Raw genomic sequence first — 112,118 nt, 5'->3', positions numbered from 1 at the left:
GGAGGGCGCGGACCAGACGCTGGCCGCGCCGGCGCTGGAGCGGGTCCGAGATGCCCTTGAGGCGGCGCTGGCGGATGTCGCGGCCTATCGCCACGAGCTGATGCTGCGGAGCCTCAAGGCCTGAGGCTGTAGGGGCGGAAGTTGGACTCGGGAAAAAACAGTCCAAGTGTCCAAGTGAGTCCAACTTAGACGGATGTGCTAAATTGCACTGCACTCCGAAAACGCGTGCAAAGTGCAAGAAAGTGCAATTTCGGCTGGTTAAGCGCGCAGCGATGTCAAAGACCGAACGGCCATTATACGGCGCCCGGAGGGAGCGGTAGGTCGATTGACGCTGCTCGCATTTAAGAGGCTGAAATCAAACGATCACGCTTCCGAAAATAGGATGGCTGAAGCGTCTGAGGCCGTTGGGCTACGATGCATTCTCTGCAGCATGCCGGACATCCAGAATGAAGACGCGCGCGCCGACGACCTTGTACCGAAGCAGGTAGGGCGGGATGTGGGTCAGTTGACGACGGCCGCCGGGGATGGGTGCGCCTCTTTCGGGATGTTCAGCCAGGCTTGCGCCGGCTGACATGAGGCGTAGGGCCATGCGCTGACTGGCCAGCGGACTGAACTGAGCAATGTATGTTCGGATGGCTTCGACGTTCCGAATGGCTTTCGCCGTCCAGATGACCTCAGCCATCGATATTCCATTTGGCCGGAGGCGGACCTTCTTGCGGCGTCCCCCAGGTCTTCAGCCACTCGACCACGTCTTCATGCGGGACGACGCGACCGGCCACGATGTCGGCCTCAGCCTCCGCAAGAGAACGCGCATCCGCCTCTGCGTCGTGATTGTTGAAGATGGAGGTTTCCGGTCGAGCCATGACCGCAAGTTACCATTTTATCGACCTAGCTGCGAGTCCGGTCGTATGTCGCGAACTCGTGGGCGATGCAGCGGTCGATGAGCAGGCGCCAGACGGGTTCGGCGATGTCGGGCGACAGGTTATGCGCCTCGGCGGCGACCAGAACCTTGGCCACCACGTCGTCGATGCGGGCCTGGTCGAAGACGGCGTCGCGGTCGGGCTTGATGTGGGCGGCCGCCTCCATATAGCGCTGACGTTCGGCCAGCAGGGCGACCAGGGCGCGGTCGAGGGCGTCGACGCCCTGGCGGACGTCGGCCATCGAATGGCATTCGGAGGGATCGACGCGGGCGTCGACGGCGACAAGAGCAGGGTGGGGCATGGCGGTGGGGTTAGCGGGTCACGCCGCGCAAGCCAAGACCGTCAGCCGACGAAGGCGCGCTCCAGGACGTAGTCGGCGGGTTCGGCGTTGGAGCCTTCCTTCAGTCCGTAGGTCTCCAGCAGTTCGCCGGCTTCTTTGATCATGGCCATGGAGCCGCACAGCATGACGCGGTCGCGGGCGGGATCGAAACCGTCGGGCAGGCCCAGGTCGCGGAAGAAGTCGCCGGACTTGATCCGGTCGGTGATCCGGCCCGGATTCTCAAAGGCTTCGCGCGTGACCGTCGGGTAATAGGTCAGCTGCGCCCTGGCCTCGTCGCCGATCAGCGGATCGTCGTGGATCTCGCGCGTGAAGAATTCGCGATAGGCCAAGTCGGCGACGCTGCGGACCGTGTGGATCACATAGACATGGCCGAAACGGGAATAGGTCTCGGGATCGCGCGCGACGCTGAGCCAGGGCGCCAGGCCGGTGCCCGTGCCGATCAGGAACAGGCGCTCGCCGCCGGTCAGGGCGTCCAGGACCAGGGTGCCGGTCGGCTTCTTGCCCATCAGCACCGTGTCGCCGGCGACGATCTTCTGCAGGCGCGAGGTCAGGGGGCCGTCGGCGACCTTGATCGAGAAGAACTCCAGCTCCTCGGCCCAGTTGGGGCTGGCGATGGAGTAGGCGCGCAGGACCGGTTTGCCGCCGTCTTCGCCCGGAAGGCCGATCATCACGAACTCGCCCGAGCGGAAGCGGAAATCCTCGGGCCTTTTCACGCCGAAGCTGAACAGGCTGTCAGTCCAATGGCGGACCCACAGGACCTCCAGTTCGTTGAACGGGCTGGCTTTCACGGGAGCGGAGGAGAGGGCGGCGTCGGTCATGGTGCGGTCTCTCTAATCTGAGAACCCCTCGCAGGGAAGGAAAAGCCTTTCGTCCGGCGACCACTTTTCCTCGTGACGGCTTGCAGAAGCGCCGCTAGCGTCCGCGACCATGCGCACAGTTCTTCTCGCCTCGACCATCCTTCTGTCGGCAAGCTCCGCGCTTGCACAGGAGACATCCTCCAACATCCTGACGCCCGAACGGGTCTTCTCCAGCCCCAGCCTGAACGGCCCGGTGGCCAAAGGGGTCAGCCTGTCGCCCGACGGGCAGCTGGTCGCCTTCCTGCGCTCGCGCGAGGACAATGTGGACGTCCAGGACCTGTGGGCCGCGCCGACGGGCGAGGGCGAACCCTACAAGCTGATCGACGCCCAGGCGCTGGTTCCAGACGCCGGAGAATTGTCGGAGGCCGAAAAGGCGCGGCGCGAGAGGATGCGGATCAGCGCGCGCGGCGTGGTCGAATATTCGTGGGACCAGCAGGGCCGCTACATCCTGGCGCCGCTGGAAGGCGACATCTTCCTGGCCAATCGGGCCGACGGCAAGGTGCGGCGCCTGACCGAGACGCCGGCCGACGAGATCGACGCCAAGGTTTCGCCCAAGGGCAGCTATGTTTCCTGGGTCCGTGATCAGAACCTGGTCGTCTATGATCTGGCCAGCGGCCAGGAGACGCCGATCACCGACGACGGCGCCGGCCTGATCACCTGGGCTACGGCCGAGTTCATCGCCCAGGAGGAAATGGACCGCGACACCGGATACTGGTGGAGCCCGGACGAACGCTACATCGCCCTGACCCGCGTGGACGAAAGCCCGGTGGACATCGTGCCTCGGTTCGAGATCACCGGCGCCGGCGCGACCATGGTCGAGCAGCGCTATCCCCGCGCCGGCCGGCCCAATGCGGTGGTCGAACTGTATGTCCGCGACCTGCAGGGCGGGGGAAGGGTCAAGGTGGACCTGGGCTCCAACACCGATAGCTATCTGGCGCGGGTCGATTGGGCCGGCGACGGCAAGACCCTGTATGTCCAGCGCCAGTCGCGCGACCAGAAGACGCTGGACCTGCTCAGCGTCGATCCGACCACGGGCGCGTCGCGGGTGATCCTGAGCCAGAAGGCCCAGGCGTGGGTCGATCTGAACAACGACTTCCGCGTGCTGGCGGACGGCCGGTTCATCTGGTCCAATGAGGACAGCGGCTGGCGGCACCTTTATCTGTACGACCGCAATGGGCGGCGCCTGAGGGCGATCACGCGCGGCGACTATCCGGTCAAGCATCTGGACGGGGTCAACGAACAGACGGGCGAGGTCTATTTCACCGCCTCAATGCGCGACGGCGAGGAATTGCCGATCGAACAGCAGATGTTCCGCGCCAGTCTGAACCGGACGGTCGATCCGGTGGCGGTGACGCCGGGCGGCGGCTGGTGGAGCGTGTCGGTCAACGGGCCGGCGACGGCCTATGTCGGCAACTATTCCGATCCGGCGACGCCGACGCAATCGGCCCTGTACCGGATCGACGGCACGCGGGTGCGCTGGATCGAGGAGAACCGGCTGGACGCCGCCCATCCGTTCACCCCCTATGTCTCGCGTCTGCGCGCGCCCGAGTTCGGCACGATCCAGAGCCATGGCGAAACCCTGGTCTGGCGCATGACCACCCCGCCGGACTTCGACCCGTCCAAGAAATATCCGGTGGTGATGCAGGTCTACGGCGGTCCCGGAACTGGCGCGGGCGTGCAGAAGAGCTGGCAGCCGCTGACCAATCAGTTGCTGACCGAGGCCGGATACATCGTCTTCCGCGTCGACAATCGCGGCGAGGGCGACCGTTCCCAGGCGTTTGAGACCAGCATCTATCGCCGTCTGGGCATTCCGGCGGTCGAGGATCAGACTTTAGCCGCCAAATGGTTGAAGACTCTGCCCTATGTCGATGCGGACCGGATCGCCATGATGGGCTGGAGCTTCGGCGGCTTCCTCAGCCTGCTGGCCGTGACCGAGCCCGAGGCCGGTCTGGCCTCGGCCCTAGCCGGCGCCGCGCCGACGGAATGGAGCCTGTACGACACCCATTATACCGAACGGTACATGTCCACGCCGCAGGACAATCCGGAAGGCTACGCCGCCACCGACGTCCTGCCGCGCCTCGATGATCTGACCGGTCGTCTGCTGATCCTGCACGGCATGGCCGACGACAATGTCATCTTCGGCAACGCCACCCGCGTGATCGACGCCTTGCAGGCCAAGAGCATGCCGTTCGAGATGATGCTCTATCCCGGCCAGAGACACGGCGTCCGCGGCGAACCGAGGCAACTGCAGCAATGGCGCACCTATCTCGACTTCCTGGATCGCACGATCGGCAAGCGGGCCGAGCCCGCCGCCGACTGATCCTGGCCGCTGCGGCCGCGCTGGCCCTTGCGGGCTGCGCGACCGGGCAGGGCGCCTATCCGTCCGCGTCCGCCGTGGTCGCGGCGGGTCGGGCGAATGACACCGCTCATGCGGTGTTGCGCTGGACCGAGACCTCGCCCAGCCGGGGCGTGTCGGCGATTTCGGGCATGCCGATCCTGCTGAAGGACAATATCGAGACGGCGGACATGCCGACGACGGCCGGGTCGCTGGCTTTGGCGAACAACGCGCCGGGTCGCGATGCGCCGCTCGTGACCCGATTGCGAGCCGCCGGTGCGGTGATCGTCGGCAAGACCAATCTGTCGGAATGGGCCAATATCCGTTCGTCGGACTCGATCAGCGGCTGGAGCGCGGTCGGGGGGCAGACGCTGAACCCCTATGATCCCGCGCGTACGCCGTGCGGATCATCGTCCGGCAGCGGGGCGGCGGTGGCGCTGGGCCTGACGCCGGTCGCCATCGGGACGGAGACGGACGGGTCGATCACCTGTCCGGCCTCGGTCAACGGCGTGGTCGGGTTCAAACCCACCGTCGGTCTGGTGTCGCGGACCCACATCGTGCCGATCAGCCATTCCCAGGATACGGCCGGGCCGATGGCGACGACGGTCCGGGATGCCGCCAAGGTGCTGACGGTCATCGCCGGATCCGATCCGGTCGATCCCGCCACGGTCGAGGCCGACGCGCGAAAGGTGGACTATGCCGCCGGGCTGGATGCCGGTTCTCTGCGCGGCGCGCGGATCGGGGTGATGCGGTTCCTGAAGGGGTATTCGGCCGAGACCCAGGCGGTATTCGAACAGAACCTTCAGGCCCTGCGCGACGCTGGCGCCGTGCTGGTCGATCTGCCGGAGGGGCCGGACGGTCGGGTCATCGGAGCGGCCGAGTTCAAGGTGCTGCTGTACGAACTGAAGCACGACCTGAACGCCTATCTGGCCTCGACCGACCCGGAACAGGTCCGCACCCGCAGCCTGGCTGACGTGATCGTCTTCAACGCCGCCGAGCCGCGCGAGACGGTGCTGTTCGGTCAGGACATTTTCGAGCGCGCTCAGGCGATGGGCGATCTGACGGCGGCTGACTACTTGGAAGCGCGCGCGACTTCGCTGCGGCTGGCGGGACCGGAGGGGATCGACCAACTGATGCGAGACAATGCCGTGATCGCCCTGATCGCCCCGACGACTTCGCGGGCCTGGACCAACGATCCCAAGGACGAGGACGACATGGAGGGCTCGGCCAGCCAGTTGGCCGCCGTCGCCGGCTATCCGCATCTGACCGTGCCGATGGGCTTTGATCGGGGGATGCCGGTGGGTCTGAGCTTCCTGGGCGGCAAGTGGGACGACGCACGTATCCTGTCGCTGGGTTACGCCTTCGAACAGGTCACGCAGGCGCGCCGGCCGCCGCCGGTCGTTGGACGCTGAGCCGGCGAGGAAACGACGGTTTCGGGATGGCGATCCGCAGAAGTGACGCGAGCTTTACCCGACGTGATCTTGGCGCCCTCGCCGATGCGGGCTAACCCGTAGTTCACAACGTCCTTTTAGGGAGACGCCCCCAATGCCCGATCTCGCACAAGTCACCGAACACATCCGCGGCGCCGTCGGCGACAACTCCGGTCTCGGCAAGACCGTGAAGCTCGACCTCGGCGACGAGGGCAAGATCTACATCGACGGCGCCTCAGTGCCGAACACGGTGACGAACGAAGACAAGCCCGCCGACGCCACCGTCTCGATGAAGTGGGATGACTTCATGGCCCTGTCGGAAGGCAAGCTGGATCCGATGATGGCCTTCATGCAGGGCAAGCTGAAGATCGCCGGCGACATGATGATCGCCCAGAAGCTGGCTCCGCTGCTGAAGCGCTGATGCCGGTCTGAACGACCATTTATGGCGGCGCGGCTCCTGATCGGGGCCGCGCCGTTTTCGTATCGAGCGCCCGGCAGAGGCGCGAACGGGAAGAGGATAACGCCATGGACTTCAAGCATTCAGACCGGGCCCTGGACTGGCACGCCCGGGTCCGCCGCTTCCTGGACGAACAGGTCATCCCCCGCGAGCACGAATATTTCGCGCAGGTGCGCGAGGACTCGACCCGCCAGCCGCCGGTTATGGAAGCGATGAAGGCCGCCGCGCGTGACGCCGGTCTGTGGAACATGTTCCTGCCGGGCGAGCACGGCGCGGGTCTGACCAACCTCGACTATGCGCCGCTGGCCGAGATGATGGGCGCCCATCTGTGGTCGTCGGAGGTGTTCAACTGCAACGCCCCCGACACCGGCAATATGGAAGTCCTGCACATGTACGGCGACGCCGCCCAGCAGGACCGCTGGCTGAAGCCGTTGATGGCCGGCGAGATCCGCTCGGCCTTCCTGATGACCGAGCCCGAGGTCGCCTCGTCCGACGCCACCAATATCCAGACCCGGATCGAGCGCGACGGCGACCATTATGTCATCAACGGCCGCAAATGGTGGTCGACCAATATGGCGCATCCGAACGTCGCCATGACCATCGTCATGGGCAAAACCGACTTCGACGCCGCCAGCCATGCCCAGCAGTCGCAGGTCATCGTGCCCGTGGACACGCCCGGTTTCCGCGTCGAGCGGATGCTGACGGTGTTCGGCTATGACGAGCGGCCCATCGGCCATGCCGAGGTGGTGCTGGAGAACGTGCGCGTGCCGGTCGAAAACCTGATCGCCGGCGAGGGCCGGGGGTTCGAGATCGCCCAAGGGCGGCTTGGCCCCGGTCGGATCCACCACTGTATGCGCGTGATCGGGGCGGCGGAACGGGCGCTGGAGCTGATGGTCGTGCGACTGCTGAATCGGACGGCGTTCAAGAAGCAGCTGGCCGAACATTCGGTGTGGGAACAGCGGGTCGCCGACGCCCGCACCAATATCGAGATGTGTCGCCTGCTGGTGCTGAAGGCCGCCTGGATGATGGATCAGGCGGGGGCCAAGAACGCCCGTTCCGAAATCGCCCAGATCAAGGTCGCCGCGCCCCGCATGGCGCTTCAGGTCATCGACGACGCCATCCAGGCGTTCGGCGGCGCCGGGGTCTCGGGCGATACGCCCCTGGCCGAACTCTATGCGACGGTGCGCACCCTGCGGATCGCCGATGGCCCGGACGAGGTCCACAACCGCACCATCGCCCGGCTGGAATACGCCAAGCATGGCGGCAGGTCGGTGCGTTGAATTCGTAGCCAGGCTTACCAAATCCCTGACCACTCACCTGGGAACCCCGACCGTGGCGTGACGTTCGATCTGCTTGAACGACGCGACGCCCGGTCGGGGCATCGGGACTGGCGCGGGACGGAACGGCTGACATGAATGCTCGATTCGAGCCCGATACGAGGGCGGCGTCGGACGTGGCGCGGTTCAGGGCCGTTCGGGCGGCGATGCCCGCCCTGGCCCAGGGACTGTCGGTCGAAGACCTGTCGGCGCAGTCCATGACTGATTGCAGCCCCGGCAAATGGCACCTGGCCCACACCAGCTGGTTTTTCGAAGCGCTGATCCTGGCGTCCGATCCAGATTATCGGCCTGTCGATCCGCGTTTCCAGCAACTATTCAACTCTTACTATGAAGCGCTGGGCGAGCGGGTGCCGCGCGACCAGCGTGGGCTGATGACCCGCCCCTCGGTCGATGAGGTGCTGGGCTATCGCCGCGAGATCGACCGACGCATGGCCGCCTGGTTGGCGCAGGGGCCGTCGAGCGGGCTTGAGCGATATCTGTTCGAACTGGGTCTGCATCACGACCAGCAGCATCAGGAACTGTTCCTGATGGATCTGTTGAACCTGATGTCGCGTTCGCCGCTCGATCCGGCCGCCTATGAGGTGGAGCCGCGCGAGCGGCCGGTCGAGGCGATGCTCGGCGGCGTGGTCGCGTTCGATGCGGGCCTGGTGTCGATCGGTCATGGCCGAGCCGGCTTCGCCTTCGACAATGAAGGCCCGGCGCACCGGGTCTGGCTGGAGCCTTTCGCGCTGGCCGCCGATCTGGTGACCAACGGCGACTGGATCCGGTTTATCGAGGATGGGGGCTACACCCGGTCGGACCTTTGGCTTTCGGACGGCTGGGCGACGGTGAAGGCCGAGGGTTGGACCGCGCCGTTGTATTGGCGCTGTGACGGCGGCGACTGGACGGTCATGGGCCTGACCGGCCGCACCCCGGTCGATCACGCCGCGCCCGTGCGTCATGTCAGCTTCTATGAGGCCGACGCCTATGCGCGCTGGGCCGGCAAACGATTGCCGTCCGAGGCGGAATGGGAACATGCGGCGACGACCGCGCCCGAGGGATTTTCGAACCTGTCTGGCGAGGTCTGGCAGTGGACCTCCAGCGCCTATGCGCCTTACCCTGGCTTCCAGCCGACGTCCGGCACGGCCGCCGAATACAACGGCAAGTTCATGGCCAATCAGATGGTTCTGCGCGGCGGCGCCTTCGCCACGCCGTCCGATCATGCCCGCGTGACGTATCGGAACTTCTTCTACCCGCAACAAAGGTGGGCCTTCATGGGTCTGAGACTAGCCGAAGACGCCCCGCACAGGCACGCCGCGCCGACGGACGACGCCCAGACCGCAGGGTTCCGGCGCGACATGGTCGATGGCCTGTCGCGCGACCAGAAGGCCGTGCCGCCCAAATGGTTCTATGACGCCGAAGGGTCACGCCTGTTCGAAGAGATCACGGCCCTGCCGGAATACTATCCGACGCGGCAAGAGACGGCGCTGTTGCGCGAAAGCGCGGCGGCCCTGACCGCCGATTTCGGGCCGGACGCCGTGCTGGTGGAGTTCGGATCCGGAGCCAGCGAGAAGACCCGTATCCTGCTGGACGCCGTGCCCGACCTGGGGGCCTATGTGCCGCTGGACATCAGCGAGACGGCCTTGCTGGACGCCGCGACCCGCATTCGGGCGGATTATCCCGGCCTGAGGGTTCAGCCGGTGCTGGGCGACTTCGAACATCTGGCGCCCTTGCCAGACGATTTGCCGCAGGGACGCCGCATCGGTTTCTTCCCCGGCTCGACAATCGGCAATCTGCAACCGGACGAGGCCGAGCGTTTCCTGGCGGCGGCGCGGCATATGCTGGGGGAGGGGGCGCTGTTCATTCTGGGCGTCGATCTGGTCAAGGATCCGGCGATCCTGGTCGTCGCCTATGACGACAGCCAAGGAGTCACAGCCGCATTCAACCGCAATCTGCTGGTTAGGGCGAATGCCGAACTGGACGCCGATTTCGATCTGGACGCCTTTACGCACCGCGCCGTGTGGAACCCCGAGGCGTCACGGATGGAAATGCATCTGCAGGCTGTCACCCCGACGACGGCCCGCATCGGCGATCAGTCGTTCCGCTTCATGAGCGGCGAGACGATCCACACCGAAAGTTCGCGCAAGTTCACGCCAGAGTCCGTCGAAGCCATGGCTAAGGCGTCCGGCTGGTCCGTTGTGCGTACCGACGTGTCGCCCGAACCCAGCGTGGCTTTGGCTCTGCTCCGGGCCTGAATCGGCTTTGGGGCGTCGAAAAGCGCTCGCCCCAACGCACAAAGAAAAAGGGCGGCGCGTCGATCGACGGGCCGCCCTATTTTTATAGATCTCAGCGGATTATTCGCCGTCGGCGGCGTCCGCGTCTTTCTTGGTTCCGTGCGACGCTTCTCCACCCTTGCGGCCGGCCTGTGCGGCGAGACTGCGATCCTGGGAGAAGCTGCGTTTTTCACTGGGGACGCTTGCGCCCCCTTTGCGCGCGATTTCGCGCTGACGTTCGGGATCCATGGAGGCGAAACCTCGCTTGGAAACGCCGGAGGGTCGTGTGGGCTGGCTGTCCATCGGGGTCCTTTCAGTGCTGCCGTTGCGCTTGCTGAAGTGAACCCTGTGACTCGGTGACGGTTCCGTTCGGAACCCTGTTTTACTGTCACACCCCTGAACGTCTTCGTGGTTTGACTTCACACGGCTCCATAAGGCCTGGAATCACCTTCACCCCCGCCATCAGGTTCCATCGGTGGAACTTCATCGGGCGTATCGGACGGCTGGATTTCCGGTTGAGGCGTGGTCTCGGGCTGGATTTCCGGCTGGGGTGTCGTGGGGGTGGGTTCGATGTAGGTCATGATGATCTTCTCCTTGCCCGTAACCAACGCGACCCCGCCATGGACGTTCAAAGGAACCACTGGTCGCCCGGTCGGTTTGTTGTGCGAACCCGGAGATCGACATGACCAACACACCCATTACTTCGCCTTCGCCAGACGACATCGTTTTGGACGATGACGATCTGACGCAGCGTCTGGACCGCGAAGCCGACGCCATTCTTGCCGCCGGCGAACGCCGCACGTTCGGCGAAACCGCCTCCATTCGCCAAGCGGTGCGCGAAGACGTAGGCTTGGTGCGCGAGAAGATTTCGGGTCGCGTGCATCGCGTCCAGGAAGACATTCAGGACAGTCCGATGAAGGCGACCCTGTATGCGCTGGGCATCGGCGTGATCATCGGTATGATCCTGCGCCGCTGATCCAGGCGAGAGCTTTAGGCAGGCCCCGCCGGCTCACGCTGGATCGGGGCCTGTCTCATTGCGGCGTCCGACACGAAGGGATTGATGCGGCGTTCCTCGCCAAAGGTCGAGATCGGTCCGTGCCCCGGCACGAAGGTGACGTCGTCGCCCAGCGGCCAGAGCTTTTCGATCACCGAGCGGATCAAGGCCGGCGGATCGCTCATCGGGAAGTCAGTGCGGCCGACCGATCCCTTGAACAAGACGTCCCCGACCTGAGCAAAACGCGCCGCGCGATTGAAGAAGATGACGTGGCCCGGCGTATGGCCGGGACAGTGACGCACCTCCCAGGTCGTTTCGCCCAGCGATACCGTGTCGCCATCCTCTAGCCAGCGATCAGGCGTGAAGGGGCGGGCGTCGGGCAGACCGTACATCCGGCCGCTCTCGACGATTCGGTCGATCCAGAACTGGTCGGCCTTCTGAGGGCCGGTGATCTGGACGCCGGTCTTCTCCTGCATCTCGGCCGCACCGCCCGCATGATCCAGATGGCCGTGGGTGATCCAGATCTGGTCAAGCGTCAGGCCGCGCCGCAGAACCTCGCCCAGAATGACGTCCACCGATCCGCCCGGATCGATCACGGCGGCCTTGTTAGTGGCGGTGCACCAGACGGTGGTGCAGTTCTGCTGAAGCGGGGTGACGGGCGTGACGAAGACGCCGATGGGGGAGGCGGGCTGGCTCATGCGGTCAACATAACCCTGCCTGATGCGCGAAACCACCGGCCGCGATCACGCCCGCGTTGACCTTTGGGGCCCTTCTCGACATAAGGGCGGGCTTCGAGGCGCCGCTCCTTCCCAAGACCTGGGGCAGGGCGGCCTTCTTGCTTTATCCATTCCGCGCCGGCCGTCCTTAAGGCCCATGCGCCACAGAGCGTCAGAATCCCGACCATGCAAGTCGTCGAAAAGTCGAACGAAGGCCTCAGCCGCGTGATCGCGGTGACCATTCCCGTTGCGGAGCTGAACGCCAAGCTCGAAGCCCGCGTCAAGGAAGTCGCCCCGCAGGTGAAGCTAAAGGGCTTCCGTCCGGGCAAGGTGCCGGTCGCCCACGTCAAGAAGACCTTCGGCCGTGAGTTCATGGGCGAGATCATCAACGCCGAGCTGAACGAATCCAGCCAGAAGGCTCTGGACGAGGCCAAGGTCCGTCCGGCAGCCCCGGCCGAGATGAAGCTGACGTCCGACATGGACAAGGTCATCAAGGGCGAGGAAGACTTAGCCTATGAGATGGCTCTGGAAATCATGCCCGATTTCACGCCGATTGACCCCAAGACCCTGAAGCTGGACCGTCCGACCTACGAAGCCTCGGACGCCGATCTGGACGAGGCTTTGACCGAGCTGGCCGGCCAGGCCAAGTCCTACGAGGACAAGAAGGGCAAGACCGCCAAGGCCGCCGAAGGCGACCAACTGACCATCGATTTCCTGGGCAAGCTGGACGGCGAGCCTTTCGACGGCGGCGCCGCTGAGGACGCGGACCTGGTGATTGGCTCGGGCCGTTTCATCCCCGGCTTCGAAGAACAACTGACCGGCGCCAAGGTCGGTGAGGAAAAGACCATCGAGGTCACCTTCCCCGCAGAATACCAGGCCGCTCACCTGGCCGGCAAACTGGCCACCTTCGACGTCAAGGTGAAGGCCATCAAGGCCGAGGTCGAAGCCAAGGTCGACGAAGACTTCGCCAAGCGCATCGGTCTGGAATCCCTGGACAAGCTGAAGGAACTGCTGAGCCAGAACCTGAACCAGCAATACGCCGGCGCCGCCCGCTTCAAGCTGAAGCGCGCCCTGCTGGACCAGCTGGACGAAGCCCACGACTTCCCGCTGCCGCCGAAGATGGTGGACGCCGAGTTCGAAGGCATCTGGCAACAGGTCGAGGCCGACAAGACCGCTGGCCGCCTGCCGGAAGAAGACGCCGCCAAGTCCGACGAGGACTTGAAGGCCGAATACCGCAAGATCGCCGAGCGTCGCGTCCGTCTGGGCCTGGTACTGGCCGAGATCGGTCGCGCCAACAACGTCCAGGTCACCGACCAGGAGCTGAACGCCGCCATCCTGCAGGAAGCCCGCAACTATCCGGGCCAGGAACAGGCCGTCCTGAACTTCTACCGCCAGAATCCCAACGCCGCCGCCCAGATGCGCGCCCCCATCTATGAAGAGAAGGTTGTCGACCTGATCGTGGGCGTCGCCGACGTGACCGATACGCCGATCACCAAGGAAGAGCTGCTCAAGGAAGACGAAGACGAGGGTTGATCCTGCGTCGGATTACACCTTCGTAACTGGCGGTTGTCTAGCCGCCCTGTCATGTCGAAAGGGTCCGCTTTGCGGGCCCTTTTTGCTGACCAACCTGTCGCGGGCTTCCGAATATCATGATGCTGATCGCTGTCGCTTTCGCATTCGTTCTCTCAGGGGCGGTTCAGCAGGCTCAGACATCTCGCACTGCGGAGCCAGTAGATGTCGAGGACGTGATCGTTCAGGGCGTGTCGAGAAGAGAAGCGACGCGCCAGTTCGTCAGCCGCGTCGCGACGGCCCCGGCGGGCGCCCGACTAGGGCGATGGAACACGCCGCTCTGTGTCAGTGTGGCGAACCTGAAGGCCCCCTATGGACAGATGTTGGCTGATCGGATTGGCGATATCGCAAGTGGGCTGGGCATCAGTGTCGGAGAAGCCGGTTGTTCACCCAATGTGCTCGTGATTGGCGCCGACGACGGCGCAGTCGTTGCGTCTGCCCTGGTCGAGGGCTGGCGTCGCCGATTCCGTCCGCCGATCGACAATACCAATATGGGATTGGCGGCGCTGGAACGGTTCAAGACTAGCGACGCGCCTGTACGTTGGTGGCACATCTCATTGCCGGTGTCCGCCGATACCGGAGCGCTCGCTGCACGTGTCGCTGGCGAGAATCCGCCGGTGACCTCATCGCGAAGCGTCAGCCGAATGCGCTCGCCGCTGCGCTATGATCTCCGCTCGGCTACTGTGGTTATCGATATGACGAAGGCCAATGGCGTGATGTTGCCGGCCTTGATGGACTATACCGCGATGGTCGTGCTGGCGCAGGTGGATCCGCGGGCGGACTATTCGGATCAGCCGACAGTCTTGAACCTGTTCAACGATCCCGAGGGCGTCATTGGGATGACGGACTGGGACCACGCCTATCTGCAGGCCTTATATGACGCTGAACCTGATCGTTCTTCGGCACGTGCTCAGGAAGCGGCGGTGGCAGAAAGACTGGAAAGCGGCCGCCGTCGGTCAGCTTCCGAGAGGGAAGAGTCGCAACCGGACTGACCGGGTGCTTGCATCCGCAGGCGGCGAACGCGATATGCTGGAGGCAACGTCGTCGCATCAATCGCGACTACAAACCCGAAATACCGAAAAGGCATCCATGCGCGATCCGATCGAACTGATGAACATGAACCTGGTGCCGATGGTGGTGGAGCAATCCAGCCGTGGCGAGCGCTCCTTCGACATCTTCTCGCGCCTGCTGCGCGAGCGGATCATCTTCCTGACGGGGCCGTTTGAGGACGGCATGGCGTCCCTGATCTGCGCCCAGCTGCTGTTCCTTGAGTCGGAGAATCCGAAGAAGGAAATCAGCATGTATATCAACAGCCCCGGCGGACAGGTGTCCTCGGCGCTCGCGATCTACGACACCATGCAGTACATCAAGAGCCCCGTCTCGACCGTGGTCATGGGCATGGCGGCTTCCGCCGGTTCGCTGATCCTGACGGCCGGCGCTGCAGGCCAGCGCATCGCCTTGCCGAACGCGCGCATTATGGTTCACCAGCCGTCGGGCGGGTTCCGTGGTCAGGCGTCGGACATTGAGCTGCACGCCGCCGACATCCGCTACACCAAGAAGCGTCTGAACGAGATCTACGTCCACCACACCGGCCGGACGTACGAGGAAGTGGAAAAGACATTGGACCGCGACCACTTCATGTCGGCCGAAGAAGCCAAGGCCTGGGGTATCGTGGACCACGTCTATGATCGCCGCGAACAGGCCGACGCCGACGGCGTGAAGACGCCCGGCAACTAAGCCGCCCGGCAAACGACCAAAAAAGGCGCGCCGATCGCGGCGCGCCTTTTTCATTTCATGCTATCGGAACCGCCATGCAGTTCACACGAGATCCAAGCGGCACGGTCGAAGTCGACGGCGAAACCTATGCCTGGGAACTTCGTCGTCAGCCCCAGCCCAAGGGCGGCAATGTCTGGGAGGGCATGGCCGTCTCTCTGCGCCATGTCGATTTCAAGCGCGAAGCCATCGTGCAGTTCCCGCCGCCGCTGCGACCCAATGGCCGGCCGGATGTGGAAAAGCAGCGGGTCAATGTCGATGCGGTGCGCACCGCCATCACCTCGGCTATCGCAGCGGGATGGGATCCGGCTTCGCGCGGCAAGGCCGTTGTGTTCGACGTAGACGCCGACGGCAACTGAAGGCCGTCACGGCTTCTGGCGGAATACTCTGAAGCCCGGCTCCTGGGCTATGGCCAGCATTTCGGTATCGCCCGAAGTGTCGCCATAGGCGGCGACCAGCGTCATGTCGTCGCCATAGGCCGCCTTGATCCGTCGCACCTTCTCTTCACCCCGACAGTTCGGACCCGCAAAGGCGCCTGTGATTCGGTCGTCGGCGCCGAACACCAACTCGGTGCCCAGCAGAGCTTCCGCGCCCAGCTTTCGGGCAAAAGGCGCAACCGTCGTGGTGGGGGAGGCGGTCACGATCACGCGATGGGCGCCGCGCTGGCCCCAGTCGTTCCAGACCGCAAGGGCATCGGGCCGTATGAAGCGCGGCCAGACTTCTTGCGCGAACTGCTCGGCCTCGGCTTCCAGCGTCTGGCGATCGACGCCTTGCAGGAACTCCTTCACCGACGCCGCCTTGATCCGACCCCGGTCGCGGTCCCTGGCATAGGCCGCCACCGCGGGCGCCAGCTTGACCAGACCCAGCGCCCAGGCGCCGGGACCGGCGCGCCAGCGCAGGAATTCGGTGAAACTGTCGCGAATCGTCAGTGTCCCATCGAAATCGAACGCGACAATGGGTCGCCCTGCGGCCTCGGACTGGCGCAAATCCTGCACGATCCCCATGTCAGACATTCGCCTTGATCCCCGCCGACACTGATCCATCCACGCACTGCAACAATCCCTTGCCGCCTTCGGGGTTGTCGTCGCACGTGGGATGGGTAATTGTCATTTTTTGAAGACCTTCGCAGCCAGAGTACTGGCATCAATGTGAGGGAAGCGCGTTTCGGGCCATTTCGGTTCGCCCCGCGGGAGTGAGATAAGGGTCTATGACCAAAGCAGCCGGCTCAGACGCCAAAAGCACTCTGTACTGCTCGTTCTGCGGAAAGAGCCAGCACGAGGTCCGCAAACTCATCGCGGGCCCGACCGTTTTCATCTGCGATGAATGCGTCGAACTGTGCATGGACATCATCCGCGAAGAGCACAAGATCGGCTTCAAGAAGACGACCGACGGCGTTCCCACGCCCAAGGAAATCCGCGACGTGCTGGACGACTACGTCATCGGACAGAGCCACGCCAAGAAGGTGCTCTCGGTCGCCGTTCATAACCATTACAAGCGCCTGAACCACGCGACGAAGAACAACGACGTCGAACTGGCCAAGTCCAACATCATGCTGATCGGGCCGACCGGCTCGGGCAAGACGCTGCTGGCCCAGACGCTGGCGCGCATCATCGACGTGCCCTTCACCATGGCCGACGCCACGACCCTGACCGAAGCCGGTTACGTGGGCGAAGATGTCGAGAACATCATCCTGAAGCTGCTCCAGGCCTCCGACTACAATGTCGAACGGGCTCAGCGCGGCATCGTCTACATCGACGAAATCGACAAGATTAGCCGCAAGTCGGACAACCCCTCGATCACCCGCGACGTCTCGGGCGAGGGCGTGCAGCAGGCCCTGTTGAAGATAATGGAAGGCACGGTCGCTTCCGTTCCGCCCCAGGGCGGTCGCAAGCACCCGCAGCAGGAGTTCCTGCAGGTCGACACGGCCAACATCCTCTTCATCGTCGGCGGCGCCTTCGCCGGCCTTGAGAAGGTGATCGCGGCGCGGGGAGCGGGCGCCTCGATCGGCTTCGGCGCCAAGGTCAAGGAAATCGACGAGCGCCGCACCGGCGACATTCTGAAGGGCGTCGAACCGGACGACCTGATGCGGTTCGGCCTCATCCCCGAGTTCATCGGCCGTCTGCCCGTTCTGGCGACGCTGGAAGATCTGGACGAAGCGGCGCTGGTCACCATCCTGACCGAGCCGAAGAACGCGCTGGTCAAACAGTACAAGCGCCTGTTCGAAATGGAGAATGTCGAGCTGACCTTCACCGACGACGCCCTGATCGCCGTCGCCAAGAAGGCCATTACCCGCAAGACCGGGGCGCGCGGCCTGCGTTCGATCCTGGAAGGCATTCTGCTGGAGACCATGTTCGAACTGCCGACCTTCGAAGGCGTCGAAGAGGTCGTGGTCAATGCCGAGGTCATCGAAGGCAAGGCTCAGCCACTGCTGATCTATTCCGAAGTGTCGAAGAAAAAGGCTGACGGCGCCGCCTGATCGGGCCATTGATCGAAAAGAATCGGGCCGGGGAGGGCGACCTCCCCGGCCTTTCTCGTTCAGTTCGGCGTATTGATCAGCACGGCCGGCGTTACCGGCTGACCCGTCGCTTGGGCGACCAGTTCGGCGGTGCGGGTTTCGATGACGGCTTCCAGGCGGGCCAGAAACTCGTCCTTGGGCAGGCCGACGGGGATGGGGTCGAGGAACTCCAGCGTGGCGACGCCGGGATGCTTCTCGTATTTCTCCTCAGGCCAGAAGACGCCGAGGTTGGTGGCAAGCGGCACGACCGGCATGTCGAAATCGCGGTACATGTGCCAGACGCCCGAGCGATATTTGAACTTCTGGCCGACCGGCGCGAGATGGCCCTCGGGGTAGATCAGAATCTTGCGGTTCTCGGCGCGGGCCTCGGCGGCACGCATGGCCAGGGCCTTGCGCGCTTCATGGCCGCCGCAGCTATTGACGACGATGGCGCCCAGCTTCTTCAGCACGCCGCCCAGCAGTGGAAACTTCTCCAGATGGTCGCCGGTGACGAAGGCGATGTCGTCGAACTGGTCGTAGGTGGCGAAGCCGTCGCCCCAGCTCTGGTGCTTCGAGGCGATGATGAAAGCGCCTTCGGGCAGCCGCTCCTTGCCGCGCACGTCCAGCCGGATGCCGGCGAAGATCGCCATGGCCTGGACCATGCGCTTCACATAGCGGCGGATGACCCAGCTGGCGGGACCGCGACCGGGCGCGAGCGCTGCGAATGCCGCCGTCAGGCCGTAGCCGATCGACAAGATCCAGTAGACGACATTGAAGGCGAAGCTGCGCATCGGGCGACTATGGCAGAAAGCTTGGCCTTGTCAGGCTCTAAGCCGCTTTTTCCAGCGCGGCCGCGGCGGTGACGCAGTTTCGACCGGCGCGCTTGGATTCGTAGAGGGCGGCATCGGCGCGCTCCAGCAGGCTGGCGGCGGTTTCGCCCCGCTGACGCTGAGCGAAGCCGGACGAAAGTGTTACGGAGCCGAGGTCATCATTGGTCGAGCGCCGACGCAGGGCGCGTGAGGCCACGTCGTTGCGGATGCTTTCCAGCGCCGCCATGACCACGCCCGCGCCTTCGCCGGGGAAGATGATCGCGAATTCCTCGCCGCCGAACCGGGCCGCAAATCGGGTCTTGCCGCAGATGTTGGACAGGACGGTGGAGACATAGCGCAGCACCTGATCACCGGTCTGGTGTCCCCAAGTGTCGTTGAAGCGCTTGAAATGGTCGATGTCGAGGATGGCCAGGCTGAGCGGCGATCCGTCGTCCTCGGCGCAAGCGGCCTCAAGCCGTTCGTCGAAGGCCTTGCGGTTGGCCAGGTTGGTCAGGGCGTCCGTCATCGCGTCGCGGCGCACCTGTTCCAGGTTCTCGCGCAGGCGAATGACTTCCTTGTTGGACTTCTCCAGGCGTTTTTCCAGGATCGCGGTCTCGCGGCGCACGCGGTTGGTCGCGGTCGACAGACCGCCGACGAGATCCTTCAGCGAGGATGGATCCTCGACGGTTTCCATGGAGTGTGAGGCGTCGGCGAGGGTCTCGCCATAGTCGTGCTGGGTCTTGTGAGCCATGGCGATGGCGCTGGCGACGCTGGCCAGTTCGCGGTCGAGGACGGCGCCGACATCACGGATTTGATCCGGCAGACGCCCGCGCGGCAGGAACTCGGCGGCCAGCATCTCCGATGTCTTGTCGGTGATGACCGTGGACTGGGCGAGAAGGCGCCGGATTTCCTGGGCCAGGGCGCCGTCAGGATCGCTGAGATAATGCAGCCAGAGTTCGAAGTTCAGCGGCGTCGGCCAGACGCCTGCCTTTTCCATTTCGGCGATGACATCACGCGCCAGGGCGTAGGCTTGTGGACCCCGGAGCGACGTCTCGACCTGTTTGGACATTCTTCTTCCCCTTTGGCTCCTGTTCTGGAGCCGTATCGGGGCGGACACTAAGGAGTGTTCCGTAATGCAGGGTAAACGGCGCGGGGTTTCACCGCGCCGTTATGTGCAAAGTTCAGGCGCGCACGATGACCGGACGGCGCAGGAAGGCCGGGATGTCGTCGCCGAAGCCGCGCACGCCCTGACGCTGCGTGTCGTCCTTGGCGGCCTTGCGGTCGCCGCGGCGGTCGGATTGTAACAGGTGAGGCTCGCGGTCTGCACGGTCGGGACGCTCTGCACGGTCTGGGCGCGGGGCGCGGGGCGTCTCGACCGCTTCGACCGTCTCGACGGTTTCCACCGCAACCGGGGCAGGGGCGGCCACTTCGACGGCGGCTTCCGGGCGGGCCTTGCGACGGCTGCGGCTGCGGGGGGCTTCGGGTTCCTGAGCCTGAGCCTGAGCCTGAGCGACCTGGGGTGCAGCGACGGCGGCGACTTCGGTCGGCTCGGCGGCGGGGGCATTGCTGCTGCGTGACCGGCTGCGGCTGCGCTCGCCCGAATGCTCGCGTCCGCCGGAGCGTTTGTCGTTGCGGGCGGGGCCGTCCTTAATCGCGTCGAAATCGACGTCGTCGAGAACCAGCTCCTTCGGGTCCATTTTGATCAGCTTCAGCACCTTATCCAGCGACTTGTCGTCGCCGGGGGTCACGATCATGAAGGCCTGACCAAGCTTGCCTGCGCGACCGGTGCGGCCGATGCGGTGGACGTAGTCGTCGGCGTGGTGCGAGACGTCGTAGTTGAATACGTGGCTGACGTCCGGGATATCCAGACCGCGTGCGGCCACGTCGGAGGCGACCAAGATCTTCAGGGCACCCGAACGGAAGTCCGCCAGGGTCTTGGTGCGGTGCGACTGGTCCAGATCGCCATGGATGGCGGCGGCGTCGAAGCCATGCTGCTTCAGCGACTTGGCGACGATGTCGACTTCGGACTTACGATTGCAGAAGACGATGCCGTTGCGCACGTCGGTGCGGCTCATCAAGGCGCGCAGGGCGGCGCGTTTGGCCTTGGGATCCGAGGTCGGGATGCGGACGACGTACTGGGTGATGGTGTCGGCGGTCATCGCCGGACGCGAGGCCTCGATCCGGGTCGGATCCTTGAGGAAGGCGGCCGTCAGGCGCGTGATCTCGGGCGGCATCGTGGCCGAGAAGAACAGGGTCTGGCGACGCGGCGGCGTCAGTTTGAATATCTTCTCGATGTCGGGGATGAAGCCCATGTCGAGCATGCGGTCGGCCTCGTCCACGACCATGATCTCGACGCCGTTCAGCATCATCTTGCCGCGTTCGAACAGGTCGAGCAGGCGGCCCGGGGTGGCGATCAGGACATCGACGCCCTTGTTCAGGGCCGCGACCTGGTCGCCCATGGAAACGCCGCCAATCAGCAGCACCCAGGTCAGTTTGGTGCCCTTGGCGTATTTGGCGAAGCTTTCCGCGACCTGGTCGGCCAGCTCGCGGGTCGGGGCCAGGACGATGGCGCGCGGCATCCGGGCGCGGGCTCGACCGGTGGACAGGCGATCGACCAGCGGCAGGGTGAAGGCGGCCGTCTTGCCGGTGCCGGTCTGGGCGATGCCCAGGACGTCGCGGCCGGCGAGGGCGACCGGGATCGCCTGTTCCTGAATGGGCGTGGCGGTCGTGTAGCCGGTGTCGGCGACGGCCTTAAGAGTCGTGGGCGAAAGGCCCAGTTGGGAAAATTCTGTCATGAATCCTTGGGAGAGAAAGCGTCTGCGTGCATAGCAGCAACGGAACCGCCCCTCTTTGGGCGAGCGGGCGGCGCGTTTCGCAGACCTGTCCCGAGGCTGGGGGCGATATAGAAGTCCCTGCGCCAAAGTCAAGTATTTCGGCTTTTTGTCCCGGTGACTCGGCGGCTCAAAGGGTGGATTTAAACGAAAATCGCCGGACGGGCGAACCGTCCGGCGATCTGCAAGCTCGAATACGAGATGCGGTCAGCGCTTGCCGAAGATGATGTCGCCCAGTTTGGCGAAGAAGCCTTTTTCCTCAGACTTGGCGGCGGCGGGTGCAGCAGCGGGCTTGGTGGCTTCGACCGGCTTGGGAGCCGGAGCCGCGGCAGCAGGCGTCGGAGCCGGCTTCGGTGCAACGGCGGGTTCCACAGGCTTGGGTGCAGCCGCGACGGGCTTGGCGGCAGGCGCGGCCTTTGGCGTTGCGGCGGCCTTGGGGGCCGCTGCCTTGGGCGCGGCGGCTTTTGCAGCAGCGGGTTTGGCGGCAGGCTTGGGCGCAGTCTTCGTTGCGGCGGGTTTGGCTGCAGCCTTCGGCGCGGCCTTGACGGCGACCGGAGCCTTGGCGGCCGGTGCGGCCTTCGGCTTGGCGGCGGCCTTCGGGGCTACGGCTTTCGCGGCGGCGGGCTTGGGAGTTGCAGCCTTGGGTGCAGCGACCTTTGCAGCAGAGGGCTTGGGCGCCGCAACCGGCTTGACGGCGGCCTTGGGCGCAGCGGTTTTCGCGGCGGCGGGCTTCACGGCGCTCGACTTCGGCGCGGCTTTAGGCTTGGAAGCGGCGGTCGCCGGCTTTGGCGACGCTAGTTTAGACGTAGACGGTGACTTGGCCATGTATTCCCCGACCCCTCGGTTTGATAAAAACGCGGCGGCGACGGGCAGACAGCGCCGGATCGCTACGATTCGCCATATTACCGGTGTTTGAGAAATGTCCGAGTCCGCTCTTCAGATAATCGCTCGCGGTCCCCGCGCCGCCGCAGAGGCCGCCGCAGAGGCCATTGACGCCGATCCCCGGCTGGAAGGCGCGACCTATTCCATCCTGGAAGAGGACGAGGACAAGGGCGTCTGGCGCATCGACGCCTTCCCCACGACCGATGAAGAGGTCGAGGGGCTGAAGGCCGTGCTGGCCGATCACCCGGTCACGGTCCTGGTCGAGAAGCTGGCGGACGCCGACTGGCTGGCCATGTCGCTGTCGGGCCTGCCGCCGGTCGAGGCCGGGCGGTTCTTCGTCTATGGCGCGCACGATCAGGGCAAGGTGCCCGAGGGTCGGGTGACGCTGAAGATCGACGCGGGCGCCGCCTTCGGCACCGGTCACCACGGCACGACGGTCGGCTGCCTGGAGGCGTTCGACAACCTGCTGAACACCGAAACCTTCGAGAAGGTGCTGGACGTCGGCTGCGGCACCGGCGTGCTGGCCATCGCGGCGGCCAAGACCGGCACGCCCGTCGCCGTCGGCACCGACATCGACGAGCCGTCGGCGCGGATCGCCAACGAGAACGCCGAGATCAACGAGGCCAAGTGCGACTTCTATTTCGCCGACGGCCTGAGCGATCCTCGCATCGCCCAGCACCTGCCGTACGATCTGGTGTTCGCCAACATCCTGGCCGCGCCCCTGGTCGAGCTGGCGCCCGAGATCGGCGCGGCGTTGAAGACGGGCGGGGTCGCCATCCTGTCGGGCCTGCTGCGCACGCAGGAAGAGCGGGTGCTGGAGGCCTATCTGCCGCTGGGCTTCGTGGTCGAACAGACCATCCATCATGACGCCTGGAGCGCGCTGCAACTGCGCAAGGGCTGAGAGACAAAGACGATCATGCGCCAGACCTTCGACGAAACGACCGATCCGTCCTTCGGGGCCAAGCACCTGCCGCTGCTGCGCGCCGAGATGGGCAAGCAGGGGCTGGACGGCTTTCTGATCCCGCACGAAGACGAGCATCAGAACGAGTATCTGCCTGATGCGAACGAGCGGCTGGCCTGGGCGACCGGCTTCACCGGTTCAGCCGGGGCGGCGGTGGTGTTCCAGGACCGGGCCAGCATGTTCACCGACGGCCGCTATACGGTTCAGGTGAAGGCACAGACCGATCCGGCCCTGTTCGAGCGGCGCGATCTGACGGAGGTCGCCGCCTATCTGGAGACGGCGGCGAAGGGGGCTGTGATCGGTTATGATCCGCGTCTGCATAGCCCCGACGCCCTGGTCGCCTTCAAGGCGGCGGCGCAGAAGGCGGGGGCGACGCTGAAGGCCGTGGACGCCAATCCGCTGGACTTGGCCTGGGGCGCGGATCGCCCGGCCCAGCCGACGGCGCCGGTCGTGCCGCATGAAGATGTCTATTCGGGCGAGAGCCATGCGGCGAAGCGGGCGCGGATCGGCAGGGCTGTGGCCGAGGCCGGCGCCGACGCCGTGGTGCTGACGGCGCCGATGTCGATCGCCTGGCTGTTCAATGTGCGCGGCGGAGACGTGATCCGTTCGCCCCTCCCGATCGGTCAGGCCATACTGGCGGCGGACGGCAAGGCGCGGCTGTTCCTGGATCCGGCCAAGGTGACGAACGCGCTGCCGGGCTGGCTGGGCGACGACGTGCGGATCGAGGCGACCGAGCAGTTGGCGGACGCCCTGGACGGGCTGTCGGGTCAGAAGGTCATGATCGATCCGTCGCTGTCCTCGGCCTGGTATTTCGACCGGCTGGAGAGCGCCGGGGCGACGGTGGTGCGGGCGTTGGACCCCTGCGCCATTCCCCGCGCAGCCAAGAATGCGGTCGAGATCGAAGGCAGCAGACAGGCGCACATCCGCGACGGCGCAGCGCTGAGCCGCTTCCTGCACTGGGTCGATACGGTGGTGCAGGAGACCCTGCCGAACGAGCGTGAGGTGGTCGAGGCGCTGGAGCGGTTCCGCGAGGAGACCGGCGCGCTGAAGGACCTGAGTTTCGACACCATCGCCGGGGCCGGGTCCAACGGGGCGTTGCCGCATTACAAGCCGGTCGGCGCGACGATCCGCAATGTCGAGAAAGGCTCGCTGTTGCTGGTGGACGGCGGCGGTCAGTATCTGGACGGCACGACCGACGTGACGCGCACCATGGCCATCGGCGAACCGACCGAGGACCAGCGGCACAAGTTCACCCTGGTGCTGAAGGCGCACATCGCCATGGCGACGATCCGATTCCCGGCAGGGACCAGCGGCATGGCGCTGGACGCCATCGCCCGGGCGCCGATGTGGGTGGCGGGGCTGGATTACGATCACGGCACGGGCCACGGCGTCGGCTCCTATCTGGGGGTCCACGAGGGGCCGCAGCGGATCGCCAAATGGGGCACGGCCCAGCCGCTGATGGAGGGGATGATCCTGTCCAACGAGCCCGGCTATTACCGCGAGGGCCATTGGGGCATCCGCATCGAGACCCTGCAGGTGGTGACGCCGGCCGTGGTTCCCGAGGGGGGAGAACGGCCGATGCACGGGTTTGAACAGCTGACGTTCGCGCCCATCGACCGCAAGCTGATCGACGTCGGGATGCTGACGCCGGACGAGCGGGCCTATGTCGACGCCTATCACGCCGAGACCCTGGCCAAGGTCGGGCCGTTGGTGGACGGCGAGGTGCGGGCCTGGCTGGAACGGGCGTGCGCGCCGCTTTAAACCTTCGCCTCTGCTGACGGTTTGGGTTTTTCGGTCGGACAGTGGCGTATCTGGGTGACGGGGCAGGGCAGGTCGGCAAGCGCCGCCTTTGTCGCCTCGTACCCTGTGGCGACGGGACCGTCGTAGGTCTTCCAGTCGCGGATGTCGGTGCTGTCGAGCCGGGGCAGGATCAGCACATCGGCGTCGGCGCGCGACTGCTTCATCTCGCTGTCGGTGGTGATGGTGGCCGACCGCATCAGGATCGAGACGATGGGCGGGCCGGCCTTCCAGGCGCCCGACAGGATCCATTTCCACCAGGACGGCGGATTCTCCAGCGCCTGGGGATCGACGCCGCGCGTCTGGGACATGTCCACGCCGATTATGGGGCCGCTGTTCAACTGGCGCATCACGCTGGTGGGGAAGTTCTTCAGCACGGCGCCGTCCACCAGCACCTGATCGTCGATGACGACGGGCGGCAGGACGCCGGGAATGGCGATGGAGGCGCGCATGGCGCGGCGCATCAGGCCGGTGCGGTGCGCCTCGATCCGGCCCGAGGTCAGGTTGGACGAGACGGCGAAGAAGGGCAGGGCGAGGTCCGCCAGGTCTATGTCGCCATAGGCCCGCTCAAGCAGGCCGGCGACCTTGCGGGCGCGCGACATGGCGATGATCGGCACCGCCAGGTCCGACAGTGGATCGGAATCGACGAAAGCGCGGCGGATTTCGAAGTCCAGGCGTTCGGAACTCCAGCCCAGGGCGGGCCCGGCGGCGACGACCGCGCCCATGGACGATCCGCCGGCGAAGTCGATGGGGACCTTTGCCTCTTCCAGCGCCTTGATCGCGCCGATGTGGCAATAGGCGCGCGCCCCGCCGCCCGACAGGACCAGGCCGACGGCCGTGCCGGTGACGACGCGGGCGATCCTCTCGGCGTCACTGGCCACCCCCTCGACGCAGTGGAACCAGCGGTCGGGCTGAAGCGCGTCCAGCCAGATGCGTGTGTTGGCGGGTTGGTGCATGCGCGGATCGCGCAGCAGGATCAGATCGGTCAGCCGCCGCCCGTCGCCGAAGCCCATGCGGCGCGGCAGGGCGGCGGGCGGCGCCAGAAGGCCGCTGCCCACGATGAACATCCGGTCCACCTGGCGGGCGCAAAGATTGGCCCAGGCGGGCTGATCCTGTTCGGCGACATAGAGGACGTAGTCGTGGTCCCCCTCGACGCGGCTGAACCATTCGGCGGCCGAGGTCAGGGCCGACTGGTCGATGACCTGGCAGGTGAAGCCCATGGCCTGGATGGCGGCGCCGATCCGTTCGACGAAGGCGCGGATCGGGCGGGGACGGGCCGAGACGAAGCCGAAGACGCTGGGCTCCGATGCGCCGGCGGTGCGCTCTCGGGCGCGGTGGATCATCAGGCGCGACAGCTCAACCATCAGGTCCGGCTCGGTGCGGGCGGCCTCGAAGAAGGCCTCGCGCGGCAGGGCCAGGATCTCGCTGTCCCTCAGGGCGACGACGGTGGCGGTGTGGGGGGTGCCGGCCAGCATGGCCATTTCGCCCACGGGCTCGCCCGTCTTGACCACGCCCAGCATGTGCGGCGGCTGATCCGCGTCCAGCCGGAAGACCCCGAGACGGCCCGAGCGGACCAGATACAGGGTGTCGGAGGGATCGCCTTCCGAGAACAGCGGCTCGCCGCCGGTCAGGGCGAACCAACTGGCCCGGTCGATCATCCGACCTTCGAAAATGCGCGCGAGCGATGCCGCCAGCGTGTCGGGACGAAGCGTGGCCATGATGGGGTTGTAGGCGAGATTCTGTGGCGGGTGAACGGGTGTTTGGGCGTGCGAGTGCGGCCTCGCGCAATCGCAGCGAAGTTGGTGGAGGGCTGGGCGGAGCGCCGGGCCTTCGCCCGGAGTTGGTTTGTGTTGTTACCGTTTCGACGAAGGGTATGACGCTCCGCGCGGTTGGTTGGCCTGCAAGCTTGGGGCGTCGAGCGGTGGCGGTCTTATCGCCTAACCCCATAAGCCTGCGACGGGTCGGCGGAGTCTGCGAACCCCGTCCCGAGTGCGATCGAGTATCCCCCTCGACCCTCCGACACCGCTCCATGAGTCGATGTCAGCGCGAGCCGTTTCAGACCCGCTCCCGTTCCATCCGCTCCCGCCGCCGCAAGGTCGCAGGCCAAGCGAGCCCTCCGGGCGACGGGACGGGTGTAGAATACGCGCGTTTCGGAGGGGGGATGGGAGACGGGGACATAATTCGGCAAGCGATTGGATTCGCTGCGAATGGACCAGCGTCATTGTGATGGTTGGGGTGCGATTCACGCCTCTCTACACCCGTCATCCTCGGCCTTGTGCCGAGGACCCACCCGTCCGCCGCATGATCATGGAGCGGGGCGCACGAACCGTTGTGCGCCTTCTTTTCACGTTCGAGTTCGCCTGACCGTGGGTCCTCGGCACAAGGCCGAGGATGACGGACATTAAAAAAGAGGCGAGACGCCTGTGGGACTTCAAAAACCCCTCCACCACGCTGCGCGCGGTCCTCCTCCCCACGCTGTGGGGAGGAGACGACGGCTTGCGCGTTGCCCGTAACCGCGTGGGCGGGTAGAGCGTTCGGCTTCTCCCGCCCAGCCGAAGTTTCAGACCATGCACGACATCAGAGCCATTCGCGAGAACCCCCAGGTTTACGTGGCGGGCTGGTCGTCGCGCGGGGTGGACGAGCCGGACGGGCTGGTGGCGGACATCCTGCGGCTGGACGGCGAACTGCGTCACGCCCAGACGACGGGGCAGGACGCCCTGGCCAAGCGCAATGCGGCGTCCAAGCTGATCGGCGCTGCCATTGGGCGTAAGGACATGGCCGAGGCCGACCGGCTGAAGGCCGAGGTCGAGGCGCTGAAGGGCGACATCGCGGCGGCGGCCGAGGTCGAGGCGCGCGTGGGCAAGGAGCTGCGCGACCTGCTGGCGGGGTTGAAGAACCTGGCGGCCGAGGACGTGCCGGACGGCGAGGACGAGGCCGGCAATGTCGAGGTCTCGCGCTGGGGCACGCCCCGCGAAGGCGGCCCGGCCAAGGATCACGCCGACCTGGGCGAGGCCCTGGGGATGCTGGACTTCGAGGCGGCGGCGAAGATGTCGGGCGCGCGGTTCGCGGTGCTGAAGGGACAGCTGGCGCGGCTGGAACGGGCCGTGGGCCAGTTCATGCTGGATCTGCAGACGGATCAGCACGGCTATCTTGAAGTGAACCCGCCGCTGCTGGTGCGTGACGAGGCGATGTTCGGAACAGGGCAGTTGCCGAAGTTCGAGGAGGATTTGTTCAGCGCCGGAAGCGTGAAGCTTGATCGCTTGAGGATGCAGTTAGGCGAGGCGCTAGTTCTCGCTCAAGAAAATGGAAGTCATGCGTCCGATTCACTGGCGGCTGAATTCTTCGAATTCGAGCATGACTTTAAAACTGACCGCCGTTTCCTCATCCCCACCGCCGAAGTCTCCCTGACCAACCTCGTGCGCGAGACCATCCTGTCTGAGGACGAACTCGCCACGCCGATGCGGATGACGGCGCTGACGCCCTGTTTCCGGGCCGAGGCCGGGTCGGCGGGGCGGGATACGCGCGGGCTGATCCGCCAGCACCAGTTCTCCAAGGTCGAGATGGTGTCGATCGCGCGGCCGGAAGACTCCGACGCCGAGCACGAGCGGATGACGGCCTGCGCCGAGGCGGTGCTGAAGGCGCTGGAGCTGCCGTTCCGGCGGATGCTGCTGTGCAAGGGCGACATGGGCTTCTCGGCCCAGAAGACCTTCGACCTGGAGGTCTGGCTGCCCAGCCAGGGGACCTATCGCGAGATCAGCAGCTGCTCGAACTGCGGCGACTTCCAGGCCCGGCGGATGGAGGCGCGGTTCAAGCGGGCCGGCGAGAAGAAGACCGAGTTCGTGCATACGCTGAACGGGTCGGGGCTGGCGGTCGGTCGCACCCTGGTCGCGATCATGGAGAACTATCAGCAGGACGACGGGCGGATCGCCGTGCCGGCCGTCCTGCAGCCCTATATGGGCGGTCTGACCCAAGTCGGAGGAGTTTGATCATGAAGACGCTGAGCCTGATCGTCGTCGCAGCAGCCGCAGCCCTGTCGGCCTGCGCCTCGACCACGACCCTGACCAATCCCAACCTGGATACGAACGCTTCGGAGTTCACAGGCTGGGTGCGGGTGGCGAATGGAGAATTCCAGCTTTATCAGGCGCAGCGCGATCTGCGCATGCCGCCGTCCGCCCTTCGGTGCGTCAGCGGCGCGCTGCCGTTCAATCAGCAGAACGCGGCGCAAGACCTGGGAGGCTCCAAAGTGGTCTTCACAGGCCGGGCCGTGCCCTGGAGCGAAAGTGACGGCGTTCAGACCATGCGTCATGAGGGCGCACGGATCACCAACCAGTGCCGTGGCGACTATGTCATCAAGGCCCAGTCGGTCCGGGTGCTGCGCTAGGGATGCGGATTCTGCTGACGAACGACGACGGCATTGAGGCCGAGGGCCTGGCGTGTCTTGAGCGGATCGCGCGCACCTTGAGCGACGACGTGTGGGTGTGTGCGCCTGCGGTCGAGCAATCGGGCAAGGGGCGGGGGATCACCCTGACCGAGCCGCTGCGGGTGCTGAACCTGGGTGAGAAGCGCTTCGCCGTGACGGGGACGCCGACCGACTGCGTCGTGCTGGCGGTCAACGACCTGATGCCGGACAAGCCGGACCTGGTGCTGTCGGGCGTGAACCGGGGGCACAATATCGGCGAGGACGTCAGCTATTCCGGCACGGTGGCGGGCGCGTTGCAGGGGATGGCGTTCGGCATCCGCTCCATCGCCCTGAGCCAGAGCCTGGAGCGGTTCCACGACGAGGTCGTGGCGCACTGGGAGACGGCCGAGGCGTTCGCGCCGGCCATCATCAGCCGCCTGCTGGACCAGAAATGGGCGAACGGCGTGGTGATGAACCTGAACTTCCCCAACCGGCCGCCCGAAGCGGTCGAACAGGTCGAGGTGACCACCCAGGGCTTCCGCAACGTGGGCGAGATGCATGCGGTGCGGCGCGTCGATCTGCGCGGGCGCGACTATTACTGGATGAGTTTCCGCGGCGAGAAGCAGGAGCATGCCGAGGGCACGGACCTGCGCGCCATCGAGGAAGGGCGGATCTCGGTCACGCCCCTGCATATCGATCTGACGCATATGACCAGTGTGCATGACCTGAAGAAGGTGCTGGGCGGCGCGCCGCCTAAAACTGTGGTGACGGCTGCATGAATCTGCACGACGACCGGGCCGGGCGGCTTATCCTGTCGCTGAGGCAGCAGGGGGTCACGGACCCGCGCGTGCTGAAGGCGATGGAGAGCATCGACCGCGCGGTCTTCGTGCACGAGAAGTTCCTGGATCAGGCGTGGGAGGATCAGGCCTTGCCGATCGACTGCGCCCAAACGATCAGCCAGCCCTATATCGTCGGCCTGATGACCCAGGCGCTGGAGGTGCAGGCGCGCCACCGGGTGCTGGAGATCGGCACCGGCAGCGGATACCAGTGCGCGGTGCTGAGCCGGCTGGCGCGCTATGTCTATTCGGTGGAGCGGTATCGCAGCCTGCTGGTCGAGGCCGAGGCGAAACTGCGCACGCTTCAGATCGACAACGTCATTACCCGACACGGCGACGGCGGGCTGGGCTGGGCCGAACAGGCGCCGTTCGACCGGATCATGGTTACGGCCGCGTCGCCGACCGAGCCGACCGAACTGCTGAAACAGCTGAAGCCGAACGGGGTGCTGGTCGCGCCGGTGGGGCGGACGTCGGTGCAGATGCTGCACCGCTACGTCGGCCAGGGCGATGGGTCCTTCCACCGTGAGAGCCTGACGGAAGTCCGGTTCGTGCCGTTGGTCGAGGGGACGGCGAAGGAGGGGTGACTTGTTTGTGAGGCTCTTCCGGGCGAACGTCACTGAAATGAAATGGCCGCTAGCCTTCCTTGCATTATCAAGCATCGCCTTGTCGTCTCCGGCGATGGCGCACCAGTTCCTGGACTATTTTCCCTATGGAAAGGTCGATCTCTCGCCCAAGGGATACCAAACGGCCAGGGAGGTGGCTGGCTACGTCCAGCGTTATGGGCCTGACAGCTATCGCGTGGTGATCGCTGCTCATATGGACACAGCGGAGGGGCAGGAGTTCAGCGACGAGCTTTCCGCGAGACGCGCTCAGTCTATGGCCACTGAGCTCGTAGGGCTCGGTTTAGACCCCGCTAGAATTGAGATGAGACCTTACGGAACGCGGGCCCTTGCCAAGCCAACGGACGTCAATGTGCAGGAGCAGTTGAACCGACGCCTAAGTGTGGATGTGAATTTCTAAAGCTGCAGTCATTAACCTTCGCGCCCCAATTCCGCGATGATTGCGGGGTTGGCTTATGGGGCGCGAGCGGGCACACCGGGCGGGTGAGTTTAACCATGTGAGGAGCAGCCGGTGGCGGTGATTTCGGGCTGGATGAGAGCGGTTTTGGTGGCGGGGGCGTCGCTGAGCACGGCGGCCTGCATCAGCTATCCGTCCGAGCCGCGCTATTCGACGCATGCGAACCCGGCGCCGACCCAAGGCCAAGGATCGGGGCAGGGCGCCTATCCGCAGCCGGCCTATCCGAACGCACCGCAAGGCCAGCCCAATCAACCGGCGCCCTATGAATCGCCGCCGCCTGCGACGGCGCCCATCGGTCAGGTGGAGGGCGGGGCCTTGCCGCCGACCGTCAGCGTGGGGCCGAGCCAGCCGGCCTATCAGCCGCCGACCGCTCAGCCGCCCGCCTATACGCCGGCCCCCTATCCGTCGTCGTCGGCGCCGGTTCGTCCGGGCGCGGCCTATGTGATCCAGCCGGGCGACACGATCTCGGGCGTCGGTCGGCGGTTCCAGACGCCGGTGCAGACGCTGATCGACCTGAACGGCCTGGGGCCGCGCGGGGCCATCACGACGGGCCAGCGAATCATCCTGCCGGAAGCGGCGGTGGACACCGGCAACGATCCCTATGCGACGGGGCCCTCTCCCGTCGGGGTGCTGGTGCCGAACAATGGCGTGATCCCGCCGCCGCCGCCGCCGCCTTCGGGCAATGCGGCCCTGCCGGTGCAGACGCGCCCCGTGACGCAGCCCTTTAACTCAGGCGCCGCACAGGCGCCTGCCGCCCAAGGGCCTGTCGCCGCCGGACAGCCGAACCTGCTGTGGCCCGTGCGGGGCGACATCGTGCGGCGGTTCGGCCCTGTCGGGATGGGGGAGCGCAACAATGGCGTGAACATCGGCGCATCTGCGGGGGCGGCGGTCAGCGCCTCGGCCGCCGGGCGCGTGGCCTATGTCGGCGACGATCTGGTGGGGCAGGGGCTGACGGTTCTGATCGTCCACGCCAACGGCTGGCGCACGGTCTATGGCCATCTGGGCTCGGCCACGGTGAAGGACGGCGACGACGTGCGGGCGGGTCAGCAGATCGGCACCGTAGGCCTGACGGCCGGCGACGGGCGCCCCTCGATCCACTTCGAGACCCGCCAGATGCGCGGCGACGACCCCGTGGCGGTCGATCCGCTGACGGTATTGCCGCGCTGATCGATTTAGTCGCGTTGCAATCCGCGAGGCGCGGCCCTAGGTTCCGCGCCTCGTTTTAATGGGGCGCCGACGAGGGCTGCCCCTTCTATGTTCGGAGACTACCCATGGGCGGAGCGGCTGACGGCGGCTTGATGGCGCAACTGATCGGCTTCGCGCCCATCATCGGCATCTTCATCCTGTTTTACTTCCTGCTGATCCGTCCGCAGCAGAAGCGCGCCAAGGAACATGCGACCGCCATCGGCGCGGTCAAGCGCGGCGACACCGTCGTCCTGGGCAGCGGCATGATCGGCAAGGTCACTCGCGTCGAAGAGGCCGAGGTCAATGTCGAGATCGCGCCCAGCGTCAACGTGCGCGTGGTCAAGTCCATGATCGCCGAGGTGCGCAACCGCACCGCCATCGCCGCCAACGATTCCAAGGCCTGATACGCTCGCGTATCGCTGAACCGAGACCGCCCTCATGATTCAGCTGTCGCGCTGGAAAGTCATACTCGTCGTCGCTGCGGCCGTCTTCGGTTGCCTGTTCGCATTCCCGAACGTGCTGTCGGATGCCCAACGCGAGGCGCTGCCGGGCTTCGTGCCCAAGAACAAGCTGAACCTGGGGCTGGACCTTCAGGGCGGGTCGTATTTGCTGCTGGAAGTCGATGTGCCGGCGATGCGCGAGAAGCGCATCACCAACCTGATCGAAGACGTTCGGGTCACGCTGAACGGCGCAGGCATCGCCACCAACGGCTTCCAGCGTGAAGCCGGCGGCGTGGTCGTCACCCTGGCCAATCCGGCCCAGAACGATGCGGCGTTTACGGCGCTGCAGCAGCTGGCCGGTCAGGCCGGCGCGGGCGGGCAGGTCGAGCGTGCAGCCACGCGCCTGGGCGACAACCGCATCCGCTTCGCCTACACCGACGCCGCGCTGAACGGCATGGGCGCGACGGCCGTGGATCAGTCGATCGAGGTGGTGCGCCGCCGGATCGACAGCCTGGGCACGCGCGAACCCTCCATCACCCGCCAGGGCGCAGACCGCATCGTGGTCCAGGCGCCGGGCGAGAGCGATCCGACCAAGCTGGAAGAAGTCATCGGCCAGACGGCCCAGCTGACGTTCCAGATGGTGGATGTCGAAAACTCGGTCACCGAGGCCGTCGCCGGACGTGTGCCGCCGGATTCCGAACTGCTGGTCGGCGAGGACGGCACGCCGTACCTGGTCAAGAAGCGCGTCCTGGTGTCGGGCGAAAACCTGACCCGTGCAGGCGTCGGTTCGGACCAGAGCGGCCGCCCGGCCATCGATTTCCGCTTCGATGGGGCAGGCGCACGCCGGTTCGGCGAAGCGACTGTTTCCAACATTGGCAGACCCTTTGCCATCATTCTGGACGGCAAGGTTATCTCGGCGCCGACGATCCAGGTGCCGATCACCAACGGGTCGGGTCAGATCACCGGCACCTTCTCCATTCAGGAAGCGGCGACCCTGGTGAACCTGCTGAACGGCGGGGCCCTGCCGGCGCCGCTGAACGTCGAGGAACGCCGGACCGTGACGGCCGAGCTGGGCGCCGATGCGGTGCAGGCCGGCGCCCTGTCGACGGCTGTGGGCTTCGGCATCATCGTGCTGTTCATGATCCTGGCCTACGGCTTCCTGTTCGGGGGCGTGTCCGTGGTCGGACTGGTGCTGAACGGCGTGCTGATCGTGGCGGCCATGTCGCTGACCCAGGCCACTCTGACTTTGCCGGGCATCGCGGGTCTGATCCTGACCTTCGCTGTGGCCGTGGACGCCAATGTGCTGATCTATGAGCGGATGCGTGACGAGGCCCGGTCGGGCCGCAGCGTGATCGCCAGTATGGACGCCGGGTTCAACAAGGCCTGGGGCACGATCCTGGACGCCAACGTCACCACCCTGGTGGCGGCGGGGATCATGTTCATCTTCGGCGCCGGCCCGGTGCGCGGCTTCGCCTGGACGCTGAGCATCGGCGTCTTCACCTCGGTGTTCTCGTCGGTTCTGGTGGCCCAGGTGCTGCTGGCCTACTGGCTCAAGACCGCCAAGCCCAAAAAACTGCCGATCGCGGAGTGATGGCGATGCGTGGATGGCCCTTCATCAAACTGCTGCCGCAGAAGACGAACTTTCATTTCGTCAAATACGCCCGAGCCGCGGGCGTGCTGTCGGTGGTTCTGTGCGTCGCCTCGATCATCGCCTGCTTCTATCCGGGCCTGAACATGGGCATCGACTTCCGGGGCGGCGCCTCGATGGAGGTGTCCAAGCCGGCCGGTCAGGTGATCGAACTGGACCGCGTGCGCGAGGCCGTGAACGGCCTGAACCTGGGCGACGTCCAGGTGCAGGGCATCGCACGGCGCGACACCAATGCGGATGACGGCTCGACCGCCATCCTGCGCTTCCAAGTGCCGGAAGGCCGCGACCAGACCCAGGTGGTCAATCAGGTCGAGAGCACGATCAGCCAGACCGTTGGCGCGGTCCAGTATTCGGGCGTCAGCGTCGTGGGCTCCAAGGTGTCGGGTGAACTGTTCACCTCGGGCCTGCTGGCGCTCGCCGTCGCGATCGGCCTGATGTTCCTCTACATCTGGTTCCGGTTCGAGCCGCAGTTCGGCTTCGGCGCCGTGATCGGGCTGCTGCACGACGTGATCCTGACGTTCGGGCTGATCGTGCTGTTCAAGCTGGAGTTCAGCCTGAACATGGTCGCCGCGATCCTGACCGTCATCGGCTATTCGATGAACGACACCGTGGTGGTGTTCGACCGTCTTCGCGAGAACCTGCGCAAATACAAGACCATGCCGCTGCGAGAGGTCATCGACCTGTCGCTGAACGAGACCTTGTCGCGGACCATCATCACCGGCGTTACCGCCGTCATGGTGCTGGCGGCTCTGGCCGTTTTCGGCGGCGAGGCCCTGTTCGGCTTCTCCATCGCCCTGATGTTCGGCATCATCATCGGCACCTATTCGTCGATCTATGTCGGCGCGCCGATCATCCTGCTGTGGGGCGTCAAGCGCGGCACGCTGGCTGACGACGCCAAGCCGATCAAGCTGGGCATGGCCAGCCGGCCGTAGGTCGGGCGCTATCGAAGCAAATCAGGCCGCCCTTGCATCGCTTGGGCGGCCTTTTCCTTGGGCGTCGTCCATGCAAGGCTAGGCTTATGAAAGCTCTCGCCATCACCGTCACCGCCATCGCCATCGCCCTGACCGGCGCCCTGTCCGCCTGCACCGACAGCAAGCGCGCGCGTAATGACGCCACCTGGGGCGACAAGCCGGCGGACATCACCTGCTGGACCTATGGGGTAGAGAACTTCAAGGGGCGGTCGACCAGCAAGGTCGAATACGACGACGGCGGCCGGATCTCGTTCGTGGACGCGGCGAACAATCGCTACACGACCATCGATGGCGATTGCCGGGTCGTCTATACGCAGCCGAGCACCTGAAGGCCGCGTACAACGGAGGGCGGAGGCCGAAGCCCCCGCCCTTGTTTCGTCAGCGCAGCGAGGCGGCGAAGCGCTGGATGCGGGTGCAGGCTTCTTCCAGCACGGCATCCGAGGTGGCGTAGCTGATGCGGAAATAGGGGCTGAGGCCGAAGGCTTCGCCCTGGACCACGGCGACGCCCTCGGCGTTCAGAAGTTCGGCGGCGAAGGTGGAATCGCCGTCGATGACCACGCCGTTGTCCGTCGTCTTGCCGATCAGGCCGGCGATGGACGGATAGACGTAGAAGGCGCCCTCTGGCGTGGCGCAGGTGATGCCGGCAGCCTGGTTCAACATCGACACGACCAGGTCGCGGCGCTTCTCGAAGGCGGCCTTGCGCTCGGGGATGAAGTCTTGGGTTCCGTTCAGGGCCTCGACCGCCGCCCACTGGCTGATGCTGGCGGGGTTTGACGTCGTCTGGCTGGCCACCTTGCGCATCAGGTCGATCAGCGGCTTGGGGCCGCCGGCATAGCCGATGCGCCAGCCGGTCATGGCATAGGCCTTCGAGACGCCATTAACCGTCAGTGTACGGTCGATCAGGTCGGGCGCCACCTGGGCTATGGTGGTGTATTCGAAGTCGCCATAGACGAGGTGCTCATACATGTCGTCCGTCAGCACCCAGACATGCGGATGGCGACGCAGCACCTCGGCCAGGGCTTCCAACTCGGCGCGGGTATAGGCGGCGCCCGTTGGGTTGGACGGGCTGTTCAGAATCAGCCACTTGGTGCGCGGCGTGATCGCCGCCTCCAGCACAGCGGGCAGAAGCTTGAAACCGTCCTTCTCCTCGCCGACCACGGTGACGGGCTCGCCGCCGGCCAGCAGCACCATGTCGGGATAGGAGACCCAGTAGGGGGCGGGCACGATGACCTCGTCGCCGGGGTTCAGGGTGGCGACCAGGGCGTTGAAGATGACGGGCTTGCCGCCCGGCGCGACGTGGATGTTCGCCGCCGTATAGTCCAGGCCGTTCTCGCGCTTGAACTTTGCGACGATGGCGGCCTTCAGCTCGGGCATGCCGTCGGCGTCGGTGTATTTGGTCTCGCCGCGATTGATCGCGTCGATGGCGGCCTGTTTGATGTTCTCAGGGGTGTCGAAATCCGGCTCTCCGGCGCCCAGCCCGATCACGTCACGACCTTCGGCTTTAAGCTTTCGCGCCTGGGCGGTCACGGCGATGGTGGCCGAAGGCTTGACGCGGGCGAGGGCGGAAGATTGCAGGCTGGACATGACTATCCCGTGGGTTTTGGAAGATTCTTGCCTGGGGAGGGCGGGGTTGTTTACGCGCGGTCGCGGCGCGGGACAATGCGCTGAAGCTCGCCAATGCGCGGGCGGGGTGTTAAGCGGCGCCTCTGATGCGCTGGATCATCGATTTCCTGTCGAACATGGAGGCGCGTCGCTGGCGCGCCGTGCTGGCGACGGCCCTGTTGCTGGGCGCGATGATCGCCCTGTTCGCCGTGGGCAAGAGCCAGCTGGGTCTGGAGGCCGAGGGGCGGCTGGAGGACTGGCTGGTCGGGTTCCGTCAGGGGCCGTGGGGGCTGGCCGCCGCCATCGTGGTGTTCACGCTCGCCGCCTTCTTCGCCGCGCCGCAGTTCATCCTGATCGCCGCCTGTGTCGTGGCGTTCGGGCCGTGGTTCGGATTTCTGTACAGCTGGATCGCGACCGTCGTGTCGGCGGGCGTGACCTATTGGCTGGGGCGGGGACCGACGGCGCGGCTGCTGGAGCGCCACGGCGGGCGCACCGTGGGGCGGCTGACCCGGTTCGTCGGCAAGAACGGCTTCTACGCCAGCTTCATGATCCGCAATGTGCCGTCCGCGCCCTTCATTGTCGTCAATATGGCGTTCGGCGCGGCGCGGACGTCGTTTCCGGCGTTCCTGGCGGGGTGCGCGCTTGGGGTGCTGCCCAAGACGGCGCTGGTGGCCTTCTTCGGCGGATCGTTCATGACGGCGGTCAGCGGCGACGGGATCTGGACCTCGGCCATCCTTGCTGGCGTGGCTCTGGCCTGGCTGATCCTGATGCTGGTGGTTCGCGAATTGGTGAAGCGACGCGAGACCGCGCGAGGCGACTGAGGGAATTCGCTTAGTATTTCCTTTAGGAGTGGTTCACCCAAAGGTTGCAGTATGCCGTTTGGGAGGTATCGCGATGGACGTCGAGATACTGAAGGCGCAGCACCGCCGGATCATTCGCCTAGCCAGCGCGCTGGGCGGCTTGGCCGAAACCCTGAAGACTCAGGATGACGCTTCTCGTGCGCGAGAGCTGATGACCGCGCTGAACGCGGCCTTGATCGAACATCTCGCGATAGAGGACGGCGAACTCTATCCCGAGCTGATGAAGGCGGATGACGCGTCGGTTCGTCAGCTGGCGGAGCATTATGTCGATGACATGGGCGCGATCAGCGGCGCCTGGGCGCATTATTTCGGTGAGTGGTCGCAGGCCCGCATCCTGTCGGATCGGAGCCGGTTCGCTGTAGCGACCAAGGGGCTGATCGGCGCTCTGGCGCACCGGGTCGAGCGCGAGGACGACACCCTTTATCCGGCGATGGAAGCGGCGGACGCGCGATCAGCGGCATCGCGGGACGAGGACGAAGGTTCGGTCTAAGCCCTGCATCCACATCAGATGCGAACCCCATATGACGAGACCGTCATCAGGGCTTGTAATCCCGGTTTCATACAGGCACACCCGCCGTTAGTAGGCGTGGCGAATACGATCAGGAACTGCCCGGCGTGGGGATGTCAGGGCAGTTGGGGCGTCGCCAGGTCGACTGAGATAACCAGACGCCCTGCCAGCTAACAACGGTATCGATTCCCATGAGTTTTTCCCTTTTCGGCGCGATCTCGAATGACATCGCGATGGACCTGGGCACCGCCAACACCCTGATCTACATGAAGGGCAAGGGCATCGTCCTGAACGAGCCGTCGGTCGTGGCGTTGAGAAATGTCGGCGGACGCAAGGTCGTCCACGCCGTGGGCATAGAGGCCAAGCAGATGCTGGGCCGCACCCCGGGCCACATGGAAGCCATCCGCCCGATGCGCGATGGGGTCATCGCCGACTTCGAAGTCGCCGAAGAGATGATCAAGCACTTCATCCGCAAGGTTCATAACCGCAAGGGCTTCGTGAACCCCAAGATCATCGTCTGCGTGCCCTCGGGCGCCACGGCGGTCGAGCGTCGCGCGATCAACGACAGCTGCCTGAACGCCTCGGCCCGCCGCGTGGGCCTGATCGACGAGCCTATGGCCGCCGCGATCGGCGCCGGCCTGCCGATTCACGAGCCGACCGGTTCGATGGTCGTCGACATCGGCGGCGGCACGACGGAAGTCGCCGTCCTGTCGCTGTCCGGCATCGTCTATTCGCGTTCGGTCCGCGTCGGCGGCGACAAGATGGACGACAGCATCATCAGCTATATGCGCCGCAACCATAACCTTCTGATCGGCGAAACGACCGCCGAGCGCATCAAGAAGGACATCGGCACCGCCCGTATCCCGGCCGACGGCGAAGGCCTGTCGATCGAGGTGAAGGGCCGTGACCTGATGCAAGGCGTGCCGCGCGAAGTCCGTATTTCGGAACGCCAGGCCGCCGAAGCCCTGGCCGAGCCGGTCACCCAGATCATCGAGGCCGTCAAGGTCGCGCTGGAAGCCACCCCGCCGGAACTGGCCGCCGACATCGCCGACAAGGGCATCATGCTGACCGGCGGCGGGGCTCTGCTGCGCGGTCTGGACATCGAGATCCGTGATCACACCGGCCTGCCGGTGTCGGTGGCCGACGACCCGTTGTCGTGCGTCGCCATCGGTTGCGGCCGCGTTCTGGAACATCCGCGCTGGATGAAGGGCATCCTCGACTCCGCGCTCTGATGATTATCGTTGCGGCCAAGTGAGAGCTTGGCCGCAAATCCCTGTCAGGCCTGCGTGATCACGGTTCCATTCCGGCCTTGATCCTGCGATAGGCAGGCCTAGCGGCAGGGGGCGTCCTGCCGATTCCAACCCTTTGAGTGGAAGGTCGCCCGTGGCGTTTCGCGACGGCCCTTTTGAAAATATCAAGGTGCCGCTGGCTTGGACCGCTGCGGTGGTCGTTGTCGTGGCCGTCATCGGGGCGATTTTCCTGTTGCTGGGCGACCGGACGACGCCCGAGGGCGGATCCAGCATGGGCGCCGCGCGCGGCGGATTCGAAGCGGCGGCGGGGCCGGTGGGCGGCGTTTTCGCCGCTCCGGTGCGCTGGGGCGGCGCCGCCAGAGACTATGTCGGCGGCTATTTCTTTGCGATCGGCGAGAACCGCCGCCTGAAGGCCGAGATCGCTGAACTGCGCGGCTGGCGCGACGAAGCGATCGCACAGAAGAACATCAATGGTCGGTACGAGGCCCTGCTTGGGCTGCGCACCGAGCCGGCGGTCGCCATGGCGACGGGGCGCGCGATCTCTGACGCGCGCGGACCGTTCAATCGCGCCAAGCTGATCGACGTGGGTTCGGCCAAGGGCGTGCGCATCGGCAATCCGGTCGTCACCGAACACGGCCTGGTCGGTCGCATATCCGGCGTCACCAGCGGCGTCAGTCGCGTGGTCCTGCTGACCGATGTGGCCTCGCGCACCCCGGTCATGATCGAGCGTACGGATGCGCGCGCCATGCTGACCGGCGACGGGGGCGACAGTCCCCGGCTTGAGTTCATTCGCGGCGCCGGTTCGATCCAGGCGGGCGACCGCATCTTGAGTTCTGGCGACGGCGGCGGTTTGCCGCGCGGTCTGCCGGTCGGGGTGGCGGCCAAGGGCGTAGACGGCGCCTGGCGCGTCAAACTGTTCAGCGATCACGGCGCGGTGGACTATGTCCGTGTACTGTTGTTCCAGACCTTCGGCCAACTGGTCAGCCCCGACGCCCTGAATGCGCCGCCGCTGGCGGGACTGGCCACGGCGCCTGAGCCCAACGCCGCCGAGGCCGGGGCGATTCGCGACGCCGCCGCGCGCCGTCAGACGGCGCAGCAGGCCCAGGCCGAGCGCGCTCGCGCCGCTGCGGCCGCTGCGGCCGCTCCGGTCACGCCTGCGGCCGCGCCTTCGACGACGCCCAACGCCGCCCGGCCTGCGACGACGGCTCCGAGACCCGCCGTTGCGACGCCGCCGCCTGCGCCAGTCGCGACTCCGACGGCCCCGACGGATGCTCCGGGGGGCGCGGCTTGAGACGGCCGGTCGCGGTCCGCGTCGTCGGGCCTCTGCAGTGGATCGTCTATCCGGCGCTGGTCGTCCTCGCCGCCACCGTCGTCCTGGGCACGCCGATCCAGATGTTCGGCCTGCATCTGCCCGAGCCGGTGATCCCGATGATCCTGGCCTTCGCCTGGCCGCTGATTCGTCCATCGATGACGGCGCCGGCGGTTCTGTTTCTGGTCGGGCTTTTCCTCGACCTGTTCTGGAATGCGCCTCTCGGTCTTTGGGCGCTGTGCCTGATGGCGGTCTATGGGACCGTGCTTTTGTCGCGTAACCTGCTGGCGGGCCATGAGGGACTTGTTCGGTTCGGCGCCTATGCCGCCTGCACCCTCGGCGCCTTTTTGTTGGCCTATCTTGTGGTGACGATGCGGGCGGCGAATGCGCCGGCTCTGTTGCCGCTGATCGGTCAGGTCGTGCCGACGCTGCTGCTGTTTCCGATCGCCAACTGGATGTTGGAGCGTTTCGACGACGGGGATATTCGGTTCAGATGAGCGGCGAACCCTCCATCTTCTTTGCGGACGTCAATGAGCGTCAGGGGTCGTTCCTGCGGCGTACCTTCGTGCTGGGCGGGGTGTCGGCGCTGGGCATTACGGCCCTGATCGGGCGGCTGGGTCAGCTTCAGGTCGTGCAGGCCCAGGAATATGCGACCCTGTCGTCGCAGAACCAGTTCAACTTCCGCATGGTGCCGCCGCCGCGCGGCCTGATCAAGGACCGCAACGGCGTGGTCATCGCCGGCAACCGCCCCAGTTTCCGGGTGCTGGTCGTGCGCGACGAGACCAAGGATCTGGACCAGACGCTGGACCTGCTGGGGCGGGTGCTACCCGATACGCTGGAGCGGCGACGGGCCATCATCCGCGACGTCAATGCGGCGTCCAAATTCAATCCCGTGCCGGTCAAGAGCGACCTGACCTGGGAAGAGTTCGCCAAGGTCAATCAGTACGCCAACGAACTGCCGGGCGTGATGGTCGATATGAACGAGGCGCGTTACTATCCGTTCGGTGGATCGTTCGCCCATGTCATCGGCTATGTGGCCAAGGTTTCGGACCGGGACGTCAAGGCGATCCGCGACAAGGGCGAGCAGCCGCCGGCCCTGTTGTTCAACCCCAGCTTCCGCATCGGCCGGCAAGGCGTCGAAAAGGCGCTGGACCTGTCGCTGCGCGGCGAACCGGGCGGCAACCGGGTCGAGGTGGATGCGCGCGGGCGCGTGGTCGCCGAGGACATCGGCGGCTCGCGGCCGGCCGTGCCGGGCAAAGAAGTCGTCCTGACGCTGGACGCCGATGTCCAGAACCGGGCGCTTGAGGTGTTCGGCGACGAGTCCGGGGCCTGTGTCGTCATGGATGTGCGCAACGGCGACATCCTGTGCATGATGTCGGCGCCGTCTTTCGATCCCAATCTGTTCGTCGGCGGGGTGCCGACCAAGACGTATCGCGCCCTGGCCGATTACGAGCGCAAGCCGTTGCTGGACAAGACGCTGAACGGCACCTTCCCGCCGGGATCGACCTTCAAGCCGACGACGGCGCTGGCGCTGCTGGAAGCGGGCGTTGATCCGAACCTGACGGTGTTTTGCTCGGGTTCGTATCGGACCGGCAACCGGACGCAACGATGCTGGGGCCGGCACGGCACCCAGAACATGCACGACGCGATCAAGAACTCCTGCGACGTCTATTTCTACGCCATGTGCAATCGCGCGGGCGTCGACAACATCCGCAAGGCCGGCCTGGCCCTGGGCTTCGAGCACGAGTTCGACATCGGCGTCGGCAACCAGCGCAAGGGCCTGTTGCCGTCCACGGAATGGAAGGCGCGCACCTTCCCGCGCGATCCCGTCTGGCATCCGGGCGAGACGACGTCGGTCGCCATCGGGCAGGGGGCCATCACCGTCAACGCCCTGCAACTGGCGGTCATGACCTCGCGCCTGGCGAACGGCAAGAAGCAACTGCAGCCGCGTCTGATCAAATCGATCGGCGGCGTCGAACAGCCCAGCGGGGCAGAGGCGCCGGACCTGCCTTTCCAGCCCGCTCACGTCGAATATGTGCGTCAGGGCATGATCGCCGTGGCCAACGACCGTTCCGGCACGGCCTATCGTCAGAGCCAGCTGGGCCTGGGCGACATTCAGATGGCGGGCAAGACCGGCACGGCCCAGGTCCGCAACTATGGCACCGGGTCGCGCAAGAGCGAGATCTGGGCGCTGAAGGACCACAATCTGTTCGTCGCCTTCGCGCCGGTCGATGCGCCGAGATACGCCGTCGCCATCATCGTCGAACACGGCGGCAAGGGCGGGGCGACCGCCGGCGCGCCGCGCGCCCGTGAAGTGATGCGCACGGTCCTGTTGAAGGACCCCGACATGCGCGCGCGGATCGAGCGGCCGCTGCCGCCCGAACCGACCGGGGCCGCCATCGTCGAGGACGGCGTGGTCGGCGCCGCGCCCGAGCCGGATGTGGTCGCGACGACTCAAGCGCCCCGACCTGCGCCCACGACAACCAGCGGGCCGCGTCCCTATCTGTCCGAGCCGCGCCGTTGACCGCATCGGCCCTTTCACGTCCCGGCGAGCGCGAACGCGTCTCGACCAAGATCGGCCAGATCGACTGGCGGCTGACGGCGCTTCTGTGCGTCGTGTCCGGCACCGGCGCCCTGATGCTGTATTCGGTGGCGGGCGGGTCTTGGTCGCCGTGGGCGGCGAAGCATCTGATCCGGTTCGGCATGTGTCTGGCGCTGATGCTGATGCTGTCGATGATCAACATCCGCTACTGGTTCGCCCTAGCCTATCCCATCTACGGCATGGCGCTGTTTCTGCTGGCGTTGGTCGAGACGCCCTTGGGCTATCACGCCCTGGGGGCGACGCGCTGGCTGGACCTGGGCTTCACCCGCATCCAGCCGTCCGAGATCATGAAGATCGGCGTCGTTCTGGCCCTGGCGCGCTGGTATCACGGCGCCTCGGCCAAGGAGGCGAGTTTACACTGGAAGCTGATCTTCCCGGTCGGGATCATCGGCCTGCCGTTCCTGCTGGTGGCGCATCAACCGGACCTGGGCTCGGCCATGCTGATCGGCATGACGGGGGCGGCGATGATGTTCGTCGCCGGACTGAGCTGGCGGATCATCCTGCCGCTGATCCTCGCCGCGGCCGTGCTGGTCCCGCCCTATGTCATGTTCGGCATGCACGACTATCAGCGCCACCGGGTCCTGACTTTCCTGAATCCCGAAGCCGACATGTCGGACAAAGGCTATCAGATCGTCCAATCCAAGATCGCCATGGGATCGGGTGGGCCTCTGGGGCGCGGGTTCGGCCTGGGCAGCCAGAGCCAGCTGGAGTTCCTGCCCGAGCGCCAGACCGACTTCATCTTCGCCGCCTTCGCTGAGGAGTTCGGCTTTATCGGCACCTTCACCCTGCTGGCCTGCTATGCGGCCATCATCCTGATCTCGCTGAGGATCGCCTCGCTGTCGCACAGCCATTTCGGGCGATTGGCGGCGTCGGGGGTGACGGCGACGTTCGCGCTCTATGTGCTGATCAACGGGGCGATGGTGATGGGGCTGGCGCCCGTGGTGGGCGTGCCGATGCCGCTGCTGTCCTATGGCGGCACCGTCATGCTGACCGTCATGATCGGGTTCGGCCTGGTGATGGCGACGCGGGTCCACCGATACGCCGAACTGCCCAAGGGCCACGGGCTGATCTGACGTTACGTCAGCTATGTGATCGGCATTCAGGTTTCGCTTTCTAAGGCGAGGATTTCCCGGATAAGGTTGTTCCCAACGATGTCTCGCATCGGCTCAGGCCGGTCAGCGACGCACGCCATGGGAGACGAGGAATGACCGATCTGGAGCGATTCCGCGCCGAGACGCGCGCCTGGCTGGAGGCGAACTGCCCGGCCGAATGTCGCGGGCCGATGGCCGACGACGAGATGATCTGGGGCGGGCGGGACGCCACGTTCAAGACGCCGGCGCACAGGCTGTGGCTGGAGCGGATGGGCGCACGCGGCTGGACCGCGCCGGAATGGCCGGCGGAATACGGCGGCGGGGGCCTGAGCCGCGAGGAGGCCAAGGTGCTGGCGTCCGAACTGCGGCGCATCAAGGCGCAGCCGGCCCTGGCCAGTTTCGGCGTCTGGATGCTGGGCCCGGCGCTGCTGGCCTTCGGGACCGAGGAACAGAAGAAACGGTTCCTGCCCGAGATCGTGCGCGGCGAGATCCGCTGGTGCCAGGGCTATTCCGAACCCGGCGCCGGTTCCGATCTGGCTGCCATCCAAACGAAGGCTGAAGACAAGGGCGACCACTGGATCGTCAACGGCCAGAAGATCTGGACCTCCTATGCGGACAAGGCCGACTGGATCTTCTGCCTGGTGCGGACGGACCCTGAGGCGCCCAAACATCTGGGCATCAGCTTCGTGCTGTTCGACATGAAGACGCCGGGCGTGACGACGCGGCCCATCACCCTGATCAGCGGCAAGTCGCCCTTCTGCGAGACCTTCTTCGACGATGTGCGGGTGGAGAAGGAGAACCTGGTCGGGACGCTGAACCGGGGCTGGGACGTGGCCAAATATCTGCTGGCGCATGAGCGGACGATGATCGGCGCCATGGGCGAGGTCGGCGGCGGGCGGCCCGTGGGACAGGTGGCGCTGGACGCCATCGGCGCAGACGAAGTCGGGCGGCTGGACGAACCGATGCTGAGGGTCCGGATCGCGGATCTGGAGATCGACGCCGCCGCTTTCCGTCTGGCGATGGAGCGGGTGGGGGACCAGGTGAAGGCCAAACAGGCCCATCCGGCCATCGCCTCCATGCTGAAATACTATGGGTCCGAGCTGAACAAGCGGCGCCACGAACTGCTGATGGCGGCGGGCGGGTCCGATGCGCTGGAGTGGGAAGGCGAGCGGTCGCACGACGGCAAGACGGCGCGCGACTGGCTGCGGACCAAGGCCAATTCCATCGAGGGCGGCACCAGCGAGGTTCAGTTGAACATCATCGCCAAACACCTGCTGCAACTGCCGGGAGCGTGAGACGATGCCGCTGATCCTGACCGAAGAACAGACGATGTTGCAGGATGCTGCCGACGGCTTCCTGAACGAACAGGCGCCGATCGCCCACATGCGCAAGCTGCGGGACGGACGCGACGCCGACGGCGTGTCTCGCGACCTGTGGCGGGCGTTCGGCGAGATGGGGTTCGCCGGCGTCATCATTCCCGAGGCGATGGGCGGCATGGGGCTAGGCGCCGTGGAGGCGGGGGTGATCGCCGAGAGTCTGGGGCGCACCCTGACGCCGTCGCCGTATCTGGGGTCCTCCATTCTGTCGGCCAAGGTGCTGATCGAGGGCGGGTCGCAGGCGCAGCAGGCGTGGCTGCCCAAGGTGGCTGCGGGCGAGGCGATCCTGGCCTTGGCGGTGGACGAGGGCGCCAAGCATGCGCCGTCGCGGATCGCCACGCGGGCCGAGCGTGCCGGAAACGGCTTCAAGTTGAACGGCGCCAAGGCCTTCGTGCTGGACGGCCATGTTGCGGACGCCCTGATCGTGGTCGCCACTGCGGATGAGGGGGCCACGCTGTTCCTGGTCGATCCGGCGACGGCGGGCGTCGAGATCGAGCGCACGATGATGGTGGATGCGCACAACGCCGCGCGGGTCACGTTGACCGACGTCGCGGTCGATGCGGACGCAGTGATCGGCGCGGTCGGGGGCGGAGAGGCGTTGCTGGATGGGGCGCTGAGCCTGGGGCGGGCCTGTGCGGCCTCCAGCCTGACGGGGGCCGGCGATCAGGCGTTCAAGACGACGCTGGACTATCTGCGGACCCGCAAACAGTTCGGCAAGTTGATCGGCGAGTTCCAGGCGCTGCAGCACCGGGCCGCGCACCTCTTCTCCGAGCTGGAGCTGGCGCGGGCGGCGACGATCGGCGCCCAGATCGCCATCGACGAGGGGCGCGAGGGGGCGTCCCTGGCGGCTTCCGTCGCCAAGGCCAAGGCGGGCCGCGTCGCTGAACTGGCGGTGCAGGAGGCGATTCAGATGCATGGCGGCGTCGGCATGACCGACGAGTTCGACGTGGGCCTGTTCATGAAGCGGGTGCGGGTGCTGAACGAACTGCTGGGCGACGCCGGTTTCCACGCCGAACGGGTGGCGCGGGCGCAGGGGTTCTAGGGTCGCCTAAATTATAGACCGTCACCCTCGGGCTTGTCCCGAGGGCCTACGGTTGGTCGAACGCAGTCGTGGACGGGGCAGGCTGCAGTTTGAAAAACTCTGACCGCTAAGTGCGCCTGACCGTGGGCCCTCGGGACAAGCCCGAGGGTGACGAGCGTTTGAAGTCGGACGCGATTTTTATCCCTGGCGACTGAGCTCTGCTAACCCGCCTTTTCGCTCCACAAATCCAGATCCGGCTCATGGCCGATCAGGGCCAGGCCGGCGGCGATGGATTCGAACTCGCCGCCGGTCTCGATCCGCTCGGAGCCGAAGCGGCTCTGGAAGATGGCGCGGACGGCGGGCACGAAGGAGGTGCCGCCGGTCAGGAAGACCCGGTCGATGGCCTCGGGGCCCAGGCCGCTGCGGGCCATGGCCTCGTCCACTGCACCTTCGATGGCGGCCAGTTCCGGGGCGATCCAGCGTTCGAAATCGGCGCGGGCGACCGGCTTTTCGATATGGACGCCGCCGGCCTCGAACAGGAAGGTGGCGGTCTCCTCGGCCGACAGGGCCATCTTCAGCGTGGACACGGCGCGGTAGAGGTCGTGGCCGTGGTTGTCGTCCAGCACCTCGATCAGCCGCTCGATCTTCTCGGGCTCCAGCGCGGTGCGGGCCAGGGAGCGGATGTCGCGCATGTCCCGCGACGCGCGCAGCAGGGCCAACTGATCCCAGCGGGCGAAGGCGGAATAATACCGCTGGGGGATCGGCAGTTGCTTGCCGACCGAGCTGTAGAGACCGCCCTTGCCCAGTTCGGGTGAGACCAGCTGGTCGATGATCCGATAGTCGAAGGCGTCGCCCGCCACGCCGACGCCCGAGCGGGCCAAAGGCGTCGAACGCAGGCCGTCTTCCTTCCGCTCGAACCGGATGATGGAAAAGTCGCTGGTGCCGCCGCCGAAGTCGGCGACCAGGACCGTGGCGTCTTCCTTCAGTTGACGCGCGAAGTAGAAGGCGGCGCCCACCGGCTCGTGCGCATAGCGGATGTCGGTGAAGCCCAGCCGCTCGAACGCCATCTGATAGCGCGACAGGGCCAGGGTCTCGTCAGGGTTGCCGCCCGCAAAGGTGACAGGGCGGCCGACGATGACGGCGGGCGGGGTGTTCGCCAGTTCGTCGCCCGCATGGTGACGCAGCCGCAAGAGGAAGGCGGCCAGCAGATCCTCGAACCCATAGCGACGGTTGTCGATACGGGTCTCGGTGAAGGCGGCGCTGGCGGCGAAGGTCTTGAACGACTGGATGAAGCGGGTCTCCAGCGGGTCCTCGACATAGGCGGCGATGGCCCATGGACCGGCCTCGACCACGCGCTCGGGCGGTTCGCCGTCCACGCCCTGATGGATCTGGAAGCTGAGCGCCGAGCGGAAGGTGGTCGTCTGGCCCTCGACCGCGTCGAAGGTCACCAGCCGGGCGAGGCCGTGCTTATCCGTCAGGGCGACGACCGTATTGGTCGTGCCGAAATCGATCCCGATCGTCATCGGTTTCGTCGCCGTCATGGTAGGGCTCCAGGCAGGGGAGCCGGGTTCCTAACGGTTAGTCGCGGGATAGCAAGGCTTAGGTGAAGAGACTGGCGGGCAGCGCCCGATGATCATGGCGATCCCGACGCTGTGGCGCACTATCCTATTGCTGCGGGGAGTGCCTCCAACCGCATATAAATCAAGTCTGCCACTCTCGATCTATGCTCGTAGAGCGGCTTGTTCACACCAGTCGAACGTCGGGAACACCCTGGACCGTGCGAGCAAAGGAGAGCGTTGTCTGGACTCTTCAACGCAACTTGGGGACGATGGTGGTTGGGCGTTAAGGTTGGGGGTGTCGCATGTTCAGAGCTAGAACCGTTTTCGTGATCGGTGCGGGAGCCAGCTATGAGGTGGGGTTGCCGATCGGTGATGATCTGCTGAAAGCGATCGTCGAAATGACCCACTTTCAGTTTGATCACTTTTCAAAGCAAACACACGGGGATGTATTTATAGTCGAAGCCCTCAGGACTATCCTGAATGAGGGGCACTCAGTAGAGCGATTGAACGAGCACCTTCGGGCGGGCCGCCAACTTGGGCTTTCCGCCAAGCAGGCTCTTTCGATCGACAACGTGATTGACGCATTGGAGAACAAGGAGATCGAGCTCCTTGGCAAGCTTGGGATCGCACGTGGCATCTTAAAGGCAGAAGCGCATAGCACACACTTCCGACCAGCCCAGGACACTCGGAAGGTGGACATGAGTATGTTTCAAAAGACTTGGTATAGCAGCTTCACCAAGCTACTTACGGAACAAGTAAAGCTGAGCCAAATCGACAATCTTTTCAACAATGTCGAGATTATAAATTTTAATTATGATAGGTGCTTGGAGCATTATCTGCCGCTATCACTCAGCGATTACTACGGCATCGCGCCCGAGCAAATTCAGGCCTTGATGAAGGACTGGCCGATCCATCGGCCCTATGGACTGACCGGCCGGTTGCCATGGCGATCAGGGGAGGAGCCTGCTGTCCAGTTTGGGCATTGCGGGTCAGCTCAACTGGTGGAGGTGGTTGACCAGATTCGGACATTCACCGAGCAGATCGAAGAGGGGGAAGCGCTTGATGCAATGAGAGCGGCGATCGCGTCAGCGGATCGCATCGTGTTCCTCGGTTTTGCTTTTCATCGGCAGAATGTCCGTTTGATCGCGACAGATGTTCAAGATCACACGGAAATTCTTGCGACCGCCCAAGGCATATCGAAGAGCGACAGGGGTGTCATAGAAGACGAACTCGCGGATGCTTTTGGTTTTGGCCACGAGATAGGGAGAATGGGCCGAATAGATTTGGCCGCTGACACCAAATGCAACGAACTCTTTCGAAATTACTGGCGTACGTTGACTGCCGCCCCGCCCGAGTAGGTAGTATCCGGGCATGGTGGGTTCGACGGAGGGTGAACAACCCGCCTCCGGGCAGAAACATCACGCTAGCCTAAATCAATGGCGGAAGCGGTGGGATTCGAACCCACGGACGGCTCTCACCGTCGCTGGTTTTCAAGACCAGTGCCTTAAACCACTCGGCCACACTTCCTTGCCGCCGCAGCGGAGGCGGACGCCATAGCAGGCGAATGGGTCATTAACCAAAGCGGAAATGTCTTCGATCATCCTGTTTTCGTATTCTTTGGCGAGGCGGATCGATGACGTGTGGAAAATGGGTGCGCGGCGCCCTGATCCTGGGGCTGTTCTCGCTGCTGGCCGCCTGTTCGACGGCGGGCGGGGCAAGCTTGGGCGGGACGCGCGGCGAGACGCGCCTGCCTGTGGTCAAGGATCCGGCGCCGATCGTGTCGGGGACGATGCGGCCGTATCAGGTGCGCGGGCGCTGGTACACGCCCAAGGAACAGCCGGATTACGAAGAGGTCGGGATGGCGTCCTGGTACGGCGACGCCTTCAACGGGCGGCCGACCTCGACCGGCGAGCGGTTCGACATGCATGCCCTGACGGCGGCGCACAAGACCCTGCCTCTGCCGGGCCTGGTCGAGGTGACGAACCTGGACAACGGGCGACGGCTGGTGGTGCGGATCAACGACCGGGGGCCGTTTGTGGACAGCCGGATCATCGACCTGTCGCGCGAGGCGGCGAATGAGCTGGGGATGCTGTCGCAGGGCGTGGGGCGGGTGCGGGTGCGTTATCTGGGCCGGGCGCCGCAGCAGGGCGGGGGCACGCTGTTGAGGGCGTCGGCGCCGACGCCTCGCATATCGGCGCCGGTGAGCGCGCCCGTGACCAGGCCCGTGTCGGTCGCCGCCGCGCCGGCCGCGCCCGCAGTGGAGGAGGTCTCGATCTATTGGGTGCAGGCGGGGACCTTCTCGGATCAGGGCGAGGCCCGACGAATCGCCGACAGCCTGAGCGGCTGGGTGCGGGCGGATCTGAATGGCGGACGGTTCAACGTCGTGGTGGGGCCGTGGGACAGCGCCAATGCGGCCGAAGCCGCCCGACAGTCGGTCGTGGCGCGGGGTTACGCGGGCGCCCTGTTGATATCCGGCAACTGATCGCGCGCACGGGCTTGCGCCGGACAGCGCCCGCGCGCCATGAAGGCGCGTGACCCGTGGACAATTCATAAGCTTCGAAGGCGGCGAGGGCGCCGGCAAGTCGACCCAGGTCGGGCGGCTGGTCGCGCGGCTGGAGCCCGTGCTGGGCGAGCGCAAGGTGGTGCGGACCCGCGAGCCGGGCGGATCGAAGGGGGCGGAGGTGATCCGCAACCTGGTCGTGGCCAATGACGCCGAGCCCTGGTCGGCCATGACCGAGACCCTGTTGATGTACGCCTCGCGCTCGGACCATCTGGAGCGGACCATCCGCCCGGCGCTGGCGGCCGGCGACTGGGTGGTGTGCGACCGGTTCGCCGACAGCAGTCGGGCCTATCAGGGCGCGGGCGGGGGCGTGGCCCAGAGCTTTATCGAACAGATCGACGCGGGCGTGGTCGGGGACGACCAGCCGGACCTGACCCTGGTGTTCGATCTGCCGGTCGAGGTGGGGCTGGAACGGGCTTTCGGGCGCGGCCTGTTCGAGACGCGGTTTGAGTCCAAGGGGCTAGAGTTCCACCAGCGACTGCGCGAGGGCTTCCTGCGCATCGTCGAGGCCAATCCGCAGCGGTGCGTGCTGATCGATGCTGTGGGATCGCTGGACGAGGTCGAGGCGCGGGTTTGGCAGGCGGTTCAGGACCGGCTGCTGTGAGCGAGGACCATCCCCGCGACCGGTTCGATCTGGTCCCTGATGCTGCGGCGGAGATGGCGTTTCTGGACGCCTGGGAGCGGGGGCGGCTGCACCATGCCTGGCTGTTGTGCGGGGTCGAGGGGACGGGCAAGGCGACCTTCGCTTATCGCGCGGCGCGGCGGCTGCTGGGGGCGGCGGCCGATCCGGCGCGCGGGCCGCTGGGCACCGGGCGCGACGATCTGGTCAGCCGGCTGATCTCGGCGCAGTCGCACCCGGACCTGCTGGTGCTGGAGCGGCTGGTCGAGGGCGGCAAGACCAAGAAGTCGATCTCGGTTGATCAGTCGCGCGACCTGCCGGAGTTCTTTTCCAAGAGCCCGTCCCAGGCCCAGCACCGGGTGGCGATCATCGACGCGGCCGACGACCTGAACATCAATGCGGCCAACGCCTTGCTGAAGGTTCTTGAGGAGCCGCCGGAACGGGGCGTGCTGTTCCTGGTCACCCACGCCCCGGGGCGGCTGCTGGCCACGATCCGGTCGCGGTGCCGGCGGCTGAGCTTCCCCATCTGGACGCCGGATCGGCTGGAGACCCTGGTGCGCAACCGCACGGGGGCCGAGCCAGAGGATGCCGAACATGCGGCGATCATGGCGGGGGGATCGCCGGGCGCGGCCCTGGCCCTTGCGTCGGGGGCGACCTTCGAGATGGATCAGTTGGCGCGGCGCTGGGTCGAGGGCGATGTGGACCGGGCCGAGGCCCTGGCGATTGCCGACAAGTTCCGCGGCGCCGAAGGCCAGGAGCGGTTCGAGACCCTGATGGACCGGCTGATCGCGGCGGTGCGGATGCGGGCCTTGAGCAGTCCGTCCGGCGCAGGAAACCGCTGGGCCGAGCTGTGGGAGCGGCTGCAGCCCCTGCCGGAGCGGGCGGCGGGCCTGAACCTGGACAAGGCCGATGTCCTGGCCGGCGCACTGGCGGATTTGAAACGGGTTCAGGCCCAGCAGGCGCGGATGGGCTGATGCTGATCGACAGCCATGTGAACCTGCACGCGCCCCAGTTCGACGAGGACCGGGACGCGGTGATCGCCCGGGCGCGCGAGGCGGGGGTCGGTCTGATGGTCGAGATCTCGGACAAGCTGACGACCTTTGAGGCGACCCATGGGATCGCGATGGCCAATGACGACATCTGGTGCACGGTCGGGGTCCACCCGCACGAGGCCAAGGATGCGGCGGACCTGACGGCGGCGACCCTGATCGACCTGTCGCAGCGGCCCAAGGTGGTGGGGATCGGGGAGTGCGGCCTGGACTTCCACTATGACTTCAGCCCGCGCGAGATCCAGGCGGCGGTGTTCCGCCAGCATGTGGCGGCGGCGCGGGAGACGGGTCTGCCGCTGGTGATCCATACCCGCGAGGCGGATGAGGTCATGGGGGCGATCCTGAAGGAGGAGCACGCCGCCGGGCCGGTCAAGATGTTGATGCACTGCTACACCAGCGGGGCGGAACTGGCCGGAATCGCAGCGGAACTGGGGGCCTGGTTCTCGGTCTCGGGCATCGCCACCTTCAAGGCGGCCGAGGATGTGCGGGCGGTGATCCGGGACATGCCGGCCGAGCGTATAATCGTCGAGACCGACTGCCCCTATCTGGCGCCCATCCCGCATCGGGGGCGGCGCAACGAGCCGGCCTATATCGGCCATGTGCTGGACAAGCTGGCCGAGATCCGGGGCTGGAGCGCCGAGGAGGCGGACCAGAGAACGACCGAGGCCTTCTTCGGCCTCTTTGACCGGATACCGAGACCTGCATGAGCTTCGAAGTCGTCATCCTGGGCAGCGGATCCTCGGGCGGGGTGCCGCGCGGCGACGGAGACTGGGGCGTCTGCGACCCGGCCGAACCGAAGAACCGGCGGACGCGCTGTTCGATGCTGGCGAGGAAAACCGGGCCGGAGGGTGTGACCAACGTCCTGATCGACACCTCGCCGGACCTGCGCGAACAGATGCTGGCCAGCGGGACGAAGCATGTGGATGCGGTCCTCTACACCCACGATCATGCCGACCAGACCCACGGGATCGACGACCTGCGCACCTTCGCCTCGCGGGCGCGCAAGCGGATCCCGGCCTGGATGGATGAGGCGACCCTGACGTCCCTGTCGCACCGGTTCGACTATATCTTCGAGAGCAAGTTCGGCTATCCGCCGCTGCTGGACGCCCAGGTCATTCCGCCGCACGGGACGGCTTGGTCGGTCGAGGGGGCGGGCGGGGCGATCCCGGTCACGACCTTCGACCAGGCGCACGGGCCGATCCGGTCGGTGGGGTATCGGCTGGGCGACATGGCCTATTCCAGCGACGTATCCGATCTGGACGAGGCGGCGCTGGCGGCTGTGGCCGGGTGCAAGATCTGGATCGTGGACGCCCTGCGTTATGCGCCGCATCCGACCCATGCGCATCTGGACCGGGCGCTGGAATGGATCGCCGCCGCGGATGTGGAACGGGCGGTGCTGACGAACCTGCATATAGACATGGATTACAATGCACTGTCGGTGATTGTTCCCGCCAACGTCGAGGTCGGGTTCGACGGCTGGAGCCGGATGATCGGTTGAGGCTGGCAGGTTTGGCGGAGTGGGAAGCGCAGGCAGACAGCGTGGCCGACGCGCCACCTTTTGCCTACGCCGCGACCTTCTCAACCATCGACCGGGCGACGGCTTCGGCCACCTTGATGCCGTCAACGGCGGCCGACAGGATGCCGCCAGCATAGCCGGCGCCTTCGCCGGCAGGGAACAGGCCGCGCACGTTCAGGCTCTGAAAGTCGGCGCCGCGGGTCATTCGGATCGGGGATGAACTGCGGGTTTCGACGCCCGTCAGAACCGCCTGGGCGTCGTCGTAACGGGCGATCTTGCGGCCGAAGACGGGCAGGGCCTCGCGCATGGCGGCGATCACATAGTCGGGCATCAGCGGCGCCAGGTCGGTTGGGCGCACGCCCGGTTTGTAGCTGGGGACGACCTCGCCCAGCGCGGTCGAGGCGCGGCCCGCCAGGAAGTCGCCGACCAGTTGGCCGGGCGCGAAATAGTCGCCGCCGCCGGCCGCATAGGCGCGGGTCTCCAGATCCCGTTGCAGTTCGATGCCCGCCAGCGGGTGGTCGCTCCCGTAATCCTCCGGCGAGATGCCGACCACGAAGCCGGAGTTGGCGTTCCGCTCGTTGCGCGAATATTGGCTCATGCCGTTGGTCACGACGCGACCGGATTCGCTGGTGGCCGCGACCACGGTGCCGCCCGGGCACATGCAGAAGCTGTAGACGGTGCGACCGTTGCTGCAATGGTGCGAGAGCGTATAGGCCGCCGCGCCCAGATCGGGGTGGCCAGCGCAAGGACCGAACATCGCCCGATCGATCCACGACTGCGGATGCTCGATGCGGAAACCGATCGAGAACGGCTTGGCCTCGATATGGACGCCACGGTCGTAGAGAGTCTGGAAGGTGTCACGCGACGAATGGCCGATGGCGAAGACCACATGGTCGGCCTCCAGCGTCTCGCCGGTGTGCAGGCGCACGCCCCGGATGGCGCCCTTATCCAGATCGATGTCCGTGACCCGGTGCTCGAAGCGGTACTCGCCGCCCAGCTTTTCGATCTTTTCGCGCATGGCCTCGACCATGGTCACCAGACGGAAGGTGCCGATGTGCGGGTGGGCCTCGGTCAGGATCTCCTCCGGCGCGCCGGCCGCGACGAACTCGTTCAGCACCTTGCGGGCCAGGAAGCGCGGATCCTTGATCTGGCTGTAGAGCTTGCCGTCGGAAAACGTGCCGGCCCCGCCCTCGCCATACTGGACGTTGGATTCCGGGTGCAGCTTGCCTTTGCGCCACAGCTCCCAGGTGTCCTTGGTCCTCTCACGGACCACCTTGCCGCGGTCGAGGATGATCGGCTTGAACCCCATCTCGGCCAGGATCAGCCCGGCGAACAAGCCGCACGGCCCGGCCCCGATCACGACCGGCCGAAGGTGCTCGGTCTTGGGCGCAACAGCGACCGGGCGATAGGCGACGTCTGGCGTTGGCGCCACGTGCACGTCGTCCGCAAAGCGGGCCAGCACCGCCGCTTCATCCCTCACCTCGACGTCGAGGATGTAGACTTTCAGAATCGCGGATTTCCTGCGGGCATCGTGCGCCCGCTTCCATATCGACCAAGATGTAAGATCGTGCGGCGGCACGCCCAGGCTGGCGGCGATCGCGGCGGGCAAGGCCTCCGGCGGGTGGTCGAGGGGCAGCTTGAGTTCTGACAGGCGCAACATCCGGGCCGTTCTAGCCGCTCGAGTCTTTGGATCCTAGGCACAAGGCCTAGGATGAAGGACGAAGGATGACGAGCTTAGGGCCTAGGACGTGAGCGAGGCGGCCCTTTCAATCCGCTCCCGACTTGTGGCCCTTCCAGTCGAACAGCTCCTCCAGCACCTGAACCGCCTGGCCGCGCTCTGACGTCAGGTCGGGGTCGCGGTTCAGGATCAGGCGGGCGTCGTCGGCGGCGGCCAGCATCAGGGCGCGGTGGCGGATCGGGTCGGCGAAGCGGTAGGCGGGGAAGCCGCTCTGTTTCAGGCCCAGGGGGTCGCCGCCGCCGCGCAGGCGGAAGTCTTCTTCGGCGATGACGAAGCCGTCCTCGGTGCGGCGCAGGGTTTCGAGGCGTTCCTTGGCCGTTTCTCCGAGGGTGCCGTCCTGGCCGCCGTACAGCAGGATGCAGGAGCTGGCCTTCGAACCCCGGCCGACGCGGCCGCGCAGCTGGTGCAGCTGGGCTAGGCCGAAGCGGTCGGCGTGTTCGATGACCATGATGGAGGCGTTGGGCACATCGACCCCGACCTCGACCACGGTGGTGGCGACCAGCAGGGGAATGCGGCCGTCGGCAAAGTCGGCCATGACGGCCTCGCGCTCGGCGCCCGGCATCTGGCCGTGGGCCAGGCCGACCTCGACGCCCAGCAGGCGGCGTAGGTCGTCGGCGCGGTCCACGGCGGCGGCCAGGTCGATGGCTTCGGATTCGGCGACGAGGGGGCAGATCCAATAGGCCTGGGCGCCGGCGTCGAGGGCCGTCTTCAACCGGGCGGCGACCTCGCCGATCCGCGCGAGGGGAACGACGGCGGTGGTGACGGGGGTGCGGCCCGGCGGTTTCTCCATCAGGCGGCTGACCTCCAGCTCGCCATACTGGGTCAGTTCCAGGGTGCGGGGGATGGGGGTGGCCGACATGGTCAGCAGGTGGACGGCGCCGATGCGGGGATCGCCCTTGGCCTGAAGCCGCTGGCGCTCGCTGACGCCGAAACGGTGCTGCTCGTCGATGACGGCCAGGGCCAGGCGGTCGAAGCGGACGGCGTCCTGGAACAGGGCGTGGGTGCCGATGGCGACCTGGGCTTGACCGGAGGCCAGGGCGGCCAGTTTCTCGCGCCTCTGGCCATTGGTGTCGCGGCCGGTCAGCAGGACGGAGGCGACGCCGGCCGCCTCTAGCAGGGGGCCGAGCTTTTCGTAGTGCTGGCGGGCCAGGATCTCGGTCGGGGCCATCAGGGCGGACTGGAAGCCGCTGGAGGCCGCGTCGGCCAGGGCCAGGGCGGCGACGGCGGTCTTGCCCGAGCCGACGTCGCCCTGAAGCAGCCGCCCCATCTGTTTGCCCGAGGCCAGGTCGCGACGGATTTCGGCGACGGCCTGGGCCTGGGCGTTGGTCAAGGTGAAGGGCAGGGCCTGGAGCAGGTGGTCGGAGGCGGCGCCGGGGGCGATGACGGGCGAGGGCTTGATCTCGCGGGCGCGGCGACGGCGGGCCAGGGCCAGCTGGTGGGCCAGGAATTCGTCATAGGCCAGGCGCTGGCGGGCCGGGGCGTCGGGCGTCAGGTCCAACTCGCCCGCCGGGGCGTGCAGGGCGTCGAGGGCGGCGCGCCAGCCCAGCCAGTTCTGCTTCTTCAGCCAGGCGGGGTCCTGCCATTCCGGCAGGTCGGGGGCGGCGGGCAGGGCGGCCTGGACCAGTTTGCGCAGCTGGCGCGAGGTCAGGCCTTGGGTCGCCGGATAGACGGGTTCGGAAGCCGGGATGTCGGCGGCCTTGTCCAGGGTGACGATGTCCGGGTGGACGATCTGGACCTCGCCGTTGAAGCGTTCGACCTTGCCCGAGACCAGCCGGGTCTCGCCGCGCGGCAGCAACCGGTCGATACGCTGGGGCGAGCCGCCGAACCAGACCAGGTGAACGAATCCGGTCGTGTCGCTGGCGCGGACCTTCAGCGGGGCGCCGGGGCGGCTAGGGACGAACAGGCGGTCGATGACGATCTCGAAGATCCCGACCTCGCCGTCCACGGCGGTCGCCGCCTCCATCGGCCGGCGGACGATGACGCCGGAGGGGCAGAGGAAGGCCAGGTCGCGCACCAGCGGACCCGCGACCTTCTGCACCAGGGGCAGGACACGGGGGCCCACCCCCTTCAGGCTGGAGACCTCGGCAAACAGGGGAAAGAGAATCTGCGGACGCATCGCCGGGAACATAGCGTGACCATGACGGGTGGCGAAGTGGGCGAAGGAGCGCTATCTGCGCTTCTTCCATTTTAGGACGCTAAGGTTCGCCACGCGGTGGATCGCGGCTTGAACGTCCTTCAACCTTGCCGGGCCAGGATTGCTTGTGACCGAAATCCCCCAAGACGACAGTGGCGACCAAACGGCCCTGGAGCGCAAGCAGCGGCTGGGCCGTATCCAGTTCCGGTCCTGGCGGCGCGGTTTCCGCGAGGCCGACATGGTGCTGGGCCCGTTTTCGGATCAGGTGGCGCCGACCCTGACCGACGCCGAACTGGACCAACTGGAACTGCTGATCGACGAGGAAGACCAGTGGCTCTACGGCTGGATCATCGAGCGTGACCCCACCCCGCCCGAGTTCGAGACGCCCGTGATGGCCAAGGTTCGCGCCTTCATGCGCGAGCATGTGGCCACAGAGGTCGGCAAGGGCATCGGTTGATGGATCAACAGGTCACTGTGCAGCACCGGACCGACGCCGATCTGGGCGGGGCGCCGGAGGGGCTGGACGCCCTGGTTGTCGCCGAGCGGATCGCGAAGGATGGCGGCGTCGGCGTGTTCGTGGCGCGCGACTATCAGCGGTCGGGCGGTTTCGTTCAGGCGTTCCGATTCTTTTCTCAAGAGATTGAGATCCTGGAATATCCGGCCTGGGACTGTCTGCCCTATGACCGGCTGAGCCCCACGGCGGGCATCGCGGCCCAGCGGATGGCGACCCTGACCCGTCTGGCCCTGCGCAAGCCCGACGACGCCCCGGTCCTGGTGGTGACGACGGTGTCGGCGGCCATGCAACGCACCCCGCCCAAGTCGGTGACGACCCAGGCCGGGTTCGAGACCAAGGTCGGGCGCGATCTCGATATCCAGGCGCTGGAGCGATATTTCGCCGCCAACGGCTATGTCCGGGCCTCGACCGTGTCGGAGCGCGGCGAGTTCGCGGTGCGGGGCGGGGTGGTCGATGTGTACCCGCCAGGCTTCGAGGAGCCGGTGCGGCTGGACATGTTCGGGTCCGAGCTGGAATCGATCCGCACCTTCGACCCGGAGACCCAGAGATCGACGGGCCAGATGACGGCGGTGTCGCTGGCGCCCGTGTCGGAGGCCTTGCTGGATGCGGCGGCCATCTCGCGGTTCCGCACCGGTTATCTGAACCTGTTCGGCGCGCCGGGCGACGACCCGCTGTATGCGACCATCAGCGAGGGCGCGCGGCGTCAGGGCATGGAGCAGTGGCTGCCGCTGTTCTACGAGACGCTGGATAGTCTGTTCGACTATCTGCCGGATCGGGCGCTGATCTTCCTCGACAATCAGGCCGAGAGCGCGCGGGCTGAACGGTGGGACCTGATCGCCGACGCCTATGAGGGCCGGGCCGAAGCCGCCAAGACCAAGGGGAATGCGGCGGCCAATCGCGCGCTGCCGCCGCGATCACTGTATCTGGACGCCGGCGACTGGAACCAGGCGCTGGCGGGTCGGGCGGTGCGACGGTTCACGCCGTTTTCCGGCGGTGGAGAAGATGCGGGCGGCCGGCTGGGCCGGACCTTTGCGGCCGAGCGGGCGCAGGACAGCGTCAACCTGTTCGAGGCGGTGGCGGCCCATGCTGCGACGCTGAAGTCCGCCGGCAAGCGGGTGCTGTTCGCCTCGTGGACCGAGGGCTCGTCGGAGCGTCTGGCGACCATGCTGGCCGACCACGGCCTGGATCATATCGTCGCCGTGCGCGACTGGGCCGACGTCCAGACCGCGCCGAAGGACCTGTATCTGCGCGGCGTCCTGCCGGTGGAGCATGGGTTTGCGACGGACGAGGTCGCGGTCATCTCCGAGACCGACATCCTGGGCGACCGTCTGGCGCGGCCGCGCAAGAAACGGCGGGCGTCGAACTTCCTGGCCGAGGCTTCGGCCCTGACGACCGGGGACCTGGTGGTCCACCTGGATCACGGTATCGGGCGCTACGAAGGTCTGAAGACGCTGGATATCCAGCAGGCGCCGCACGACTGCCTGGAGCTGGTGTACGCCGGTGAGAGCAAACTCTATCTGCCGGTTGAAAATATTGATCTTCTGACCCGATACGGCTCGGATTCAGAAGGCGCGCAGCTGGACCGGCTGGGCGGCGCCGGCTGGCAGGCGCGCAAGTCAAAGGCCAAGGAACGTCTGCGCGCCATGGCCGAGGGGCTGATCGCGCTTGCCGCCAAGCGGGCGCTGCGCGAGACCGATGCGGTCGTGCCGCCGCCGGGCCTGTTCGCCGAGTTCTGCGCCCGCTTCCCCTACGAGGAGACGGATGACCAGCTGAACGCCATCGGCGACGTGCTGGAGGATTTGGGCAAGGGCACGCCGATGGATCGCCTGATCTGCGGCGACGTCGGCTTCGGCAAGACCGAGGTGGCGCTGCGGGCCGCCTTCGTCGTGGCCATGACGGGGCAGCAGGTGGCCATTGTAGCGCCGACCACCCTGCTGGCGCGTCAGCACTACAAGACCTTCACCGAACGGTTCGCCGGCTGGCCGGTCAAGGTGCGCCAGCTGTCGCGGATGGTGGGGGGCAAGGAGGCGGCGGAAACGCGGGCGGGGCTGAAGGACGGCTCGGTCGAGATCGTCGTTGGCACCCATGCGGTGCTGAGCGAACAGGTCGGCTTCCGCGACCTGGGCCTGGTCATCGTCGACGAGGAGCAGCACTTCGGCGTCAAGCACAAGGAGAAGCTGAAGTCGCTGCGCGCCGACGTTCATCTGCTGACTCTGACCGCCACCCCGATCCCGCGCACCCTGCAGATGGCGCTGTCGGGCATTCGCGAGATGTCGATCATCGCCACCCCGCCGGTCGATCGCCTGGCGGTGCGGACCTATGTGACGCCGTGGGATCCGGTGCTGGTGCGCGAGGCCCTGCTGCGCGAGAAATATCGCGGGGGCCAGGCCTATTATGTCGCGCCGCGGCTGAAGGACCTGCCAGCCATCGAGAAATTCCTGCGCGAGCAGGTGCCCGAGGTGAAGTTCGTCGTCGGTCACGGCCAGATGGCGCCGACCCAGTTGGAGGAGGTGATGAGCGCCTTCTACGACGGGGAATACGACGTGCTGGTCTCGACCACCATCGTCGAGAGCGGGCTGGATATCCCGACGGCCAATACGCTGGTCGTGCACCGCGCCGACATGTTCGGCCTGGCGCAGCTGTATCAGATCCGGGGCCGGGTCGGCCGGTCCAAGGCGCGGGCCTTCGCCTATTTGACCACGGATGCGGTCAAGCCGATGACCCTGTCGGCCGAGCGGCGGTTGCAGGTGCTGCAGTCGCTGGACAATCTGGGCGCCGGCTTCCAGCTGGCCAGCCACGACCTGGACCAGCGCGGCGGCGGCAATCTGTTGGGCGACGAACAGTCGGGCCATATCCGCGAGGTCGGCGTCGAACTGTACCAGCAGATGCTGGAGGACGCGGTCGCGGAACTGCGCGAGAAGGGCGAGGGGGCCAATGTGGATCGCGGCTGGTCGCCGTCGATCAACGTCGGCGCTTCCGTCCTTATTCCAGAGGAATATGTGCCGGACCTGAATGTCCGTCTCAGCCTGTATCGCCGCCTGTCCGACGCCGAACAGGCCGAGGATCGCGAAGCCCTGGCCGCCGAACTGATCGACCGGTTCGGGCCGCTGCCGGACGAGGCGCAGCAACTTCTGAAGATCGTCGGCATCAAGTCCAACTGCCGCCGGGCCTGTATCGAGAAGATCGACATCGGGCCGCGCGGCGCGGTGCTGACCCTGCGTGACAACAGCTTCCCGAACCCGATGGGTCTGGTGGGCCTGATCCAGAAGAACCAGGCGTTCTGGAAGATCCGGCCGGATCAGAAGATCGTGGTGACGGGCGACTGGCCGACGGCGGAGGAGCGGCTGAAGGTGGCGGAGCGGATCACCGCCGACCTGGCGCGGGTGGCGGGGGCGTAAGCCCTCAGCGCGTCTTTTCGAACAGGTCGGCGGAGGCGCGTTCCAGCAGGGCGGCGGCGCTTTCGTTCGGCTGCATCTCGGCGGCGCCCACATCGAACTCGGCGACGAAGGGCGAGCGGTCGGGGCCGGCGTCGAAGGCGGTGCAGCCGATGACGGCGGCGATCCGTTCGGCCGCCAGACGCGCCGGCTCGGCGTGGGTGGCGGGCAGGGCCAGGGCGAAGACTTCCTTGGCCAGGCGGGCGGGCGTGTCCTCGACGCGGACCAGACGCGAGACCATGGCTCCGATCTGGGGCATGGCGCGGTCCAGCCAGCCGCCCTGACGCGCCCAGGTGACGGATTCGGTTTCGCGAACGCGCAGCACGCAAACGGACAGCGGGCGCTTGCGCGCGCGCGACGCCTCGGCGACGCGGCCCAGATGGCTGGCGAACAATTCGGGCGTGAACAGACCCGTCGCGGGGTCCATCAGCTCAAGGCTGCGCACCGAATCCAGGGTCTTGCGGATGCCCAAATGGGTGCGGTGGGCGCCGGCCAGGGCCAGGATGCGTTCGGCCGTCTCGCCCTCCGGCGTCTCGGCCGAGGCGACGTCGGCGAAGCCGCGGTTGAACAGCTCGGAAAGGCTGATCTCGTTCTTGCCGCGCAGATAGAGCATCAGCGGAATGTGATAGAGGCGGGTGTTGCGCTTCATGCCTGCCGCGATGGACAGGGCCGGGGCATGATCCTCGGCGCCCCACAGCACGGCGGCGTCGAACGGGCTTTCATGCAGATAGTCGAAGGCGGTGTAGGGGGTGGGGGCGGCGACGACCTCGACGCCCGCAGCGGTTAGGGCGTTGGACAGGGCCAGGAAGCGGCGATCCGCGACGCCTGCGGCCAGAACCCGCAGCGGCCCATCATCATCGAAACGGACATCCAGCTTTATGTCCTGCTTTGCAAAGGTGGTCACCCGAAGGTGAAACTCTTCCTCGGCGATGGCGGCGCGACCCAATTGCTCCAGCCGCAGGGCGGCCTGTGCCGGATGGGGCGGGGCGGACATGGTCAGGTCCGCGCCCTTGATCGAATCGGGGCGGGCGCCGATGACCATAATGGGCAGGCGGCGCGGCTCGGCCGCCGCGCGCAGGCGCATCGCCACGTCCAGGCCGAAGGCAGCGATGTCGATGACGGCGGCTTCCAGCGGAAAGTCCTGAAGCGTCATCTCGGCCGAGACGAGGTCGCGGGCCGTGACGGTGCGCCAGCCCAGCGCGTCCAGCCCCGCAGCGAGCGGCCCGATCCGGCCGTCGTCAGCCGCCAGGATCAATACACGCGCGTCGAAAGCCAAGCCGGTCGTCTCCGTAAGTCGCCGCGCTCATAGCCAGCCGGAGACGCGCAGACCATAGCGACGAGGGTGTTAAGGATGCAATGTCACGGCGGGCGGAACCAAGGCGTCCACGAGAAAGTCCGTCCTCACGCGGATGAGACTTTCGCGACCGACGAAATCCGCTAGGTTCCGCCGCTTGTTGCAACGGTTGTGGGGACCGGCTTGAGCGAACAGCTGACACGATCGGTCCTGAAGGCGCCCGGATTCTGGGGCGGACTGGCCGTGCGGGCCTTCGCCCGCAGCTGGGGACGCGACGTCATGCTCTATACGGGCGGTGTGTCGTTCTTCGCCCTGCTTGCGGTGTTTCCGGCCATCGCCATCCTGATCGGCTTCTACAAGCTGGGCTTGTCGATCAGCGAGGTCAGCGCCCAGGCGGCCGCCCTGTCGGACCTGCTGCCCAAGGCCGCGCAGAACATCTTCCAGGGCGAGATCACGCGGCTCAGCAACGCCTCGGCGCGGACTGTGTCGGCCCAGAGCGCCTTTGCGCTGTTCGTCGGCGCCTATGCGGCGCACAGGGGATTCAAGGCTTTGTTGGCGGGACTGAACCTGATCCATGACGAGACCGAGCCGCATGGGTTCTTCAAGTTCAACCTGCTGGCCTTCTTCGTCGCCATCTTCGCCTTCGCCCTGTTCACCGTGGTGTCCGGCGCGGTCGTGACGGTGCGGATCCTGGCTCATGCGTCAGCGGCCGCGGGATCGCCGATGCGCAGCGGGATTGCGCCGCTGGACGCCTTCCTGCCTGCCGTCGGGCTCGTGATCGGGCTGACGCTGCTCTATCGCTACGCCATGAGCCACCGGACGCCGGTGGCCTGGCTGCCGGCGACGGCGGGCGGCCTGGTGGCGACACTGATGTCGGTCGTGTCGTCGTGGCTGTGCGCCATCTATGTCGAGCAGATCGCGCCGTTGGGGGCCACCTATGGGTCGGTCGGCGCCGTGGTGGTGCTGCTGATCTGGCTGTCGTGGAACGTCAACGCCATCTTCTACGGCGGCGCCTTCGCGACCGAGATGGAACTGGCGGCCAGGGCTCGGGCTGTGGCCGACCAGGAACCGGCCAGCGTGGTCAATCTGTCGGAGCGTCGCGCGATTCGCCGGTCTCGACCGTAAGACGCAGCAGGCCGTCCGCTTCTTCGACCCCGATCATCCGGCCGTTCTTCTGAGACATCAGGAAGGGCACATCGATCCGCGCCATCGGGTCGGTGGCCAGCAGGACGAAGCGCGAGCCGGGCGGTGCGCCGGTCATCGCCTTCATCAACCTGAGACTGGGTACAGGGCAGCGGTGGCCCTTTGCGTCGACGACGACGGAATCGCTCACGCCAACCGGTCCGCCAGCATGTCCAGAGCGACGCGGACGCTGGCCAGGCGGACGGCGTCGCGGCCGATATCGCCGAATCGCTCCTCGCGGTGGATCAAACCGGCGGGACCACATGCCGCGAAATGCACCAGGCCGACCTGTTTCTCGTCCGACCCGCCGCCGGGACCGGCGACGCCGGTGACCGAGACCGAGACGTCGGCGCGCGACCGGGCGACGGCGCCCAAGGCCATGGCGCGGGCGGTCGCCTCCGACACCGCGCCGTGAGCGGCCAGGGTCGCCTCCGGCACGTCCAGCATCTGCATCTTGGCGTCGTTGCTATAGGTGACGAAGCCCCTGTCCAGCGCGGAAGATGAGCCGGGAATTTCTGTCAGGGCCGCCGCGACCAGGCCGCCGGTGCAGCTTTCGGCCGTGGCCAGCATCAGGCCGCGTTCGGTCGCGGTTGCGACGATCTGTTGCGCCTTGCGCTGGATGTCTTGGGCAAACATGGCCTTTTCATAGGCTGCGAGTCCCGCTCTAACCAGAGCCATGACCGAGGCTGTCGATCCGCTGCCCCCTGCCGCCAAGACATGGGATCGCACCCAGCCGATCCTGTTCGCCGTCGCCATCTTCACCTCGGCCTGTCTGGTCTTCGTCGTCCAGCCGATGGTGACGAAGCTGGTGCTGCCGACGCTGGGCGGATCGCCGTCGGTGTGGAACGCCTCGATGGTCTTCTTCCAGACCGCGCTTCTGGCGGGCTACGCCTATGCCCACCTGTTGCAGCGCATCCCGACGATGCGGGTGCAGGTGGGGGTGCATCTGGGGCTGTTGATCCTGGCGGCGCTTTTCCTGCCGTTGCAGATCAGCGGCCTGCTGGGCGATCCCGATCCGTCGCAGCCGACCCTATGGCTGCTGGCGACCCTGACTCTGTCGGTCGGCGCGCCGTTCGCGGTGCTGTCGGCGACCGCGCCCTTGCTGCAGGCCTGGTATGCGCGAGTGCGTGCGGGCCATGCCGACGGCAAGAACCCCTATGTGCTTTATGCCGCGTCCAACCTGGGCAGTTTCCTGGCGCTCCTGGCCTATCCGGTGCTGATCGAGCCGCTGGCCAGTCTGTCGGACCAGCGGATCGGCTGGAGCCTCGGCTATGGCTTGTTCGTGCTGATGGTGGTGATACTCGGGGTGCAGGTGTGGCGGCGGCGCGAGGTCGGGACCGCCGATCCGGCGCCGCTGACGGTCAGCCCGCCCATCGCCTGGCGCGAGAAGGGGATGCTGGTCCTGCTGGCCGCCGCGCCGTCCAGCCTGATGCTGGGGGTCACGGCGCATCTGACCACGGACGTGGCCTCGGCGCCCTTCCTGTGGGTCATACCACTGGCGCTGTATCTGCTGACCTTCGTGATCGCCTTCCAGACACTACCGGCCATTCCGCCGGTCCTGGGCTTGGCGTTGCAGGCGGCGGCGGTGGCGGCGTGTGCGGCCCTGATCGCGTTTCGAACGGGCGAGTGGTTGCTTGTCTTCACGGTCAATCTGGCGGCCTTCTTCTTCACGGCCTTGATGTGTCACCAGCGGTTGGCGGCACGGCGGCCGGCGCCGGATCGGCTGACGGAATTCTATCTGCTGCTGTCGTTGGGCGGGGTTGTCGGCGGGGTCTTCAACGGCCTGGTCGCGCCGGCCGTGTTCAACATGGTGTGGGAGTATCCGCTGGTTCTGGTCGCGGCGGGGCTGCTTCGGCCCTGGAGCCGGCGCGAGATCCGGCCGTGGGAGATCATCTGCTGCGTCGGGGGCGTGGTCATCGCCTTCCTGGGGCCGCTGTCGATGGAGGCGGTGCGGTATGCGCCCGACGTGCGCGCGGCCGTGCCCGATGCTCAGCTGGTGCGAATCGCGCAGGGCGTTCTGGGGATCGCGACCCTGTTCGCCTTTCTGGTGCGGGACCGGGCGGTGCTGTTCACCGTGGTTCTGGCCTCGATCGTCTGGTCCGGTTACCACCTCGCGCGGGGCTATGACTGGGCGTTGTCGGAGCGCAGCTTCTTTGGCGTAATGCGGGTGGCCAAGATCGACGATCCGCTGATGGGCGGGCCGGTCCATGTGCTGATGCACGGCACGACCTTGCATGGGGCGCAGGCGCAAGGGGCGCAGAACCTGTGTCAGCCGACCCTCTATTACGCGACCTCCACGCCCTTGGGCCAAGCGATGCTGCAGATGCAGGCGCGCCGTCTGGAAGGGGCGCGGGTCGGGGTGGTGGGCCAGGGATCGGGGGCCATGGCGGCCTACAAGCGGGCGCAGGACCAACTGACCTTCTTCGAGATCGACCCGATGGTGGACCGGCTGTCGCGCGATCCCGAATGGTTCAGCTTCATCAACGGGTGCGCGGATGGGCCGGTGCGGACGGTGATGGGGGATGCGCGGCTGACCATGGATCGTGAGCCGGCGGGATCCTACGACCTGCTGGTCATCGACGCCTTCTCGTCCGACGCCGTGCCGACGCACCTGCTGACGGTCGAGGCGATCCGGGGCTATCTGCGACTGCTGGCGCCGGATGGGGTCATGGTGCTGCACCTGTCGAACCGGAACCTGGAGATCACCCTGCCGGCCGAGGCGGCGGCGCAGGCGCTGAAGGTCCCGCATCTGCATCAGGTCTATATCGAACAGTCAGGTCAGGGGGACATGGCCGAGGCGTCGACCGAAGCCTTGCTGATCGGCAAGAGCCAGGCGTCGCTGGAGGGTTTCAGCGAGGATGGGCGCTGGCGCAACCTGTCGCCGACGACGGTTCGTCCGTGGGCGGATGATTACGTCAATCTGTTCGGCTCGCTGGTCCGGCAGATGGAGATGGCGGCGCGTTAGGGCACCGGCAGCTCGACGGTCGCCACGGCCTGGGCGGCCAAGCCTTCGCCGCGTCCGGTGAAGCCCAGGCCCTCGGTCGTTGTGGCCTTGACGCTGACGGCGTCCAGCGGAAGGTTCAGCAGGGCGGCGATGCGGTCGCGCATGGCCTGGCGATGCGGCTTCACCTTGGGTCGCTCGCAAATCAGGGTGACGTCGACGTTGACGATGCGCCCGCCGCGCTGAGCGACCAGTTCGGCGGCGTGGATCAGGAACTGATCCGACGAGGCGCCCTTCCATTTCGGATCGGTGGGCGGGAAGTGATCGCCGATGTCGCCCGCCGCGATGGCGCCCAGGATGGCGTCGGTCAGTGCGTGAAGACCGGCGTCCGCGTCGGAATGACCGATCAGCGTCTGATCGTGAGGCACCTCGATCCCGCACAGCCAGACCGAGCCGCCCGGCCCCCAGCGATGGACATCGTAGCCGGAGCCGATGCGGGTCTGACGGGGCAGCAGGGCCTCGGCCATGGCGAAATCCTCGGGATAGGTCAGTTTCATCAGGCGCGGGTCGCCCTGGATCAGGGCGACTTTGCCGCCTTTGCGCTGGACGACGACGGCTTCGTCGGCCGGTGCGTCGGCATCGGTCCAGGCGGCGTAGGCGGCCTCGATCACGCGACGGCGGAAGGCCTGGGGCGTCTGGGCGCGCCACAGGCCGTCGCGTTCCACCACATCGGTCATCACCTCGGCCTCGCCACGGCGCAGGCTGTCGGCGACAGGCAGGACGGGCAGGGCGCCGTCGGCGGTTTCGAGGGCGGACAGCAGGCGCTCGATGACGGCGCGGTCCAGCAGGGGGCGTGCGGCGTCGTGAATCAACACCGGCTGATCCAGCGCGCAGGTCAGGGCCGCCAGACCGGCGCGAACCGAATCGGCGCGGACGTCTCCGCCTGCGACGGCCCGCCATCGGGGCAGGTCGGACAGCAGGTCCGCCAAGCGATCCAGGGCGTCGGGAGCGACCACGACGATCAGTTCGTCGGCGCCGGCGTTCAGCAGAGCCTCGGCCGACCAGCGCAAAACGGGCTTGCCGCCCAAGGTGCGCCACTGTTTGTCGCCGCCGGCGCGCGAACCGGAACCAGCCGCGACGATGATGCCCGAGAATGTCATGGCGGCCTTGATAGTGCGCGCCGCGACGGGGCGAAACCATCAATCGGCCGTGGTCATGCTTGACGAAGGGGGCTGGGATGCTGCGAAAGACGCCTATGGCCAAGACCTTACAGATCGGCGACGTGACCGTGCACGGCCAGGTGCTGATGGCGCCGATGACCGGGATCACGGACCTGCCGTTCCGCGTGCTCGCCTCGCGACTGGGCGCCGTCTATGTCGCGACCGAGATGGTGGCGGCAAAAGAGCTGGCGCGCGCGCGACCCGACGTGGTGCGGCGTGCGGCCGTGGGGGCGGGCCTGCCGCTGACCGTGATCCAGCTGGTCGGGCGCGATCCCGAACAGATGGGCGAGGGCGCGCGCATGGCCGAAAAGGCCGGGGCGGACATCGTGGATCTGAACTTCGGCTGTCCCGCTAAGGAGGTCACGGGCTCGGCTGCAGGTTCTGCGTTGATGCGGACGCCCGATCTGGCCTGCCGGATCATGGAGGCGGCGGTTCAGGCGACGAGCCGGCCGGTGACGGTCAAGATGCGGCTGGGCTGGGACGACGACAGCAGGAACGCCGCCGAACTGGCCAAGCGCGCCGAGGATATCGGCGTCAAGGCGGTTACGGTGCACGGCCGTACGCGCAAGCAGTTCTATACCGGCCGGGCGGATTGGGATGCGGTCGGGGCGGTCAAGGCGGCTGTGGGCATTCCTGTCATCGTCAACGGCGACATCATCACGGCCGACGAGGCGCGCGAGGCGCTGGCGCGGTCGGGCGCCGACGGCTTGATGCTGGGGCGCGGCGTCTATGGCCGGCCGTGGCTGGCGGCGCATCTGGAGCGGGCGCTGACCGACGGCGTGGCGCTGGAGGAGCCGGGGCCGGACGAACGGCTGGCCATCGTGATCGAGCACCTGCGGGCGTCGGTCGAATTCTACGGCATGCCGCTGGGGCTGAAGATGTTCCGCAAGCATCTGGGCTGGTATATCGAACAGGCGCCCTGGCCGGCCGATCCGCAACACCGACGTGAGGCCAAGGCAAGAATTTGCCGACTGGACGAGCCACAGGCTGTTGAAGCGGCCATGCAGGACCTGTGGCGGCCGGATTTGCCGCAAATGCGCAAGTCTGCTGTTGAAAATGCGCCACAGGTGTTGGAGACTGCTGTGGCATGACGGATACGCCTTCAGCGAAGACCTCTCCGCCCGACCTCGCGTCGGATGATGGGTCGTTCTGGGGGTGGGTCGATACGGAGCGGGCGCGGACCGGGTTCGGGTTGGCGTTTTTCCTGGCCGTCGCGATCACGGCGGCGGCGATCTGGCTGGTCGCTGTAGCGCCCGGCGCGACCTCGGGCGCGGCGCGTGGATCAAGCAGTCAGATCGCGCTGATCGTGTTGGCCGGCAATCTGGTCCTGATTTCCGGTTTGGCCTTCATTGTGGGACGGCGTGTCCTAACGCTGGCCCGCAGCAAGGAAGAGGCAGGGTCACGCCTGCACCTGCGGTTCGTCGCCCTGTTCTCGATGGTGGCGCTGATCCCGTCGGTGCTGATCGCCCTGGTGTTCGGTGTGCTGGTCAACCGCGGCGTGGACCAGTGGTTCAGCCAAAACGTACAGGCTTCTGTCGAAAACGGCGCCATCGTGGGTCGCGCCTACATTCAGGACGTGTCCTCGGCTATGGACGCCGACCTTGTGACGATTTCGGATCAGTTGGGCAGCGCTCGAAGCCTGTTTAATGATCGCATCCAGTTCAACGACGCCCTGGGCCAAGTCGGCGACATCTTCGGCTATCCCGCCATCTATATTCTGGACAGCCAGGGCGAGGTGCTGGCCCGCGCCGAAAAGCCGGGCGCGCCTCCATATCTCGCGCCGCCACGCGATGAACTGGCGGCCGCCGCCGACGGGGGGCAACCACCGCAAACTGTCACCCAGAACCCGGACGCCGTAAGGTCGATCATCGCCTTGCCGGCCTATGGCGACGCCTATCTCTATCTGGTGCGTCCGCTGCAGGACGGGCTGGTGGCGCGGATGAATACGTCGATCCAGTCGATCCAGGCCTATCGCGAGGCGCAGGACAGCCGTGCGCGGATCCAGTCGGCCTTCATCCTCAGCTATCTGGAGACGGCGCTGCTGGTGCTGGTGGGGGCGGTTTGGCTGGGGATGTCGGCTGCGAGCAGCATCTCCGCGCCCATCGGGCGGCTGGTCAAGGCGGCGGGGCAGGTGGCGGGCGGCGATTTCACCGCGCGGGTGGACAGCGACGGCGCTCCGGCCGAGATCGCCACCCTGTCGGATGCCTTCAACCGCATGACCGGCGATCTTCAGGCGCAGCAGGCGGCGCTGAAGGCGGCCAGTGACGAGGCCCACGACCGGAGCCGGTTCATCGAGACCGTCCTGTCCGGCGTCAGCGCGGGCGTCATCGGCCTGGACAAGCGCGGTCGGGTTTCCGCAATCAACGAAAGCGCCCTGCAACTGCTGCACATTGAAGACGCCGAGGTGCTGGGGCACGAACTGGCGGCCCTGTCGCCCGAACTCAGCGATCTGGTGCGCCGCGCCGAGGCCCATATCGAGGAAGACATCGACGTCAGTCGCGGCGGGGATACCAGCCGTTTACGGGTCCGTATCGAGGGCGGGCTGGGCGGCGAGATGGTGCTGACCTTCGACGACATCACCCGTCTGGTGACGGCGCAGCGCAACGCGGCCTGGCGTGATGTGGCCCGCCGCATCGCCCACGAGATCAAGAACCCACTGACGCCGATCCAGCTGTCGGCCGAGCGGCTGAAACGCAAATATCGTTCGCGGATCGGCGAGGACGTCGAGATTTTCGATCGCTGCACCGACACCATCATTCGACAGGTCGGGGACATCGGCCGGATGGTGGACGAGTTCTCGTCCTTCGCGCGGATGCCGGCGCCACGCTTCGCCCCTGAAGACCCGGCCGAAATGTTGCGCGAGGCGGTGTTCGCCCAGCGGGTGGCGGCTCCGGATATCGTGGTGGACATCACCGAACCCCTGCCCAAGGCGACCTTGCATGCCGACGGCCGCATGGTGGGGCAGGCGCTGATCAACATCCTGAAGAACGCCGGCGAGTCCGTCGCGGCGCGTCGTCTGACGGCCGGAGAGGCGGCGGCGTCGGACAATGCGGGCGTGATCGCCTCCCTGACGGTCGAGGACGGCGTCGCCACCTTCGTCGTCGAGGACGACGGCGTCGGCCTGCCGGCGCGTGACCGAGACCGCCTGACCGAACCCTATGTCACCACGCGCGAGAAGGGCACCGGCCTGGGCCTGGCCATCGTCAAACGCATTTGCGAGGACCACGGCGGCGAGTTGAAGCTGGCCGACGCCGAAACGCTTCGCGGCGCGCGCGTGTGCATGATCTTCCCCCTAAAACCCCACGGCAAAAGCGGCGACGGTGCGGAGCGCAGGCTCCAGACCCTGGCCGCCGAATAGCGAGGCAAGATGCGACCAACCGGTTCCGACATTCTCGTCGTCGATGACGAGGCCGACATCCGCGACCTGGTGTCCGGCCTGCTGGAGGACGAGGGGCACGCCGTGCGCGTCGCCGCCAACTCCGATGAGGCCCTGGCCGCGATCCGAGCCAGGAAGCCGTCGCTGGCGATCCTGGATATCTGGATGCAGGGCGGTGGTCTGGACGGGCTGGAACTGCTGGAGGTGGTCAAGGAGCTGGACCCCGACCTGCCGGTGGTGATGATCTCGGGCCACGGCAATATCGAGACGGCGGTCACGGCGTTGAAGCGCGGCGCCTACGACTTCATCGAAAAGCCGTTCAAGTCGGACCGGCTGGTGGTCGTGGTCGAGCGGGCCATAGAGGCGGCGACCCTGAGGCGCGAGAACCGTCGACTGCGTGTGCAGACCATGACGCCGTCGGGCCTGATCGGCCGGTCGCAGGCGGCGCAGGCGCTGCGCAGCACCATCGCCAAGGTGGCCCAGGCCAACAGCCGGGTCCTGATCTCCGGTCCGGCCGGGTCCGGCAAGGAACTGGTGGCGCGCCAGATCCACGAGGCCAGCCCACGCGCCCGCGCAGAGTTCGTCGCCATCTCGGCCGCCGGCATGACGCCGGAGCGGCTGGATCTCGAACTGTTTGGGGAGGAGGGCCAGGACGGCCGGCCGCGCAAGATCGGCGTGTTCGAACGCGCCCACAACGGTACGCTCTATCTGGACGAGATCAGCGACATGCCGCGCGAGAGCCAGAGCCGCATCCTGCGGGTTTTGGTCGATCAACGGTTCCGCCGGGTGGGCGGAGAGCAGGACGTGCAGGTCGATGTGCGCGTCGTGACCTCCACATCGCGCGATCTGAAGATCGAGATCGCGGAGGGGCGGTTCCGTGAGGACCTGTTCCATCGTCTGAACGTGGTGCCGATCCGCGTGCCGGCCCTATCGGAGCGGCGTGAGGACATCACCGAACTGGTCGAATATTTCGTCGAGACGATCAGCGCCTCGCAGGGCTTGCCCAAGCGGATCATCGGCGACGATGCGGTGGCGGTGCTGCAGGTTCATCCCTGGCCGGGCAATATCCGTCAGTTGCGCAACAATATCGAACGGCTGCTGATCCTGGCGACCGGCGATCCGGCCGAGACGATCACCGCCGACATGCTGCCGCAGGAGGTAGCGACCTCGAACGGCGGGCCTTCGTCGCTGGGCGGCGAGCGCACGATCGCGCTGCCTTTGAAAGAGGCGCGCGAGGTGTTCGAGCGCGAATATCTGGCGGCCCAGATCATGCGGTTCGGGGGCAATATCTCGCGCACCGCCGCCTTCATCGGCATGGAGCGGTCGGCCCTGCACAGAAAGCTGAAGTCGCTGGGCGTATCCCCCGCGCGCGGCGGCGAAGAGGAAGAGCCGGCCTGATGTCCCGCGTCGCCTATGTGAACGGCGCCTACAGCGCCCACGGCGAGGCCGTGGTCCATATCGAGGACCGGGGCTTCCAGTTCGCGGACGGTGTCTATGAGGTCTGGTCGGTGTTCGACGGCAGGCTGGCCGATTTCGAAGGCCACATGACCCGCCTGCACCGCAGCCTGACCGAGCTGAAGATCGACATCCCCATGAGCGCGGCGTCTTTGGGCGTGGTGCTGCGCGAGACCATCCGGCGCAACCGGGTTCGCGATGGGCTGGTCTATCTGCAGGTCACGCGTGGGACGGCGTCGCGCGATCACGCCTTTCCGACGGACATCGCGCCCAGCGTCATCGTGACGGCCAAAAGGCTCGATCTAGCCAAGGGCGAAGCGATGGCGGCCAAGGGGGCGGCAGGCGTGACCCGACCCGACATCCGCTGGGGCCGTTGCGACATCAAGACGGTAGGCCTGCTGCCGAACGTGCTGGCCAAACAGGCGGCGCGCGAACGCGGCGCCTATGAGTGCCTGATGTACGACGAGATGGGTCTGATCACCGAAGGCGCGTCCACCAACGCCTGGATCGTGGACGAGCACGGCAGGCTGCGGACGCGCGATACGCAGGCCAACATTCTGCGCGGCGTAACGCGTGAGGCGATCCTGAAACTGATCGCGGCCGAGGGCATCGAGCTGGACGAGCGACCCTTCTCGGTCGAGGAGGCCAAGCGGGCGCGCGAGGTGTTCGTCACCGCCGCCAGTTCCTTCGTCATGCCGCTGGTTTCACTGGACAGCGTGAAGATCGGCGACGGCAGGCCCGGGCCGATCGCGACCCGCCTGCGTGAGGTCTATCTTGATCAGGCGCGCCGCGACGCTGTTTGAGGAATGACGATGCTCAAGACTCTGTTTGGTCGCACGGCCGCAAAAGCGACGCCGCGTGACACCGATGCGGATTGGGAAGAGATCGGTCGTACGAATCCCTACTACGGCGTTCTGACGGATCCTCGCTTCAAATCTGACCGATTGACGGACGAGGTTTTGGCCGACTTTTTTCGGAGCGGCGAGTATGCGGTTGAGCATGAGGTCAGCAGGCTGAAAGGGCGATACCCCGACTTCGAACCAAAGTCCGCTCTTGATTTCGGCTGCGGAGTCGGACGGCTGACGCGCGCCCTGGCTGCTAGGACAGGCGATGCATTCGGCGTGGACATCTCGGAGTCAATGCTGGCTGAGGCACGCCGCAATGTGCCCACGAGCGCCGCGTTCGGACGGGAACTGCCGGATCGAGCGTTCGATTGGATCGTCTCTTTGATTGTTTTCCAACACATCCCGCCGGAGCGTGGCTACCCTTTGTTGAAAGCCCTGCTGGCCCGGCTGGCGCCGGGCGGGTTCGTCACGCTGCAGTTCGCACTCTATCGGGATGCGCGTCATGCGTCCGTTCCCGGTGGACGCATCGTGATGGGCGATGACTTCACCACGGTATCGAACGTCGGCGCCCTGCGCGATCTGTCCAAAGGGGAAATGGTCATGTTTGACTACGACCTGACAGTGATCGCCGCCATACTCTTCGCCGCAGGCGTAACAGACATCGATCTGTCCCACACCGACCACGGCGGGTTTCACGGCGCCTCCATTCATGGCCGTCGGTTCATTTAACGCTCTTGAACAATACGCTTGTCGTGATGATCTAGAAAAACAGGCGCCGACCGTTGCGGGTGCGGCTAGGCGGCGGTTAAGGTCGCGATTGGCCGCATCGGCCACGCCGCTCCCACGGCGACGAACAATGAAGAACAGGAAAAACCTGCCATGTCGCAAGACAAACGTCAGAACCTTCAGGACACCTTCCTCAACTCGGTCCGTAAGACCAAGACGCCGCTGACCATCTTCCTGGTGAACGGGGTCAAGCTGCAGGGCATCGTAACCTGGTTCGACAACTTCTGTGTGTTGCTGCGCCGCGATGGCCAGTCCCAGTTGGTGTACAAGCACGCCATCTCCACCATCATGCCGTCCGCGCCCGTGCAACTGTACGAGCCCGACGCCGAAGAAGATTGATTGACCCAAAAACTGATCGACCATTCCGTTCCGCTGATCCGGGCGGTCGTCATCCATCCCGACCGACGCTCGGACAGCCCTCGGCTGGCGAGCGAGCGCCTTGAGGAAGCCGTGGGCCTCGCCCGCGCGCTGGACCTTGACGTGCGCGCCGAAGAGATCGTGCGACTGCGTGGAACCACGCCTGCCACCCTGTTCGGAAGCGGCAAAGTCGAGGAACTGGCGGCCCTGGTTCGCGCCGCAGACGCAGAGGCTGTCATCATCGATGACGCCCTTACGCCGGTGCAGCAACGCAATCTGGAGAAGGAATGGGAGGTGAAGGTCATCGACCGCACCGGCCTGATCCTGGAAATCTTCGGACGACGTGCGCGGACCAAGGAAGGTCGATTGCAGGTCGAACTGGCCCGTTTGGACTATGAAAAGTCGCGGCTGGTGCGGACCTGGACCCACCTTGAGCGGCAACGCGGCGGCACCGGCTCGACCGGCGGTCCCGGCGAAACCCAGATCGAGCTGGACCGTCGACTGATCGGCGACCGGATCGTCAAGCTGAAGGCCGAGCTGGAGGACGTGCGCCGGACGCGTGGTCTGCACCGGAAACAACGCCAGAAGGCGCCGTTCCCGACCATCGCCCTCGTCGGCTACACCAATGCCGGCAAATCGACCCTGTTCAACCGGCTGACGGGGTCCGAGGTCTTCGCTAAGGACCTGCTGTTCGCGACGCTGGACACCACCCAGCGCACCATCCGCCTGCCACAGGGCCGTCCGGCCATCGTGGCGGACACCGTCGGCTTCATCTCCGACCTGCCGCACGAACTGGTCGAGAGCTTCCGCGCAACCCTGGAAGAGGTGGGCGAGGCCGACCTGATCCTGCACGTCCGCGACATCGCATCGGCCGACAGCGACGCCCAGGCCAAGGATGTCGAGGCGGTGCTGAAACAGATCGAGACGCCCGAGGGCAAGACCCGTCGGGTGCTGGAGGTCTGGAACAAGATCGACCTGCTGGACGACGAGGCGCGCGAGGCCGTGCTAGGCCAGGCCGAACGTCTGGCCAAGGAAGGCGAGGCGGTCGCCGTTTCGGCCTGGACGGGCGAGGGGATCGAACCTCTTCGCCAGATCATCGCGGGCCTGATCGACGACGACCCCGAGACCCGACTGACCCTGGAGCCCGAACAAGGCGAGGCGCTGGCCTGGCTTTACGAGCACGGCCGGATCACCCAGCGCGAGACGGACGAGCTTGGCCGTACTCATGTCATGGTCCGGCTGCATCCTGCGGCGCTCGGGCGATTCGAACGCCTGTATCCCGACCTGGCCGACTGAGTTCCCATGCATCTGATCGAAACCGTCCTGCTTCTGCTTCTGGCCGTAGTGGTGTCGGGTTCGATCGCGAGGATCACGCGCGTCGCCCTGCCGCTGGTGCAAATCGGGCTGGGGGCCGTCATCGTTCTGGTGACTGGCAAGACGGTCGATCTGGAACCGGACATCTTCTTCCTGCTGTTCCTGCCGCCGCTGCTGTTCCTCGACGGATGGCGCATTCCCAAGGAGGCCCTGTTCCGCGACCGAGCCGTGATCCTGGAACTGGCCCTCGGGCTGGTGCTGTTCACCGTTGTCGGCCTGGGCTTCATGATCTGGTGGATGATCCCGGAGATGCCGCTGCCGGTGGCCTTCGCCCTGGCCGCCATCCTGTCGCCGACCGATCCTATCGCGGTCCAGGCCATCGCCTCGCGCGCGCCCATTCCCAAGCGGCTGATGCATATCCTGGAAGGCGAATCGCTGCTGAACGACGCGACCGGCTTGACCTGTATGCGGATCGCGGTGATCGCGGCGACCACGGGCGCTTTCTCCATCGGCAGCGCCATCGGGACCTTCGCCTGGCTGGCGCTGGCGGGCGTCGCGGTCGGGGTGTTGGTGACGATGGCCATCGGCTACGCCAAGGCCTTCGTCAGCCGCCGTTGGGGCGAGGATGTCGGGGCGCAGATACTGGTCAGCCTGTTGATCCCGTTTGCGGCCTATCTGGTGGCGGAAGAACTGCATGCCTCGGGGATTCTGGCGGCGGTGGCGGCGGGCGTGACGATGAGTTTCACGGAACGCGGCAAGGTTGGCGGACAGTCGATGGCGATGACGCGGATCCGGCGCAGCGTCGTTTGGGATACGGTGCAGTTCGTCGCCAACGGCATCATCTTCGTGATTCTGGGCGAACAGATGCCTTCGATCATGTCGCGCGCGGCCGAGGTGGTCGCCGGCACCAGCCGCCCGGAGGTCTGGTGGCTGGCGGTCTATGTCTTCGGCATCGTCGCGGCTCTGGCGGCGTTGCGGTTCATCTGGGTCTGGACCTCGCTGAAGCTGACCCTGTTTCGTCGCCGACATCGCGGGCCGCCGGCCAAGGTCGGCTTGCGGCTGACGATGGTGATGTCGCTGGCGGGCGTACGGGGCGCGATCACCCTGGCCGGTATTCTGACCCTGCCGTTCGTCCTGGCCGACGGATCGCCGATGCCGTCGCGCAGCCTGGCCATCTTCCTGGCGGCGGGCGTGATCATCGTGTCCTTGGTCGTGGCGACTTTCGCCCTACCGCGGCTGCTGAAGAACGTCGAACTGCCGCCGGAGCCCACGCACGAGCAGGACGAGAACCGCGGTCACATCGCCGCTGCGACGGCCGCCCTGCGCGCGATCGAAGATGTGTCGCACGCCATGGCCGAGGGCAAGCCGAACCCCGATCTCTATTCCGACATCGCCAGTCGGATCATGGAGGTCTATCGCCAGCGCATCGAGACGCATACGCTCACCGAAGAGGACGATGCGGCCCTGACGCGAAAGATGGATGCGGTGGAGCGAACGCTGTGGCTGGCGGGTCTGGCGGCCGAGCGGGACGAACTTGCCCGTCTGGCGCGCGCGCGCAAGATCGACGAGGCCACGGCGAAGAAGATGATCCGAGAAGTGGATCTGCAGGAGCTGCGGTATCTGTAGGCGTCAGCGGTCCATGAAGGCTGCGACCGCCGCGTAGCTGTCGGCGATGTGGTGCGCGCCGCGCGCGACCAGGCGCTCGGCATGTCCTTCGCGGATATGGCCGCCGGCGGTCAGGCCGACGACGGTCATGCCCGCCGCGACGCCAGCGGTGACGCCCGCCTCGCTGTCCTCGATCACCAGGACGCGAGCCGGGTCTACGCCCATGTTTTCAGCGGCGTGCAGGAAGATGTCGGGGTGGGGCTTGCCGCGCTCGACCACCAGGCCGGTGAAGACGGCGCCGTCGAAATGATCGGTCAGGCCGAACAGGTCCAGGCCGACGCCGATCCAGTCGGGGCCGCTGGACGAGGCGATGCAACGGGCCTCGGGGCGGGCGCCGACGAAGTCGAGCATCCCCGGCACGGGCTGAAGCTGGTTCGGTGCGCGTTGGCGACAGGTCGCGAACCAGGTGGTGTGAAAGTCGTCGGGGCAGGCGCGGCCCAACGCGGCCTCGACCGCCGGCCGGTTGTCGCGCCAGCGCTTGCCCGTATAGGCGGCCAGGACGTCGTCCAGGCTGGTGGGCAGGCCGATGGCGGTCAGTTGTTCGGCCATGACGGTGCTGTTCAGCACCTCGCTGTCGGCCACGACGCCGTCGTAGTCGAAGATGATCAGGTCGTGGGTCATGGGCGGCTCAGTTCGCGGGAGCGGCCTTCTCGGTGACCTTTGCGGCGTCCCAGAGGCGGTCCATCTCCTCCAGCGTCGATTGGTCGGGGGTGCGGCCGGACTTGGCGAGTTCGGCCTCGATGAAGCCGAAGCGGCGCACGAACTTGGCGTTGGTGGCGCGCAGCGCATCTTCGGGCTCGACGTCCAGCTTGCGGGCCAGGTTGGCGACGACGAACAGCAGGTCGCCCAGTTCCTCGCGCGCCTTGGCCATGTCGCCGGCGGCGATCTCGACGCGCAGTTCCGCCACCTCTTCGGCCAGCTTGTCGAACACCTCGTCGGTCGAGGGCCAGTCGAAGCCGACGCGACCGGCGCGCCTGGTCAGTTTGGCGGCGCGGGTCAGGGCGGGCAGGCCGACGGGGACGTCGTCGAGGACGCCGGGCTTTTTGCGGTCCTTGCGCTCGGCGGCCTTGATGGCTTCCCAGGCGACGGTCTGTTCTTGTGAAGAGCGTTGGGCCTCGTCGCCAAAGACGTGGGGGTGGCGGCGCTCCAGCTTGTCGGCGATGGCCGTGACCACGTCGTCGAAGGCGAACAGTCCCTGTTCCTCGGCCATGCGGGCGTGGAAGACGACCTGGAACAACAGGTCGCCCAGCTCGCCCTTCAGCTCGTTCAGGTCGTTGCGCTCGATGGCGTCGGCGACCTCGTAGGCTTCTTCAATCGTATAGGGGGCGATGGTGGCGAAGGTCTGCTCCACATCCCAGGGGCAGCCGCCGTCCGGGTCGCGCAATCGCTCCATGACGCCGAGCAGACGGTCGATGGGTCTCAAGTGCGGGCTCCGTCGCGGGCTTCCAGCGCGAGACGGATCTCGTCGTGACGTTTCGGCGTCAGGGGATAGCCCTTCAGCACCCATGCGGCGGCGGCCAGCAGCAGGCCGGGGACCAGGATGAACAGGACCTGGAGCGTCAGCAGGGAGAACTCGCTGTTGCCGCCTGCTTCCGGGATCGCCTTGAAGCCTACCCATTGCAGGATGAGGTAGGGGATCAGGGCGACGACATGGCCGATCTTGGTCGTCGCCGACAGGACCGAGAACATCAGGCCGGTGCGGTCCACGCCGGTCTCCAGACGCACCTGGTCGCCCGCATCGGCCATCATAGCCCGCAACAGGAACAGGCCGGCGGCATAGGGCAGGCCGGCTATGAACATGGCGCCCGCCGTCAGCGCGAAGTTGCCGCCGGGGACCAGGGTGGCGGCGATATAGAGGCCGGCGAAGATCAGGCTGGCGACCGCCAGCGCCTTGTCCTTGCCGATGCGTGTGGCCAGCCAGGCCCAGATCGGCGCGCCGCAAAGACCCGCAACGAAATAGAACAGCATGAACAGGCCCGCCTGGCTGTGGTCGTAGCCCTTGATCTGGCCGAAGAAGAAGAACAGCAGCGAGCCGGTGATGCCGGGCGCGACGCCCAGCAGCAGGTCTGCGATCAGCAGCTTCCTGACCGTCGGCATCTTCAACAGGGCCAGATAGGCGCCGGCGCCGCCGTGGGGCTGGTCGCCCGCATTGACCGGCTCGGGCACAGCGACCATGGCCAGGCCTATGGTCAGGGGCAGGGCGATCAGGATGGCCCAACCCATGATCCGCACGCCGTCGGCATAGGTTCCGATGCCGGTCTGGACCACCACCGTCGGCAGGATCAGGATCAGGATCACCCCGATGATGTTGAACACCTGCCACCAGCCATAGACACGGCTGCGCTGGTCATACTGGGGCGCTAGGACGGCGGCCCAGCCGAGCTGACCCAGGGTGCCGATCGAGAATCCGAGGTAGAGGACCAGCAGCCAGCCGAACAGATAGGCCGGTCCGGCGCCCGGCTGGACCACCACGAACATCATGAAGGCCGAGAGCATCAGGATCGGCGTCGAGAGCGCCATCCAGGGTCGATAGCGGCCAAGGCGCGTCCTGGTCTTGTCCATGCCCCAGCCGATGAAGGGGTCGAAGACGATGTCGATCAGGCGCACCGCCATGAAGACGGCGGCGACGACGCCCAGCTCCAGACCCACATGGGTGGCGTAAAACTCGGGCAGGGTGACGGGCAGGGCCACGCCGAAAGCCGCCAGCGGCAGGCATGGGCCTGAAAAGGCGGCGAGCACCGCATTGGAGCGGCGGGGCGCGGTCGGCGCGGCGGTGGACATGCGTCGGTCCGAAAGGCGCGGCGCGAGTCGGCCGCGCGTCACCATGCCAGCGATCGGCGAAGCATGCACTTGTGAGATCGACCGGCTTGAGGCTTCCTGTGCGCCATGTGGCGAAGCCTTCTTGCGTTCCTGTCCCTTTGCTTTGCGTTGGTCTTCGCCGGCGGCGCGTGTGCGGCCGGCCCCTGCCACACCAATGCCGACGGTTGGCAGGCGCAGGGACTGGCGAATGCGGCCTCGGCCTATGGGATGGAGTGGGCGCCGTTCGGGGCGGCGGAGTGGGGGTGGCAGGCCTATCTGCCGCTGATCCAGCACGAGCTGCATACGCCCTGCGGCCCCGGTACGCCGATCTTCGCGTCGCAACTGGCGGGGTTCCAGCAGACCCACGGCCTGGCGCCCACAGGCCTGTTCGACGCCGCGACGTTTCAGGTGTTCAGGGGGCTATGGCAGGAGCGACGGCCATTCGTGATGGCGCGGGTCGGCGGCGCCTGTCCCGAGCCGCCGCCGATCAACCAACTGGGCTATCTGGTCGCTTCCGAGGAACATGCCGACCGTCTGACGCGCCTGTTGCGCCGCGACGTGCTGGACGCCTATCGCCGGCTGGTCGCCGCCGCCCGCGCCGAGGTTCCCGAGGTGGCGTCCAATCCCGAGCTGTTGCAGATATTCTCCGGCTTTCGCGACCCAGAAGCGGACGCTGCCCGCTGCGCCCGGCAGGGCAACTGCGACGGACTGCGCCGCGCCGTCTGTTCGCCGCACAGGACCGGGACGGCGGTCGATCTCTATGTCGGCCAAGCGCCGGGGCAGGGCGTAGATTCCACCTCGCCGGCCAGCCGCGAACATATGGCGCGGACTGCGACCTATAGTTGGCTGGTGGCGAACGCTGGACGGTTCGGGTTTACGCCCTACGTCTATGAGCCTTGGCATTGGGAGTACGTACGGCCGTGGGATCCTTCGTTCGCGCCCTGACCGCGGGTGAGGCGGCCCTGGGGCGCGAGGCCTTCGGGGCGGCCTTGCGCCTGGAGACCGTGCGTCTGATCGGCTGGCCGTTCCGGCGCGCCTTTGTCGCCGGGCGCTGGTTCGGGCGCGACTGGATCGTCTGGCCGCACAGGGCGATGTCCGGGGACTTCGCCTCGGCCTCGCTGCATCTTCAGGGCGTGCTCGTGCATGAGCTGACCCATGTCTGGCAGGCGCAGCAGGGGGTGAACCTGTTGTTCGCCAAACTGAAGGCGGGAGACGATGCGGCCGCCTATGCCTATTCGGCCGATCCGAACTGCCGTTGGGATTCGCTGAACATCGAGCAGCAGGCGATGGTGATGGAACATCGCTTCCATCGGATGCGTGGGGGCAGGGCGCCGGGCAGCGAGGCCTTCTATGACGCGGTCTGTCCTTTCGTGCGTTGAAACCCTGCCGGGGGCTTGCATGGGCCGAAGGGACACGCCAAGTTAGCAACGGTCGTTGTTGCGAATGACGGCCGGTCATTCAACGGAGCCTCCCAAATGCCCAAGATCCTCGTCCTCTATCACTCGACCTATGGCCACCTCGAAACCATGGCCGAAGCCGTCGCCGAGGGCGCGCGCGAGGTCGAAGGCGCGGTGGTGGACATCAAGCGCGTGCCGGAAACCGTGCCGGAAGACCTGGCCAAGGCCTCGCACTACAAGCTGGATCAGAAGGCGCCGATCGCCAAGATCGACGACCTGAAAGACTATGACGCCATCATCATCGGCGCGGGCACCCGCTTCGGCTCGGCCGCGTCGCAGATGCGCGCCTTCCTGGACCAGGCCGGCGGCCTGTGGTTCAGCGGCGCCCTGATCGGCAAGATCGGCGGCGCCTTCACCGCCACCGCGACCCAGCACGGCGGCCAGGAAACCACCTTCCAGGGGCTGCACAACTTCTTCATGCACCACGGGATGCCGGTCGTGGGGCTGCCCTATTCGTATCAGGCGATGATGACGCTGGACTCGGTCGAGGGCGGTTCGCCCTATGGCGCGACGACCATCACCGGCGGCGACGGTTCGCGTCAGCCCAGCGAGATCGAGCTGGGCGGCGCCAGGTTCCAGGGCAAGCACATCGCCGAACTGGCCAAGAAGCTGCACGGCTGATCCGATGCGCCAGCCCGCCGTCTTCTTCGGTCACGGTTCGCCCATGAACGCGCTTGGCGGTCCCTACGGGGCTGCGTGGCGCGCGCTGGGCGAGGCCATCGGCAAGCCCAAGGGGGTGGTGATGATCTCCGCCCATTGGGAGACGCGCGGGCTGGGCGTCACCGCGCAGGAGCAACCTGAAACCCTTCATGATTTCGGTAACTTCCCGCGTGAACTTCACGAGATGCAATATCCCGCACCCGGGTCGCCCGAACTGGCGGCGCGGGTGGCGGAACTGACCGGCGCGGTGCAGACCCAGCAATGGGGGCTGGATCATGGGACCTGGTCGGTGCTGTGCCATGTGTGGCCGGACGCCGACGTACCGGTGGTGCAGCTGTCGCTGAATCACGAGCTGACGGCGCGCCAGCACTACGAACTGGCCAAGGCCCTTCGGCCGCTGCGGGACGAGGGGATCGTCATCGCGGGCTCGGGCGACTTCGTCCACAATCTGCGGACCTGGAAGCGCGAAGACGGGGCCGAACCCTATGCCTGGGCGACCGGGTTCAACGAGGCGGTGAAGACCGCGTTCGAGAAAGCCGACCACGACGCCCTGATCGACTGGGTCGGCCTGGCTGAGGACGCCCAGCTGAGCGTGCCGACCGACGAACACTATCTGCCGGTGCTCTATGTCGCCGCCCAGCAGGAGCCGGGCGAGGCGGTCAGCTTCTTCAACGACCGCATCGACGGCGGCTCGATCTCGATGACCGGCGTCAGGATCGGCTGAACTTCACCTCCCTGTCGGCGAAGGCCGACGGGGAGGACAGGTGCGCCTTGCGCACCAGGTGGGGGCGACTCGGCGTCAAACATGAGTTGTGTTTTAGTCGCGCCATGGCTGACGGCTTGAGTTTCACACGAGCAAAGGCGTTTCGGAAGGCGTTGACGCCGCCGGAGTTTCGGCTGTGGCAAGCGCTGCGTCGCAACAGCCTCGGCAAGTTTAAATTTCGCCGTCAGCATCCCATCGGCCCGTACATCCTCGACTTCTATTGCGCGGCGGCGAAGCTGGCTATCGAAGTCGATGGCGCCGTCCATGATGAGCCGGCGCAGATCACGCATGATCGTCAGCGGACAGATTGGCTCCATGAGCGCGGCGTTCGTGTGGTGCGGTTAAGCGCCGTGAGCGTGATGCGAGATCATGCGGCCGTGGTCGATTTTATCTATGATTTGGTAAGCGCGTGTCTGGCGGCGGAGTCGCCCCCTCCTGACCGCTGACGCGGTCTGTCCTCCCCGTTCGCCTTCGCGAACGGGGAGGTGATGTTTATGTCAGGCGCTTTCGACCATCTTCTGGATCGAGACATAGTCCGTCTTGCCGGTGCCCAGGACCGGCACCTCAGCGACCTTGACGATCTTCTTGGGCACGATCAGCTCGGGCGCGCCGTTGGTGCGGGCCCATTCGGCCAGGGGCGCGACTTCGGCCCCGGCGTGATCGGTGACCAGCACCAGTTTCTCGCCCTTGCGGCTGTCGGGGATGGAGACGACGGCGTGGCGCTGATCCGGCCAGACGGCGCCGGCGATGCCTTCCACGGCGGTCAGGGAGACCATTTCCCCGCCGATCTTGGCGAAGCGCTTGGCGCGGCCCCGGATGGTGACATAGCCCTCAGCGTCCACATCGACGATGTCGCCGGTGTCCAGCCAGGTGTCGCCGATCGGATCCCAGGCCAGGGGTTCGGCCGAGGTGACATAGCCGCTCATGACGTTAGGACCGCGCAGCATCAGACGGCCGCCCGCGTCGATGCCCTCGACCGGCTCCAGCGTCCAGTCGATGCCGGGCAGGACCTGGCCCACGGTGCCGGGCGCGTTGCGGTGGGGGTGGTTCACGGCGATGACCGGCGAGGCCTCGGTCGCGCCGTAGCCTTCCAGCAGCACGACGCCACCGAACTTTTCGTCAAAGAGGGCGCGGGTTTCGGGCCGCACCTTCTCGGCGCCGGCGACCACGAACTTCAGCGTCGAGAAATCGTTCGGCTCGGCGACGCGACCGTACTGGTTCAGGAAGGTGTCGGTTGCGAACAGGATAGAGGCGTTCACCTGGGGCAGCAGGTCGGTGATCTGTTTGGCATGCAGCGGCGAGGGATACTGAAACGCCTTCAGCCCTTGCAGCAGCGGCAGGATGACGCCCCCGGTCAGGCCGAAACAGTGGAAGGTCGGCAGGGGATTGAACATCACCCATTCCGGCAGCAGGTCGATATGGGCTGCGACCTGACGGGCGTTGGCGACCAGATTTTTCTGGCTCAGCACCACGCCCTTGGGCGTGCCGAAACTGCCGGAGGTGAACAGGACCACGCCCGGCGCGTCCGGGTCGGTCTTGACGCGGAACCGCTTGGGCGCGGCGCCGGCGGCGAGGCCATACAGCTTGTCGGCCAGGCCGATGGTCTTGCGAACGTCGTCCAGCCACACGATGTCGGCCACCGTCTTCAGGTCCGCGATCAGGTCGTCCAGCTTGGCCTGTTCGATGAAGCGCCGGGCGGTCAGCACCTTCTTGACGCCCGACGCCTTGATCGCGGCCTTCAGATTCGCCTCGCCGGCGGTGAAGTTCAGCATCACCGGCACGCGGCCGTGGGCGTGCAGACCAAAAAAGGTGACGACGACGCCCATCGACGACGGCAGCAGGATGGCGACCCGCTCGCCCAGATCGGTCATGTTGGCGATCTTGCGGCCCAGCACGAAGGCGGCGCGGATCAGGCCGGTGTAGGTGAGGGGGTGGCGATCCTGATCCTCCAGAATTTCCTTGTCGCCGAACCGCGCCCGCGCATCGATCAGGGCGTCGATCAGGGACGAGTCGTAAAGCGAGGGATCCAGGGCCTGGCGCAAGCGCGTCTCCTACGGAGGGCGCGGACGGCCCTCTCTGTTGTTCGGGCGACTGTCATTAATGACGCCGTGTCATCTTGAAAAGATGCGTAACGTCGCGTGAGTTCCGCCGTGCGATCACGCCTGCGGCAAGTCTGTTACCCGGTGTGCCTTGCCTTAGCGCCTTCAAAGTCCGAAATACCGGGAATGGTCACCCTGATCGACACCCTTCAGCGCAAGCCTTCCGAGCTGCGTCACCCCGAAAAGCAGAACCGGCCCGAGTCGGTCGTTCTGAAAAAGCCCGACTGGCTCAGGGTCAAGGCGCCCGGTTCGGGCCAGTACAATGCGACCAAGGAGATCGTGCGCTCCAAGGGGCTGGTGACGGTTTGCGAGGAAGCGGCCTGCCCCAACATCGGCGAGTGCTGGAGCCAGAAGCACGCCACCCTGATGATCATGGGCGACACCTGCACGCGGGCCTGCGCCTTCTGCAACGTCAAGACGGGGCTGCCCCAGCCGCTGGACCCGGAAGAGGCCGGCAAGGTCGGTCTGGCGGTCCAGCAGATGGGCCTGAACCACGTCGTCATCACCTCGGTCGACCGCGACGACGTGTCGGACGGCGGCGCGGCCCATTTCGCCGAGGTGGTGCGCCAAATTCGCATCCAGGCGCCGGGCACCACCATCGAGATCCTGACGCCCGACTTCCTGCGCAAGGACGGGGCGGCCGCCGTGATGATCGACGCCAAGCCGGATGTCTTCAATCACAACCTCGAAACCGTCCCGCGCCTGTATCTGAAGATCCGTCCCGGCGCTCGCTACTTCCATTCCTTGCGCCTGCTGCAGATGGTCAAGGAGCGCGACCCCGAGCAGTTCACCAAGTCCGGCATCATGGTCGGCCTGGGCGAGACCAAGGAAGAGGTCATGCAGGTGATGGACGACATGCGGTCCGCCGGCGTCGATTTCATCACTATCGGCCAATATCTGCAGCCGACGCGCAAACATGCCGCCATCGACCGTTTCGTCACGCCGGAAGAGTTCAAGGCCTATGAGGCGATCGCCCGGGCCAAGGGCTTCCTGATGGTGTCCTCGTCACCGCTGACGCGTTCGTCGCACCACGCCGGCGACGATTTCGCCCGGCTGAAGGCGGCGCGCGAGGCGCAGCTGCGTCGCTAAGTCCCGAATGGCCGTCCACCGCGTCACACGCATTCTTCCCTATGCGCCCGAACAGCTTGCCGATCTGGTCGCCGACGTGCGCGCCTATCCCGACTTCGTGCCCTGGGTCACGTCGATGCGCGTCTGGAACGAGCGGGCCGAGGGCGAGGGCGTCACTGTGCTGGACGCTGAGGCGGGGGTCGGCTTCTCCTTCCTGAAGGAGCGGTTCTCCACCTGGGTCCGGCATGACCAGAACGCGCCCAAGGTCGAGGTCGGGCTGCTGCGCGGCCCGTTCAAGCACCTGAAGAACCGCTGGGAATTCTTTCCGCACCCCGACGGGGCGCGGCTGGAGTTCATGATCGACTTCGCGTTCAAGTCGAAGATGCTGGACCTGATGCTGTCGGCCAACTTCGACCGGGCGGTGGAAAAGCTGATCGGCTGTTTCGAGGCCGAGGCGAAGCGGAGATACCCCAGGTCATGAGTTTCGATTTCGACGCGACCGTCGTGGGCGCCGGGGCTGTGGGCCTGGCCTGCGGTCGGGCGTTGTCGAAACGAGGCCTGACGGTGCTGGTGCTGGAGAAGGAAGGCCATGTCGGCCAGGGCGTCTCGTCGCGCAATTCGGAGGTCATTCACGGCGGCCTCTATTATCCGACCGGATCGCTGAAGGCGCGGTTCTGCGTCGAGGGGCGGCGCGCCCTCTATGACTTCTTGGCCAGCCGCAAGATCGATTATCGCAAATGCGGCAAGCTGGTCGTGGCGACGCAAGAAGACAAGGTCGAGCGGATCGAAGCCATCTTCGAACAGGCGACGGCGAACGGGGTCGAGGGACTGGCGCATCTGACCGGCGCCCAGGCGCGGGCGCTGGAACCCGAGCTGAACGCCCACGCCGCCATCCTGTCGCCCGAGAGCGGCCTGTTCGACAGTCACGGCTATATGCTGGCCCTGCAGGGGGAGATCGAGGATGCGGGCGGCTCGGTCGTGGTTTCAGCGCCGTTCGAAGGCGCTGAGCCTCTGACGGGCGGAGGCTTTTCCGTTCGTGTCGGCGGGGAGGGGGCGATGCAGGTCACCAGCCGCCTGTTGGTCACCGCGCCCGGCCTGGCGGCTCAGGCCGTGGCTGCGGCCATCGACGGCTATCCGGCCAGCGACATTCCGGCGGGCCATTTCGGCAAGGGGGTCTATTTCCGTCTGGTCGGCAAGGCGCCGTTCGACCGGCTGATCTATCCGCCGCCCATCCCCGGCGCCCTGGGCACGCACTATCGCAAGGATTTGGGTGGGCAGGCCGTGTTCGGTCCCGACCTGGCCTATGTCGAGACCGAGGATTATTCGGTCGATCCGGCCAAGGCGGAGGTCTTCGCCGCCTATATCCGCCGCTTCTGGCCCGGCCTGCCCGACGGCGCCCTGACGCCCGACTACGCCGGCATCCGGCCCAAGCTGCATGGGCCGGGCGAGCCGCAACCGGACTTTCAACTGCACGGACGCGAGCATCACGGCATCGACGGCCTGATGGCGCTGTTCGGCATCGAGAGCCCCGGCCTGACCAGCTCCCTGGCCATAGGCGAGGCCGTGGCCGCCGCCCTGACGGAGACCGCATGACCGAACGCGAGAAGATGCTGGCGGGCCTGCCCTATGATCCGGGCGATCAGGACTTGCGGGACGGTCGCGCCCGCGCGGTCGGCCTGACCGTCGCCATCAACGCCGAGCCGGATCGCGAGCGGCGCGGCGCCCTGGTCAATGAGCTGGTGAACGCCGCCGACGGCAAGGCGGTGATCATGCCGGGCTTCTTCTGCGACTACGGTGTCAACATCCACCTGGGCGCGCGGGCCTTCGCCAACGCCAACTGCGTGTTCCTGGACTGCGCCGAAATCCGCATCGGCGACAACTTTCAGGCGGGGCCTGGGGTGCAACTTCTGACGCCGGAGCATCCGCTGGACGCCGTTGCGCGTCGCGGCGAGGAGACGGCGCGGCCCATCGTCATCGGTGATGATGTCTGGATCGGCGGCGGCGCCATCATTCTGGCCGGCGTCACCGTCGGGGATCGATCGGTGATCGGGGCCGGTTCGGTGGTGACCAGGGATGTGCCGTCGGATGTCGTGGTGGTCGGCAATCCGGCGAAAATCGTGCGTCGCCTCACACCTGCTTAAACGCCTTGAAATCGTCGCGGGGTTCATGCATAAGCCGCGCCTCGCGTGGCGGTCCCCCGTTCTTCCTTTGAAGGGTTCAGGGCCGCCGCTATCGTTTTCGCGCTTGATCAGGCTTCGGCTCTGGGCGGCGCCCGACTTAGAAGATTGAGACGGACATGGCCGTTCCGAAGCGGAAAGTATCCCCCTCGCGTCGCAACATGCGCCGCGCCCACGACGCCCTGACCTCGAACGTCTATGTCGAGGACAAGGACACCGGCGAGCTGAAGCGCCCGCACCACATCGACCTGAAGACCGGCACCTATCGCGGTCGCCAGGTCATCACGCCGAAAGAAGACTAGTCTTCGACTTGCGCCCGGCTACGGCCGGATGACGATTTTAACGGCGCGCGGTGACCCGCGCGCCGTTTTCGTGCGTTCAATGCGGTGAAGCTTCCTCTGGAGACGCCGCATGATGATTCGTTTCACCGCCGTCAGCGCCTGCGCGCTGCTGACGCTCGCCGCCTGTGACCGCCAGAAACAGCCTGCCGCTCCGGCTCCCGTGACCGCTGCGCCGGCTGTGGAGACGCCCGCAGCGCCCGCTGCAGACCCCAACGCCCTGACGGCCGAAGGGCTGGGCCCCGTACGAATCGGTATGACGCGCGCCGAGCTGGTGACGGCCTGGGGTGATGATTCTCAGCCGAACGCCGTCGGCGGCGCCGATCCGGAGGCCTGCGACGAGTTCCATCCGGCCAATGCGCCGGCGGACGTGCGGATCATGATCCAGAACGGCGTCCTGACGCGAATCACTCTGGCGCGCGGTGCGGCGACCAAGACCGATCGTGGATTTGGCGTCGGCGACGCCGCCATGGCGATCAAACAGGCTTATGGCGGCGCCCTCTTCGCCCAGCCGCACAAGTACCAGGATGCGCCGGCCGAAGATCTGTTCGTCTGGTCGCGTGGCGGCTCGACGTCCTATGTCACCGATCCGGCGGCGCGCGGCGTGCGCTACGAAATCGGCAGCGACGGCAAGGTGATGATGGTTCACGCCGGCGACCCGTCGATCCAACTGGTCGAGGGCTGTTCCTGACGCCAGGCGACGATGTCGGCATTGGCGTTTTGCGGGGAGGCGGCTAAACCGTCGAACCTCCCTTGCCCCTTGAGCCAAAGAGCCGAGCCATGACCGACATCGCCGACATCGTCGCCCGCCAGATCCTCGACAGCCGCGGCAATCCGACGGTGGAAGTCGATGTCACGCTGGAAGACGGCTCCTTTGGCCGGGCCGCCGTCCCGTCGGGCGCCTCGACCGGCGCACACGAAGCCGTCGAACTGCGTGACGGCGACAAGGATATGTGGGGCGGCAAGGGCGTGCAGAAGGCGGTCGACGCCGTCAACGGCGAGATCTTCGACGCCCTGTCCGGCATGGACGCCGAGCAGCAGCGCCGCATCGACGAGGCGATGATCGATCTGGACGGCACGCCCAACAAGGCGCGTCTCGGCGCCAACGCCATCCTTGGCGTGTCGCTGGCCGTCGCCAAGGCCAGCGCACTGTCGGCCAATCAGGAGCTCTATCGCTACCTGGGCGGCGTTTCGGCCCGTGTCCTGCCGACCCCGATGATGAACATCATCAACGGCGGCGCACACGCCGACAATCCGATCGACATTCAGGAGTTCATGATCCTGCCGACCGGCGCGGAGACCTTCTCGGACGCCGTGCGCATGGGCGCCGAAATCTTCCACGCCCTGAAGAAGCAGCTGAAGGACGCCGGTCACAACACCAACGTCGGCGACGAGGGCGGCTTCGCCCCGAACCTGGCCTCGGCCGACGAAGCGCTCAGCTTCATCACCAAGGCGGGGCAGGCGGCCGGCTATCTGGCGGGCGAGGACTTCCATCTGGGCCTGGATGTCGCCTCGACCGAGTTCTTCAAGGACGGCAAATACATCATGACGGGCGAGGGCAAGACCGTAGATTCCGACGGTATGGCCGCCTATCTGGTCGATCTGTGCGAGCGTTTCCCGATCGTCTCGATCGAGGACGGCATGGCCGAGGACGACTTCGACGGCTGGCGGTTGCTGACCGAACGCCTGGGCGACCGGGTCCAACTGGTCGGCGACGACCTGTTCGTGACCAACCCGGCGCGTCTGGCCGCCGGCATCGGCGAAGGCCTGGCCAACTCGATCCTGATCAAGGTCAACCAGATCGGCACCCTGTCCGAGACGCTGGACGCCGTCGATATGGCCCACCGCGCAGGCTACACCGCCGTGATGAGCCACCGCTCGGGCGAGACCGAGGACTACACCATCGCCGACCTGGCCGTCGCCACCAACTGCGGGCAGATCAAGACCGGCTCGCTGGCGCGTTCGGACCGGGTGGCGAAATACAACCAGCTGCTGCGCATCGAAGAGATGCTGGGTGACCAGGGCGTCTATTTCGGCGACGGCATGCTGCTGAAGTAAGAACTGAATTGTCGGCGGAGAATCAGTGTTCTCCGCCGATTATCTTACGGTCAAGCTACATTTCGTTAGGCATTTTCGAGCACAGTCCATGAACTGTGTTTTCGCGCTCAGAAGGAGCGTTTTAAGTGCCCGAACGGATGAAACCTTACCGCCTGTCCTTCGCCCTGTTGTTGTTGCTTGCCTATCTTGGGGTGCAAGCGCTGACGGGCGAGCGCGGCTTGCTGAGCGGCTCTTCCCGCGATGCCCTGCTGGGGCAGCGTGAGGACCAATTGGCGCATCTGACCGAACAGCGTCGCGACCTTGAGACGCGCGTTCGCTATCTGCGCACCGACAGTCTGTCCCGTGATCTTCTGGAAGAGCGCGCGCGCGCCGTCTTGGGCTTCTCGGACCCCCGCGACTATGTGATCCGCGTGCAAGGCCCCGCCGTTCAAGGGTGAAAACCCTCGCCACTTGAACTATTGTTACAGGGCGGCTCCCACCCCTTTGCGTTCCGGGAAGGAAGGCTGCTAAAGCCCCTTTCCGTAACGATAAGAAGGCGTCGGTTCTCGACGCCTAGCCGGGAGATACCGGATGGCGAAAGCCCCAGCCAAATCCGCTCAGACGACTTCGCCTGACAAACTGCCCAACACGCCGACGGCGTCCAAGGAGGACCTGCTTCGCTTCTATCGCGAGATGGTCCTGATCCGTCGCTTCGAAGAGCGTGCAGGCCAGCTCTACGGCATGGGGCTGATCGGCGGCTTCTGCCACCTGTACATCGGCCAAGAAGCCGTGGCCGTCGGCGTTCAGGAGAGCGTCAAACAGGGTCACGACAAGATCATCACCGGCTACCGTGACCACGGCCATATGCTGGCCGCCGGCATGGATCCCAAGGAAGTCATGGCCGAGCTGACCGGCCGCAGCGGCGGCTCGTCCAAGGGCAAGGGCGGTTCGATGCACATGTTCGACGTGCCGACCGGCTTCTACGGCGGTCACGGCATCGTCGGCGCCCAGGTGGCGCTGGGCACCGGACTGGCCTTCGCCGGCAAATATCGCGGCGACGATTCGGTGGCCTTCGTCTATTTCGGCGACGGCGCCTCGAACCAGGGTCAGGTCTACGAGAGCTTCAACATGGCCCAGCTGTGGAAGCTGCCGGCCATCTACATCATCGAGAACAACCAGTACGCCATGGGCACGAGCATCGAACGCTCGTCGTCCACGACCGAACTGTATCAGCGCGGCGCCAGCTTCGGCATTCCGGGCGAACAGGTGGACGGCATGGACGTGCTGGCCGTGCGCGACGCCACGGCGCGTGCAGTCAAGCGCGCCCGCGAAGGCGGCGGTCCCTTCATTCTGGAAGTGAAGACCTATCGCTATCGCGGTCACTCGATGTCCGACCCGGCGAAATACCGGACCAAGGAAGAGGTGGACGAGGTCAAGAAGACCCGTGACCCGATCGATCACCTGAAGATGCTGCTGTCGGCCGCCAACGCGACCGAGGACGAGCTCAAGGCCATCGATACCGAAATTAAGGCGATCGTCGCCGAAGCTGTTCAATTCGCCCAAGAGAGCCCGGAACCCGATCCGTCCGAGCTCTACACCGACGTCTACGTGGAGGCCTGATCCGTGACCGACATTCTGATGCCGGCGCTGTCCCCCACGATGGAAGAGGGCACGCTGACCAAATGGCACATCAAGGCAGGCGACACGGTGTCGGCCGGCCAGGTGATCGCCGAGATCGAGACCGATAAGGCCACGATGGAAGTCGAGGCCGTGGATGAAGGCGAAGTGCTGGAAATCCTGGTCGCCGAAGGTTCGGAGAACGTGAAGGTCAATACGCCCATCGCGCGTCTGGCTGGCGAAGACGGCGCAGCCGCGCCGGCGCCCAAGGCTGAATCGACCAAGGCCGAGGCCGATGCGCCCAAGGCGACGGCCGAAGGCAAGACGGGCGATCCCGAAAAGGCTCCGGCCCAGACCTCGACCCCCAAGGTCGAGCTGCGCGACCCGGAAATCCCGGCCGACGCCAAACTGGTCAAGACGACGGTGCGCGACGCCCTGCGCGACGCCATGGCCGAAGAGATGCGTCGTGACGATCGCGTCTTCCTGATCGGCGAGGAAGTCGCCCAGTACCAGGGCGCCTACAAGGTCAGCCGCGACCTGCTGCAGGAGTTCGGCGACCAGCGCGTCGTCGACACCCCGATCACCGAGCACGGCTTCGCCGGCCTGGGTGTCGGCGCCGCCATGTCGGGCCTGAAGCCGATCGTCGAGTTCATGACGTTCAACTTCGCCATGCAGGCGATCGACCACATCATCAACTCGGCCGCCAAGACGCTGTATATGTCGGGCGGTCAGATCCGCGCGCCTATCGTGTTCCGCGGCCCGAATGGCGCCGCCTCGCGCGTCGGCGCCCAGCACAGCCAGGACTATTCGGCCTGGTATGCCCAGGTTCCGGGTCTGAAGGTCATTGCGCCCTATGATGCAGCCGATGCCAAGGGCCTGCTGAAAGCTGCGATCCGCGACCCGAACCCCGTCGTCTTCCTCGAACACGAGATGATGTACGGCCTGGAGTTCGACGTGCCGGACGTCGAGGATTATGTCTTGCCCATCGGCAAGGCCAAGGTCCGTCGCGAAGGCAAGGACGTCACCATCACGGCCCACAGCCGCATGGTCGGCTTCGCCCTTCAGGCCGCCGAGAAGCTGGCTGAAGAGGGCATCGAGTGCGAGGTCGTCGACCTGCGCACCCTGCGTCCGCTGGACACCGACACCATCGTCGAGAGCGTCAAGAAGACCAGCCGTCTGATCTCGGCCGAAGAGGGTTGGGGTCCGATGGGCGTCGGCGCCGAGGTCGTGGCCCGCGTCATCGAACACGCCTTCGACTATCTGGACGCCCCACCGTTGCGGGTGCACCAGGAAGACGTGCCGCTGCCCTACGCCGCCAACCTGGAAGTGCTGTCGCTGCCGGGCGTGGACAAGATCATCGCGGCCGTGAAGCAGGTGATGGCATGACCGAAGGTTCGGAATTCATGCTGGTGACGCCCGAGAGCGTTGCTGCTGATCCCGACGCGATCGAAGTCCTGCGTATGTGGTGGTCGAAGAACGAACCGGTGATGTCGGTGAAGCCTGCCTTCAACGACCCGATCCAGTTCGGCCACATGCTGGCCTATGCCGCGCGTCATATGGCGCACGGCTATGCCGTTCGTCACAACCATGATGAAACTGCGGCCTACAACCGCATCCTCGAAGGCGTCAGCGAAGTGGTGAAGGCGGCGAACGTCCGAACCGTCGCGGAGCCGACCACCAATACCGGGGGGAACGCCTGATGACCGATATCCTGATGCCCGCCCTGTCTCCGACCATGGAGGAGGGCGTTCTGGCCAAGTGGCACGTCAAGGTCGGAGACGTCGTCTCGGCCGGCGACGTGATCGCCGAGATCGAAACTGACAAGGCCACGATGGAAGTCGAGGCCGTGGATGAGGGTGAGATCACCGACATCCTGGTCGCCGAAGGCTCGGAAGGCGTTAAGGTCAATACGCCCATCGCCCGCCTGAAGGATGAAGGCGGAACCGCCGCGCCCAAGGCAGCGGAAAAGCCCGCCGCCAAGGCCGAGGAAGCGCCGAAGGCCGAAGCCTCTCCCACCGCTGAGGCGCCCAAGGCTGCTGCTGCTGCCGTTCCGGCGCCCGCTGCGCCGAAGTCCGAAAACGGCGAGCGCATCTTCTCGTCGCCCCTGGCGCGTCGCATCGCCGCCCAGAACGGCGTCGATCTGAAGTCGATCAAGGGCACCGGCCCGCACGGCCGCATCGTCAAGCGTGACGTCGAGGGCGCGCCGAAGGGCGCCGCTCAACCTGCCGCCTCGACGGCGACCGCCGCCGCCGCGACCTCGGGCATCGAACCGCGCAAGGCTCAGTCCTTGGCCCAGATGGGCATACCGGACGGCAGCTACGACCTGATTCCGCTGGACGGGATGAAGAAGGCCGTGGCGCGTCGCATGGTCGACAGCATACAGAACGTCCCGCACTTCCCCCTGTTCATCGACGTCGAGATCGACCAGCTGATGGCCGTCCGCGCGAAGGTGAACAAGATGCTGGAGCCGCAGGGCATCAAGGTTTCGGTCAACGACTTCGTCATCAAGGCTGCGGCCCTGGCGCTGAAGATGGTGCCGGAGGCGAACGCCTCCTACACGCCCGAAGGCATCGCCATGCACCACAACGCCGACGTCTCAATGGCTGTGGCCATCGACGGCGGCCTGATCACTCCGATCATCAAGAAGGCCGAGACAAAGGGCCTGGCGCAGATTGCGACCGAGTCCAAGGATCTGGCCAAGCGCGCCCGCGAACGCAAACTGAAGCCGGAGGAGTTCCAGGGCGGCACCTTCTCGGTGTCCAACCTGGGCATGTTCGGCATCAAACAGTTCACCTCGATCATCAACGAGCCCCAGGGCTGTATCATGAGCGTGGGCGCGGGCGAGCAGCGCGCGGTCGTCAAGAACGGCCAGGTCGTTGCGGCCACCGTGATGACCGTGACTCTGACCTGCGATCACCGCGTGGTGGACGGCGCAACCGGCGCCCGCTTCTTGCAGGCGTTCAAGCCGCTGATCGAAGATCCCGTCGCGATGCTGGCGTAAGGGGAGGGTGAGGTCATGACCTCGGTCTATGACTTCTCCGCCCGCGCCATCGACGGCACGGAGGTTTCGCTGGACCGTTTTCGCGGTCAGGCGCTGCTGATCGTCAATACGGCGTCCAAGTGCGGTTTCACCGGCCAATATGATGGGCTGGAAAAGCTGCACCGAACGTTCGCCGACCAGCCGTTCGAGGTGCTGGGCTTTCCCTGCAACCAGTTCGGCGAGCAGGAGCCGGGCAGGGCGGCGGAGATCGCCGCCTTCTGCGCCACCAGTTTCGACGTGACCTTCCCCCTGTTCGACAAGGTGGAGGTCAATGGACCGAACCGGCATCCGCTCTACGCCTGGTTGACGCAACAGAAGCGGGGCTTCCTTGGCTCGCAATCCATCAAGTGGAACTTCACCAAGTTCCTGACCGACCGCGAGGGCAGGGTGGTCGCCCGTTACGCCCCGCAAACAGAACCCGAGGCCATCAAGGCCGACATCGAGAAGTTGATCTGATCATGGCTGCTGAATTCGATCTCGTCGTCATCGGCTCGGGCCCCGGCGGTTACGTCGCGGCCATCCGCGCCAGCCAACTGGGCCTCAAGGTCGCGATCATCGAGCGCGAAAACCTGGGCGGCATCTGCCTGAACTGGGGCTGTATCCCGACCAAGGCGCTGCTGAAGTCCGGCGAGAAATTCGAAAGCCTGAGCCATCTGAAGGAATACGGCCTGTCCACCTCGGGCGCGTCGTTCGACTTCGACGCCATCATCCAGCGCTCGCGCGGCGTCGCCAAACAGCTGAATCAGGGCGTCGGCTTCCTGATGAAGAAGAACAAGATCGAGGTGATCGAAGGTTCGGCCAAGCTGGAGAAGGGCGCCACCGCGCCCAAGGTCGTCGTCGATCTGAAGGCGGGCGGTTCGCGCACCCTGGAGGCCAAGTCGGTGATGCTGGCCGTCGGCGCCCGCGCCCGCGCCTTGCCGCAGATCGGTCTGGAAGCCGACGGCGACCGGATTTGGGCCTACCGCGAGGCCATGGCGCCGAAGTTCCTGCCCAAGTCGATCGTCGTCATCGGCTCGGGCGCCATCGGCATCGAGTTCGGCAGCTTCTATCGCGCCCTGGGCTGCGACGTGACCGTGGTCGAGGCCGTAGACCGCGTCATGCCGGTTGAGGACGAGGAGGTCTCCAAGGCCGCCCAGAAGTCGTTCGAGAAGCGCGGCATGAAGTTCAAGCTGGGCGCTAAGGTCACGAAGGTGAGCAAGGACGCCAAGGGCGTGAAGGTCGCCGTCGAGATCGGCGGCAAGGCCGAGACCCTGGAGGCTGAAGTTTGCATCTCGGCCGTCGGCATCACCGCCAACACCGACGGCATCGGCCTGGAGGCCCTGGGTCTGGAAATGGACCGCGGCCACGTCAAGATCGACGGCCACTGCCAGACCAACGTCAAGGGCCTGTACGCCATCGGCGACTGCGCCGGCGCGCCCTGGCTGGCGCACAAGGCGTCGCATGAAGGCATCCACGCCGCCGAGTTCATCGCCGGGTTCAAGACGCCCAACGTCCATTCGCCCATCGCCGGCTGCACCTACGCCCAGCCGCAAGTCGCCTCGGTCGGCGTCACCGAACAGGCCGCCCGCGCCGAGAAGCGCGAGGTCAAGATCGGCCGCTTCCCGTTCCGCGTGAACGGCAAGGCCATCGCCTCGGGCGACACCGACGGCTTCGTCAAGGTGATCTTCGACGCCAAGACCGGCGCCCTGATCGGCGCCCACATGATCGGCCACGAAGTGACCGAGATGATCCAGGGCTATGTCACCGCCATCACGATGGAGGCGACGGAAGAAGACATCCACGGCATCGTCTATCCGCACCCGACCATGTCGGAAGCCATGCACGAGGCGGCGCTGGACGTCTACGGCCGGGTGATCCACATCTGAGTCAGAGACTGAAACGGCCCCGGAGCGATCCGGGGCCGTTTTTCGTGCAGCGGGGAGGCTCAGCGCTTCTTGCCCAACTCCGCCGCGATGTCCTTGGTCATGCGACCGACCTTGCGGTGGGCGGCGGTGATCTGGTCGCGTGTCACGCCCCAGCGTTTCATCCAGTATTCGACCGACTGCCGTTCCGACAGGTCGATGCGTTCCTTGTCGATGAAGCCGCGCTTGTCCTTGAGGCCAGCCATAGTCGGCTCCGTCTGCTGAGATTGAAGTTGGAGTTAGGCCTTCTCGACGAAGCTGTCGATCACGCGCTTCTCGCCGGCCTTCTCGAAATCGACCAGCAGTTTGTTGCCCTCGATGATGCGGACGTTGCCGTAGCCGAACTTCTGATGGAAGACGCGTTCGCCCTTTTTCCAGCCGGAACTCGACTTGGGATCGCCCGTGGCGATCAGGCGGCCGTCGCCCTCGATCACGGCCTTGCGGGCCGGGATCTTGTTCGGGGTCTGGGCGGCGGTGAAGGATTGGGCGCGTTTCCAGCCGGGGGAGGAATAGCCGCTGCCGAACGAGGGCGCGTCGTCCCAGCGGCTCTTGGCCTCTTTCATACCGGCCGAGGCGCCGTAGTAGCCGGTGTCGGACTGGGGATCGACGTGGGCGATGGGCAGTTCGTCGACGAAGCGGCTGGGCAGTTGCGAAGTCCAGCGGCCATAGACCAGGCGGTTGGCCGCGAACGAGATGCGCGCGTCCTGTTTGGCGCGGGTGACGCCGACATAGGCCAGACGGCGTTCCTCCTCCAAGCCCTTTTCGCCCTTTTCGTCGATGCTGCGCTGGCTGGGGAAGACGCCTTCCTCCCAGCCGGGCAGGAAGACCAGTGGGAACTCCAGCCCCTTGGCGCCGTGCAAGGTCATGATCTGAACCGCCCCGTCGCCATTGGGATCGTCGCTGGTCGCGCGCTCCAGGTCCATGACCAGGGAGACGTGTTCCAGATAGGCCTGCAGCGTCTCAAACTGCTGCATCGACTGGGTCAGTTCCTTCAGGTTGTCCAACCGGGTCTGGCCGCTGGTCCGGTCGGCCTTTTGCATGTCGGTGTAGCCGCTTTCTTCCAGCACCGTCTCCATGACCTGCCAGTGGGGCGTGGTCTCGGACAGGGCGCGCCAGCGGTCGACGTCACGCACGAAGTTGGACAGGGCGGTGCGGGTGCGGGCCTGAAGCTCGTCGGTGTTGATCAGTCCGCGCACGGCGGTCAGGGCGGACAGGCCGTGCTGGCGGGCGAGTTGCAGAACCTTCTGCACGCTAGTGTCGCCGATGCCGCGCTTGGGCACATTGACGATCCGTTCGAAGGCTAGGTCGTCGTCCTCGGACTGGATCAGCCGCATATAGGCGTGGGCGTCGCGGATCTCGGCCCGTTCGAAGAAGCGCGGGCCGCCGATGACGGCGTAGGGGATGGCCAGCATGACCAGCCGCTCTTCGAACGCCCGCATCTGGAACGAGGCGCGGACCAGGATGGCCATGTCCTTGTATTTCAGTCCCGGCTCGCCGGCGTGGGGACGGCGCGCGGTCTCGATCTCGTCGGCGATCAGCCGGGCCTCGGCCTCGCCGTCCCAGACGCCGCGCACCCGCACCTTGTCGCCGCTGTCGTCTTCGGTCCACAGGGTCTTGCCCAGGCGGTCGCGATTGGCGGCGATCAGGCCCGAGGCCGCGCCCAGGATATGGCTGGTCGAGCGATAGTTCCGCTCCAGCTTGACGATCTTGGCGCCGGGGAAGTCGCGCTCGAAGCGCAGGATGTTGTCCACCTCGGCCCCGCGCCAGCCATAGATCGACTGGTCGTCGTCGCCGACGCAGCAGACATTGCCGGTCGAGGCTGTCAGCAGCCGTAGCCACAGATACTGGGCGACATTGGTGTCCTGATATTCGTCGACCAGGATGTAGCGGAAGCGGCGGCGGTATTCCTCGGCCAGGTCCGCGTGCTGCGACAGGATGGCGATGTTGTGCAGCAGCAGGTCGCCGAAGTCGCAGGCGTTCAGGCTACGCAGGCGCGCCTGATAGGCGGCGTACAAGCCCTGGCCCTTGCCGTTGGCGAAATCCTCGCCGGGCGGCAGTTTCTCTGGCGTCCAGCCGCGGTTCTTCCAGTGGTCGATCAGGCCGCTGAGCGACTTGGGTGTCCAGCGCTTGGTGTCGATATTGGCGGCTTCCAGCAGCTGTTTCAGCACCCGTTCCTGGTCGTCCGTGTCCAGGATGGTGAAGCTGGATTTCAGGCCCACCAGTTCGGCGTGACGGCGCAGGATCTGGGCGGCGACCGAGTGGAAGGTGCCCAACCAGCGCAGGCCCTCGGCCGACGGACCGATCAGGTGGGTGATCCGCTCGCGCATCTCGCGCGCGGCCTTGTTGGTGAATGTGACGGTCAGCATTTCCCACGGCTTGGCCCGGCCGGTCGCCAGGATGTGCGCCAGTCGCGTGGTCAGCACCCGCGTCTTGCCGGTGCCGGCGCCGGCGAGGACCAGAACCGGCCCTTCGGTCGTCTCCACCGCTTCACGCTGTTCGGGGTTCAGGCCCGCCAGGTAGTCGCGCGACGCCTCACCCTCGGGCGCGCGGGCTCGCGCCAGGTCGGAAATGCGGGGGGCGGGGAGATCGGTCACAGGCGCAGAAACATCCGTCAGTCAGATTCGAAACCGGAGCATAAGGAGACCGCGCGGCAATGTCAGGGCGGACGCCACAATGAAACCTCGGAACCGGCAGGGCGACGGCAGGTTCCTAGGTGCGATGCAGCGAAACACGGACACGAGGAAGGCGGCGTCAGACCGCAAACGGCAGGGCAAGACGTCCGGTTGGCTGGCCTTCGTTCTGGGGATGGCCGGGATGTTCGTGATCATGGCGGTATGGGTCGCCCTGGTCGAAATGGGCCAAGACCCACACGCCGACGTCGAATTCATCGGGCGACCGCAATCCGCCGACGCGGGCTCTCGCGAGACTACTTCAGACTATAGGTGATGGTCGTGACGACCCTGACCTTCTTGTCGATGGACGCGGCCTCGTCGCCGCCTGAGCCATCACGCGGCAGGATTTCGAACGAGCCCTGGGTCGCCTGACGGATAGGGCCCAGCGGCGTGCCGCTGTCCTTGGCGAACTGTTCCGCGCCGGTGCGCGCCGCCGCCGTGCCCTCGGCGATCATCTGCGGCCGCACGTCGTTCAGCTTTGTGAAGATGTAGGATGGTCCCTGGAAGTCCTGAAGCACCACGTCCTGACGCACCAGGTCGTTGAGCAGCCGCGTCGTGGCCTGAACCCGCGCCACATCGTTGGTTCGCACGATCACCGTCTGGGCCAGGATGAAGCGGGGACCGCCATTCTGTGCGGCGTATTCGCGCGACCGTGTGTCCGCGACCTCCAGCCGGCCCAGTTCGATGGTCTCGGCAGGATAGCCCTGGGCGGCCAGGAAGCGCCGTACAAGCGCAAGGTCGCCGTCGATCTTGGTCTGCACTTCCGACAGAACATCGCCCGATGCGGTGAAGCGCAGCGGCAGGACGGCGAGGTCGGCCTTCACATTGCGTTCGGACAGGCCGCGCACCGTCACCGTGCGGTCGCCTGCACGCGCATGGATGACGCCCTGACCGATCAGGGCGCCGGCCCCGATGAAGCCGAGGGCCAGAAGGCCGCCCATCACGGCGGCGGGGATCAGACGATTGTCGGTCATGACGCGGTCTCCATTCGGCTGACGCTACGCCTGTCGTCCATGATCCGCCACCCAGTCCAGGGCCAGCAGACGACAGGCGGAGGCGAGGGGGCGGCGGCCGCGATTGGCGTCGATCTCGGCCAGAAGCTGAGCCTTGCTGAGTTCACGTGCGGCGGCGATCCGGTCCAGCACGGCCCAGAACTCGGGCTCCAGCGCGACTGAGGTGGCATGGCCCGCCAGGGCGACCGAGCGTTTGCTCAGGCTGCTCAACGCGCGGACTTCAACACGATCTCGGCCGAGGCCGGTGCGTCGTGGGTCAGGATCGCGTGACGGGTGTCTGTGACGAAGACCAGGGCGCCGGCAGCGTCGCGGATTTCGGCGCGGGCGGCATAGGTGTGGCGCGGATCGATCTGAGATGTCGGGAAGCCCAGGGTGACGCGATAGGGCGGGGCGCCGGTCAGCGGCTCGCTGGCCTCGGCCAGCACCTGGGCCGGGGCGTCGGCCAGGCTGACATCCTCGACCTTGACCGTCAGGACATGGCCGGGCGGCAGCATGATCCGCTCGCGATAGGTGGCGGTCACGTTCACGACGGTCGTTCCCGTCGTCATTTCCGGTGCGGTCGCGCAGGCGGCCATGACCAGGGCGGCGGGCAGGATCAGGGGGGCGTTTCGCATGACGATCTCCTTTGTCGGGCCAGTGTGTCACACTCCGGCGCAAGACGTGAGCGGCGCCGCCGGCTTTGCGATGATAAGCGAACTGTCCGCCGCCGGAGATCGACCTTGAGCCGCCCTTTCACGATCGCCGCCATCGCCATCTGCGCCCTGATCTGGGGCACGACCTGGTATGCGATCACCCTGCAACTGGGGCCGGTCGATTTGATCGTGTCCATCGTCTGGCGGTTCGGTCTGGCGTCGGCGGTGCTGTTCGCCTTCTGCGCCGTGACGCGACGGCCTTTGCGCCTGACCCGGCCCCAGCATCTGGCGGCCATCGGGCAGGGCGCCTTCGTCTTCGCGGTCAGCTATGGTTTCGTCTATGCGGCCGAGGGGCAGGTCGCGTCGGCTGTGGTTGCGGTGATCTTCTCCGCCCTGGCCTTCGTGAACCTGATCCTGTTCCGGCTGATGGGCGGACAGAAGGCGGCGCCTGCCGCGTGGATCGGCGCGATCCTGGGCGTCATGGGCGTGGGGGTGCTGTCGTTCGGTCAGATCACGGCGGCCGGCGCAGGCCTCAATCCCGGGCTGGGGGTCGTCTTCGCCCTGACCGCCGTCCTGGCGTCGGCGTTCGGCAACTGGTTCGCCTGGAAGGGACAGCAGGCCGGCGCGCCGGTGATGGCCGCCACGTCCTGGGCCATGGCCTATGGCACGGGGATGTTGGCGCTGTATGGCGTGGCGACCGGCGTGACGTGGCGGATCGAGCCGACGCCGCACTATGTGCTGTCGCTGCTCTATCTGTCGCTGTTCGGGTCGGTGATCGCGTTCGGCCTGTATTTCACCATCGCGCGTCAGCGTGGCTATGCCTTGGCCAGCTACATCTCGGCGCTGACGCCGCCCATCGCCATGCTGGTGTCGGTGATCTTCGAGGGCGCTCGCTTCGGGTGGAGCGCCCTGATCGGACTGGCGCTGGTGCTGGCGGGGCAGGTGATGCTGATCCGCGCGCCCAAGACCTGAAGCATCAGTTGTCCGACTTCGGATCACGTTTCTGACCGTCCAGCAGTTTGTCTGCCCGATGACGTTCCAGAGCGGTCAGCGCCTTGTCGGCCTTGGTTCGACCGTGGACGACGCGATTGGCGGCGGCTTGGGCCTTGTTCTCGGCCTTGGCCCGCGTCTTTCGCGCCCGGTTCAAATTGACGATCTCGCCCATGATCAGTTCTTCGGCGGCTCTGCCGGCGTTTCTGCCGGCGTGGGCGGCGGCGCCAGCACCGCAGGAACCTGCGAGTCCGAGATGGTCGTCTGGGGGATGAAGGGCTGGTTCGCCGGACGCTCGCCCAGCCGGGTCCAGGCGTCGGGGCCGAGCCCGCGCTGGCGACCCAGTTCGAACATGGCGGTCATGGTCTCCTGGTCGAACTTCAGGCTTGAGGCGGCGACATTGTCGGGAATGGCCGACAGGGCCATGTCCAGGCCGTTGCGTCGTGCGAAGGCCGCCGTCACCGCCAGATGGATGCGCAGCGACGACTTGCTCATGCTGTCATAGGTTCGCGCCAGGATGCCGGACAGACGGCCCGGCGTGACGCCGTCGTTGCGACCGACCTGACCGTTGACGATGACATAGAGGGCGCCGACACGCCCCTCGTCCTCGGGCCGGGTCCAGAGCATCAGGTCTTCCGGTATGGCGAGGAAGGGCGTGTTGACTCCGCCATCGACGTGCATTTCCAGCACGACCTTGTCGTCGTCCTGAAGCCCCGCGATCAGCACGGGCGGAAAGACGCCGGGGATGCTGGCGGACGCGACCAGAACCTCCTTGAACAGTTCGCGAGCATTGTCGTCGCCCTGGGCGGCCAGCAGACCCATGTCCCAGATGACGGTCTCCTCGCTGTCCAGATCCGTCGTGGCGACCAGCAGCCGACGACCCTTGGCGTTCTCGCGTGCGACGGCCTGCATCAGTTCGGGCGTGACGTTCTCGTCCACCAGGTTTCGCAGCGCCTGCGACGAGAACAGGCTGGGGTTCAGGAAGGCGGCGAAACTGCGCCAGCTCAGCAGATTGTTCGCTCCGCCGCTGGTGTAGGCGTGCTGAAGCTCGTCATCCCATTCCGAGCCCAGGAAGGCGAAGGGGGCGGCGAGGGCGCCGGTGCTGACGCCGGTCACCACGTCGAACACCGGACGATCTCCATGCTCGGTCCAGCCGACCAGCAGCCCGGCCCCATACGCGCCGTTGGCTCCGCCGCCGGACAGGGCCAGGATCGAGGTCGGATGATCGGGCCGCAACCGTTCGCCGATTTCTCGGGTGAAGGCCTGCAAGCGTGCGCTGTCGTTGGCGCGAATGCGGGGGTCCTCGGCCTTGATCAGCGTGCCGTCGGTGATCCTGAGCGGCCCGGTCGGCCGATCCAGGGTGCCGCACGCGGTCAGCGCCAAGGCCATGACGATGCCGAACAAGCCTGATCCGATCCGTCGCATGCGCTTGTATCCAACCATGTCTGGAGAAGTGCTCTCTACCGCGTCGCCATGGGGGCTGTCATCACATCAGAGAACAAGCGTCGCCGTTTGAAACCCGCCCTGACGCCGCGTGTTCTCACCGGCAGGACTAACCGAACTGTTGGAGACAGACATGGTCGACGTTTCGCTCATCAAGGAACATCTCGAAGTCGTAGGCTCGGACGGCGGCCATGTGGGGCGTGTCGATCACGTCCTGGGCAACCAGATCGAGCTGGCAAAGCTGGATTTCGCCGGCGGCTTCAAGCACCACCTGATCCCGGTCAGCTGGGTCGAGAAGGTCGATGACAAGCACGTCCACCTGAACCTGACCCAGGAAGACGCCAAGGCGCGCTGGACGGAAAAGCCGCACTGATCACGGCGACTTAACGCGAATTCATCGAAGGCCCCGCTGCACAAGCGGGGCCTTATCGCTATCTAGGAGGCGTCGCATGAGGCGGCGCTGGAGCTTCGACTTTGATCCGCCTGATCCTGAATATCCTCTGGCTCATCTTCGGCGGCTGGATTTCCGGCCTGCTGTGGCTGTTGGGCGGCGCGATCCTGGCGCTGACCGTCGTCGGCCTGCCGTGGACATTCGCGGCGTGGCGCATCGCCAGCTATTCCTTCTGGCCTTTCGGCCGTGAGGTCGTGTGGCAGGACGCCCATCCGGTGGCGGGCTGCCTGGGCGTCGTGCTGAACATCGTCTGGTTCGTCGTCGCCGGCTGGTACATCGCCCTGACGCATCTGCTGATCGCGGTCGTGGAGTTTGTCTCCATCATCGGCATTCCCTTCGCCCTGAAGGATCTGGAACTGGCCAAGTTGGCGCTGGCCCCGGTCGGCCGCACAATTCGCGACAAGGCTTGATCCGAACGAAAAACGCCGACGTCGCGGGACGTCGGCGTTTGATCTGACCAGCGGCAGACAGTCTTCAGCCCGGCGAGATCATCTTCTCGGGCCGGACCGCCTCGTCGAACTCGGCGTCGGTCAGATAGCCGCCGCCGACGGCTTCCTCGCGCAGGGTGGTGCCGTTCTTGTGTGCAGTCTTGGCGATCTTGGCGCAGAGATCATAGCCCAGCTTGCCGTTCAGTGCCGTGACCAGCATCAGCGAGTTGTTCAGGCCGCGGGCGATATTGTCCTCGCGCGCTTCGATGCCGACGACGCAGTTGTCGGTGAAGCTGATGGCGGCATCGGCGACCAGGCGCACCGATTGCAGGAAGTTGTAGGCCATGACGGGGTTGTAGACGTTCAGCTCGAAATGCCCCTGGGAGCCGGCGAAGGTGATGGCGGCGTTGTTGCCGAACACCTGGACGCAGACCTGGGTGAGGGCTTCGCACTGGGTCGGATTGACCTTGCCCGGCATGATCGACGAACCCGGCTCGTTCTCCGGCAGGGCCAGTTCGCCCAGGCCCGAACGCGGGCCGGAGCCCAGGAAGCGGATGTCGTTGGCGATTTTGAACAGCGAGGCGGCGACCGTGTTGATTGCGCCGTGGCTGAAGACCATGGCGTCGTGGGCGGCCAGGGCCTCGAACTTGTTCGGCGCCGTGGTGAAGGGCAGGCCGGTGATCTCGGCGATCTGGGCCGCGACCTTTTCCGCGAAGCCGACGGGGGCGTTCAGGCCGGTGCCGACGGCGGTGCCACCCTGGGCCAGTTCCATCAGCTTGGGCAGGGTCTGTTCGATCCGCTCGATGCCGTTGGCGACCTGTTGCGCATAGCCGCCGAACTCCTGACCCAGGGTCAGAGGGGTGGCGTCCTGGGTGTGGGTGCGGCCGATCTTGATGATGTGGGCCCAGGCCTTGGCCTTGGCGTCCAGGGCGGCGTGCAGGTGCTTCAGCGCCGGGATCAGGTCGTTGACCACCTGTTCCGCGCAGGCCACGTGCATGGCTGTGGGATAGGTGTCGTTCGACGACTGGCTCATATTGACGTGGTCGTTGGGGTGGACCGGCTTCTTGGAGCCCATCTCGCCGCCCAGAATCTCGATGGCGCGGTTCGAGATCACCTCGTTGGCGTTCATGTTCGACTGGGTGCCCGAACCCGTCTGCCAGACGACCAGTGGGAAGTGATCGTTCAGCTTGCCTTCGATCACCTCGTTCGCGGCCTTGACGATGGCGTCGGTCAGGGCCGGATTCAGCTTGCCCAGGTCGCGGTTGGTCTCGGCGGCGGCGCGCTTGACGATGCCCAGGGCGCGCACGACCGGCAGGGGCTGTTTCTCCCAGCCGATCTTGAAATTGCCCAGCGACCGCTGCGCCTGGGCGCCCCAGTAGCGATCTGCGGCCACTTCGATGGGGCCGAAGGTGTCGGTTTCGGTACGGACGTTGCTCATGCGCGGAATCTCGTCTCTCAGGCGTGGCGATGGGTTGCGCGGCGGTGTAGCACGGGACGCATGCAGGGCAAGACGAGCGCAGACATCCTCAGATCGGCAGGCGTCGCATGACCGCCGGCTGGATCGGGACCGGCAAGGTCCGGGCGCGCGAGGATGGCGACGCCGTCGAGATCGTCATCGACGGTCTGACCACCCAGGCCAAATATTACAAGCCGTTGGTCTATGAGTTCATGCGCAAGGAATGGCGCGCCGCGCGGCCATCATGGGGCGACCATGTCGTCGAAATCCGCATGGAGCATGTCGGCGAGCCGCCGTGGATGGATCTGGACAACCTGGCCAAGGCCCTGCTTGATTCCATCAAGGGCTATCTGTTCCACGACGACGCCCAGGTCGCGCGGTTGCTGGTCGAACGGCGCGAAGGCGAAAGAGAGCGGATCACGATCCGCTCCTATCCGCGACGGGACTGACGGCGGTTATTTCTTGCGGAACTGGTCCAGCGAGACGACCTTGGGGCCTTCCGAGGATGGGTCGGTGTCCTGCGGCGGGATCGGCTCTTCCACGACCGCTTCCAGAAGCTGCGGATCCTCGAACTGCAGCAGGAACTGGACGCTGGGATCGTAGAAACGCGTGACGGCCGAATAAGGAATCACCAGGCTCTTGGGCATGCCGCCGAAACGCAGCTTGACCGAGAAGCGTTCGGGCTCGACGCGCAGATCGTCGTACTGGTGCTGCAGAACGACCGTCATCTCTTCGGGGTATTTCGCCAGGATATCGGGCGCGACGCTGACGCCGACGGCGCGCGTCTTGAAGGTGATGTAGAAGTGATGCGCGCCGGGCAGGCCTTCGGCCAGCACCCGTTCCAGCGCTGCGCGCATGACGCCGCGCAGCGCCTCTTGCGCCAGCTGCTCGTAATGCATCTCATCGACCGGAGGGGCCTGGTCGCTCATCGTCACCTCGCAATAGAGCGCGACTGATAGACGTGCGGATGCGATGGCGAAAGATGCCTTGAGGGTTAAGCGAACCGATTTGTCGCCATACCGATGATTTGGAAAAGCGCCGGGATTCTGTTGCCAGGCTCCCGACAGGCCCCGCCCAAGGATCTGAACCCCTAGGACTTAAGATTCGAAATCACCCGAACCGCATTACGCGGCGAGAGCGACTTCTCCAGCGAAGTTATCGTTCGCAGTTAGAAAATGGCCCGATACGGTGGGCCAGGACGAGCGAAAGCAATCCTCTTTACACGTCCGTCGATGCTAGTCGGCCCCATGCTGCCTCCGCCGATAACGCGGGGAGAAAGTTGGTGGAGCCGCCGGGAATCGCACCCGGGTCCGGTCCGCTTATTACAAGCGCGTTTATCGCTATAGTCCGGCCGAAACCGGACAGGATCAATATAGGCGCTGACTGGATGCATTCCAAGCGCCGCTTTCAAGTCAAACGCGCGGCCAGTCCGGCGTCTGTTGACGAAACCAGGTCAACTGGCGTTTGGCATAGTTCCGCGTGGCCTGTTTCAAAGCGGCGACGGCGTCGTCACGCGTGAGCGCTCCAGTCAGATAGTCAGCCAGTTCGCGCACGCCGACGGCTTTCATGGAAGGCAGGCTGTCGGATAGACCGCGCGCGGCCAAGGCGGCGACCTCATCCACCGCTCCCTGTTCAAGCATCAGGTCCACGCGAGCGTCACAGTTCTGATAGAGGCGCTGCCGGTCAGGCTCGACGACCCGCCCAGTCCAAGACCCGTATGGCAGCAGGGGTTTCGTATCGGCCTTCCAATCGCTGAGCGATCGGCCGCTGGCGGAGAAGACGCTCATGGCCCGCACCAATCTTTGCCGGTCGCCCCGTTCGATGGCGCGCGCAGCGTCGGGATCGGCTTGGGCCAGTCGCGCACGGAATGCCGTCTCGCCCTTGATCGCATATTCCGCCTCGACCGTGTCGCGCGTCGCCAGGGGGACGGGAGGAATGTCCGCCAAGCCCCGAGTTAGGCTCATGAAGTACAGGCCGGTGCCACCGACGAGGATCGCCGAACGCCCGTCCGCGCCAAGTTCGTCGAGTATTTCCAAAGCCGCACGGCTCCAGCGCCCGACCGACCAGGCGTCGGCCGCGTCGGCGACGCCGTAAAGGCGATGATCGGCCTGAGCCTCGTCCTCAACGGACGGCCGCGCCGTCAGGATGCGCAGGTCCGCGTAAAGCTGCTGGCTGTCCGCATTGATGATCACGGCGCCGGTTTCACGCGCCATCTTCAGCGCGAGCGCCGATTTGCCCGAGGCTGTCGGGCCGGCGATCAGGGTGATTGAGGGCGGCTGGGACAAATCGTGGCTCGCGGGACGGGTTCGAGGGCGATAGAACGCGCGCATCATCGCCTGCAAGTCTTCTGGAGACCGCCTTGGCCGAACGCACCGCCGTCATCGCCGCCCTGGACGCGATCATTGATCCGGTTTCCGGCCAGGGGCTGGTCGCCGCCGGTCTGGTTCAGGGGCTGGTGGTGGCCGACGACCGGGCGGGTTTCGCGCTGGAAGTCGATCGCAGCCAAGCCGCCGCCTATGCCCCCGTTCGCGATGCGGCGGAGGCGGCGCTGAAGGCGCTGCCCGGAATGGCGCGCGTCTCCGTCATCCTGACCGCCGAGACCAAGCCGGCCGCCGCGCCGCGCACCGCCGGTCTGTCCAAGGCGGCGGTCGATCAGGGGCGGGTCAAGGCGCCGGTTCCGACCGATCGCCCGGCCCATGTCCGCCGTGTTCTGGCCGTCGCCAGCGGAAAGGGCGGGGTGGGCAAGTCTACGGTAGCGGTCAATCTGGCTGCGGCGCTGGCGGCGCGCGGGCTGTCGGTCGGGATTCTTGACGCCGACGTCTATGGGCCGTCGTTGCCGACCATGTTGGGGATCAGCGGGCAGCCAGCCTATGAGGATGGCGCCATCGTTCCGCACGTGGCGCATGGCCTGAAGGCCATGTCGGTCGGTCTGTTGACCAAGATGGACGACGCCATGATCTGGCGCGGCCCCATGGCGTCGCAAGCCATTACCCAGATGCTGACCCAGACCCGCTGGGGGACTGAAGACGCGCCGCTGGACGTGCTGGTCGTCGATCTGCCGCCCGGCACCGGCGACGTGCAGCTGACCCTGATCCAGAAGACGCCGCTGGACGGCGCCGTCATCGTCTCGACGCCGCAGGAGGTGGCGCTGGCCGATGCCCGTCGGGCGCACACGCTGTTCCAGCGGGTCAATGTGCCGACGCTGGGCCTGATCGAGAATATGAGCGGGCCCATCTTCGGTCAGGGCGGGGCGAAAGCCGAGGCCGAGCGACTGTCGATCCCGTTCCTGGGCGACCTTCCACTAGACGCGGCGTTGCGGGAAGGGGGAGACGCCGGTCGTCCGCCGGTTTCGGTTGATCCGTCGGGCGAAATCGCTGGACGGTTCGACTCCATCGCTGGCCATATCGTGGCTGCTCTCGACCTTTAGAAAATATCTACGAGGGCGGGGTTTTCAAACGCAACCCTATTCGCCACCTTGGGTCTTACCGATACCCAAGGAGATCCGATGAGCGTCGACGCCCTGTTCAGCCCATTCACCATCAAGGGGCTGACCCTGCCCAACCGCATTGTCATGGCGCCCATGACGCGGTCCTTCTCGCCCGACGGGATCCCGACCGAGGATGTCGCCGGCTATTATCGCCGCCGGGCTGAGGGCGGCGTGGGGCTTATCGTGACCGAAGGAACGGTCATTGAGCGGCCCGCCGCTCGCAATGACGCCAATGTGCCGGTGTTCCATGGCGAGGCCTTGCCGCAATGGAAGACGGTCGTGGATGAAGTTCACGCTGCGGGCGGTTTGATCGCGCCGCAGATCTGGCATGTCGGTTCCGCGCGAGGCCAGGGCGAGGACTGGAAACCGCTCGGCAAGGTAGACAGCCCGTCGGGACTGACGGCCCCTGGCAAGATCAAATATGAGCCGATGACCGAAGAGGACGTCGCCGACACCATCGCCGCCTTCGGTCGCTCGGCGCGCGCGGCGCGCGAACTCGGCTTTGACGCCGTCGAGATCCACGGCGCCCACGGCTATCTGATCGACCAGTTCTTCTGGGGCGGCGTCAATGTGCGCGAAGACCGCTGGGGCGGCCCCACCATCGCCGACCGCGCCCGGTTCGGCGCCGAGGTGGTCAAGGCGGTGCGCGAAGGCGTGGGCGACGACATCCCCGTCATCCTGCGCCTGTCGCAGTGGAAGCAGCAGGACTTCACTGCCCGGATCGCCGAGACGCCGGACCAGATGGTTGAATGGCTGACGCCGCTGTCGGACGCCGGGGTCGATGTCTTCCACTGTTCGCAGCGCCGCTTCTGGGAGCCGGAGTTCGAAGGTTCCGACCTGAATTTCGCCGGATGGACCAAGAAGCTGATGAACAAGCCGACCATCACCGTCGGTTCGGTCGGTCTGGACGGCGAGTTCATCGCGGCCTTCGGCGGCGAGGGCTCCAAGCCCGCATCGCTGGACGGCCTGCTGCGTCGTCTGGAGAACGAGGAGTTCGATCTGGTCGCCGTGGGCCGCGCCCTGCTGGCCGACCCTCAATGGGTCAACAAGATCCGCGACGGCCGTTCGGACGAACTGCGCAACTTTGAACGCGCGGACCTTAT

The 112,118-nt window shown here is 66.1% G+C and carries 111 protein-coding genes, 1 tRNA gene and 1 other RNA gene (2 of these 113 only partly in view); 76 read left to right on the top strand and 37 right to left on the bottom strand.

The features are described from left to right. A protein-coding gene (locus ACK4MH_RS06520) for an Hpt domain-containing protein (RefSeq protein ID WP_409716321.1) crosses the window boundary here: on the top strand, positions 1–124 show its 3' end. 230 nt of this gene lie to the left of the window's left edge; 124 of the gene's 354 nt are visible here — the last part of the coding sequence; its start codon lies beyond the left edge, outside the window; the stop codon is at positions 122–124. Positions 125–409: 285 nt separating this feature from the next. On the opposite strand, the gene ACK4MH_RS06515 is transcribed toward ACK4MH_RS06520, so the two are convergent. Genes ACK4MH_RS06515 through ACK4MH_RS06500 form a run of 4 tightly spaced genes read right to left on the bottom strand, consistent with a single transcriptional unit; the run spans position 410 to position 2,078 of the window. Continuing rightward, on the bottom strand, positions 410–682 hold the full coding sequence (locus ACK4MH_RS06515; RefSeq protein WP_409716319.1) for a type II toxin-antitoxin system RelE/ParE family toxin: 273 nt from the start codon (positions 680–682) through the stop codon (positions 410–412). Then, positions 675–863: an antitoxin gene (locus tag ACK4MH_RS06510; protein WP_409716317.1), complete on the bottom strand. Its 189-nt coding sequence runs from the start codon at positions 861–863 to the stop codon at positions 675–677. Before ACK4MH_RS06510 ends, ACK4MH_RS06515 begins: the two co-directional genes overlap by 8 nt. A 25-nt stretch (positions 864–888) precedes the next feature. Beyond that, the gene (locus ACK4MH_RS06505) at positions 889–1,221 is read right to left on the bottom strand and encodes a chorismate mutase (protein ID WP_409716315.1); all 333 of its coding nucleotides are present in this window, start codon (positions 1,219–1,221) and stop codon (positions 889–891) included. Between the two features lie 41 nt (positions 1,222–1,262). Further along, positions 1,263–2,078: a ferredoxin--NADP reductase gene (locus tag ACK4MH_RS06500; RefSeq protein ID WP_409716313.1), complete on the bottom strand. Its 816-nt coding sequence runs from the start codon at positions 2,076–2,078 to the stop codon at positions 1,263–1,265. A 109-nt stretch (positions 2,079–2,187) separates the two neighbouring features. On the opposite strand from ACK4MH_RS06500, the gene ACK4MH_RS06495 reads away from it, so the two are divergent. From ACK4MH_RS06495 to egtB, 5 genes are all read left to right on the top strand, one after another. Next, positions 2,188–4,437 (top strand): DPP IV N-terminal domain-containing protein, encoded by a 2,250-nt coding sequence (locus tag ACK4MH_RS06495; RefSeq protein WP_409716311.1) that lies wholly within the window; start codon positions 2,188–2,190, stop codon positions 4,435–4,437. Then, a complete protein-coding gene (locus tag ACK4MH_RS06490) occupies positions 4,371–5,864 on the top strand; it encodes an amidase (RefSeq protein WP_409716309.1) in 1,494 nt (497 codons plus the stop codon). Before ACK4MH_RS06495 ends, ACK4MH_RS06490 begins: the two co-directional genes overlap by 67 nt. A gap of 133 nt (positions 5,865–5,997) precedes the next feature. Further along, positions 5,998–6,303 (top strand): SCP2 sterol-binding domain-containing protein, encoded by a 306-nt coding sequence (locus ACK4MH_RS06485; RefSeq protein ID WP_135195860.1) that lies wholly within the window; start codon positions 5,998–6,000, stop codon positions 6,301–6,303. 104 nt (positions 6,304–6,407) lie between these two features. Next, the gene (locus tag ACK4MH_RS06480) at positions 6,408–7,619 is read left to right on the top strand and encodes an acyl-CoA dehydrogenase family protein (protein WP_409716307.1); all 1,212 of its coding nucleotides are present in this window, start codon (positions 6,408–6,410) and stop codon (positions 7,617–7,619) included. Between the two features lie 131 nt (positions 7,620–7,750). Beyond that, positions 7,751–9,910, top strand: coding sequence for an ergothioneine biosynthesis protein EgtB (gene egtB / locus ACK4MH_RS06475; protein WP_409716305.1), 2,160 nt, complete (start codon positions 7,751–7,753; stop codon positions 9,908–9,910). 99 nt (positions 9,911–10,009) lie between these two features. On the opposite strand, the gene ACK4MH_RS06470 is transcribed toward egtB, so the two are convergent. Next, positions 10,010–10,231 (bottom strand): general stress protein, encoded by a 222-nt coding sequence (locus tag ACK4MH_RS06470; RefSeq protein WP_346495335.1) that lies wholly within the window; start codon positions 10,229–10,231, stop codon positions 10,010–10,012. Between the two features lie 116 nt (positions 10,232–10,347). Beyond that, entirely contained in the window at positions 10,348–10,509 is a 162-nt protein-coding gene (locus ACK4MH_RS06465) for a hypothetical protein (RefSeq protein ID WP_409716303.1), read from the bottom strand. A 101-nt stretch (positions 10,510–10,610) separates the two neighbouring features. On the opposite strand from ACK4MH_RS06465, the gene ACK4MH_RS06460 reads away from it, so the two are divergent. After that, positions 10,611–10,904 (top strand): hypothetical protein, encoded by a 294-nt coding sequence (locus ACK4MH_RS06460; protein ID WP_409716301.1) that lies wholly within the window; start codon positions 10,611–10,613, stop codon positions 10,902–10,904. 14 nt (positions 10,905–10,918) lie between these two features. Here the strand turns inward: ACK4MH_RS06460 and ACK4MH_RS06455 are convergent, their stop codons facing one another. Beyond that, positions 10,919–11,620 carry an MBL fold metallo-hydrolase gene (locus ACK4MH_RS06455; RefSeq protein ID WP_409716299.1) on the bottom strand — a complete coding sequence of 234 codons (702 nt, stop codon included), beginning with the start codon at positions 11,618–11,620 and terminating at the stop codon, positions 10,919–10,921. A 204-nt stretch (positions 11,621–11,824) separates the two neighbouring features. On the opposite strand from ACK4MH_RS06455, the gene tig reads away from it, so the two are divergent. The 4 genes from tig to ACK4MH_RS06435 all read left to right on the top strand — a co-directional run bounded on the left by tig (position 11,825) and on the right by ACK4MH_RS06435 (position 15,339). Continuing rightward, complete coding sequence (gene tig, locus ACK4MH_RS06450) at positions 11,825–13,171, top strand: trigger factor (protein WP_409716297.1); 1,347 nt, start codon at positions 11,825–11,827, stop codon at positions 13,169–13,171. A gap of 119 nt (positions 13,172–13,290) precedes the next feature. Continuing rightward, positions 13,291–14,199, top strand: a complete 909-nt coding sequence (locus ACK4MH_RS06445) for a hypothetical protein (protein WP_409716295.1) — start codon at positions 13,291–13,293, stop codon at positions 14,197–14,199. A 97-nt stretch (positions 14,200–14,296) separates the two neighbouring features. Next, on the top strand, positions 14,297–14,944 hold the full coding sequence (locus ACK4MH_RS06440) for an ATP-dependent Clp protease proteolytic subunit (protein ID WP_135195868.1): 648 nt from the start codon (positions 14,297–14,299) through the stop codon (positions 14,942–14,944). Between the two features lie 74 nt (positions 14,945–15,018). After that, entirely contained in the window at positions 15,019–15,339 is a 321-nt protein-coding gene (locus ACK4MH_RS06435; RefSeq protein WP_346495330.1) for a hypothetical protein, read from the top strand. Between the two features lie 6 nt (positions 15,340–15,345). On the opposite strand, the gene ACK4MH_RS06430 is transcribed toward ACK4MH_RS06435, so the two are convergent. Beyond that, positions 15,346–15,993, bottom strand: a complete 648-nt coding sequence (locus tag ACK4MH_RS06430; RefSeq protein WP_409716292.1) for an HAD-IB family hydrolase — start codon at positions 15,991–15,993, stop codon at positions 15,346–15,348. 194 nt (positions 15,994–16,187) lie between these two features. Between ACK4MH_RS06430 and clpX the strand changes: the two genes are divergently transcribed. Continuing rightward, the gene (clpX, locus tag ACK4MH_RS06425) at positions 16,188–17,456 is read left to right on the top strand and encodes an ATP-dependent Clp protease ATP-binding subunit ClpX (protein WP_135195870.1); all 1,269 of its coding nucleotides are present in this window, start codon (positions 16,188–16,190) and stop codon (positions 17,454–17,456) included. A gap of 59 nt (positions 17,457–17,515) precedes the next feature. On the opposite strand, the gene ACK4MH_RS06420 is transcribed toward clpX, so the two are convergent. From ACK4MH_RS06420 to ACK4MH_RS06405, 4 genes are all read right to left on the bottom strand, one after another. Next, positions 17,516–18,265 (bottom strand): lysophospholipid acyltransferase family protein, encoded by a 750-nt coding sequence (locus ACK4MH_RS06420; RefSeq protein ID WP_409716290.1) that lies wholly within the window; start codon positions 18,263–18,265, stop codon positions 17,516–17,518. 37 nt (positions 18,266–18,302) lie between these two features. Then, on the bottom strand, positions 18,303–19,352 hold the full coding sequence (locus ACK4MH_RS06415; protein WP_409716288.1) for a GGDEF domain-containing protein: 1,050 nt from the start codon (positions 19,350–19,352) through the stop codon (positions 18,303–18,305). Between the two features lie 112 nt (positions 19,353–19,464). After that, the gene (locus tag ACK4MH_RS06410; protein ID WP_409716287.1) at positions 19,465–21,078 is read right to left on the bottom strand and encodes a DEAD/DEAH box helicase; all 1,614 of its coding nucleotides are present in this window, start codon (positions 21,076–21,078) and stop codon (positions 19,465–19,467) included. Between the two features lie 243 nt (positions 21,079–21,321). Beyond that, the gene (locus tag ACK4MH_RS06405; RefSeq protein WP_409716285.1) at positions 21,322–21,849 is read right to left on the bottom strand and encodes a hypothetical protein; all 528 of its coding nucleotides are present in this window, start codon (positions 21,847–21,849) and stop codon (positions 21,322–21,324) included. Between the two features lie 184 nt (positions 21,850–22,033). Here ACK4MH_RS06405 and ACK4MH_RS06400 point away from each other — a divergent pair, with 184 nt between their 5' ends. Together ACK4MH_RS06400 and ACK4MH_RS06395 are read left to right on the top strand one after the other, a co-directional pair. Further along, positions 22,034–22,897 carry a 50S ribosomal protein L11 methyltransferase gene (locus ACK4MH_RS06400; RefSeq protein WP_409716283.1) on the top strand — a complete coding sequence of 288 codons (864 nt, stop codon included), beginning with the start codon at positions 22,034–22,036 and terminating at the stop codon, positions 22,895–22,897. 15 nt (positions 22,898–22,912) lie between these two features. Then, positions 22,913–24,718, top strand: coding sequence for an aminopeptidase P family protein (locus tag ACK4MH_RS06395; RefSeq protein ID WP_409716281.1), 1,806 nt, complete (start codon positions 22,913–22,915; stop codon positions 24,716–24,718). Here the strand turns inward: ACK4MH_RS06395 and ACK4MH_RS06390 are convergent. Then, positions 24,715–26,472, bottom strand: coding sequence for a patatin-like phospholipase family protein (locus ACK4MH_RS06390; protein WP_409716278.1), 1,758 nt, complete (start codon positions 26,470–26,472; stop codon positions 24,715–24,717). The genes ACK4MH_RS06395 and ACK4MH_RS06390 overlap by 4 nt on opposite strands. 849 nt (positions 26,473–27,321) lie before the next feature. On the opposite strand from ACK4MH_RS06390, the gene serS reads away from it, so the two are divergent. The 10 genes from serS to ACK4MH_RS06340 all read left to right on the top strand — a co-directional run bounded on the left by serS (position 27,322) and on the right by ACK4MH_RS06340 (position 35,639). Further along, entirely contained in the window at positions 27,322–28,740 is a 1,419-nt protein-coding gene (gene serS, locus ACK4MH_RS06385) for a serine--tRNA ligase (RefSeq protein WP_409716276.1), read from the top strand. 2 nt (positions 28,741–28,742) lie between these two features. Next, positions 28,743–29,135: a hypothetical protein gene (locus tag ACK4MH_RS06380; protein WP_199060474.1), complete on the top strand. Its 393-nt coding sequence runs from the start codon at positions 28,743–28,745 to the stop codon at positions 29,133–29,135. A 2-nt stretch (positions 29,136–29,137) separates the two neighbouring features. Continuing rightward, positions 29,138–29,932 (top strand): 5'/3'-nucleotidase SurE, encoded by a 795-nt coding sequence (gene surE / locus ACK4MH_RS06375; RefSeq protein WP_409716274.1) that lies wholly within the window; start codon positions 29,138–29,140, stop codon positions 29,930–29,932. Next, entirely contained in the window at positions 29,929–30,573 is a 645-nt protein-coding gene (locus ACK4MH_RS06370; RefSeq protein ID WP_135195460.1) for a protein-L-isoaspartate(D-aspartate) O-methyltransferase, read from the top strand. Before surE ends, ACK4MH_RS06370 begins: the two co-directional genes overlap by 4 nt. Positions 30,574–30,580: 7 nt before the next feature. Further along, complete coding sequence (locus ACK4MH_RS06365) at positions 30,581–31,009, top strand: OmpA family protein (RefSeq protein ID WP_409716361.1); 429 nt, start codon at positions 30,581–30,583, stop codon at positions 31,007–31,009. Between the two features lie 111 nt (positions 31,010–31,120). Further along, a complete protein-coding gene (locus ACK4MH_RS06360) occupies positions 31,121–32,233 on the top strand; it encodes a peptidoglycan DD-metalloendopeptidase family protein (protein ID WP_409716272.1) in 1,113 nt (370 codons plus the stop codon). 104 nt (positions 32,234–32,337) lie between these two features. After that, positions 32,338–32,655, top strand: coding sequence for a preprotein translocase subunit YajC (yajC, locus tag ACK4MH_RS06355; RefSeq protein ID WP_135195462.1), 318 nt, complete (start codon positions 32,338–32,340; stop codon positions 32,653–32,655). Positions 32,656–32,689: 34 nt separating this feature from the next. Further along, positions 32,690–34,282, top strand: a complete 1,593-nt coding sequence (gene secD / locus ACK4MH_RS06350; protein ID WP_409716269.1) for a protein translocase subunit SecD — start codon at positions 32,690–32,692, stop codon at positions 34,280–34,282. Then, positions 34,282–35,271, top strand: coding sequence for a protein translocase subunit SecF (secF, locus tag ACK4MH_RS06345; protein WP_409716267.1), 990 nt, complete (start codon positions 34,282–34,284; stop codon positions 35,269–35,271). Before secD ends, secF begins: the two co-directional genes overlap by 1 nt. Positions 35,272–35,357: 86 nt before the next feature. After that, a complete protein-coding gene (locus ACK4MH_RS06340) occupies positions 35,358–35,639 on the top strand; it encodes a hypothetical protein (protein WP_409716265.1) in 282 nt (93 codons plus the stop codon). A 49-nt stretch (positions 35,640–35,688) separates the two neighbouring features. On the opposite strand, the gene ACK4MH_RS06335 is transcribed toward ACK4MH_RS06340, so the two are convergent. Next, complete coding sequence (locus ACK4MH_RS06335) at positions 35,689–36,894, bottom strand: pyridoxal phosphate-dependent aminotransferase (RefSeq protein WP_409716263.1); 1,206 nt, start codon at positions 36,892–36,894, stop codon at positions 35,689–35,691. 125 nt (positions 36,895–37,019) lie between these two features. On the opposite strand from ACK4MH_RS06335, the gene ACK4MH_RS06330 reads away from it, so the two are divergent. From ACK4MH_RS06330 to ACK4MH_RS06290, 9 genes are all read left to right on the top strand, one after another. After that, positions 37,020–37,733, top strand: a complete 714-nt coding sequence (locus ACK4MH_RS06330) for a TVP38/TMEM64 family protein (RefSeq protein WP_409716261.1) — start codon at positions 37,020–37,022, stop codon at positions 37,731–37,733. Between the two features lie 73 nt (positions 37,734–37,806). Then, positions 37,807–38,262: a hemerythrin domain-containing protein gene (locus ACK4MH_RS06325; RefSeq protein WP_409716259.1), complete on the top strand. Its 456-nt coding sequence runs from the start codon at positions 37,807–37,809 to the stop codon at positions 38,260–38,262. A 209-nt stretch (positions 38,263–38,471) separates the two neighbouring features. Beyond that, positions 38,472–39,512, top strand: a complete 1,041-nt coding sequence (locus ACK4MH_RS06320) for a rod shape-determining protein (RefSeq protein ID WP_135195469.1) — start codon at positions 38,472–38,474, stop codon at positions 39,510–39,512. A 151-nt stretch (positions 39,513–39,663) separates the two neighbouring features. After that, entirely contained in the window at positions 39,664–40,821 is a 1,158-nt protein-coding gene (gene mreC, locus ACK4MH_RS06315; protein WP_409716257.1) for a rod shape-determining protein MreC, read from the top strand. After that, positions 40,818–41,336, top strand: coding sequence for a hypothetical protein (locus ACK4MH_RS06310; RefSeq protein WP_409716255.1), 519 nt, complete (start codon positions 40,818–40,820; stop codon positions 41,334–41,336). Before mreC ends, ACK4MH_RS06310 begins: the two co-directional genes overlap by 4 nt. After that, complete coding sequence (mrdA, locus tag ACK4MH_RS06305; protein WP_409716253.1) at positions 41,333–43,363, top strand: penicillin-binding protein 2; 2,031 nt, start codon at positions 41,333–41,335, stop codon at positions 43,361–43,363. Before ACK4MH_RS06310 ends, mrdA begins: the two co-directional genes overlap by 4 nt. Further along, entirely contained in the window at positions 43,360–44,514 is a 1,155-nt protein-coding gene (gene rodA, locus ACK4MH_RS06300) for a rod shape-determining protein RodA (protein WP_409716250.1), read from the top strand. The genes mrdA and rodA overlap by 4 nt, the downstream gene beginning before the upstream one ends. A 131-nt stretch (positions 44,515–44,645) precedes the next feature. After that, a complete protein-coding gene (locus ACK4MH_RS06295) occupies positions 44,646–45,827 on the top strand; it encodes an acyl-CoA dehydrogenase family protein (RefSeq protein ID WP_409716248.1) in 1,182 nt (393 codons plus the stop codon). 4 nt (positions 45,828–45,831) lie between these two features. Next, positions 45,832–46,950, top strand: coding sequence for an acyl-CoA dehydrogenase family protein (locus tag ACK4MH_RS06290; protein WP_409716246.1), 1,119 nt, complete (start codon positions 45,832–45,834; stop codon positions 46,948–46,950). A gap of 200 nt (positions 46,951–47,150) precedes the next feature. Here the strand turns inward: ACK4MH_RS06290 and ACK4MH_RS06285 are convergent, their stop codons facing one another. Next, positions 47,151–48,470 carry an Hsp70 family protein gene (locus ACK4MH_RS06285; protein WP_409716244.1) on the bottom strand — a complete coding sequence of 440 codons (1,320 nt, stop codon included), beginning with the start codon at positions 48,468–48,470 and terminating at the stop codon, positions 47,151–47,153. 320 nt (positions 48,471–48,790) lie between these two features. Between ACK4MH_RS06285 and ACK4MH_RS06280 the strand changes: the two genes are divergently transcribed. Then, complete coding sequence (locus ACK4MH_RS06280) at positions 48,791–49,846, top strand: hypothetical protein (protein ID WP_409716242.1); 1,056 nt, start codon at positions 48,791–48,793, stop codon at positions 49,844–49,846. A 79-nt stretch (positions 49,847–49,925) separates the two neighbouring features. Here the strand turns inward: ACK4MH_RS06280 and ACK4MH_RS06275 are convergent. Continuing rightward, positions 49,926–50,015 (bottom strand) — tRNA-Ser (locus ACK4MH_RS06275). Between the two features lie 106 nt (positions 50,016–50,121). Here ACK4MH_RS06275 and ACK4MH_RS06270 point away from each other — a divergent pair. The 5 genes from ACK4MH_RS06270 to ACK4MH_RS06250 are packed head-to-tail and all read left to right on the top strand — an operon-like array spanning position 50,122 to position 54,214. After that, the gene (locus tag ACK4MH_RS06270) at positions 50,122–50,970 is read left to right on the top strand and encodes a septal ring lytic transglycosylase RlpA family protein (RefSeq protein ID WP_409716241.1); all 849 of its coding nucleotides are present in this window, start codon (positions 50,122–50,124) and stop codon (positions 50,968–50,970) included. A 49-nt stretch (positions 50,971–51,019) separates the two neighbouring features. Further along, positions 51,020–51,652: a dTMP kinase gene (gene tmk / locus ACK4MH_RS06265; RefSeq protein ID WP_409716239.1), complete on the top strand. Its 633-nt coding sequence runs from the start codon at positions 51,020–51,022 to the stop codon at positions 51,650–51,652. A 53-nt stretch (positions 51,653–51,705) separates the two neighbouring features. Beyond that, positions 51,706–52,641: a DNA polymerase III subunit delta' gene (locus ACK4MH_RS06260; RefSeq protein WP_409716359.1), complete on the top strand. Its 936-nt coding sequence runs from the start codon at positions 51,706–51,708 to the stop codon at positions 52,639–52,641. Further along, positions 52,641–53,423 (top strand): TatD family hydrolase, encoded by a 783-nt coding sequence (locus ACK4MH_RS06255; protein ID WP_409716237.1) that lies wholly within the window; start codon positions 52,641–52,643, stop codon positions 53,421–53,423. The genes ACK4MH_RS06260 and ACK4MH_RS06255 overlap by 1 nt, the downstream gene beginning before the upstream one ends. Continuing rightward, positions 53,420–54,214, top strand: coding sequence for an MBL fold metallo-hydrolase (locus tag ACK4MH_RS06250; RefSeq protein WP_409716235.1), 795 nt, complete (start codon positions 53,420–53,422; stop codon positions 54,212–54,214). The genes ACK4MH_RS06255 and ACK4MH_RS06250 overlap by 4 nt, the downstream gene beginning before the upstream one ends. 64 nt (positions 54,215–54,278) lie before the next feature. Here the strand turns inward: ACK4MH_RS06250 and ACK4MH_RS06245 are convergent, their stop codons facing one another. Both ACK4MH_RS06245 and recG read right to left on the bottom strand, forming a co-directional pair. Then, complete coding sequence (locus ACK4MH_RS06245) at positions 54,279–55,892, bottom strand: NAD(P)/FAD-dependent oxidoreductase (protein ID WP_409716233.1); 1,614 nt, start codon at positions 55,890–55,892, stop codon at positions 54,279–54,281. 106 nt (positions 55,893–55,998) lie between these two features. Then, positions 55,999–58,086, bottom strand: coding sequence for an ATP-dependent DNA helicase RecG (recG, locus tag ACK4MH_RS06240; RefSeq protein ID WP_409716231.1), 2,088 nt, complete (start codon positions 58,084–58,086; stop codon positions 55,999–56,001). A gap of 145 nt (positions 58,087–58,231) precedes the next feature. Here recG and ACK4MH_RS06235 point away from each other — a divergent pair, with 145 nt between their 5' ends. Together ACK4MH_RS06235 and mfd are read left to right on the top strand one after the other, a co-directional pair. After that, positions 58,232–58,561: a succinate dehydrogenase assembly factor 2 gene (locus ACK4MH_RS06235; protein WP_409716229.1), complete on the top strand. Its 330-nt coding sequence runs from the start codon at positions 58,232–58,234 to the stop codon at positions 58,559–58,561. Next, positions 58,561–62,016 (top strand): transcription-repair coupling factor, encoded by a 3,456-nt coding sequence (mfd, locus tag ACK4MH_RS06230; protein WP_409716227.1) that lies wholly within the window; start codon positions 58,561–58,563, stop codon positions 62,014–62,016. The genes ACK4MH_RS06235 and mfd overlap by 1 nt, the downstream gene beginning before the upstream one ends. Positions 62,017–62,020: 4 nt before the next feature. Here the strand turns inward: mfd and ACK4MH_RS06225 are convergent, their stop codons facing one another. Then, the gene (locus ACK4MH_RS06225) at positions 62,021–63,328 is read right to left on the bottom strand and encodes a diguanylate cyclase domain-containing protein (RefSeq protein WP_409716225.1); all 1,308 of its coding nucleotides are present in this window, start codon (positions 63,326–63,328) and stop codon (positions 62,021–62,023) included. Between the two features lie 297 nt (positions 63,329–63,625). Between ACK4MH_RS06225 and ACK4MH_RS06220 the strand changes: the two genes are divergently transcribed. Next, positions 63,626–64,471, top strand: coding sequence for a YihY/virulence factor BrkB family protein (locus ACK4MH_RS06220; RefSeq protein ID WP_409716357.1), 846 nt, complete (start codon positions 63,626–63,628; stop codon positions 64,469–64,471). On the opposite strand, the gene ACK4MH_RS06215 is transcribed toward ACK4MH_RS06220, so the two are convergent. Both ACK4MH_RS06215 and ACK4MH_RS06210 read right to left on the bottom strand, forming a co-directional pair. Then, positions 64,428–64,607: a sulfurtransferase TusA family protein gene (locus ACK4MH_RS06215; protein WP_409716223.1), complete on the bottom strand. Its 180-nt coding sequence runs from the start codon at positions 64,605–64,607 to the stop codon at positions 64,428–64,430. The genes ACK4MH_RS06220 and ACK4MH_RS06215 overlap by 44 nt on opposite strands. Before the next feature lie 68 nt (positions 64,608–64,675). Further along, entirely contained in the window at positions 64,676–65,164 is a 489-nt protein-coding gene (locus ACK4MH_RS06210) for a CinA family protein (RefSeq protein ID WP_409716221.1), read from the bottom strand. Positions 65,165–65,204: 40 nt separating this feature from the next. On the opposite strand from ACK4MH_RS06210, the gene ACK4MH_RS06205 reads away from it, so the two are divergent. After that, the gene (locus tag ACK4MH_RS06205) at positions 65,205–67,493 is read left to right on the top strand and encodes a spermidine synthase (RefSeq protein WP_409716220.1); all 2,289 of its coding nucleotides are present in this window, start codon (positions 65,205–65,207) and stop codon (positions 67,491–67,493) included. On the opposite strand, the gene ACK4MH_RS06200 is transcribed toward ACK4MH_RS06205, so the two are convergent. Continuing rightward, complete coding sequence (locus tag ACK4MH_RS06200; RefSeq protein ID WP_409716218.1) at positions 67,490–68,629, bottom strand: bifunctional 2-C-methyl-D-erythritol 4-phosphate cytidylyltransferase/2-C-methyl-D-erythritol 2,4-cyclodiphosphate synthase; 1,140 nt, start codon at positions 68,627–68,629, stop codon at positions 67,490–67,492. The two genes, ACK4MH_RS06205 and ACK4MH_RS06200, sit on opposite strands and share 4 nt — an antisense overlap. A 95-nt stretch (positions 68,630–68,724) precedes the next feature. Between ACK4MH_RS06200 and dusB the strand changes: the two genes are divergently transcribed. From dusB to ACK4MH_RS06160, 8 genes are all read left to right on the top strand, one after another. Continuing rightward, positions 68,725–69,780 (top strand): tRNA dihydrouridine synthase DusB, encoded by a 1,056-nt coding sequence (dusB, locus tag ACK4MH_RS06195; RefSeq protein ID WP_409716216.1) that lies wholly within the window; start codon positions 68,725–68,727, stop codon positions 69,778–69,780. Then, complete coding sequence (locus ACK4MH_RS06190; protein WP_409716214.1) at positions 69,777–72,047, top strand: ATP-binding protein; 2,271 nt, start codon at positions 69,777–69,779, stop codon at positions 72,045–72,047. The genes dusB and ACK4MH_RS06190 overlap by 4 nt, the downstream gene beginning before the upstream one ends. Before the next feature lie 9 nt (positions 72,048–72,056). Further along, the gene (locus ACK4MH_RS06185; RefSeq protein ID WP_409716212.1) at positions 72,057–73,463 is read left to right on the top strand and encodes a sigma-54-dependent transcriptional regulator; all 1,407 of its coding nucleotides are present in this window, start codon (positions 72,057–72,059) and stop codon (positions 73,461–73,463) included. Next, a complete protein-coding gene (locus ACK4MH_RS06180; protein WP_409716210.1) occupies positions 73,463–74,323 on the top strand; it encodes a D-amino-acid transaminase in 861 nt (286 codons plus the stop codon). The genes ACK4MH_RS06185 and ACK4MH_RS06180 overlap by 1 nt, the downstream gene beginning before the upstream one ends. Before the next feature lie 9 nt (positions 74,324–74,332). Beyond that, the gene (locus ACK4MH_RS06175; protein ID WP_409716208.1) at positions 74,333–75,094 is read left to right on the top strand and encodes a class I SAM-dependent methyltransferase; all 762 of its coding nucleotides are present in this window, start codon (positions 74,333–74,335) and stop codon (positions 75,092–75,094) included. A gap of 150 nt (positions 75,095–75,244) precedes the next feature. Beyond that, positions 75,245–75,490: an RNA chaperone Hfq gene (gene hfq, locus ACK4MH_RS06170; RefSeq protein WP_003164861.1), complete on the top strand. Its 246-nt coding sequence runs from the start codon at positions 75,245–75,247 to the stop codon at positions 75,488–75,490. After that, complete coding sequence (gene hflX / locus ACK4MH_RS06165; protein WP_409716206.1) at positions 75,491–76,804, top strand: GTPase HflX; 1,314 nt, start codon at positions 75,491–75,493, stop codon at positions 76,802–76,804. It abuts the gene before it with no gap. A gap of 6 nt (positions 76,805–76,810) precedes the next feature. Next, entirely contained in the window at positions 76,811–78,448 is a 1,638-nt protein-coding gene (locus ACK4MH_RS06160) for a Na+/H+ antiporter (protein ID WP_409716203.1), read from the top strand. Between the two features lie 3 nt (positions 78,449–78,451). On the opposite strand, the gene ACK4MH_RS06155 is transcribed toward ACK4MH_RS06160, so the two are convergent. From ACK4MH_RS06155 to ACK4MH_RS06145, 3 genes are read right to left on the bottom strand one after another with little or no spacing between them, the layout of a single operon-like run. After that, complete coding sequence (locus tag ACK4MH_RS06155) at positions 78,452–79,108, bottom strand: HAD family hydrolase (RefSeq protein ID WP_409716200.1); 657 nt, start codon at positions 79,106–79,108, stop codon at positions 78,452–78,454. A gap of 7 nt (positions 79,109–79,115) precedes the next feature. Next, complete coding sequence (gene mazG, locus ACK4MH_RS06150) at positions 79,116–79,910, bottom strand: nucleoside triphosphate pyrophosphohydrolase (RefSeq protein ID WP_409716197.1); 795 nt, start codon at positions 79,908–79,910, stop codon at positions 79,116–79,118. Then, positions 79,907–81,268: an MFS transporter gene (locus ACK4MH_RS06145; protein ID WP_409716194.1), complete on the bottom strand. Its 1,362-nt coding sequence runs from the start codon at positions 81,266–81,268 to the stop codon at positions 79,907–79,909. Before ACK4MH_RS06145 ends, mazG begins: the two co-directional genes overlap by 4 nt. Positions 81,269–81,373: 105 nt before the next feature. Here ACK4MH_RS06145 and ACK4MH_RS06140 point away from each other — a divergent pair, with 105 nt between their 5' ends. The 5 genes from ACK4MH_RS06140 to ACK4MH_RS06120 all read left to right on the top strand — a co-directional run bounded on the left by ACK4MH_RS06140 (position 81,374) and on the right by ACK4MH_RS06120 (position 84,612). Further along, on the top strand, positions 81,374–82,231 hold the full coding sequence (locus ACK4MH_RS06140) for a D-alanyl-D-alanine carboxypeptidase family protein (protein WP_409716190.1): 858 nt from the start codon (positions 81,374–81,376) through the stop codon (positions 82,229–82,231). Then, the gene (locus ACK4MH_RS06135; protein ID WP_409716187.1) at positions 82,207–82,665 is read left to right on the top strand and encodes a hypothetical protein; all 459 of its coding nucleotides are present in this window, start codon (positions 82,207–82,209) and stop codon (positions 82,663–82,665) included. The genes ACK4MH_RS06140 and ACK4MH_RS06135 overlap by 25 nt, the downstream gene beginning before the upstream one ends. Before the next feature lie 96 nt (positions 82,666–82,761). Further along, positions 82,762–83,364, top strand: a complete 603-nt coding sequence (gene wrbA / locus ACK4MH_RS06130; RefSeq protein WP_409716184.1) for an NAD(P)H:quinone oxidoreductase — start codon at positions 82,762–82,764, stop codon at positions 83,362–83,364. Positions 83,365–83,368: 4 nt separating this feature from the next. Then, on the top strand, positions 83,369–84,127 hold the full coding sequence (gene ygiD, locus ACK4MH_RS06125; protein ID WP_409716181.1) for a 4,5-DOPA dioxygenase extradiol: 759 nt from the start codon (positions 83,369–83,371) through the stop codon (positions 84,125–84,127). A 104-nt stretch (positions 84,128–84,231) separates the two neighbouring features. After that, the gene (locus ACK4MH_RS06120; RefSeq protein WP_409716178.1) at positions 84,232–84,612 is read left to right on the top strand and encodes an endonuclease domain-containing protein; all 381 of its coding nucleotides are present in this window, start codon (positions 84,232–84,234) and stop codon (positions 84,610–84,612) included. 51 nt (positions 84,613–84,663) lie between these two features. Here the strand turns inward: ACK4MH_RS06120 and ACK4MH_RS06115 are convergent, their stop codons facing one another. After that, a complete protein-coding gene (locus ACK4MH_RS06115) occupies positions 84,664–86,208 on the bottom strand; it encodes an AMP-binding protein (protein WP_409716175.1) in 1,545 nt (514 codons plus the stop codon). Positions 86,209–86,391: 183 nt separating this feature from the next. On the opposite strand from ACK4MH_RS06115, the gene lipA reads away from it, so the two are divergent. From lipA to lpdA, 14 genes are all read left to right on the top strand, one after another. Beyond that, positions 86,392–87,354 carry a lipoyl synthase gene (gene lipA, locus ACK4MH_RS06110; RefSeq protein WP_346496864.1) on the top strand — a complete coding sequence of 321 codons (963 nt, stop codon included), beginning with the start codon at positions 86,392–86,394 and terminating at the stop codon, positions 87,352–87,354. Between the two features lie 7 nt (positions 87,355–87,361). Further along, positions 87,362–87,814, top strand: a complete 453-nt coding sequence (locus ACK4MH_RS06105; RefSeq protein WP_409716170.1) for a type II toxin-antitoxin system RatA family toxin — start codon at positions 87,362–87,364, stop codon at positions 87,812–87,814. Next, positions 87,811–88,926, top strand: coding sequence for an NAD(P)/FAD-dependent oxidoreductase (locus ACK4MH_RS06100; protein ID WP_409716167.1), 1,116 nt, complete (start codon positions 87,811–87,813; stop codon positions 88,924–88,926). Before ACK4MH_RS06105 ends, ACK4MH_RS06100 begins: the two co-directional genes overlap by 4 nt. Further along, complete coding sequence (locus ACK4MH_RS06095; protein ID WP_409716164.1) at positions 88,923–89,474, top strand: sugar O-acetyltransferase; 552 nt, start codon at positions 88,923–88,925, stop codon at positions 89,472–89,474. Before ACK4MH_RS06100 ends, ACK4MH_RS06095 begins: the two co-directional genes overlap by 4 nt. Positions 89,475–89,629: 155 nt before the next feature. Continuing rightward, entirely contained in the window at positions 89,630–89,812 is a 183-nt protein-coding gene (rpmF, locus tag ACK4MH_RS06090) for a 50S ribosomal protein L32 (RefSeq protein ID WP_026108365.1), read from the top strand. Positions 89,813–89,921: 109 nt separating this feature from the next. After that, positions 89,922–90,539 carry a hypothetical protein gene (locus ACK4MH_RS06085; RefSeq protein ID WP_409716160.1) on the top strand — a complete coding sequence of 206 codons (618 nt, stop codon included), beginning with the start codon at positions 89,922–89,924 and terminating at the stop codon, positions 90,537–90,539. An 89-nt stretch (positions 90,540–90,628) separates the two neighbouring features. Next, entirely contained in the window at positions 90,629–91,906 is a 1,278-nt protein-coding gene (gene eno / locus ACK4MH_RS06080) for a phosphopyruvate hydratase (RefSeq protein WP_409716158.1), read from the top strand. 137 nt (positions 91,907–92,043) lie between these two features. Beyond that, positions 92,044–92,343, top strand: a complete 300-nt coding sequence (locus ACK4MH_RS06075; RefSeq protein ID WP_409716355.1) for an FtsB family cell division protein — start codon at positions 92,044–92,046, stop codon at positions 92,341–92,343. A 133-nt stretch (positions 92,344–92,476) separates the two neighbouring features. Next, positions 92,477–93,505 (top strand): pyruvate dehydrogenase (acetyl-transferring) E1 component subunit alpha, encoded by a 1,029-nt coding sequence (pdhA, locus tag ACK4MH_RS06070; protein ID WP_135195511.1) that lies wholly within the window; start codon positions 92,477–92,479, stop codon positions 93,503–93,505. Positions 93,506–93,508: 3 nt separating this feature from the next. Then, positions 93,509–94,888: a pyruvate dehydrogenase complex E1 component subunit beta gene (locus ACK4MH_RS06065; protein ID WP_409716153.1), complete on the top strand. Its 1,380-nt coding sequence runs from the start codon at positions 93,509–93,511 to the stop codon at positions 94,886–94,888. After that, positions 94,885–95,202 carry a DUF5076 domain-containing protein gene (locus ACK4MH_RS06060; RefSeq protein WP_409716150.1) on the top strand — a complete coding sequence of 106 codons (318 nt, stop codon included), beginning with the start codon at positions 94,885–94,887 and terminating at the stop codon, positions 95,200–95,202. Before ACK4MH_RS06065 ends, ACK4MH_RS06060 begins: the two co-directional genes overlap by 4 nt. Further along, on the top strand, positions 95,202–96,503 hold the full coding sequence (locus ACK4MH_RS06055) for a pyruvate dehydrogenase complex dihydrolipoamide acetyltransferase (protein WP_409716147.1): 1,302 nt from the start codon (positions 95,202–95,204) through the stop codon (positions 96,501–96,503). Before ACK4MH_RS06060 ends, ACK4MH_RS06055 begins: the two co-directional genes overlap by 1 nt. Before the next feature lie 15 nt (positions 96,504–96,518). After that, entirely contained in the window at positions 96,519–96,998 is a 480-nt protein-coding gene (locus ACK4MH_RS06050; protein WP_409716144.1) for a glutathione peroxidase, read from the top strand. Positions 96,999–97,000: 2 nt separating this feature from the next. After that, the gene (lpdA, locus tag ACK4MH_RS06045) at positions 97,001–98,407 is read left to right on the top strand and encodes a dihydrolipoyl dehydrogenase (RefSeq protein ID WP_409716141.1); all 1,407 of its coding nucleotides are present in this window, start codon (positions 97,001–97,003) and stop codon (positions 98,405–98,407) included. Between the two features lie 59 nt (positions 98,408–98,466). On the opposite strand, the gene ACK4MH_RS06040 is transcribed toward lpdA, so the two are convergent. The 5 genes from ACK4MH_RS06040 to ACK4MH_RS06020 all read right to left on the bottom strand — a co-directional run bounded on the left by ACK4MH_RS06040 (position 98,467) and on the right by ACK4MH_RS06020 (position 102,742). Continuing rightward, entirely contained in the window at positions 98,467–98,649 is a 183-nt protein-coding gene (locus ACK4MH_RS06040; protein WP_409716138.1) for a DUF3606 domain-containing protein, read from the bottom strand. Positions 98,650–98,682: 33 nt separating this feature from the next. After that, positions 98,683–101,037 carry an ATP-dependent helicase gene (locus ACK4MH_RS06035; RefSeq protein ID WP_409716136.1) on the bottom strand — a complete coding sequence of 785 codons (2,355 nt, stop codon included), beginning with the start codon at positions 101,035–101,037 and terminating at the stop codon, positions 98,683–98,685. A gap of 332 nt (positions 101,038–101,369) precedes the next feature. Continuing rightward, entirely contained in the window at positions 101,370–102,089 is a 720-nt protein-coding gene (locus ACK4MH_RS06030; protein ID WP_409716133.1) for an SIMPL domain-containing protein, read from the bottom strand. A gap of 24 nt (positions 102,090–102,113) precedes the next feature. Continuing rightward, the gene (locus tag ACK4MH_RS06025) at positions 102,114–102,338 is read right to left on the bottom strand and encodes a ribbon-helix-helix domain-containing protein (RefSeq protein ID WP_135195521.1); all 225 of its coding nucleotides are present in this window, start codon (positions 102,336–102,338) and stop codon (positions 102,114–102,116) included. Next, the gene (locus tag ACK4MH_RS06020) at positions 102,335–102,742 is read right to left on the bottom strand and encodes a YbaY family lipoprotein (protein WP_409716130.1); all 408 of its coding nucleotides are present in this window, start codon (positions 102,740–102,742) and stop codon (positions 102,335–102,337) included. Before ACK4MH_RS06020 ends, ACK4MH_RS06025 begins: the two co-directional genes overlap by 4 nt. A gap of 105 nt (positions 102,743–102,847) precedes the next feature. Between ACK4MH_RS06020 and ACK4MH_RS06015 the strand changes: the two genes are divergently transcribed. Continuing rightward, positions 102,848–103,732, top strand: a complete 885-nt coding sequence (locus tag ACK4MH_RS06015) for a DMT family transporter (protein WP_409716127.1) — start codon at positions 102,848–102,850, stop codon at positions 103,730–103,732. A 4-nt stretch (positions 103,733–103,736) separates the two neighbouring features. Here the strand turns inward: ACK4MH_RS06015 and ACK4MH_RS06010 are convergent, their stop codons facing one another. After that, positions 103,737–103,925: a DUF4169 family protein gene (locus ACK4MH_RS06010; RefSeq protein ID WP_409716124.1), complete on the bottom strand. Its 189-nt coding sequence runs from the start codon at positions 103,923–103,925 to the stop codon at positions 103,737–103,739. Positions 103,926–103,927: 2 nt separating this feature from the next. Further along, positions 103,928–105,175 (bottom strand): patatin-like phospholipase family protein, encoded by a 1,248-nt coding sequence (locus ACK4MH_RS06005; protein WP_409716121.1) that lies wholly within the window; start codon positions 105,173–105,175, stop codon positions 103,928–103,930. Between the two features lie 151 nt (positions 105,176–105,326). On the opposite strand from ACK4MH_RS06005, the gene ACK4MH_RS06000 reads away from it, so the two are divergent. After that, entirely contained in the window at positions 105,327–105,566 is a 240-nt protein-coding gene (locus ACK4MH_RS06000; protein ID WP_409716118.1) for a DUF2171 domain-containing protein, read from the top strand. 101 nt (positions 105,567–105,667) lie between these two features. After that, on the top strand, positions 105,668–106,054 hold the full coding sequence (locus ACK4MH_RS05995) for a YccF domain-containing protein (protein WP_409716115.1): 387 nt from the start codon (positions 105,668–105,670) through the stop codon (positions 106,052–106,054). Positions 106,055–106,118: 64 nt separating this feature from the next. Here the strand turns inward: ACK4MH_RS05995 and fumC are convergent, their stop codons facing one another. Beyond that, positions 106,119–107,510 carry a class II fumarate hydratase gene (gene fumC / locus ACK4MH_RS05990; RefSeq protein ID WP_409716112.1) on the bottom strand — a complete coding sequence of 464 codons (1,392 nt, stop codon included), beginning with the start codon at positions 107,508–107,510 and terminating at the stop codon, positions 106,119–106,121. Positions 107,511–107,617: 107 nt separating this feature from the next. Between fumC and ACK4MH_RS05985 the strand changes: the two genes are divergently transcribed. Beyond that, on the top strand, positions 107,618–107,977 hold the full coding sequence (locus ACK4MH_RS05985; RefSeq protein ID WP_346496818.1) for a RusA family crossover junction endodeoxyribonuclease: 360 nt from the start codon (positions 107,618–107,620) through the stop codon (positions 107,975–107,977). A 6-nt stretch (positions 107,978–107,983) separates the two neighbouring features. Here ACK4MH_RS05985 and ACK4MH_RS05980 read toward each other — a convergent pair whose 3' ends face one another. The 3 genes from ACK4MH_RS05980 to miaA form a co-directional block, all read right to left on the bottom strand. After that, positions 107,984–108,457, bottom strand: coding sequence for an SspB family protein (locus ACK4MH_RS05980; protein WP_409716108.1), 474 nt, complete (start codon positions 108,455–108,457; stop codon positions 107,984–107,986). A 105-nt stretch (positions 108,458–108,562) separates the two neighbouring features. Then, positions 108,563–108,930: a transfer-messenger RNA gene (gene ssrA / locus ACK4MH_RS05975) on the bottom strand. 10 nt (positions 108,931–108,940) lie between these two features. After that, entirely contained in the window at positions 108,941–109,813 is an 873-nt protein-coding gene (gene miaA / locus ACK4MH_RS05970) for a tRNA (adenosine(37)-N6)-dimethylallyltransferase MiaA (protein ID WP_409716105.1), read from the bottom strand. Positions 109,814–109,887: 74 nt separating this feature from the next. On the opposite strand from miaA, the gene ACK4MH_RS05965 reads away from it, so the two are divergent. Further along, positions 109,888–110,955, top strand: coding sequence for an Mrp/NBP35 family ATP-binding protein (locus tag ACK4MH_RS05965; RefSeq protein ID WP_409716102.1), 1,068 nt, complete (start codon positions 109,888–109,890; stop codon positions 110,953–110,955). A gap of 78 nt (positions 110,956–111,033) precedes the next feature. Further along, positions 111,034–112,118, top strand: partial view of an NADH:flavin oxidoreductase gene (locus ACK4MH_RS05960; RefSeq protein ID WP_409716099.1) — the 5' portion only. Its footprint extends 13 nt past the window's final position; only the first 1,085 of its 1,098 coding nucleotides appear in the window; its start codon is at positions 111,034–111,036; the stop codon falls past the right edge of the window.

Origin of the sequence: Brevundimonas sp. (genome assembly GCF_046295075.1) — a bacterium.
Lineage (GTDB): Bacteria > Pseudomonadota > Alphaproteobacteria > Caulobacterales > Caulobacteraceae > Brevundimonas.
Note: the sequence above shows the minus strand (reverse complement) of the source record. Positions and strands in the feature narration are given on the sequence as shown.

Bases quoted from the DNA above. Each gene is read 5' to 3' on its own strand.
- ACK4MH_RS06515 (WP_409716319.1), bottom strand. From the start codon at position 682: ATGGCTGAGGTCATCTGGACGGCGAAAGCCATTCGGAACGTCGAAGCC.
- ACK4MH_RS06510 (WP_409716317.1), bottom strand. From the start codon at position 863: ATGGCTCGACCGGAAACCTCCATCTTCAACAATCACGACGCAGAGGCG.
- ACK4MH_RS06505 (WP_409716315.1), bottom strand. From the start codon at position 1,221: ATGCCCCACCCTGCTCTTGTCGCCGTCGACGCCCGCGTCGATCCCTCC.
- ACK4MH_RS06500 (WP_409716313.1), bottom strand. From the start codon at position 2,078: ATGACCGACGCCGCCCTCTCCTCCGCTCCCGTGAAAGCCAGCCCGTTC.
- ACK4MH_RS06495 (WP_409716311.1), top strand. From the start codon at position 2,188: ATGCGCACAGTTCTTCTCGCCTCGACCATCCTTCTGTCGGCAAGCTCC.
- ACK4MH_RS06490 (WP_409716309.1), top strand. From the start codon at position 4,371: ATGGCGCACCTATCTCGACTTCCTGGATCGCACGATCGGCAAGCGGGC.
- ACK4MH_RS06485 (WP_135195860.1), top strand. From the start codon at position 5,998: ATGCCCGATCTCGCACAAGTCACCGAACACATCCGCGGCGCCGTCGGC.
- ACK4MH_RS06480 (WP_409716307.1), top strand. From the start codon at position 6,408: ATGGACTTCAAGCATTCAGACCGGGCCCTGGACTGGCACGCCCGGGTC.
- egtB (WP_409716305.1), top strand. From the start codon at position 7,751: ATGAATGCTCGATTCGAGCCCGATACGAGGGCGGCGTCGGACGTGGCG.
- ACK4MH_RS06470 (WP_346495335.1), bottom strand. From the start codon at position 10,231: ATGGACAGCCAGCCCACACGACCCTCCGGCGTTTCCAAGCGAGGTTTC.
- ACK4MH_RS06465 (WP_409716303.1), bottom strand. From the start codon at position 10,509: ATGACCTACATCGAACCCACCCCCACGACACCCCAGCCGGAAATCCAG.
- ACK4MH_RS06460 (WP_409716301.1), top strand. From the start codon at position 10,611: ATGACCAACACACCCATTACTTCGCCTTCGCCAGACGACATCGTTTTG.
- ACK4MH_RS06455 (WP_409716299.1), bottom strand. From the start codon at position 11,620: ATGAGCCAGCCCGCCTCCCCCATCGGCGTCTTCGTCACGCCCGTCACC.
- tig (WP_409716297.1), top strand. From the start codon at position 11,825: ATGCAAGTCGTCGAAAAGTCGAACGAAGGCCTCAGCCGCGTGATCGCG.
- ACK4MH_RS06445 (WP_409716295.1), top strand. From the start codon at position 13,291: ATGCTGATCGCTGTCGCTTTCGCATTCGTTCTCTCAGGGGCGGTTCAG.
- ACK4MH_RS06440 (WP_135195868.1), top strand. From the start codon at position 14,297: ATGCGCGATCCGATCGAACTGATGAACATGAACCTGGTGCCGATGGTG.
- ACK4MH_RS06435 (WP_346495330.1), top strand. From the start codon at position 15,019: ATGCAGTTCACACGAGATCCAAGCGGCACGGTCGAAGTCGACGGCGAA.
- ACK4MH_RS06430 (WP_409716292.1), bottom strand. From the start codon at position 15,993: ATGTCTGACATGGGGATCGTGCAGGATTTGCGCCAGTCCGAGGCCGCA.
- clpX (WP_135195870.1), top strand. From the start codon at position 16,188: ATGACCAAAGCAGCCGGCTCAGACGCCAAAAGCACTCTGTACTGCTCG.
- ACK4MH_RS06420 (WP_409716290.1), bottom strand. From the start codon at position 18,265: ATGCGCAGCTTCGCCTTCAATGTCGTCTACTGGATCTTGTCGATCGGC.
- ACK4MH_RS06415 (WP_409716288.1), bottom strand. From the start codon at position 19,352: ATGTCCAAACAGGTCGAGACGTCGCTCCGGGGTCCACAAGCCTACGCC.
- ACK4MH_RS06410 (WP_409716287.1), bottom strand. From the start codon at position 21,078: ATGACAGAATTTTCCCAACTGGGCCTTTCGCCCACGACTCTTAAGGCC.
- ACK4MH_RS06400 (WP_409716283.1), top strand. From the start codon at position 22,034: ATGTCCGAGTCCGCTCTTCAGATAATCGCTCGCGGTCCCCGCGCCGCC.
- ACK4MH_RS06395 (WP_409716281.1), top strand. From the start codon at position 22,913: ATGCGCCAGACCTTCGACGAAACGACCGATCCGTCCTTCGGGGCCAAG.
- ACK4MH_RS06390 (WP_409716278.1), bottom strand. From the start codon at position 26,472: ATGGCCACGCTTCGTCCCGACACGCTGGCGGCATCGCTCGCGCGCATT.
- serS (WP_409716276.1), top strand. From the start codon at position 27,322: ATGCACGACATCAGAGCCATTCGCGAGAACCCCCAGGTTTACGTGGCG.
- ACK4MH_RS06380 (WP_199060474.1), top strand. From the start codon at position 28,743: ATGAAGACGCTGAGCCTGATCGTCGTCGCAGCAGCCGCAGCCCTGTCG.
- surE (WP_409716274.1), top strand. From the start codon at position 29,138: ATGCGGATTCTGCTGACGAACGACGACGGCATTGAGGCCGAGGGCCTG.
- ACK4MH_RS06370 (WP_135195460.1), top strand. From the start codon at position 29,929: ATGAATCTGCACGACGACCGGGCCGGGCGGCTTATCCTGTCGCTGAGG.
- yajC (WP_135195462.1), top strand. From the start codon at position 32,338: ATGGGCGGAGCGGCTGACGGCGGCTTGATGGCGCAACTGATCGGCTTC.
- secD (WP_409716269.1), top strand. From the start codon at position 32,690: ATGATTCAGCTGTCGCGCTGGAAAGTCATACTCGTCGTCGCTGCGGCC.
- secF (WP_409716267.1), top strand. From the start codon at position 34,282: ATGGCGATGCGTGGATGGCCCTTCATCAAACTGCTGCCGCAGAAGACG.
- ACK4MH_RS06340 (WP_409716265.1), top strand. From the start codon at position 35,358: ATGAAAGCTCTCGCCATCACCGTCACCGCCATCGCCATCGCCCTGACC.
- ACK4MH_RS06335 (WP_409716263.1), bottom strand. From the start codon at position 36,894: ATGTCCAGCCTGCAATCTTCCGCCCTCGCCCGCGTCAAGCCTTCGGCC.
- ACK4MH_RS06330 (WP_409716261.1), top strand. From the start codon at position 37,020: ATGCGCTGGATCATCGATTTCCTGTCGAACATGGAGGCGCGTCGCTGG.
- ACK4MH_RS06325 (WP_409716259.1), top strand. From the start codon at position 37,807: ATGGACGTCGAGATACTGAAGGCGCAGCACCGCCGGATCATTCGCCTA.
- ACK4MH_RS06320 (WP_135195469.1), top strand. From the start codon at position 38,472: ATGAGTTTTTCCCTTTTCGGCGCGATCTCGAATGACATCGCGATGGAC.
- mrdA (WP_409716253.1), top strand. From the start codon at position 41,333: ATGAGCGGCGAACCCTCCATCTTCTTTGCGGACGTCAATGAGCGTCAG.
- ACK4MH_RS06295 (WP_409716248.1), top strand. From the start codon at position 44,646: ATGACCGATCTGGAGCGATTCCGCGCCGAGACGCGCGCCTGGCTGGAG.
- ACK4MH_RS06290 (WP_409716246.1), top strand. From the start codon at position 45,832: ATGCCGCTGATCCTGACCGAAGAACAGACGATGTTGCAGGATGCTGCC.
- ACK4MH_RS06285 (WP_409716244.1), bottom strand. From the start codon at position 48,470: ATGACGGCGACGAAACCGATGACGATCGGGATCGATTTCGGCACGACC.
- ACK4MH_RS06280 (WP_409716242.1), top strand. From the start codon at position 48,791: ATGTTCAGAGCTAGAACCGTTTTCGTGATCGGTGCGGGAGCCAGCTAT.
- ACK4MH_RS06270 (WP_409716241.1), top strand. From the start codon at position 50,122: ATGACGTGTGGAAAATGGGTGCGCGGCGCCCTGATCCTGGGGCTGTTC.
- ACK4MH_RS06260 (WP_409716359.1), top strand. From the start codon at position 51,706: ATGGCGTTTCTGGACGCCTGGGAGCGGGGGCGGCTGCACCATGCCTGG.
- ACK4MH_RS06255 (WP_409716237.1), top strand. From the start codon at position 52,641: ATGCTGATCGACAGCCATGTGAACCTGCACGCGCCCCAGTTCGACGAG.
- ACK4MH_RS06250 (WP_409716235.1), top strand. From the start codon at position 53,420: ATGAGCTTCGAAGTCGTCATCCTGGGCAGCGGATCCTCGGGCGGGGTG.
- ACK4MH_RS06245 (WP_409716233.1), bottom strand. From the start codon at position 55,892: ATGTTGCGCCTGTCAGAACTCAAGCTGCCCCTCGACCACCCGCCGGAG.
- recG (WP_409716231.1), bottom strand. From the start codon at position 58,086: ATGCGTCCGCAGATTCTCTTTCCCCTGTTTGCCGAGGTCTCCAGCCTG.
- mfd (WP_409716227.1), top strand. From the start codon at position 58,561: ATGGATCAACAGGTCACTGTGCAGCACCGGACCGACGCCGATCTGGGC.
- ACK4MH_RS06220 (WP_409716357.1), top strand. From the start codon at position 63,626: ATGCTCTATACGGGCGGTGTGTCGTTCTTCGCCCTGCTTGCGGTGTTT.
- ACK4MH_RS06215 (WP_409716223.1), bottom strand. From the start codon at position 64,607: ATGACCGGCGCACCGCCCGGCTCGCGCTTCGTCCTGCTGGCCACCGAC.
- ACK4MH_RS06210 (WP_409716221.1), bottom strand. From the start codon at position 65,164: ATGTTTGCCCAAGACATCCAGCGCAAGGCGCAACAGATCGTCGCAACC.
- ACK4MH_RS06205 (WP_409716220.1), top strand. From the start codon at position 65,205: ATGACCGAGGCTGTCGATCCGCTGCCCCCTGCCGCCAAGACATGGGAT.
- ACK4MH_RS06200 (WP_409716218.1), bottom strand. From the start codon at position 68,629: ATGACATTCTCGGGCATCATCGTCGCGGCTGGTTCCGGTTCGCGCGCC.
- dusB (WP_409716216.1), top strand. From the start codon at position 68,725: ATGGCCAAGACCTTACAGATCGGCGACGTGACCGTGCACGGCCAGGTG.
- ACK4MH_RS06190 (WP_409716214.1), top strand. From the start codon at position 69,777: ATGACGGATACGCCTTCAGCGAAGACCTCTCCGCCCGACCTCGCGTCG.
- ACK4MH_RS06185 (WP_409716212.1), top strand. From the start codon at position 72,057: ATGCGACCAACCGGTTCCGACATTCTCGTCGTCGATGACGAGGCCGAC.
- ACK4MH_RS06180 (WP_409716210.1), top strand. From the start codon at position 73,463: ATGTCCCGCGTCGCCTATGTGAACGGCGCCTACAGCGCCCACGGCGAG.
- ACK4MH_RS06175 (WP_409716208.1), top strand. From the start codon at position 74,333: ATGCTCAAGACTCTGTTTGGTCGCACGGCCGCAAAAGCGACGCCGCGT.
- hfq (WP_003164861.1), top strand. From the start codon at position 75,245: ATGTCGCAAGACAAACGTCAGAACCTTCAGGACACCTTCCTCAACTCG.
- ACK4MH_RS06160 (WP_409716203.1), top strand. From the start codon at position 76,811: ATGCATCTGATCGAAACCGTCCTGCTTCTGCTTCTGGCCGTAGTGGTG.
- ACK4MH_RS06155 (WP_409716200.1), bottom strand. From the start codon at position 79,108: ATGACCCACGACCTGATCATCTTCGACTACGACGGCGTCGTGGCCGAC.
- ACK4MH_RS06145 (WP_409716194.1), bottom strand. From the start codon at position 81,268: ATGTCCACCGCCGCGCCGACCGCGCCCCGCCGCTCCAATGCGGTGCTC.
- ACK4MH_RS06140 (WP_409716190.1), top strand. From the start codon at position 81,374: ATGTGGCGAAGCCTTCTTGCGTTCCTGTCCCTTTGCTTTGCGTTGGTC.
- wrbA (WP_409716184.1), top strand. From the start codon at position 82,762: ATGCCCAAGATCCTCGTCCTCTATCACTCGACCTATGGCCACCTCGAA.
- ygiD (WP_409716181.1), top strand. From the start codon at position 83,369: ATGCGCCAGCCCGCCGTCTTCTTCGGTCACGGTTCGCCCATGAACGCG.
- ACK4MH_RS06120 (WP_409716178.1), top strand. From the start codon at position 84,232: ATGGCTGACGGCTTGAGTTTCACACGAGCAAAGGCGTTTCGGAAGGCG.
- lipA (WP_346496864.1), top strand. From the start codon at position 86,392: ATGGTCACCCTGATCGACACCCTTCAGCGCAAGCCTTCCGAGCTGCGT.
- ACK4MH_RS06105 (WP_409716170.1), top strand. From the start codon at position 87,362: ATGGCCGTCCACCGCGTCACACGCATTCTTCCCTATGCGCCCGAACAG.
- ACK4MH_RS06100 (WP_409716167.1), top strand. From the start codon at position 87,811: ATGAGTTTCGATTTCGACGCGACCGTCGTGGGCGCCGGGGCTGTGGGC.
- ACK4MH_RS06095 (WP_409716164.1), top strand. From the start codon at position 88,923: ATGACCGAACGCGAGAAGATGCTGGCGGGCCTGCCCTATGATCCGGGC.
- rpmF (WP_026108365.1), top strand. From the start codon at position 89,630: ATGGCCGTTCCGAAGCGGAAAGTATCCCCCTCGCGTCGCAACATGCGC.
- ACK4MH_RS06085 (WP_409716160.1), top strand. From the start codon at position 89,922: ATGATGATTCGTTTCACCGCCGTCAGCGCCTGCGCGCTGCTGACGCTC.
- eno (WP_409716158.1), top strand. From the start codon at position 90,629: ATGACCGACATCGCCGACATCGTCGCCCGCCAGATCCTCGACAGCCGC.
- ACK4MH_RS06075 (WP_409716355.1), top strand. From the start codon at position 92,044: ATGAAACCTTACCGCCTGTCCTTCGCCCTGTTGTTGTTGCTTGCCTAT.
- pdhA (WP_135195511.1), top strand. From the start codon at position 92,477: ATGGCGAAAGCCCCAGCCAAATCCGCTCAGACGACTTCGCCTGACAAA.
- ACK4MH_RS06060 (WP_409716150.1), top strand. From the start codon at position 94,885: ATGACCGAAGGTTCGGAATTCATGCTGGTGACGCCCGAGAGCGTTGCT.
- ACK4MH_RS06055 (WP_409716147.1), top strand. From the start codon at position 95,202: ATGACCGATATCCTGATGCCCGCCCTGTCTCCGACCATGGAGGAGGGC.
- ACK4MH_RS06050 (WP_409716144.1), top strand. From the start codon at position 96,519: ATGACCTCGGTCTATGACTTCTCCGCCCGCGCCATCGACGGCACGGAG.
- lpdA (WP_409716141.1), top strand. From the start codon at position 97,001: ATGGCTGCTGAATTCGATCTCGTCGTCATCGGCTCGGGCCCCGGCGGT.
- ACK4MH_RS06040 (WP_409716138.1), bottom strand. From the start codon at position 98,649: ATGGCTGGCCTCAAGGACAAGCGCGGCTTCATCGACAAGGAACGCATC.
- ACK4MH_RS06030 (WP_409716133.1), bottom strand. From the start codon at position 102,089: ATGACCGACAATCGTCTGATCCCCGCCGCCGTGATGGGCGGCCTTCTG.
- ACK4MH_RS06020 (WP_409716130.1), bottom strand. From the start codon at position 102,742: ATGCGAAACGCCCCCCTGATCCTGCCCGCCGCCCTGGTCATGGCCGCC.
- ACK4MH_RS06010 (WP_409716124.1), bottom strand. From the start codon at position 103,925: ATGGGCGAGATCGTCAATTTGAACCGGGCGCGAAAGACGCGGGCCAAG.
- ACK4MH_RS06005 (WP_409716121.1), bottom strand. From the start codon at position 105,175: ATGCGACGGATCGGATCAGGCTTGTTCGGCATCGTCATGGCCTTGGCG.
- ACK4MH_RS06000 (WP_409716118.1), top strand. From the start codon at position 105,327: ATGGTCGACGTTTCGCTCATCAAGGAACATCTCGAAGTCGTAGGCTCG.
- fumC (WP_409716112.1), bottom strand. From the start codon at position 107,510: ATGAGCAACGTCCGTACCGAAACCGACACCTTCGGCCCCATCGAAGTG.
- ACK4MH_RS05985 (WP_346496818.1), top strand. From the start codon at position 107,618: ATGACCGCCGGCTGGATCGGGACCGGCAAGGTCCGGGCGCGCGAGGAT.
- ACK4MH_RS05980 (WP_409716108.1), bottom strand. From the start codon at position 108,457: ATGAGCGACCAGGCCCCTCCGGTCGATGAGATGCATTACGAGCAGCTG.